Here is a 113378-nt window from a genome sequence, read left to right as displayed (position 1 = left end):
CTATTGACTTAGAAATTGACTCTCAAGACTCCGATGAAATTATTAATAGTATTAAAAACTTTGCATGCAGTTTTGGTGGTATTAACTTAGAAGATATCGCAGCTCCTGATTGTTTTATAATTGAAGAAAAATTAAAAGAAATTTTAGATATTCCAGTTTTTCATGACGATCAACATGGAACAGCAATAATAACTACAGCTGCATTAATTAACGCCCTAGATATTAGTGGCAAATCAATAAAAGACATTAAAGTTGTAGTAAATGGAGCAGGTGCATCAGCAATTGCTTGTACAAATTTGTTTAAAAATAGTGGTGTACCTAGTGAAAATGTAATCATGCTTGACCGTAAAGGAGTGGTCTATAGAGGTAGAACGGAGGGAATGGACCAGTGGAAATCTGCCCATGCAGTAGAAACTAAAAAAAGAACTTTAGAAGAAGCTATAAATGGAGCTGACGTATTTTTAGGATTATCTGCCAAAGGAGCTTTGAAAAAAGAGTTAGTAAAAACTATGGCTAAGAACCCAATAATTTTTGCCTGCGCAAATCCTGATCCTGAAATAACACCTGAAGAAATAATGGAAGTTAGAGATGATGCCATTATTGCAACTGGAAGATCTGATTATCCCAATCAAGTAAACAATTTAATTGGTTTTCCTTATATTTTTAGAGGAGCATTAGACGTAAGAGCTACAACTATTAATGAAGAAATGAAGGTTGCAGCTGCAAACGCAATTGCAAAATTAGCAAGAGAAGATGTTCCAGATGAAGTTGTTGCCGCAATGGGAGGAGATCGTCCTAAATATGGAAAAGATTATATAATTCCATCCACGTTTGATCCAAGACTGATTAGTGTAATTCCTGCAGCTGTTGCAAAAGCTGCTATGGATAGTGGTGTTGCAAAAAAACATATAAAAGATTTTGAGGCTTATAGAGACCAACTCAAACAAAGACTAGATCCCTCAGTAACTATTATGCAAGGTATTAACTCTCATATCAAAAAAAATCAAAAGAGAATTGTTTTTGCAGATGGAGAAGACGAAAACACTCTTAAGGCGGCAATTGCATTTAAAAATTCTAAATTGGGTACACCAATTTTAATTGGTAAAAAAAATAAAATTAAAGAAAGAATAAAAGAAATTGGCTACAATCAAAATTTTGATATTGAAATAGTTAATTCTGAAGACAAAGAAAAAAGAGAAAAGTACGTAAACTTTTTATTTGAAAAATTGCAAAGAGAGAAAGGTCTTTTGGAAAGAGATTGTGATAGATTAGTTAGAAATGATAGGGTTGTATGGGCATCTTGTATGGTTGCTTGTGGTGATGCAGATGGTGCTGTCACTGGAAATACTAGAAGATTTGGAGCTTCTTTTGATAAAGTTACACAAGTTATAGATGCTAGACCAGGTGAAATCATGTTTGGATTAAATATGGTTGTTGCTAAAGGAAAAACTATTTTTGTTGGAGACACGAGTGTAAATGAATATCCAAGTTCAGAGGAGCTTGCAGAAATTGCAATTTCATCAGCTAGGGTTGTTAAAATGTTTGGATTTGTTCCAAAAGTTGCTTTTGTTTCTCACTCTACTTTTGGTCAACCTCTAACAAGTAGAACTAAACATATAAAAAAGGCTGTTGAAATTTTAAAAGATAAAAATGTAGATTTTGATTTTGATGGGGACATGCAGCCAGATGTTGCCTTAAATGAAGAGTACAAAGAATTATATCCTTTCTCAAGTATTGTAGGAAATGCAAATATATTAATAATGCCGGGCCAACACAGTGCTGCTATTTCTTATAAAATGATGAAAAGCTTGGGTGACACAAAAGTTATTGGCCCTCTTTTAATTGGATTGGGTCAACCCATTGAAATAGCTCCTTTAAGGTCATCTTCTTCAGAAATCATAAATTTAGCTTCAGTTGCTGCCTACTCTGCTGATGTAATTGATTATAAAAAAAGTTAATTTTTTTGAATTCTTAAATCTTCAACCAAGACAATACTTGCAATAACATCTTCTACATCTAGTATTTCTTTTGCTTCAGTTATTACTTCTTTTCTTTCTTCTGTGGTTAAAGAAATCCCATAAATAAATATTTTTTTCTTATAAGTATCAATTTGATAATTGGTTGCTTTAATTTTTTTGTTAAATATTAAAGCAGTACGAAGTTGAGATGTAATTAACAAATCTTTAGCTGATTGTTTGAAATTAAAATCTTCTTTTATTTTAATATCGTTTTTAACTGATCTGACACCTTTTGTTTCCCATGCAAGCTTAGTAATTTGAAGTTTTTCTTCAGGATCATCTACTTTTCCTGTTACAAAAATTTTTCCATCTAAAACTTTTGTGCTAACAGCTAAGATATAGCTCTTGTCTCTTAGGGCTAATCTCGCAGCTAAATTTTTTTGCATTACTGAATCGTCTATTTGGGTCCCTAAAGATCTTGGATCAAACGCAACACTAACACCTGTTCCAAAAACTCCTTTTGAGCTAATCCCAACACACCCTGTTAAGATTAAAAAAATTAAACTTATTAAAAATATTTTATTTTTCATTTTTTATTTTTAAACAATAATTGTAAATTTCTTTTTTTGATACATTCGTATTTTGGCTAATTAAATCTGTAATATCTTTTATGCTTAGTTTTTTAATTAATTTTTGAATAATTACTTTATCAGATTTTTTTAATATTATCGATGAATTTTTTTCTTTTACCTTTTCAGAAATAACAATTGTTAACTCTCCTTTGGGATCAGATTTAAATGGTTCAAGTGTCTCCACATCTGTTCTTATATATTCCTCATAAAATTTTGTCATTTCTCTGCAAACCAAAATTTTTCTATTTGAAAAGTAACGCTTTAAATCTTTTATCGATCTATTAAATTTTCGTGGAGAAATAAAAAAAACAATACAGCCCTCTAAATTTGCAAGTCTTTCGAAATCTTCACTTAATTTGCTATTTTTCTCTGGAAAAAAACCATAAAAAAAATATTTTTCATTAAATCCACTTATGGAAACTGCAGAAGAAACAGCAGACGCACCCGGAATTGGAAAGATATCTATTTCGTTAACAACACATTCATTAACCAATATAGCTCCTGGATCTGAGATAGATGGAGTTCCAGCGTCAGAAATCAAAGAAACGACCGATCCTGATTTTAAAATATCAATTACTTTCGATAAATTTTTTTTTTCATTAAATTTATGATTTGCAATAAGTTTTGATTTAATTTCATACCGTTCTAATAAATTTTTTGAAATACGTGTATCCTCACACAGCACATAATCCGATTTTTTTAATACTTCTAAGGCTCTTAAAGTGATGTCGCTTAAGTTCCCAATAGGAGTAGATACAATATAAAGACCACTTTTAACTTTATTATTTATATTTTCAGTATGTAGAATCATCAAATTATAATAGTTATAATAATAACATTAAAATGAACAAAATTATTAAAATTATACTTTTTTTAGCTTTTGGTTTCTTAATTACTCCAGTAGCACTCTTGGCAAATGAGAAAATTAGGATTGGTCTTCTTGTCCCTTTAACTGGAAAGAACTCTGAAATAGGACAATCTATAATTAAATCTACACGTCTTGCAATTAACACAATAAACAATGCATCAATTGAGATTATACCAAAAGATACACGGTCAAACCCTGAGGTCACTTTAAAGGCAGCCAAAGAGTTGGCTAATTCAGGAATAAAAATTGTAATTGGTCCAGTTTTTAACGAAAGTCTAATTTACCTAGGTGAGTTAAGTGAATTAACATTCTTGGCTCTAACGAATAAGAATGATAATTTTTCCAAAAACATTATTAACGCTGGAATTAATGCAACTTCACAACTAAATGCAATTAAGAAGTTTATAGAATTAAACGAAATAAAAAAAACTATCTTTCTTACTCCAGATGTAAGTTTTAAAAATGAAATTGAAAAAGCTATTTCTAATTCTAAAATAAAAACATTAGAAAATTATATTTATAATACTGACCCGACTAAACTTACCAAACAAATTGAAAAAATTACACGTTATGAAATTAGAAAACAAAACCTTGAAGATGAAATAAATAGACTAGAGAAATCGGAACAAAGCAATAAAGAGTTTTTAATTGAAAGGTTAAAAAAGAGAGATACTCTTGGTAGTGTAAAATTTGACTCAGTGGTAATTTCTGATTTTGATGAAAGTTTAAAAAGTGTAACAACTTCTCTACTTTATACGGATATAACTCCTAAAGAAAAATATTTTATTACTCTTAATCAATGGTTTGATGAGTCTCTTTTAAAAGAGACAAGCTCACAACCCTTGTATTTTCCTTCTGCAAATAAAGATAATTATGATGAATTTTCTAATGAATATTTTGAAAAATATAATCAGTACCCTAATCAATTGTCATTTTTAAGTTATGACTTGGTTGGGCTTGTGTATTATTTAATTCTTCAAAACGAATCTGTTATTGATAAAAAAATGTTTACTAAAAAAACCTTGTTTAAAGGAAAGGTTGGAGTTTTTGAAATTAAAAACAATAAAATTAATCATATTTTAAATTTTTATAAAGCTGAAGATGGAGAATTTAAAAAAGTTTTTTAATTTTTTTAAAAGCTTTAAATCTATGATCTATTTTATATTTCTGTGATGCTCTCATTTCACCAAATGTAATTTTTTTTCCAAGTGGTATGAAAATAGGATCATAACCAAAACCATTTTTACCTTTTATAACTGGTGAAATAAAACCTTCAACCTTTCCAATAGAATTTATTATTTCTTTATTTTTATTATAAATGGTTAAGGCACAAATAAACCTGGCCTTAATTTTTTTCTCTCGCCAATTTTTGTCTTTTTTATCTAACTCCTTAAAAACTCTATTCATTGCTTTTTTAAAATCACCTTTTTTACCTCCCCATCTAGCTGAATAAATTCCAGGGTCTCCATCTAAAACATCTATTTGTAAACCTGAGTCATCAGACAGACATGTCATTTTTGATTTTTTAGAAAAAAATTTAGCTTTGATTAAGGAGTTTTCCTTAAATGTTTTGCCATTTTCAGGAGGGCTTTTTATTTTAAAGTCCTGTGGAGAGTATATTTCAACATTTTTAGGCAATAAATCCTTAATTTCTCTTAATTTTCCTTTATTATTAGTGCCTACCAACAATTTTATAATTTTATTCTTTAACATCTAGCAATTATCAAATTTCATACCATATAAGTTGTCATGGAAAAAGATCAAAACATTAATTCTGAAAACCAAAATGAAGAAGTTAAAGAGAGTGAAGCTGAGGAGCAAAACCAAGTAGAACAAGAAATTTCAGCCGATAAAACTGAAGAGGCAAAAGAGGTTATACCTGAAGAAAAAATTAAGGAGTTAGAAGATAAACTTACTAGAACTTTTGCTGAAATGGAAAATCAAAGAAGAAGATTTGAAAAAGAAAAAGATGATGCTTTTGATTATGGTGGGTTTTCTTTTGCAAAAGAAGCTTTAAATTTAATTGATAATCTTGAAAGATCAAAACAAATTTTAGAAAGTGATGAAGTACTAAAAGATACTGAAGCTTTAAAAAAAACTTTAGAGCATTTTGAAATTATTAGTAAAGATATGGTGTCAATTTTTTCAAAAAATGGAATTACACCTGTTGTTTCTATTGGTAAAAAATTGGATCCCAATCAACACCAAGCTATGATGGAAATTGATGACGATCAAAAAGAACCTGGAACAATAGTTCAAGAAATTCAAAAAGGTTTTATGATGAAAGATAGACTTTTAAGACCAGCATTAGTCGGAGTTTCAAAAAAAACCAAAACTCCAGATGATCAAAAAAGTGAGGAAAATAAAGAAAATTCAGACAATTAATTATAATTGTAAGAACTTGTAGATTGAAAATTAACACTTATATGAAGGAAAGGAATTAAATTATGAGCAAAATTATAGGAATAGATTTAGGAACAACAAATTCATGCGTGTCTATCATGGAAGGTAGTCAGCCAAAAGTTTTAGAAAATGCTGAGGGCGCAAGAACAACTCCTTCGGTTGTAGCTTTTACTGAGGATGGGGAAAAACTTGTAGGTCAACCTGCAAAAAGACAAGCTGTAACCAACCCTGAAAATACTATTTTTGCCGTAAAAAGATTAATTGGAAGAAGTTTTGAGGACCCTACTGTAAAAAAAGATATTGCAGCTGCACCTTTTAAAATTGTGAATTCAGAAAAAGGAGATGCTTGGATTGAAGCTAAAGGGGAAAAATATTCACCTTCTCAAATTTCAGCTTTTATTCTTCAAAAGATGAAAGAAACAGCTGAAAAATATTTAGGCCAAGAAGTAACGAAAGCAGTAATTACGGTTCCTGCATATTTTAATGATGCTCAAAGACAAGCAACAAAAGATGCTGGTAAAATTGCTGGCCTTGAAGTTTTAAGAATTATTAACGAACCAACAGCTGCTTCTCTTGCTTACGGTTTAGATAAAAAGCAAAATAAAAAAATAGCTGTTTATGACCTTGGTGGTGGAACTTTTGATGTCTCTATCCTTGAGTTGGGTGATGGTGTATTTGAAGTTAAATCTACAAATGGTGATACATTTTTAGGTGGTGAAGACTTTGACAATACAATCGTTGATTATTTAATTGGTGAATTTAAAAAAGATTCTGGAATTGATTTAAGATCAGATAAATTGGCTCTTCAAAGATTAAAAGAAGCTGCTGAAAAAGCAAAAATTGAATTATCTTCTGCAGAGCAAACAGACGTTAATTTACCTTTTATAACAGCTGATAAAACTGGTCCAAAACATATCAATCTAAAAATGACTAGAGCAAAATTAGAAGCTTTGGTTGAAGATTTAATCTCAAGAACATTACCACCATGTAAAACTGCTCTTAAAGATGCGGGGCTTACTGCAGGTGAAATTGATGAAATTGTAATGGTTGGTGGAATGACAAGAATGCCTAAAGTTCTATCTGAAGTTAAAAACTTTTTTGGTAAAGAACCTAATAAAAGTGTAAACCCTGATGAAGTTGTTGCAATGGGTGCTGCAATCCAAGCTGGTGTTCTTCAAGGAGACGTTAAAGATGTCCTTCTTTTAGATGTAACACCTTTATCGCTTGGAATTGAAACATTAGGTGGGGTTTCAACAAAATTAATTGAAAAAAATACAACAATACCAACAAAAAAAAGCCAAGTATTTTCAACAGCTGATGACAATCAACCTGCTGTATCAATCAGAGTGCTTCAAGGTGAAAGAGAAATGGCATCTGACAATAAAATGTTAGGAAATTTTGAGCTAGTTGGGATCGCACCTGCTCCAAGAGGAGTGCCTCAAATAGAAGTAACTTTTGATATTGATGCAAATGGAATTGTGAGTGTTTCTGCTAAAGATAAAGGAACAGGAAAAGAACAAAAAATTCAAATCCAGGCCTCAGGTGGCTTAAGTGATGAAGAGATTGAAAAAATGGTAAAAGATGCTGAAGCAAATAAAGAAGAGGACAAAAAGAAAAGAGAATCTGTTGATGTTAGAAATCAAGCAGATACTCTTTTACACTCTACTGAAAAAAATCTAAAAGAGCATGGTGCCAAAGTTTCTGATGCTGATAAAAAAGCAATTGAAGATGCCTCAACTGACTTAAAAGAAGCTATTAAAGGAACTGATACCGAAGAAATTAAAAAGAAAACTGAAACTTTAGTTCAAGCCTCTATGAAGTTAGGTGAAGCAATTTATAAATCTCAAGAGAAAAAAGAAGGCTCACCAAAAGAAGGTGATAAAAATGATGAAGGAAAAAAAGACGATAATGTAGTTGATGCTGACTTTGAAGAAGTTAAAGAGGAAAGCAAAGAAGGCAAAGAAGAAGATAAAGAAAAAAGCGCCTAAGACTTACAGCAACTATCATCTTAAAGTAACTTATGGCAAAAAGAGATTTTTATGACGTCTTAGGGGTTAGCAAAAGTGCAAGCCCTGAAGAATTAAAATCTGCTTACCGTAAATTAGCTGTAAAATATCACCCAGACAAAAACCCAGGTGATAAAGCCTCAGAAGATAAATTTAAAGAAGCTGGTGAAGCTTACGGCATCCTTTCAGATAAAGAAAAAAAACAAAACTATGATAACTTTGGCCACGCTGCTTTTGAGGGTGGTGGAGGCAGACAAGGAGGAGGCTTTGGTGGTGGTTTTGGTGGGGCTGATTTTTCAGATATATTTGAAGATTTTTTTGGAGATTTTGGTGGTGGACAATCAAGAGGAAGAAGAAAAACTAATAATAGAGGTTCTGATCTTCGATATGATTTATCTATTACCCTCGAAGAAGCATATGAGGGTAAAAAACAAGATATAAAATTCTCAACTACAGAAAAATGTAATACTTGTAGAGGTAATGGCTCTAAACCCGGTCATTCTCCAGACAGATGTACGGTTTGTGGTGGAAATGGAAAAGTAAGATCTAACCAAGGTTTTTTTACTGTTCAACAAACTTGTCCTCAATGTGCAGGCTCTGGTGAAGAAATAACAAATCCATGCACAGATTGTAATGGTCAAGGTAACAAACAAGCCTCCAAAAAAATATCAGTTACAATACCTAAAGGTGTCGATGATGGAACTAGGATTAGATTAGCTGGCAAAGGTGAAGCAGGATCCAAAGGTGGAGCAAGTGGTGATCTTTATCTTTTTGTAAATGTTCATTCACATGATTTATTTAAAAGATCTGATGAAAACTTATTCTTTGAATTTCCTATATCTTTTGCAGATGCCGCATTAGGAACCACAATAGAGATACCAACAATTGATGGTGGAAAAGCTAAAATTAAAATACCTGATGGAACTCAAAATGGAAAACAATTTAGGCTAAAAGGTAAAGGCATGCCTTATATGAGAGGTAGTGGAAATGGAGACCTTTATGTCCAAGTAAATACTGAAGTTCCTATTTCTTTAAATAAAGAACAAAAAGAGTTACTTGAAAAATTTAGAGAAATTGAAAATGAAAAGTCTAATCCAAGTATCAAACAATTCTTTCAAAAAGCAAAAAGTTTTTGGAAAAACTAAAGACTAATTAACTAAAAAAGGTTAATATTTTCCTAGATGAAAAAAATTAATTTAGCTATTTCTGGCTGCTTGGGAAGAATGGGTCAACAGCTTATTAAATCTTCAAAAAATAACAATAACTTTAAACTAACTGCTCTAACAGAAAATAAGGCTATCAGTAAAAAAATTGCTGGTATCAAGCTTGATGTAAACACCGAACAAGCTTTTAAAAAAACTGATGTAATAATAGATTTTACAGTCCCAAACTGTACTTTAGATATTTTAAAAATTGCATCTAAATTAAAAAAAAGAGTAGTAATTGGAACAACGGGATTTAATCAAAAAGAAGAGGCCTTGGTTAAAAAATTTTCAAAAACCATTCCAATTTTAAAAGCTGGGAATATGAGCCTTGGTGTTAATTTATTAATGTATTTAACAGAAATTGCTTCAAAATCTCTAAATGATGAATATTTAAGCAAAGTATTTGAAGTTCATCACAAACACAAAAAAGATTACCCATCAGGAACAGCCTTAATGCTGGGAAAAGGAATTGCAGATGGGAAAAATAAAAACCTTTATAACTTAATGGGTAAAAAATTTTTAAATAAAAAATCTTTTCCTTATGGAAAAAAAATTAATTTCAATTCAATTAGAAAAGGTGAAATTATAGGTGAACATGAAGTTACATTTTCTAGTGGAAAAGAAATAATAAAATTAAATCATGAGGCTTTTGATAGAGCACTTTATTCAGATGGAGCTCTAACTGCTGCAAAATGGTTGATTAATAAAAAACCAGGACTTTATTCAATGAGAGATTTATTGAACTTTAGATAATGGATGAACAAGATAAAGCAAAAAAAATACTAAAAATTTTAAATAAACTTTATCCAACAACTCCTATCCCACTAGACCATACTAGTAACTTTACTCTCTTAATGTCTGTTCTTTTATCAGCACAATGTACTGATCTAAATGTTAATAATGTAACTAAAAATATATATCCAAAATATAATAAGCCTGAGCATTTTGTAAAATTAGGCAAAAAACGAATAGAAAAATTGATTAAGAGTATTGGTCTCTTTCGAGTTAAGGCTAAAAGTATTTATTTGATGTCTAAACAGCTTCTTGAAAAGCATGGAGGCAAAGTGCCCAAAAGCTTTGAAGAGCTCGAAAAACTGCCGGGTGTAGGCCATAAAACTGCGAGTGTGGTTATGTCTCAAGGTTTTGGAGTTCCAGCATTTGCAGTTGATACCCACATCCATAGATTGGCTCAAAGATGGGGTTTAACAAATGGCAAAAATGTAATTCAAACTGAAAAAGATTTAAAAAGAATATTCCCAGAAAAAACATGGAACAAATTGCATTTACAAATAATTTATTATGGAAGAGAATTTTGTAAGGCAAGGGAATGTTATGGTTTGACTTGTAAAATTTGCACGACTTGTTATCCTGATCGAAAAAATCCAGTTAAAATAAAAAAAGCTTAATATGAAAATACTAGGAATTGGTAATGCTATTGTTGACGTAATTTGTAAAGTTGATGACCAATATTTAATAAATAATCAATTAATAAAAAGTACAATGAAACTGGTTGAAGAAATTGAATTTAAAAAACTTTTATCAAGTCTTAAGGTAGAACAAACTATCTCTGGTGGGTCAGTTGCAAATTCTATTGTTGGACTATCACAATTAGGAAATGATGTCGGGTTTATAGGTAAAATTAACGATGATGATTTGGGACAAAAATACGAAGAAGGTCTAACTAAAGAAAAAGTTCAATATTTTTATAATAAGAAAAAAGAAATCTCACCAACGGGGACTTGTTTAATCTTAATCACACCTGATGCAGAAAGAACCATGGTTACATTTTTAGGAATTGCAGGAAAAATTAGCTCCAGTGATATTAATGAAAAAGCTGTAAAAGAAACCGAAATGATATTTTTAGAAGGATATTTGTGGGATGAGGGTGAACCAAAGTCAGCTTTTGATAAAGCCATGTTATTCTCTAATACTAAAGCAATGTCCTTATCAGATCAATTTTGTGTAGAGAGACATAAAAATAATTTTTTAGATTTAGTTAAAAATAAACTTGATATTACTTTTGCTAACGAACAAGAAATTAGATCATTAATTAATGCTAAAAGCTTTGAGGATGTTATTGAATTTGGCAAACAATTGGGAAAACTTTTAATTGTTACACGTGGTGAAAAGGGAAGTATTGCTATTAAAAATCAAGAAATTATAGAATGTCAAAGTAAACCAAATTTAGAAATTGTAGACTTAACAGGCGCTGGGGATCTCTTTGCAGCTGGATTTTTTCATGGATTAATTAATAATAGTTCAACTAAAGAATGTCTGGAAAAAGGAACTGAAATGTCTTCAAAGATAATTCAAAAAGTTGGAGCTAGATTAAATTAACCTATTTTAGTCAATAAAATAGCCATTTTTATGGCTTAATATAAATTTTTTATCTTTAAATAAATCACTTATTTTTTTTCGTAATCTATAAATATGCGTTTCTACCGTATGGGTTTCCATATTTGCTGCATAATCCCATATATTTTTTTGTAGGTCAGCAACATTGTGCTTAATTTTTTTACTATTTAAATATAATATGATCTCAATTTCCTTTTCAGTTAACTTTAATTTTAAATTACTTTTAGAGAGAAATTTAGAATTTAAATTTAATTCATAGCCCTTAATTGTAATCTTAGATTGTTGGTTAAATTTTAATTTGATTAATTTAATATTTATTAATTCTATTAATTTTTTAAACGATAAGGGCAGATCATTAAAATCTAAAAAATTTTTAGCATTTATATTATCATTTAATAGTAATTTATGATCTGTTTTTGAAATTACTAAATGGTCCAATCTATCTAGATCAAATTTCTTTTTAAAATCTTCTTCATTCTCAATTTTTATAATTGTAAAAGATAAATTTTCTTTTATCTCCTCTAAAATTTCATATAGTGAATTAAAATTTATAATAAAAACATTTTGCATAATTATATTTAATATCGCTTATGATAATTCATGTACCAAATAAAAACACTCTTATAATTGACGACTTTAAATTAAAATGCTGTGTTGGAAAAAGTGGTATAAATCCTAATAAAAAAGAAGGTGATTATTCAACCCCCAAAGGATTATTTGGTTTACAAAAATTATATTTTAGAAAAGATCGTGTTGGTATTATAAAATGCAAAATCAATAAAAAGATCATAAAACAAGATATGGCTTGGTGTGATGACCCAAAAGATAAAAAATATAATGAAGAAATTAAAACAAGCAATAAGAACCTTAAAGAAAATCTATACAGAAAAGATCATAAGTATGATTATATAATTTCAATTAGCCACAATGAAAAAAAAACTCCAGGTAAAGGGAGCGCAGTATTTATTCATTTAACAGATAATTACAAACCAACGGCAGGGTGTATTGCTTTAAAAAAAAAAGATTTTGAAATTTTACTAAAATTAATTGATAAAAAAACTAAAATTAAAATAGGTTAACTTCTGCTACCAAATATTTTTGATCCCACTCTAACATATGTTGCATTATATCTAATTGCCTTTAGATAATCCCCTGACATACCCATACTTAAGTCTTTAAAATTTAATAGTTGATTTATTTTATTCATCTCAGAAAAGTGTTGCTCTGTATTTCCATCATTTGGCGGAATACACATTGTACCAATAATTTCTAAATTCAAATTTTTACAAAAATTATAAAAATCTATTAAGTTGTCTTTATTTATTCCAGATTTTTGATCTTCATTACCAATATTAACTTGAATAAATATCTTAGTATTTTTTTCTTGTTTTTTTTGCTCTTCTGAAATTTTAATTGCTAGTTTTTCACTATCTAAGGAGTGAATATAATCAAATATCCGTAATGCAAATTTAACTTTATTAGTTTGAAGTCTTCCGATCAAATGAAGCTTAATAGCATTATTTTTAAGCTTTATATCGCTCCACTTATCTAACGCCTCCTGAACCTTATTTTCTCCATAATGCAAGTGCCCATGTTCTATTAGGGGTAAAACATTTTCAATGGGAAAAGTTTTTGATACTGCTATAACTTTAGCTAATTCATCATCATTTGCTTTTGATTTGATAAGCTCTTCTATATAAATTAAATTTTTAACAGTGTTATGCATAATAAAACTTTAGATAGATATTACTTTATAAAAGAATTTGACCAAAGTCACATAGATAAACAGGATAAAAAAACAATCATAATATTTAGAAATTATGATACCAAAATTGATAAAAAAATTATTTTAACAATAAAAAATTATTGCAAGAAAAAAGGGAATAAGTTTTTAATTTCTAATAATATAAAATTAGCTATAAAACTTAATTTGGATGGTGCTTATATTCCATCATTTAATAAAGATAAAAAACACCTTTCTTATTCTTTTAAAAAAAACTTCATCATCTTGGGCTCAGCTCACAATACTTATGAAATCAGAACAAAAGAATTACAATCTGTTAATGCTATTTTTTTATCTTCAATATTTAAAAAAAATAAAAATTATTTAGGTTTTTATAAATTTAAATCTCTCTCTCTTTTAAGTAATAAGCCTGTCATAGCCCTTGGTGGTATTTCTCACGACAACTTAAAGAAACTAAATCTTATTCGTTGTCATGGCTTTGCTGGTATTTCTTTTTTTGAACAAAAAAAAGGCCCCTAAAAAGGGGCCCTTTTATTAATTTGTGTTCTAAATTAATTAGAATGCAAATGATAGACCTAAAGACCAATATTCGATGTCTTCATTGGCACTAGTTCCATGTGCAACGTTTTCACCGTCAGCCATAGTTGCTGAAATAGTCATTCCACCAGCAGTGTATGAAGCTGAAATTTTATCATACTCAGCGTCTACAGATTTGTTACCTTGGTCGATCTCTTCAGTTCCATAAGTAACTGAGATATCATCTGACACTGTGTAAGAAACTGCCATAGATGTAGTTTCTTGGTTAGTTGAAGCAGTAGCAGCACCTACGTCATAATGACTATTAGAGTATGCTAAAGTAATCGGACCGTAAGCGTATGAAGCTTTCAGAACATCTTGATCACCTGAACTACTAGCTGTACCACTGTTTAATTCAGTTGTACCATAGCTAACTGATAACCCTTCAACACCTGAATAAGTTCCAGCGAAACCTACTGCAGATTCTGCACCACTACCTTGTGGTTTGTATGAAGCATTTACAGTTAAACCATCAACTAAAGATGGTAAAGTGTAAAATAACGAGTTATCTCCAGGACCTGTGTCGCTAACTGCTACACCTGCAGTTCCACCACCAGATACGCCATCAAAATTATCCCAGATATCACCTGCTGCAGTAGTATCTAATGCAGAAGCTGCTGAAGATCCACCTTCACCAGCAAGCACAAGTGTTCCCATAGCGTCTGAACTGATTGATACAGAGTGACTATCAAATGGACCACCAGCACTATGTTTTGTACCAGATGTAGGAGCTACAGTTGTAGCATCATCACCTTGATCTAGTATGAAAGATAATGAAACAGATAATCCATTATCTAATTCACCTGAACCAGAAAACGTAAGTTGATTTCCCATAGAGAAAGTTGTTCCAGCATTCATTGCTACAGAAGAATGACCTTCTGCTGCCATTGAAGCACTACCAGACACTGTCATCTCACCAGCAAATGCTGATGTAGAAACAAGTGAAGCTGCTAAAGCAGTTAGACCTATTTTTTTTATATTATTCATATTTTTCCTTTATTTGTTATTGTTGTTTTTATTATTAATAATAAACACTGCATAACTATCAAATTAGCTGTTAATTTTTATTAAAAATCACTTTTTTAACAAAAAATTTAATTATTGTTGTATTTTTGCATCACTTTAATAAATGGCTATTTTCTTATATTTTTAGTGTTTTTTATAATATTAAAGTATAAATATTCTAAATTAACAATAAACTCATTATGTTATCTATAAAAAACTTAAAATTTCTCATAATTTTAATCTTTTCATCTGCTATTTTAAATTCCTGCGGAGGCAAGCTGCCTGGTGGTGATGCTAGAAAATTTGATCCAGATCCAAAAAAGAGAGTTGCAAAAAACTTAGAAGAGGGTCGAGGTTTTAGGCTTTCAGATAAAATAGATGGCTTAAAAGGAGGAAATGGAACTTTCGATTTTGCAAGCTCTAATGAGTTATGGAGAGCGTCGCTAGACACTATAGACTTTATGCCCTTAGGGTCTGTAAATTACAGTGGAGGAATTATAATTACTGACTGGTATTCAACAGACCAAACTTCAAATGAAAGTATTAAAATATCAATAAGGTTTCTAACTAATGAAGTAAGATCTGACGCTCTAGACATTAAAGTTTTTTCTAGAAAGTGTTTAGAGCAATTCAACTGTGTAATTTCTGAAAAAGATGGAAGCCTAACAGATGAATTGAGAATAAAAATTTTAAAAACTGCTGCAATCTATGTGGCACAAAAAAAAGAAAAGAACTTCAAGCCTTATAAAGGTGAACAAAGAACGAAGTTTGAAAATTAAATTTTAATTAAAAATTAAATTTTGTGGATAGATATAATTTTAAGACAGTAGAAGAAAAATGGCAAAAAATTTGGGAAGAAAAAAAAACATTTTCAACTGAAGCTGATAAAAGTAAAAAAAAATTTTATTGTTTAGAAATGTTTCCTTACCCGTCGGGTAAAATCCACATGGGTCATGTAAGAAATTATACCATTGGAGATGTGTTAGCTCGTTTTAAAGCTTTGCAAGGTTATAATGTTCTTCACCCAATGGGCTGGGACTCATTTGGAATGCCAGCGGAAAATGCTGCAAGACAAAATAATTTAGATCCTAAAACTTGGACTGAGTCGAATATTAAAACCATGAGATCTCAGCTTAAAAAGCTTGGGCTATCAATTGATTGGGACAAAGAAATCTCAACTTGTTCTGAGGATTACTACAAACACCAACAAGAATTCTTTCTTGATCTTTATGACAAAGGATTAGTTTACAGAAAAGAGAATTATGTTAACTGGGATCCTGTTGACGAAACTGTTCTTGCTAATGAGCAAGTTGTAGATGGCAAAGGTTGGAGGTCTGGAGCCACGGTTGAAAGAAAGAAGTTAAATCAATGGTTTTTTAACATTTCAAAATTCTCAGAAGACTTATTGAAGGGATTAGATGCATTAGAAAATTGGCCCAACAAAGTAAAGGTGATGCAAAAGAACTGGATAGGAAAATCATTTGGTTGTGAAGTCGAATTTAAAATTGAAAGTGAAAAACCCATTGAAAGTATTAAGTGTTATACAACAAGACCTGACACTTTATTTGGTTTTTCTTTTCTTGCTCTTTCAGTTGATCACCCTTTAGCAAAATATTATGAAGAAGATAAAGAATTTCAAAAATTTAGAGAAGAATGCTCTAAAACAGGAACTACTGAAGAATCTATTGCCTCTGCAGAAAAAATTGGTTTTAAAACTGATATGATTGCGGTTAACCCGCTAGATAAAAATATGAAGGTTCCTGTTTATTTTGCAAACTTTGTATTAATGGATTATGGGTTAGGTGCTGTTTTTGGTTGTCCTGCACATGATCAACGAGATTTAGATTTTGCTAAAAAATATAATTTAAAAATTACACCTGTTGTTAAGCCTGAAAAAGATAAAGACTTTGAAATAAATAATGAGGCTTATACGGGTGAAGGGTATCTTTATAATTCAGATTTTCTTAATGGATTAAAAGTTCCAAGTGAATCTATTATTAAGACTATGGAATTTCTTGAAAAGAATAATTTAGGCACAAAAAAAACTAATTATCGATTAAAAGATTGGGGTATATCAAGACAAAGATATTGGGGTTGTCCCATTCCAATGGCCTATGATGAAAATGACCAACCTATTAAAATTCCAAGAAATATGCTGCCAGTTAAACTTCCAGAAATTGAAAAATTAAGTAACATAGGAAACCCATTAGATTCGGAGGATAACTGGAAATTCTTTAACTTGGATGGCAAAAAATATAGAAGAGAAACCGATACGTTGGATACTTTTGTTGATTCTTCTTGGTATTTTTTAAGGTTTTGCTCACCTCATAATTTAGATCGTGGATTTACTCAAGAAGAGGCTAATTATTGGATGCCAGTTGACCAGTATATCGGAGGTGTTGAACATGCTATTTTACATTTATTATATTCTAGGTTTTTTATGCAAGCTCTTTCTTATAAAAATGATGATTTTAAATTAAAAGAACCATTTGATGGATTGTTTACACAAGGAATGGTTTGTCACGAAACCTATAAAGATCAAACAAATGCATGGTTAAGTCCTGATGAGGTAATTTCAGAAGATGGTAAAAAATTTTATAAAAAAGATAACCCTTCTGAAAAAATAATAGTTGGACCAACAGAGTCTATGTCAAAATCTAAAAAAAATACTATTGATCCAGAGAATATAATAAAAAATTATGGGGCAGATTCTGTAAGATTATTTATTTTATCAGACAGTCCCCCAGAAAAAGATGTACAATGGTCTGATCAGGGTATGATAGCATCATTCAAATTTGTTCAAAAATTATGGACTTTAAATTCTAAAATTTTAGATAAAATAAAAGATAATAACGAAGGAGATGAAGGTAAAGATTTAACTAAATTTACTAATCAATTAATCAATAAAATAACCCAAAACTTAGAAAAATTTCATTACAATGTAATAGTTGCTAACTTTTATGAAATGTATAATTTTTTAATCAAAGAAATAGACAAACCTATAAAAAAAGAGATTTTAATTGAAAATTATAAAAAAATTTTAATTCTAATGAATCCATTTATTCCACATTTTTCAAATGAATGTTTAAATACCATTAATGAAAATCAAATAAATTGGCCAAAAATTTCAAAGAAAGATTTAATAGAAGAAGATATTAACTTTGTTGTTCAGATAAATGGTAAAAAAAGAGCTATTTTAAAAGTAAAAAGAGATGTGGTTGAAAAAGAAATTTTAGAGATCATAAAAACAAACCTAGAAATTGAAAAATTTTTAAAAGACCAGACAATAAAAAAATCAATATTTATACCCAACAGGCTTATAAATATTATACTATAAAAAATGCTCCAAAAACAAATTATACTTCTTCTTTTATTGCTATTATCATCTTGTGGGTATGAAGCAATATACTCCAAAAAGAATTCCGTTGATTATGATTTTACAGTAAGTGATTTAAGCTTTGTTGGGGATAAAATAATTAATTTAAAAATCAAAGAAAAACTAAGAAACTATGCTAAGGATAAAAAAGAGAAAGATTTTATACTAAAAATTTCTAGCTCTTCAGAGAAAATAGTTTTAGCAAAAAATGCTGCCGGTGATGCCACTTCCTTTAAAAATTCAATTTCTATTAATGTAGAAGTTTTGATGAACAATAAATTTAAAAGCAATTTCATAATTTTGGAAAGTTTTAATTATAATAATATTTCTAATAAATTTAATTTGAAGCAGCATGAAAAAGATATTAAAAATAATTTGGCTGAAACAGCTTCTGATAAATTAATTTTTAAACTATCTAATATTCAATGATACTAAAGTCGTTTGAATTAAATAAAATAAAACTGAATAATTATAAATTTTATTTATTCTATGGTGATAATGAAGGTTTAAAAGAAGAGAATATTAAAAATTTATTTGAAAAAAATTATCAAGATAAAATTCATAGATATGAAGAAAAAGAGATACTAGATGATATTAATATTTTTTTTAATAGCGTTCTTACTAAATCTTTTTTTGATAATGAAAAACTCATAATCATTAATAGAGCCACAGATAAAATTAGAACAATCATAGAAGAGTTGTTAGAGAAAAATCCTGAAGATATACAAATTATCTTAAATTCAAAAAATTTAGAAAAAAAATCTAGCTTACGAAAACTCTTCGAAAAAGAAAAATCAATTGTATGTATCCCGTTTTATGAAGATAATAATCAAACATTAAATTCAATTGTTAGTCTTTTTTTTAGAAGTAAAAAAATCCCAATATCTCAGCAATTAATTAATGTCTTAATAGAAAGAAGCAGGGGTGATAGAAAAAATCTGAATAATGAATTAGAAAAAATTGAAAATTATTTATTAAATAAAAAAAATTTGAACATTCAAGAAATAATTAAGTTAACTAACCTTGCCGATAATTATAGTGCTTCGGAACTCGTGGATCATTCATTGGCTAAAAATACTAGGAAAACAGTCACTATTTTAAGTGAAAACAACTATTCAGACGAAGATAGTATCATAATTATTAGAACACTATTAGCTAAACTAAAAAGACTAGTTAAAATTAATGAATTAGTTGATGAAAAAAATAATATTGAACAAGCAATATCTGCTTGTAAACCACCAATTTTTTGGAGGGATAAGCCTCTTGTTATCCAGCAAATAAGGTCATGGAAGAAAGAACATCTAAAAGATTTAATTTATAAAACAAATGATATTGAACTTTTGATTAAAAAGAACTCAGCAATTGCTAAAAATATATTATCAGATTTTATAATTAATAATTCAAGAAAAACTAATAATTAGATTTTATAATCTCAACTATTTTATTTAACTGATCTAAATCTTTATATTCTAATAACAGGGATCCTGAATTATTTTTTTTATTTTTTATTAAAACATTAAGACCAATTTTTTCTCTAATTGAATTCTCTAAAGCTTGCAAATTTATATCTTTCAAAGGTTTAAGAGAGTGTTTTTTAATCTTAAAAATTTTAACAAAACTTTCTGATTGTCGAACAGAAAGATTTTTTTCAATTATTTTATTTGCAACAAACTCTGCATTATCTAGACCTACTAAAATTTTTGCATGTCCTGCTGATAATTTTTGGATTTCAATTAATTTTAAAACTGCTTCTGGAAGATTAAGTAACCTTAAAAAATTAGCTATATGACTTCTACTTTTTCCAATAAATTTTGCTACTTTTTCTTGATCATATGAAAACTCCTCAATAAGACGTTGATAGCCACGTGCTTCTTCGATTACATTTAGATCATTTCTTTGAACGTTTTCGACAATGGCAAACTCTAAAGATTTTAAATCATCTGCGTTCGTAATAACCACTGGAACTTCGTGTAACCCTGCCTTTTGTGCTGATAGCCACCTTCTCTCTCCTGCAATTATTTCATACTTTGAACTATCATCATCAGACTTTCTGACAATGATTGGCTGAATAATACCTCTCTCTTTTATTGAGTTTGTTAAATCTTGTAAGCTTTCTTCATCAAACATTTTTCTTGGTTGAAATTTATTACTTACGAGATCAGATATTGAAACTTTGTTGATATTTATTTCTGCTTTTGTTTCCCCTATTAAAGATGACAAACCTCTACCTAGGCCTTTTTTTATTTTATTTGCATCCATTATGCGGCGCTCCCTATTTTTTGTTCTTGATTAATAAATTCATCTGTGAAGTTAAAATATGATTTACTACCAGGACAAGATTTATCATACATTAAAACTGGCATGCCATGAGATGGTGCCTCAGACAGTCTAACATTTCTTGGGATCACTGTTAGATAAACTTTTTCATTAAAATAATCTCTTGCTTCTTTTTCAACTTGTGTGGATAGCTTATTTCTTTTATCAAACATTGTTAAAAGTATGCCTCTAATTTTTAATTCAGGGTTTAAATTAACTTTTATCCGTTCTATGGTTTTCATTAGCTGGGTTAAACCCTCCAAAGCAAAAAATTCAGTCTGCAATGGAACTAATAGTGAGTGAGAAGACACAAGAGCCATAACCGTAAGCAAGCTTAGTGATGGTGGACAGTCTATAAGCACATAATCATAGGTTGCTCTAGAATCATTTAAATAAGCGGTTAATTCGCGTTTTAAAATAAATGCTCTCATGCTATCATCAGCTGTCTCAACCTCAAGCCCAGATAAATCTACATTTGAAGTGATAATATCTAAATTTTTAAACGCTGTTTTTCTAATCACATCAGAAATGACTCTTGTTCCATTCAGCACTCCATAAATAGTGTCTGTCGAATCTTCTAAATTTGAAAGACCAAGACCTGTGGTAGCGTTTCCTTGTGGGTCAAGGTCTATTACTAAAACTTTTTTTTCGTGTTGGGCTAAACCTGCTGCAAGATTAATTACTGTTGTTGTTTTTCCAACCCCACCCTTTTGATTTATGACAGAAATAATTTGCATTTAGTTTTTAATTTTTTTTTTAATGTTTTTTATATTTAATAAAAATGAATCTTCGCTTGTAATACTTTTTTTTTTTCAAAATCAAAATCCCAATTCATTAAAGTTTCTTCTAAAACTTTTTCTCCATTTTTTCCCATAAATACAATTAAATTTTTATAACTGCTAAAATTTTTATAAACTAAATCTAAAATTATTGGTAAAGGTTTAAAAGCTCTTGCCATTATTGTACCCGAGTCTAAATTTTCTGCTTCAAAAATATTTTCTTGCATAACTTTAGTATTTAATTTTAAATCTCTAGATACTTTTCTTAAAAAAGAGCTTTTATGGTGACTTTTTTCATATAAATGAACTTTGGATAATTTTTTTTGATTTTTAATCATAATTGATATAATTATACCTGGCATGCCTCCACCTGAACCTATATCTGTTATAATATTACTATTTAAATCAACAAATTCAATAATTTGTGCTGAATCAATTATATGACGCTCTCTAATTACCTTATTTTTAGCAGTTTCTTTACTTATTATATTAATTTTTTCATTTTCTTTCTGAAGCATAGCTATGAATAGATCAAACTCAATTAATGTTTCACGTGGAACATTTTGGTTTTTTAGTAGTGGATAATTTTTAAAAATTTCTTCCATTAAGCTATTAGCTTAATAGACTTTCTTTTTACATGTGACAACAAAATATATACGGCAGCTGGAGTTATTCCGTCAATTCTCAGTGCTTGTCCCATAGTTTTTGGTTTTATTTGTTTAAATTTGGCTTTTACCTCATTTGATAGTCCAGAAAGATCATCATAATTAACATTTTCAGGTATAACTAAATTTTCGTCTCTTTTAAATGCTAATATATCTGCTTTTTGTTTTTTAAGATAACCTCTATAATGGGCATTTATTTCAATTTGCTCATCTATTTTTTTATCAAAATAAGGAATTTCAGGCCAAATTTCTCTTATTTTTTTCATATCAACACCTTTCTGAGTTAATATTTCATTAGATTTCCTTATAATACCATCTTTTGCAATTTTAATATCAAAATTATTTATTTTTGTTGGAGATATTGATGATTCAGACATTATTTTGGATATTATCCCTAATTTATGTTCTTTATCTTTAAAAATATCTTCTCTTTGTTTTGATATTAATCCAATTTCAATTCCTTTATTTGTTAGCCTTTGGTCGGCATTATCTGCTCTGAGACTTAGTCTATATTCTGCTCTTGAAGTGAACATTCTATAAGGTTCTGCAACTCCCTTTGTTACCAAATCATCTATCATAACTCCAATATATGCATCTGATCTATCTAAAATAAATGGTTCTTCTTTCTTAAAAGATAGCGCAGCATTAATTCCAGCAATTAATCCTTGGGCTGCAGCTTCTTCATAACCAGTCGTTCCATTTATTTGTCCAGCAAGATATAAGTTTTGAATTTTTTTAGTTTCAAGAGTTAAAAATAATTCTCTAGGGTCAATATAGTCATATTCTATGGCATAACCTGGTCTAATTATCTCAACATTTTCTAAACCACTGATATTATTACAAATTTCTTTCTGAACATCCTCAGGTAAAGAGGTAGATATTCCATTTGGGTATATTGTGTGGTCATTTAGGCCCTCAGGCTCTAAATATATCTGATGACGGTCCTTATCCGCAAACTTTACTATCTTATCCTCTATTGAAGGACAGTATCTTGGACCAACCCCTTGAATGCTTCCTGAATACATCGCGCTTCTTTTTAAATTTTTTTGGATTATCTTATGAACTTTTTCATTCGTATAAGTCATCCGACATGAAACTTGTTTGTTTAAATTTTTTTTAGTTAAGAAAGAAAAAAAGTAAGGATCTTCATCTGCAAACTGTTCTTCTAAATTATCATACTTAATTGTTCTAGCATCGAGTCTTGGTGGTGTTCCTGTCTTAAGTCTTCCTATTTTAAAATCATACCTTTCAAGTTGCTCACTTAATCCTGTTGAAGGCTTCTCATCAAATCTTCCAGCCGGTGTTCTTTCATCACCAATATGAATCAAACCGTTCAAAAATGTGCCCGTTGTTAAGATTAGCTTGCTACATAAAATTTTTTTTCCTGACTTTGTTTCAAAACCACTTATAGTATTTTTATTAAAAATAAATTTTATTACGGGATCAGAAAAAATGCTTAAATTACAGTAGTTTATTAATTTTTCTTGCATATATTTACGGTATAATGATCTATCTGATTGAGTTCTAGGTCCTTGAACTGCAGGCCCTCTACTTCTATTTAATAATCTAAATTGTATACCTGATTTATCTGCAACCTCTCCCATCACACCATCTAAGGCATCTATCTCTCTAACAAGATGACCTTTGCCAAGACCACCTATCGCCGGATTACAAGACATCTCTCCTATAGTCTCAATTTTGTGTGTGAATAGGGCAGTGTTAATTCCAAGACGAGCGGACGCTGCAGCAGCTTCACAGCCAGCATGTCCTCCTCCAATAACTACTACCTCAAATGATAAATCATTTTTCATAAGTTAAATTTATAACTGATATAAATATTTACAAGCAGACAGTATTTTTTTAATAAATATTTCTTAAGTTAATTAAGGCTACATTTTTATGATTAAAATTGAAGAATTAGTTATAGCTATCAACTAAAATAGAGAAAATAGGCTAAAAAACCCTTTAAACGTTGATTATTTGCCAATGCAAAAATCATTGAAAATACTACCTAATATTTCTTCAACATCTACTTTTCCAACTATCATACCTAAATGTCGTGTTGCTAAACGAAGATCTTCTGCAGCTTTATCAAAATCCTCTGCTTCATTTTTTTCTTCAAAGTTTTTCAAATAATTTAAGCTTTGTTCAAGATGTTGTCTGTGTCTTGCACGGGTAATTAAAATATCTTCACTTGTGATAAATTTATTTTTCAATTTATTTTTAATTTTTAAAATTAAATCTTCTACGTTGAGATTGTTTTTTACTGAAATTAAAACATGTTCATAATTTTTTATTTCAAAATTTAAATCTTCTTTTAAAAGGTCAGATTTATTAACTACAAGAATTGCATTTTCATCCATTAATTCCTTCAAAACTCCTTTAAAATCAATGCTTTTAGCGTCTATAACAATCAACTTTAAGTCAGCATTTTCTGCTTTATCAAGTGCTAATTTTATTCCTTTTTTTTCTATTTCATTTTTAGAGTCTCTAATTCCTGCAGTATCAGAAACAACAACTGGATAACCATCAATATTTAAATGCGTCTCAATTACATCTCTTGTTGTTCCGGCTATTTCTGAAACGATTGCTGCATCTCGATTTGAAAGGTGGTTTAGTAAACTAGATTTTCCAGCATTGGTTGGTCCTATGATTGCAATCTTAAAACCATCTCTAATTCTTTCACCAACTTTCTGATCATCTAAAATTTTTTTTATATTTAAAATTACTTCATTAGAAATTTTTTTTATATTTTTCAAAATATCTTCGGGTAGGTCTTCATCTGGAAAATCTATTTTTGCTTCAACGTGTGATAAAATTTTTAAAAGTTTTTCTCTTAAGTTGTTAAATTTATCTGCAGATTTTCCATTCATAATTTTTATTGCTTGTTGTCTTTGAATTTCAGTTTCTGCTGAAATTAAATCTGCAATACTTTCTGCTTTTAGCAAGTTTATTTTTCCATTTTGAAATGCAAGTTTTGTAAACTCACCTGCTTCGGCTAAACGACAATTTTCAATCTTTGAAATGGAGTGGTGTAGAGCATCAATTACAGCTTTGCTACCGTGTATGTGAAATTCAGCCATATCCTCGCCTGTGTAGCTCTCAGGGCCAGGAAACCATAATATTATACCCTCATCTATAAGCTCATTAGTATTGATTTTATTGATTTTTCTTATTGTAGCAACCCTCGGCTCAGGAACTGCTCTATTGGTTAATAATTTTATTACCTCTTTAGTATCTTCACCTGAAACCCTGATAATAGCTATTCCAGAAATTCCTGGTCCAGTTGAGAGAGCATAAATTGTCATAAGATAATTGTATATTTAATTTTACTAATTAAAATAAGTTAGTTTAATTATTTAACTTTGTTAATTTTTAAAATTTTTAACAAACAATTGCCAAAGTCTTTTGCAAAACTCTTTGTATCAAATAACGGTGTAGAAAGAACTTGATCATATAATTCTTTTCTTATTTCATTAAGTTTTTTTTGATTTTGAAATAAAAAAATAACTTTTTGAATATATTCTTTTGTATTTGATGCAATAAGGTAATCTATTTTGGTATTTTTGATGATGCTTTCTCCACACCTAGAATTAAAATTATAACCCTTTAAGACTATAACAGGTACGTTCATCCATAAAGCTTCAAAAGTAGTAGTCACACCGTTATAAGGAAATGTGTCTAGCGCTAAATCTACTTTATTATAAAGTTCTAAGTGATCTTTTTTTTTATGAAAGTTCACTTTATCTAAAATTGTAACTTTATTTTCTACGCCATGTTTTTTAAATTTATTTAGTAAAGAATTAGTATCACAAAAATTAGATGATTTTAATATTAGCCTAGAGTTTGAAATGCTTTGAAGAATTGAAGACCATGTATCTACAGTTTCAGGAGAAATTTTTCTAAAATTATTAAACGATCCTAATGTAAAAATTTTATCTTTTTCGTATGGTAAGTTATTATATTTCCTTTTTAAATTAAATCCTGCATGTGAGTTCCATATTTTAGGTAGTCTGATAACTTTTTCTGAATAAAGTTTTTCCTCATCCTCCATAATTAAGTTTTTATCTGTCATCATGTAATCAATATTTTCAAATCCTATAGTATTACAATAAGCAAGCCATGATATTTGGATGGGTGCAACCCTTGAGTTAAATATCTCTAGTCTATTTGGATTTGTGAACCCCATTACATCAAAAAGAATATCAATTTTTTTTTCTTGAATTAAGTTAACTGCTTTTTGATTATCAAATTGACTTAAATTAGACCATTCATCAGATAAATTTTTTAAATCATTTTGACTTTCATCTTTGGTATTTTCTTTTGCAAATGAAAAAAGATGGATCCTAAAATTTTTTTTTTCTAAATGCTTAATTGTGTTTTTAATAAAAAAAATTATTGAATGATTTCTCTCAAAATCAGAACTTACAAAACCAAGGTTTATCTTTTCATTTTGATTATAATTTAATTTATTAACTTTTTTGACCTCCAGTTTAGAAAAGTATTTTGCATTTGTTTTGGCGTTTTCAAAATGATTATTTTGAGACCAATCATTATAATAATTTTTTTCAAAAATACAAAAGCTCCTTATAGCTTTTGACTTAAGTGTACTATTCAAAATATAATCATAAATTTCTTTCAGTTTTTTTTCATCAAGTAAATGAGAATAAAGGGACAAACCTGATGATAAAAAAATTTCATTTTTTTTAAATAGATGTTCTGATTCTAAATAAAATTTTTCTGCTTTAATTATAAATGGCGATAAATTTCTATTTTCCTTTAAATATTGAAGACCGATTGATATTAAATGTGTCAATCCATTTAGTCCATGAATAGTTTTTTTTCCTTTAATATATGCGCCCTCAAAATAAGTAAGTGCTGACGACACATCTTCTAATAAACGTTCTTTTTTGAGCATCTTACAAACCCCAATTAAGTTGCTTAGACTTGCCGGTATCTCATTTTGATTTAGTTTTTTTTCTGAAATTTTTATTACTTCTTCGTATTTTTTTTCAATAAAAAGATTTTCAAGTTCTTTTCTTAATGCTTCGGTAAACATATAGTTTAATTATAGCATTAAAGCTGTCTAAGCTTAAGAGATTTAAGCTGGTTTATTCATTGAGCTAAAGAAATCTGCATTGCTTTTTGTTTCTTTAAGTTTTGAATTAATAAATTCAATAGCATCCATTGTTCCCATCGGACTGATAATTCTTCTTAGCACATTCATTTTTGAAAGATCATCTTTATCAAAAAGTAATTCTTCTCTTCTTGTTCCAGATTTAGTTATATCAATTGCTGGATAAATTCTTCTTTCAGCAATTTTTCTATCTAGAACTGTTTCACTATTTCCAGTTCCTTTAAATTCTTCAAAAATAACTTCATCCATTCTTGATCCCGTATCAATCAACGCTGTTGAGATGATTGTTAAAGATCCACCTTCTTCAATATTTCTAGCCGCACCAAAAAATCTTTTTGGTCTTTGAAGTGCGTTCGCGTCAACTCCACCTGTTAAAACTTTTCCAGAGCTAGGTATCACAGCGTTATAAGCTCTACCCAACCTTGTTATTGAATCTAATAAAATTACTACGTCTTTTTTATGCTCTGTTAATCTTTTTGCTTTTTCGATTACCATTTCAGCAACAGCAACATGTCTTGAAGCGGGTTCATCAAATGTAGAGCTGATAACCTCTCCCTTAACTGTTCTTTTCATATCTGTTACTTCTTCAGGTCTCTCATCAATTAATAAAACCATCAAATAACTTTCTGGATAGTTTTTAGCAATTGAATTTGCAATACTTTGTAAAATCATTGTCTTACCAGCTTTAGGAGGTGAAATAATTATCGATCTTTGACCTTTTCCAATTGGGCTCACAAGGTCAATTAATCTTGGAGTTAAATCTGGTTTTTTTTCAATCTTGGTTGTCTCAACTTCCATCACCATTTGTTTGTTTGGGTAGAGTGGAGTTAAATTATCAAACGCAATTTTATGACGAGCTTTTTCTGGTTCTTCAAAATTTATTTTTTCTACTTGTAATAATGCAAAATATCTTTCTCCCTCTTTGGGCGCTCTAACAGGACCCTCGACTGTGTCTCCTGTTCTTAAACCAAATTTTCTAATTTGACTTGGACTAACATAGATGTCGTCTGGTCCAGCCAAATAGTTTGATTCCATTGCTCTTAGAAAACCAAATCCATCTTGTAATAATTGTAAAACACCAGCTCCAGTTATTTCTTCTTTTTCTGCAACTTTTTTTAGTATAGCAAATAAAATTTCTTGTTTTCTAAGTGTGCTAGCATTTTCAATCCCAAGCTTTTCTGCTTGAGCTATTAATTGTTCAGACGATTTTAGTTTTAATTCTTGAATATTCATGTTGAGGGATTGTGATTAAGGTTATTGGGTAATTTTAATATATATACTCTAACGAGTATTTCAAGTCTAGATCGGTTTAAATATAACAATAAAAACAACCAAAATAAGCAATATTGTTGGCACTTCATTAATTATTCTAAAAAATTTAGAAGATTTAGTATTTTGATCTAGTTTAAAATCGTTAAGTAATTTTCCTAAATAAAAATGATAAATTGTCAACAAAGTTATTAATATTAATTTTAGTTTTAACCAAAGTGTTAAAATAACCTCAAAGCCAACAACAGTGATTAATATTAATCCAAAAATCCAGGATAAAATCATTGCTGGCATCATGATAAAATAAAATAATTTTCTTTCCATTGTTTTAAATATTGAGGATGAAATTTTATGATCAATATTTTCAACATGGTAAACAAAAATTCTTGGAAGATATAAAAGTCCAGCCATCCAAGAAATTACGGCTATCAGATGCAGGCTTTTAAACAAAAGATAACTATTCATAATTCAAACAAGGACACTTTTTGAAATTTGAAGGACACTGAATTTTTGGAGGATAAAGATTTTCACTTAATTTATATTCATTTTTTTTTATTATTAATTCTGACATTGCTTTAATAAAATCCTCATTAGTGCCAAGAGCCGGAACACGTATATAATTTTTGCATCCATTAGCGTCTGCTATTTCCTTATATTCTATATCTAGTTCAACCAATGTTTCTGAGTGTTCAGAAACAAATGCGATGGGGACCAAAACAATGTGCTTGCCAAGTTTAGAATTTTCAACAATTATATCTTCTGTGGATGGTCCTATCCATTTCAGTGGACCAACTCTACTTTGATAACTTAATATCCAATCCAAGTTTTCAATGTTCAAATTCTCAACTATTTTTTTAACAGATTGCTCTACTTGCCATTGATAGGGGTCTCCCTTTTTAATATTTTTTTCTGGTAAGCCGTGCGCAGAAAATATTAATTTAAAATTTTTAAGATCTTTAATTTTTTTTATTATTTCTTTTGTATGTGCATTGATAAAATTTTGATCTGTTGGATAACAGCATATTGTGCTTGTTTTAACATGGTAGTTGTTTTTTTTACAAACATTTTTCCACTCTTTAATTGAAGACCCAGAAGTTGCGGCAGAATATTGTGGATAAAGAGGCATTAAAATAATTTCTTCGGGGTTAAATGATTGAACGTCTTTGATCACATCATTTGCTCTAGGGTTCCAACACCTCATTACAATAAAACATTTATATTCGCTATCGGTTTCGGTTTGGTTTAATTTTGTTTCTAGTGCTTCTGATTGTTCTTTGGTTAATTTTAGTATCGGTGATGAGCCACCTAGCTCTTCATAAATTTTTTTAGCAACTGGTGCTCTTCTATTAGATATCAGTTTTGCCAAAGGGTATCTTAATAAAGTTGGTAAATTTAGAATTGCAGGATCATTAAATAAGTTAAATAAAAACGGCTCTACATTTTCAATTTTATCAGGACCACCAAGGTTAAATAAAATTACTGCTTTTTTCATTTAATAATTTTTCACTGTTTTGACTAAGTAGTCGACCATGTCAGGATTGGTTTCAGGCAACACCCCATGACCCAAATTAAATATATAGGGATGATCTTTAAAGGTGTTTAAATACTTCAAAGTCTCTTTTTTCAAATTTTCTTTATCCGTTAATAAAACTTTAGGATCAAGACCTCCTTGAACTGGTATTTTTATTTCTCTACATATTGAAACAGGATCGACATCATAGTCAATATTAACTGCATCAGGTTTAACGATATCACAATAGTTTTTATAATTTTTTATTCCCCTTGGAAAACAAATTACAGGAATATTTAATGATTTAATATAATTCACTAAATTTAGTGTTGGTACATATACATAGTTTGGTAGGTCTTTTTCTTCTAAGAGACCAGCCCAACTGTCAAAAATTTGAATTATTGTAGCACCATTTTTAATTTGTTGGTCAATATGTAATTTCAAAAATTTTTCTAAAATTATTAAAATTCTATTTATTAAAAATTCATCTTTAAAAAAACTTTTTACCAGATCTTTTTTTGGAGAATGTTTATTAATCATATAGACTAACAGTGTCCATGGTGCGCCCACAAATCCTATTAAATTTTTATTTTTTATTAAATTGTCTTCGCTAACTTTTTTGATTGATTTATAAACCGGATATAACTTTTCTATAAAATCAATTTCATCAATCTTAGATATTTTTTGTAAATCTAATGAACCCAGTTTTGGACCAAAATTTTTTTCAAATTTTACCTCTTGGTTTAATCCATATGGAATCATTAAAATATCTGAAAAAATTATAGCAGCATCTAGATCGAATCTTTTAAGAGGTTGTAAGGTTATTTCTGAAGATAGGTTTTCGTTTAGACATAAGTTTATAAAATCTGGATTTAATTTTCTAATTTCTCTAAACTCTGGTAAATATCTACCTGCCTGTCTCATTAACCATATTGGAGAATTATTAGTTTTTTTGTTTATTATGGTTTCTTGAATGGGTGTCATAATAATAAGTAGATATTTAATTATAGTATTAGTTATATAGTATGTGAATAATGGTAATTAATTGTTTTTCAGTTTTTATACATGATTTATTAACAATTAATAATTTATAGAATTAGCACATAGTCTTAAATTTAAGGGTTTATTTAATATTATTAGATAAAATGTATATTATTGCTTAACATGTTTATTAATGTTTATAAAAATGGGTTTTTACAAAGAAAAATAACAAACAAGATTATTTTGAAGAATGATAAAAATAATACTTAATTATCAACATTTTATTCATGAGTAATACATATCAAATATACCTTATTTCTGACTCTACGGGTGAAACACTAGATAGAGTTTTTCTAGCAATTAAGGCTCAATTCAAAAACATAAAATATGATGTTAAATCTTATTTTTTTACAAGAACAGAAAATCAAGTTTCAAAAATAATGGATGAGGCAAAAAAAAATGATAATGCAATAATTTTATATACGATTGTTGACACTTCACTTGCAAAATTTTTAGCAAATAAAGGAGATGAAAAGAAAATTCCATGTTTTAGTGTTTTAGGAAATTTAATAATGAACTTCTCTAAACTTTTAAATCAAAAAGCATCTCACGTCCCAAGCGGACAACATGCTTTGAACGAAGAATATTATGAAAGAATAGAGGCCATCCAATTTACAATGGCTCATGATGATGGAAACCTTGTTGAAGATGTAGATAAAGCAGATTTGATATTATTGGGGGTAAGCAGAACAAGCAAAACACCAACATCAATTTATCTTGCTAACAGAGGTTATAAAACTTTAAATATTCCTTTGGTAAATGAGCAATCAATACCAGAAAGCTTAAAAAAGAATCCCAAACTTTCTTGTGTGGTTGGTTTAACAACCGAACCTCAGCGTCTAGTTGATATTAGAAAAAATAGAATGAATGCTCTTAAAGAAAAAGAAAATACAAACTATACAAATATTAGCAAAATCGAAAAAGAAATTAACGAAGCCAAAAAAACATTTACTAAATATAAATGGCCAACAATTGATGTTACTAGAAAATCAGTGGAAGAGACTGCAGCATCAATAATTAAAATATATGAAATAAAAAAAAATAATGGTTAAAGAAATAATACTTGCATCTAAAAGTGGTGTGAGAAAAAAAATTTTAGAGGAAAATAATGTTCAATTTAGGGTGGAGCCATCCAATGTGGATGAGGATAGCGTTAAAGAAAGTTTGTTAAAAGAAAAGGCAACCCCAACAATTATTTCAAAAAACCTAGCAGAATTAAAGGCCAATAAAATTAGCCAAAAATTTACAGAGGAAATAGTGCTTGGAGCAGATAGCGTAATAGATTTAGAGGGCGAAATAATCTCAAAACCAAATCATAGAGAAGAGGCACTAGAAATATTAAAAAGCATGAACGGAAAAACTCATCAATTGATAAGTTCAGTTTGTATCTCAAGGGGTGGATCGATGATATGGAATTACACTGATAAAGCCTCATTAACCATGAAAAATATGACTTTTTTAGAATTAGAGAACTACTTGAAAAAAATTTCTGATGAGGATCTCTATGCTTATAATGTTTATCAAATTGAAGGAGAGGGGAGAAACTTGTTTTCAAAGATAGAAGGAGATGAAGATACAATTATGGGCCTTCCTGTTAAAAAAATTAAAGAATATCTTAAAATTATAAAATGAAAAAAAATTTTTTAGTTATAGGAAATCCAATTGACCATAGCTTGTCACCAAAACTACACAATTACTGGATAAAAAAATATAAAATTGATGCAGTTTATGGAAAAAAGCTCTTAAATAGTAATGAGATAAAAGAATTAATTTTTAATATAAGAGAAGAAAAAATTCATGGAATAAATGTAACAGTACCATTCAAAAAAATAGTTATACCTTTTTTAGATGAATTAAGTGAAGAAGCAAAAATTTCTCAATCGGTAAACACAATCTATAAAAAGGATAATAAAATTTTAGGCGATAACACTGATATTGAAGGTTTTAAACTTAGTTTAGAAAAAATAGAACAAGAAACTAAAAATAAAAAAGCCCTAATACTGGGGGCGGGTGGAGTTGTTCCTTCAATTATTACTGCGCTTAAAAAAATGCAAATTAAAAAAATTTATTTAAGTAATCGAACAGAATTAAAGGCAATAGAACTAAAGAGAAATTTTCCGGAAATTGAAATAATTAAATGGGGAGAAACTTTAGATTTTGATATAATCATAAACGCAACAAGTATTGGATTAAAAAAAGAAGATGAAATTAATATTAATTATCAACAAATAAGCAAAAATAAATTTTTTTATGATGTAATTTATAATCCACCAGAAACAAACTTTTTAAAAAATGCAAAAAAATATGGTGGAATAACAAAAAATGGTAAAATGATGTTTATTTATCAAGCTCAAAAAGCCTTTTTTATCTGGCATAAAGTTGTTCCAGAAGTAGACAATGAAACAATTAATCTTTTAGATGTATGATTAAAATTGCAGTTGTAGGAGATATTGGTTCTGGAAAAAGTCATATTGCTAAACTTTTTGGTTATCCAGTTTTTAATGCAGATCAAGAAGTAGCAAGCATATATAAAAAAAACAAAAATTGTTTTAGAAAATTAAAAAAAAATTTACCTAAATATTTTTCAGTATTTCCAGCAAACAAAATACAAATTATAAAAGCAATAGAAGACAGTGAAAAAAATTTAAAAAAAATTACAAAAATTATTCATCCAGAAGTTAGAAAGAAATTAAGTATTTTTTTAAAAAAAAATAAAAAAAGAAAAGCTATAATTTTAGACATTCCTCTTTTATTAGAAAATAAATTAAACCAAAAAAGTGATATAATAGTTTTTGTTCAGTCAAAAAAAAGTGAAATTATAAAAAGACTAAAAAAAAGAGATAATTTTAATTTAAATTTATATAATCAATTTAAAAAAATACAGTTACCACTTAGTTATAAAAAGAAAAAAGCCAATCATGTTATTAAAAATAATTTTACCAATAAGCTTGTTAAGCAAAGTGTAAAAAAAATACTAAAAAAAATTATATAAAATGAAAGAAGTGATATTAGACACTGAAACAACAGGACTATCTGCTAGAGATGGACATAGAATTGTAGAAATTGGATGTATTGAGTTAGAAAATTTGATACCAACCAAAAATAGATTTCATTGTTATCTTAATCCTGAAAGAAAAGTTTCTGAAAAAGCCCTAGAAGTTCATGGTTATACGGATGAATTTTTATCTACTCACAAAAAGTTTGGAGATATAGTTGATGAGTTTTTGGGTTTTATAGAAAATAAGAGACTTGTAATACATAACGCTAAATTTGACCTATCTCACTTAAACAACGAATTATCATTGCTAGGTAAGGCAAAATTAAATAGTGAAAATGTTGTGGACACACTTACTTTAGCCAGGGATAAATTTCCAGGCTCTCCAATAAGTCTTGATGCGTTGTGTAAAAGATACAGAATAGATAACTCAAAAAGAACACAACATACTGCCCTTATTGACTGTGATCTATTAGCTAAAGTTTATATTAATCTTCTTGATCAAAAAGAACCAACTTTAAATTTTAAAAATGAAGATAATGAAAAAATAATAATAAACTCCAATGACACAAACCAGTATTATAAAAAAGTAGTTAAACCATCAGAGACAGAACTTAAACTTCATAAAGAATATCTAAAAAATAGTTTAAAGAAGAATTTTTTTAATTAGCTCTTTGTTTGTATAATTCAGTAAAATTAATTTTTTTTTCAAATTTTATTCCAGGATAGCCAGAGTCGGTTAATAAATTTAAAAATATTCTTTCTAAGTCAGGATAAATTTTATTAGGCACATCACATAGAATAATTTTTTCCATTTCTTTTTTATCAGAAACCTTTTCATCTACTTTAACTATAGATGTGTAAGTTATTTCAAAATGTGCTTTTTTTAAAATTTCAGGTTGGTCTGAAAATTTTATGATTGTGTTGACTTCAATAATTCCATCTTTTACTGCCTTTGAATTAATATCAATATTTAATCTATATTTAGAAATTTTATCTCTTACAAATATATGTGTTGGAGTGTCAGGTGTTTCACTCGACATATCTTTAATAAAGCTTCCAATAATTTTATAATTTTCTGTCATTTTCATCCTCTATATCTTCAAATTCACCATTAATAAAATCTTGTTTTTTATTTATAGGCTTTTTTTTAATTGATACTTTTTTAAATATCAATTTTCTTGTTGGTGGAAATATTATTAATAAACCTAGGAAGTCTGTAGCAAAACCAGGTAAAATCAAAAGTAAGGCTGCAAATGCTAAAGCAGCACCGGAAATAATTTCATAAACTGGCAGTTCATTTTTTACCATTTGAGACATCCCCGATTTTAGAGTGTTAAAGCCTTCATATCTGGCGTAGATAACCCCAAAAAAAGCCGTAATAAAGATAAGTAAAATGGTGTTAAAGGCGCCAATTTGAGAACCCAGCTTGATAAACAAATAAATCTCAACGATTGGAATACCAACTAATAATAATAAAAATGTGTTCATTTGTCCTTAGTCTAAATTGCTAGTTGTAATTAATCAACATAGTAAATATTATTAAATTATGAGTTATAGTTTTGAATACATAGATATTATTCTTTTAGCAATGATTGCTGGTTTTATTTTTCTTCGTCTAAGAGGAATACTTGGTAAAAAAACTGGTTTCGAAGGGAAAATTCCACCACAATTTGAAAAGGAATTTCAAAAAACAAATATAGCTCCAAAACCAGTTAGTGAAAACTTTGATGAAGTGTCACAAAAGGAATTTTTAAAAGGCGCTAAAATTGCTTATGAAACAATTATTACAGATTTTAGTGATAGTGACAACAAGCTTATAGCAAGCAAACCGCTTTTAAGTAAAAAAATTTATGATCAGTTTAAGGAGGCGCTTGAAGATAGAGCTAACAAAGGTCATTTTGCTGAAATAACTTTTATAGGGATTAAGTCAGCTGTAATTAAAACGCATAAAAAAATTGAAGATAGCTTAGAAGTCACAGTAGATTTTGTTAGTGAAATTATAACATGTATAAAAGATAAAGATAAAAATATTGTATCAGGGGATAGTGAGAAAATAAAAACTGTTTATGATACTTGGGTTTTTTCAAAAGACATTAAATCATCAAATCCAAATTGGTTATTAATTAATACTATTACCTAATTGATTAAGAAGATAACAGACAAAGATAAAGAAGATTGGGAAAACTTCCTAAATAACAAAAAAAAAATTCTTAATAAAAATTCTGTAAAACAAAAAGATATAAATAACCCAGACAAAAACATACAGGACTGGGAAAATTTTTTAAACACTAAAGAGAAAATTCCCAATAAAGATTTTATTCTTAAAAAAAATATAAGATACGAGAAGATAAAGAAAATAGATTTGCATGGTTACACTATTGAAGAAGCAAATAAGGCCATAGAACAATTTATTCAAAAATGTTTTGATGAAAATGTTACTAAAATAATAGTGATTACAGGCAAAGGACTAAGATCTAAAAATATTGAAAATCCTTACCTTTCAAAAGATTTGAGCATACTAAAATATTCAGTTCCTGAATTTATTGAAAAAAATAAAAGTTTAACTCAATTTATTATTGAAACAACAGATGCTAAGATTGAAGATGGTGGTAGTGGAGCTTTTTATATTTATCTTAAAAATAAAAACAAATTTAAAGAATAAATTTAGATAAATCTGTATCCTTAACAAGCTCATCTAGATTTTGTTTTACATAATTAGAATCTATTATAATTTTTTCACCAGCCCTATCTGTTGCAGTAAAACTAATATCATCCAATATTCTTTCTATAATAGTATGAAGTCTTCTAGCACCAATATTTTCTACAGTGTTATTAACTTCTGAAGCCATATTGGCAATTGCATCGATACCATCATCAGAAAATTCTAGCTCAACGTTTTCTGTTTTTAAAAGAGCAACATATTGTTTTATCAAACTATAGTCTGGTTCTTTAAGAATTCTTTTAAAGTCATCACTGGTTAAAGCTTCAAGTTCAACTCTTATTGGAAGTCTACCTTGTAACTCTGGAAGTAAGTCTGAAGGTTTAGCAAGCTGGAAGGCTCCAGATGCAATAAATAAGATATGATCAGTTTTAATTGTACCGTACTTTGTACTTACTGTTGTTCCCTCAATTAAAGGAAGTAAATCCCTTTGTACTCCTTCTCTAGAAACATCTCCACCAGATCTATCTGTTCTTCCTGAAATTTTATCTATTTCATCTAAAAAAACTATCCCATTATTTTCTGTTGAATCTTTTGCTGATTTTATAATTTTATCTTCTTCTATTAATTTATCTGCTTCATCATTAATTAAAATTTCATGAGATTCTTTGACAGTCATTTTCTTCTTTTTCTGTTTATTACCAACAGATTTTCCAATCATCTCTCCAATATTTATCATTCCAATGTTTGCTCCAGGCATTCCAGGAATTTCAAATGCAGCTTGAGAGCCACTATTATTTACTTCAATTTCAATTTCGTTATCATCTAAATCACCATCTCTTAATCTTTTTCTAAAACTTTCTCTAGTAGCAAGACTTGCTTTATTTCCAACTAGAGCATCCAAAACTTTTTCTTCTGCTAATTTTTGTGCCTTCGTATGAACTTCTTTTCTTTTTTTTACTTTCTCCATTGCAATTGCAATTTCAAGAAGATCTCTTATGATTTGTTCAACATCTCTTCCAACATATCCAACTTCAGTAAATCTTGTAGCCTCCACCTTTACAAAAGGAGCTTCAGCTAACTTAGATAGTCTTCTAGAAATTTCTGTTTTACCAACTCCAGTTGGCCCAATCATTAAAATATTTTTAGGTAAAACTTCATTCTTCATTTCACCTTTTAAAGCTTGTCTTCTCCACCTATTTCTTAAAGCAATAGCCACTGCCTTTTTAGCTTTATTTTGTCCAACAACATATCTGTCTAATTCAGAAACTATTTCTCTAGGTGATAAAGAACTGACTAAAGAGTTATCTTTCTTTTTAGTTTTTTCTTTTGGGAAAGGTGTAACGTTTGTGTCTTCCATTAAATTTTTTCAATTTTAATATTATTATTAGTGAATACACAAATTTCAGATGCAACTTGAATTGCTTTTTTAGCAACTTCTTCAGCACTCAAATCTGTATCTAATAAAACTTTAGCAGCAGCCAAAGCATAATTTCCACCTGATCCTATACCTATGGCATCACCCTCTGGTTCTAACACATCACCTGTTCCAGAAATTATAAAACTATTTTCTTTATCACCAATTGCCATTAAAGCTTCAAGTCTTCTCAAGTATTTGTCAGTTCTCCAGTCTTTTGCTAACTCAACAGCTGCTCTTGGAAGATTACCAGCATGTTTTTCAAGTTTTGCCTCTAGTCTTTCAAACAAAGTTAGAGCATCTGCAGTTGATCCAGCAAATCCAGCTATTACATTTCTTTTTTCAATTTTTCTAACTTTTGCAGCAGTACTTTTTATAACAGTATTGCCCATACTAACTTGCCCGTCTCCTGCAACCACTACTTCATTGTTTTTTCTAATAAGTACTATTGTAGTCATAGATTATAAATGGATATTAATTTTTATTCTTCAAGTAGTAGATTGCAAATATTGATATAGTTAATTAATCCCTATATACATATTATATATTATGAGCAGAATTGGAAAAGTTTCCAGAAAAACAAAAGAAACCAGTATAAGTGTTGAAGTTAATATTGATGGGAAAGGTCAATATAAAATTGATACTGGAATAGGTTTTTTAGATCATATGCTTGAACAATTATCAAAGCATTCACTGATTGATTTAAAAGTTAAAGCAAAAGGTGACACTCATATAGATCTTCACCACACAACAGAAGATACTGGAATTGCTATAGGTGAGGCTTTAAAAAAAGCATTGAAAGATTTTAAAGGAATTAAGAGATACGCTCATGCAATGATTCCAATGGATGAAACATTAACAAGAGTTGCAATTGATGTTTCAAATAGACCTTATTTAATATGGAAAGTTAAATTAAAAGTAGAAAGACTTGGAGAGATGGACACAGAACTTTTTAAAGAATGGTTTCAAGCTTTTTCTCAATCAGCAGGAATAACTTTGCACATGGAAAATATTTATGGAGATAATAGCCATCATATAATTGAGTCTTGTTATAAGGCTCTTGCAAGATCATTAAGAACAGCTTTAGAGATAGACCCTAGAAATAAGAAGAGCATTCCGTCAACTAAAGGCTCATTATAAGTTTAATGAATGTCACAATTGTTGATTATAACTCAGGAAATATCAGCTCTGTAATAAATTCCTTTAAAGAAGTCGCTAAAGATAAAGTTAATATTGAAGTAACATCAGACTTAAATAAGATTAGATCAAGTGACAAGGTAGTATTGCCGGGACAGGGATCGTTTAAGAGCTGTGTTGATGCATTAAATGCTATAAATGGCTTAGTAGAAACACTCAATGAATTTGCAATAACCAATAAAAAACCTCTTCTAGGAATTTGTGTTGGTTTACAAATGTTCGCAAATTTTGGATATGAAGAAACTAAAACAAAAGGACTTGGTTGGATTTCAGGAAAAGTTTCAAAGATCGACAATCAAAATAATAAATTCAAACTTCCACACATTGGTTGGAATGAAATTAACATTATTAAAGATAGTAAAATTTTTAAGAACATAGAAAATAAATCACACATGTATTTTGTGCACAGCTACGAATTTATTCCAGATGATAAAAGTGTAATTTCAGCAACAACAGATTATTCATCAAATGTTGTTTGTTCAGTTGAAAAAGAAAATATCTACGGAACCCAGTTTCACCCTGAAAAAAGTGATAAATTGGGGCTTAAAATTATAGAAAATTTTTTAAATTTATAAATATGAAAATATTTCCAGCTATAGATATTAAAGACAAAAAATGTGTAAGATTAATTAAAGGGGACTTTAATAATAAAACTGAATATGAAATATCACCAGTTGATCAAGCTGGTAAATACAAGGATCATGGCTTTAAAAATTTACACATTGTTGATTTAGATGGCGCCTTAACGGGAGAGACAGTTAACCTGGATATTATTAAAGAAATAGTTCATAAATTTGATTTAAAAATTGAAGTAGGTGGAGGCGTTAGAAGCATTGATTGCATTGAAAAATACATAGATGCAGGAGTTGAAAAAGTTATTTTAGGAAGTGCAGCTATAAAAGATAAAAATTTTTTAAAAGAAGCATGTCAAAAATTTCCAAATAAAATTGCCTTAGGTCTAGACGCTAAAGATGGATACTTGTCAGTTTCAGGATGGAAGGAAAATTCTAATCAATTGACTTTAGATTTTTTAAAAGAAGTAAACGATTATGGTGCTAGCAGATTAATTTATACAGACATAAATAGAGATGGTACCAAACAAAGTCCTAATTTTGAAGAAACAATTAATGTTGCAAATGTATCTAATTGCCCAGTAATTATTTCAGGAGGAGTGTCTTCAATTGATGACATTAAAAAAGCAAAAGATTTAAAAAATATTGAAGGAATAATAGTTGGTAAAGCTATTTATGATGGTGATATTAAATTGGAAGAATTAGTAAAAGAATTAGATGCTTAAAAATAGAATTATACCCTGTTTAGATGTTAAAAATGGGAGAGTTGTTAAAGGAATTAACTTTGTAGATTTAAAAGATGCTGGCGATCCAGTTGAGCAAGCTAAAATTTATAGTGATGGTGGTGCTGATGAGATTTGTTTTTTAGACATTACTGCTTCCAATGAAAATAGAGACACAATATATGATGTGGTTGAAAGAACGTCTAAAAAATGTTTTGTGCCGTTAACGGTTGGGGGTGGGGTTAGAGGAGTTGAAGATATTAATAAATTACTAAATTGTGGCGCAGATAAAGTTTCAATCAATACTGCGGCAGTTCAAAACCCTGAAATGATAATTGAAAGTTCAAAAAAATTTGGATCACAGTGCATTGTTATTGCAATAGATGCTAAAAAAAATGGCAATAAATGGGAGGTTTTTACCCATGGTGGAAGAAACAACACAAATATAGATGCAATAGAATTTGCAAAAAAAATGGAAGATAATGGAGCAGGAGAATTATTAGTTACTTCTATGGATAGAGATGGCACCCAAATTGGTTATGATAATGATTTAATGTTTAAAATATCTTCAACAGTTAATATACCAGTGATTGCCTCTGGCGGAGTAGGTAACCTGGATCACCTTGTGGATGGTATTAGGCTTGGCAATGCTAGCGCTGTACTAGCAGCTTCAATCTTTCATTACGGAACACATTCAATTAATGAAGCTAAACAATATTTGAATTCAAAAGGAATTCCCGTTAGGATTTAGAGATGTCAGAAAATCTATTAAATTTAGTAAATACAATTAGAGACAGAAAAAGTAAGGATGAAGATAAATCTTATACTTCATCATTATTATCAGGTGGCCTGTCAAAATGTATAGATAAAATGGAAGAAGAATTTGATGAACTAAAAGAGGCCCTAAATGATAAATCTAATATAGTTCATGAAGCAGCAGATACAATATATCATATATTAGTTACACTTGAGGCAGCCGATATTAAGTTTGAAGACGTCTTAAAAGAGTTGGAAGACAGAAAAAAACAATCAGGTATTGAAGAAAAGAATAATAGATAATGAGTTACGACAAAAATAATATTTTTGCAAAAATTTTGAGAAAAGAAATTCCTTGTAAAAAAATATTTGAAAATGAACATGTTCTTTCTTTTCATGATATAAGTCCTCAAAAAAAAATACATGCACTAGTTATTCCAAAAGGTGAGTACATTGATTTAGATGATTTTAATGCTAGAGCTTCAGATCAAGAGATCGTTGCGTTAAGTAAAGCTATTACAAAAGTTTCGAAAATATTAAATATCTCAACAGACATGGGTAAAGGTTATAGAGCTTTAACAAATTTGAGTGAAGATGGCGGTCAAGAGGTTCCACATTTACACTTCCATTTATTTGGAGGAGAAAAAGTTGGAAAAATGGTTGAGTGACAGAAAAAATTTTCCGAAATTATTTAGAGATAAGATCTCTAGATGAATTAAAAGAAGTTAAGAGGCCTGCAGAGAATTACTCTGTAGAGCTTGTAGACCCAAAAGATTTTCAATTAAATAAATTTTTTTACAAATCTATTGGTAAGAACTGTCAATGGATTGATAGACTTATTTGGACAGACTTAAAATGGACAGATTACGCTTCTAATGACCAGTTATTTACATACATTCTTAAAGATAAAGGTGAAATAGCTGGCTATTTTGAACTATTATTTAATAAACAAAGCAAAGAAGCTGAAATTGCTTATTTTGGAATTTTAGAAGAATATTTTGGAAAAAAATTAGGAGGATATTTATTAAGTGAGGCAATTAAATGCTCATTTAATATGGGTGGTGTAAGAGTTTGGCTTCACACTTGTTCTCTAGATCACAAAAATGCGTTAAAAAATTACCTAGCTAGAGGTATGAAAAATTTTAAGTCTGAAACCTTAATTAGATGATTAATTATTTTCAGGCAACTTAAAAATCTTTCCATCTATCTCTTGGTTTTTTTTGATAGAAGAAATAAATGTTATTGATAAATTTTGATAAATATCTTCAGTTTGCCATCCAATTAAATTTAAATCTTTCTTATCAAAAAAAATATTAATTTCATTATTATTCTCAAAAATTTTAAAATTTAAATACTTATTGTCGATATCCCTTGGCTCCAGTTTTTCTATCTTAGAAATTAGATATTCTTTATCTAGTAAAAATTCTAAAGGAGTTTTGTTAAGTGGGTAACGATAATAGCTTCCCTTGTTACTGGTTTTAATAACTAAAGATTTTCCATTTGATACTAAATTCTTTTTATTAGGATTAATGTAATCACAAAAAATTTTTTTAGGATATTCAATGATACATTTTCCATCTTCACTTTTATCATTAATTGTTTGTATAAAATTAAAACTTAAATTATTAGTAAGTTTCATTTGAGAAATTATTTTATCTTTTGGGGATGAGTTGGCTGGAAGATAAAAACTGAAAAACAATAAGATGATTATTACTTTAAGCATTAAAGAACATCTCTTTTACCAACATGATTAGCTTTACTCACAACCCCGTCAGCTTCCATCATATCAATAATTCTTGCAGCTCTATTATACCCTATTTGCAATTTTCTTTGTAAAAACGAAGTAGATGCCTTGCCCTCTGATTTAATAATATCAAGTGCAGCCTGGTACAATTCATCTTTATCTCCAGAGCTAGAAGTTTCTCCGCTCAATTCTTTCTCATCTGCAAAATTTAGGATTTCATCTATATAATCTGGCTCTGCCTGACTTCTTAAATAATTATTAACCTTTTCAATTTCAGTTTCTGATACAAATGGTGCGTGAATTCTAACGATCTTATTTGCTGAAGACATATAAAGCATATCTCCCTTACCAAGTAGTTGTTCTGCACCTTGTTCGCCTAAAATTGTTCTACTATCTATTTTTGAGGTTACCTGAAAAGATATTCTTGTAGGAAAATTCGCTTTAATAGTTCCTGTAATAACATCAACACTTGGTCTTTGTGTGGCCATTATAATATGAATTCCAGCAGCTCTTGCCATTTGTGATAATTTTTGAATATAATTTTCTATCTCTTTGCCAGCAACAAGCATTAGGTCAGACATTTCATCTACTACAACAACAATATAGGGCATAGCCAAAGTGTGCTTAGCATTATAGCCATCAATATTACGGACTCCTTCTTTGGTCATAAGTCGGTATCTATTTTCCATCTCTTTAACAACCCAACCTAAGACAGAAGCAGCTTTTTTTGCTTCAGTAATCACAGGACACAATAAGTGAGGTATGCCTTCATAGGTTGATAGTTCAAGCATTTTAGGATCGATTAGTATGAACTTACATTTGTCTGGTGTGTGCCTGTAGAGTAAAGACAAGATAATAGTATTTATACAAACAGATTTACCTGATCCAGTAGTTCCAGCAATTAATAAGTGAGGCATAGAAGCTAAGTCTCCAACAATAGGAACACCAGAAATGTTCTTACCAAGTGCAATTGGTAATCGAATATCTTTTTTATTAAAATCAGAGTTAGAGAGTATTTCACTTAAATAAACATTCTCACGACTAGAATTTGGAAGCTCTATACCGATGGTGCTACGTCCTGGAATAGTGGCAATTCTTGCAGATTCAGAGCTAGTATTTCGAGCAATATCATCTGAGAGATTAATGATTTTTGATACTTTAACTCCTGCTGCAGGCTCAAACTCATTTAGTGTTACTACAGGGCCATGACTAACCTTCTTTATATTCCCACTAACCCCAAAATCTAATAAGATTTTTTCTAAAAATTCACTATCAATATAATCTTCATCTTTTAGTTTTTCCCTATCTTTTTGTGTTGGGATTTTAAGTAAGTCGATAGTAGGTAGTTTGAAGCGAATTTTTTTACTAGGAGATTTATTTTCACTTTTTATAAAAGGTAAATCTTCTTGAATTAAATTTGTAATTTCTTCCTGTGGTATAAATTCACTAATTATCTCATTTTCATTAGTATAACTCTTTTCTTTTTTTATAAAGATTAATTTAAAAAGTTTTTTTATTAATTTATAAAAATAAATAATTTTAAAATGGATACTAATTAAAAATAAAATTAAAATAATCAAAATTAAAAAGTAATAAGAAATTTGAGAATTAATATTAATTAATGAATTTAAAAAAGTTGTTTCTAAATATTTTCCAATAAAACCACCATTTCCATTAATATAAAGGTTGAAGGCAGTGGGGTAAAAAAAAGAAAAAAATAGAGAACCAAATGAAGAATAAAGAACTGAATAAAAAATACTTTCAAATATCAAAAAAATTTTCTTATTCAGAACTATATTTATGCCAGAAAATATGAGCGTAAATGGAATTAATAAAGCAATGAGTCCAAAGGTTTGAAAAAAAAGATCAGCTGTGTAACTTCCATTAAAACCAAGCAAATTTTTAATTTCTGTATTGTCTGGGAAAATAAAATTAGGGTCATCAGGAGAAAAAGTTATAAGTGAAACTAGCAAAAGAAGACCAATTATAACAAAAGCAATTCCGGCAATTTCTATAATTCTATTTATACCAAAATTAATTGTATTGTTGGCTAATTTTTTAAATTCCATAAATAAATGAGTCTAATTAATCACTTTGTATCATCTAATTTTTATTGTTAAAATTAAAATTATTATGAATGTTTGTATTATTGGTGAAGGTCTAACTGCTCTATCTTTAGCTAAAAGCCTTATAAATAAAAAAATAAATGTTCATTATTATTATAAAAGTAGAAATAGTAATTTTTCCTCCAATAGAACAATAGGAATATCTAAAAGTAATTTTGAATTTTTCAAAGAAGAAATTTTTCAGATTTCAAAAAATAATTACTGGAAAATAAATAGAATAGAAATTTATACTGATAAAATTGATACAGAAAATTTATTAAAATTTGAAAATGATAAAAATGATCTGTTTTATATTATAAAAAATGATGAGCTTCTAAAATCGTTAAATAGTAACCTTATTAAAAGTAAATTTTTTAAAAAAATAATATTAAGCAAAAATATTAATGAGGAGTTTTTAAATAAAAAAGAATATGATTTAATAATAAATTGTGATGCAAATAATTTTTTAGCAAAAAAGTACTTCACTAAAAAAATTAGTAAAAATTATTATAATCTTGCTTATACCACTATTTTAAAACATAAAAAAATAGAGAATAATACAGCAACTCAAATTTTTACAAAGCAAGGTCCAATTGCATTTTTACCAATCTCTAGTACTGAAACATCTGTAGTATACTCAATGGATATTAAGAATAAAAAATTTGATAATAGCGATGTAATAGATTTAATTAATAAAAATAACCCCAAATATCTAATTAACAAAATTGATAAATTAAATAGTTTTGAGTTGAGTTCTTCAAATTTAAGAAACTATTATCATAAAAATATCTTAGCTTTTGGAGACATGCTACACAGAGTACACCCATTAGCAGGACAAGGATTTAATATGACAATACGAGATCTTAGAATTCTAACTAAAATTATTGAAGACAAAATTGAATTAGGTATGCAGTTAGATTTACAGATATTTGATGAATTTGAAAAAAAAACAAAAGATAAAAACTTTGTTTTTTCTAAAGCCATAGACTTAATTTATGAATCTTTTAACTTAGATAAAAAAGTTCAAAATAAAAGCTTTAGCAAACTTCTTAAAAGGATTGGAAAAAATAAAAATCTAAATAATTATTTTATTAAACTAGCGGATACGGGAATAAATTTTTAAGCCTACTGAATAGTTGTGTTATGAAAATCATCAAAACTATAAGTACTTAATATTTCAGAAATTTTATCCTTTCTTGCTTCTAAATTTTTACTTTCTAATAAAATTTGTTTTTCTTCCAGTGAAAAAGGGGAGGCCATTGCTAGGGCATTTATTGTTTCACTCAAATCTTGTTTTTCTAAAGATTTCCAATTTATTATGTATCCTTTTTTTTCAAAAAGTAATTTTAAATCTTTGAAGATTGATTCAAGATCAGAAAATTTTAATTTCTTTTTTTCAGGAGTTAAATCAAGTTCAAAATTGTCATAATTAGCTTCGCAAATACGGTAAGGCTTTGTACTTTTAATTTCATTAGTTACTTTAAACCGCGTTATACCATTTAGATCAATCATATATCTACCATCTGATGTATCTTTAAAATTAGTTATTTTACCCAAACATCCAACCTTATGAAGACCAGGAATTGAGCTATCATCATTATTTTTTGGTTGAATCAAACCAATCATCTTGTTTGTTTTCATACTATCATTAATCATTTCAATATATCTTGGTTCAAATATATTTAATGGAACTGTTGTATGAGGAAATATAATAAAGTTACTCAATGGAAATAAAGGAATAGTTTTTGGTAAATTTTTCATAAAATTTTATTATTAGAATAAGTATTATTCATCTATAATAATTGTACAATGATATTCTGGATTGCATCTTACCCAAAAAGTGGAAATACTTGGTTAAGAGCTTTAATTAGTGCTTATTATTATTCAAAAGATGGAGTTTTTAATCAAAATATTTTAAAGAATATAGGGCAATTTCCAGAAAAAAAATATCTTACAGGGTTTAATCATAATCCGAATGAGGTTGGGGACACAGCAAAATTTTGGATTAAAGCACAAGAAAAAATTAATGAAGACAAAAAAATAAGATTTTTTAAAACTCATAATATATTTGGTGCAGTTAATAATAGTAAGTTTAGCAATAAACAAAATTCAGCAGGATGTATTTATATTGTTAGGGACCCTAGGAATGTAATAACTTCAATAAAGAACCATTATGAGCTTGATGATAATGAAGCTTTAAAATGGATGATAAATCCAAAAAAATTTATTTATGATGTAGAGAGAGTAGAACAGTATGGTTATAGTGATTTTCAATTTATAAGTTCTTGGAGTATGAATAATAAGTCATGGAGAGTTCAAAAAGAAATACCCATAAAAATTATTAGGTATGAGGATTTATTGAAAGAAACTTATAATGTTTTTAAAGATGTTATAGAATTTATAAATAAGACTTTGCACATAAAAGATAAAATAAATAAAGAAAAGTTAAAAAATTCTGTTAGATCAACATTTTTTGATAAACTTAAAAATGATGAAAAAAATAATGGTTTTGTTGAAGCAGTACCATCAAAAATTAGTAAAGAGAAAATTCCTTTTTTTAATCTAGGTCCTGATAATGATTGGAAAAAAATTTTAGATAAAGATCAACAAATAAAACTAACTGATATGTTTCAAGGAGATTTGATTGAGCTGGGATATAAATAAATAATGGTTCAATAACCTTAATTTTAGCAAATAATCTTTTTATGATATTCTATAGAAAATCTTATGTTAAATAAAAAATTTATCATTGATTGCATTGAAAAAAACATCTATTTATAGTGTCTTTTATAAGCGGGTCTAGCTCATTGGTAGAGCGAATCGTTGCCAACGATTAGGTAGAGGGTTCGATTCCCTTGACCCGCTCCAAAATTTTAAAACATATTGATCAATGAGTGACTTACTTAATAAAAAATGTGTACCTTGTGAGGGTGGAATTTTACCTTTTGATATTAGTGAAATTCATAAATATCAAAAAAAAGTTGATGGTTGGGATGTTAAAAAAAATACAAAAGAAATATATTTTTTAGAGAAAAATTTTATTTTTAAGAATTTTGTTAATAGTCAAAATTTTATAAATAAAGTTGGTGAAATATCAGAAAACGAAAATCATCATCCAGATATTTCATTTGGTTGGGGATATGCTAAAATTATAATTACTACTCACGCTATTGAAGGACTATCAGAAAATGATTTTATTTTAGCAGCTAAAATTGATCAAATTACTAATGCCTGAAATGTCTTGTTTTAGAGAAAACTAAAATAGTACCAGTTTGGTTTGCAAATTTTATTATCTCCTTATCTCTAATTGATCCGGAAGGCTGTATTACAGCTGACACTCCTGATTGTACTAATTTTTCAATACCATCAACAAATGGAAAAAATGCATCAGAGGCTGCCACAACATCTTCTTTTAAGTTTTGAAATTTATTCATTTTATCTATAGCAATTTGACAGCTATCAAGTCTACTAGGTTGCCCTGAGCCAATACCAACGGTTGCCTCTTGGCTTGCAAGAACAATTGCATTTGATTTTACATATCTACAAACATTGAATGCAAAAATTAAATTTTTTAATTGAGATTTATTTGGTCTTAGTTTTGAAACAACTTTGAAATCTTTAGGTTCAAAAACTTTTAAATCCTCAGATTGTGTTAAAATAGATTCATTTACAGAGCCAAATCTTATTAAATCTTTCATCATAAATTCTGATGCATCAATAATTCTTATATTTTTTTTCTTTTTTAAAATTTTTAAAGCATCAGCTTGAAAACCATTAGCAATGATAACCTCTAAGAAAATTTTATTAAGCTCTAATGCTAGAATTTTATTCATTTTGAAATTACAAGAAACTATTCCACCAAAAGCACTAACTGGATCAGAAGCAAGAGCCAATTTATAACTTTTTAAATTATTTTTTTCAATTGAAACACCACAAGGATTAGCGTGTTTAACTATAACAGTTCCGGAGTTTTTTGGTAAAGATTTTGATATTGTTAATGCAGAAAAAATATCATTATAATTATTATAACTTAACTGCTTACCATGAATTTGTTTAATATTAAGATTTTGAGTTTTAGAATAAATTGCAGCTTCTTGATGTGGATTTTCACCATATCTTAATTTTTCAATTAAATTTCCATAAATAATTTTTTTTTTGGGGAAATTGTTTTTTTTAATTTTATTAAAATAGTTAGAAATTACAGCATCATAATAAGCTGTTTCAGAAAAGGCCTCTAAAGACATCCTTTCTCTAAATTCAATAGATGTTGATCCTTTATTATTTTCTAATTCATTAATTAAGGTTTCATATTGATCTGAGGATGTAATAACAGTAACATCGTTATAGTTTTTGGCAGCTGCCCTAACCATAGTGGGACCTCCAACATCAATATTCTCTATTATTTTTGAATGATTGGTTGTTTGATCTAAAGTTTTTTCAAAAGGATAAAAGTTAACAATAACAAGGTCAATTTCATCATATTGATTAGCTTTTAGTTCTTTAGTGTGAGATTTGTCGTTTCTTTTACTTAATATACCAGCATGAATTTTTGGGTGTAGTGTTTTAACTCTTCCACCAAGAATTTCTGGTGAACCAGTATACTCTGAAACTTCTTGGCATTTAAATTTAAGTTTCTTTATTTCTTTAAAGGTGCCTCCAGAGCTAATTAATTCAATTTTGTATTTCGCTAAAACTCTTAAAAGACTGCCTAAATCTTTTTTATCAGATACTGAAATAAGAGCTTTTTTTATTTTTTTCATTATAATTTTGTGATTTCCCATCTTATAGTTTGATTTTCTTCATTAGTCATTCCTGAAATAAATATATTTTGATTATTTGTAAAAGAATTTTTTTCTCCAAAATATAACCCTTCTTCAATATTTATCTTAGAATTTTCTGAGCTAAATTTCCAACCTTCTCCATCAAGATCAATAAGTATTGATTTTTCATCTTGAGTTTTCATTAATCGAATATTTGGCTCCAAGTGAAATCTAATATCAAATTTTAAGTTTTTAATACCCTTGTTAGAAATAATTTTATCATGGCCAATGAATTTTAATTGTTCTGGGTAAAATTCTATTTCTCGATCATGAATAATACCATGCAGTTTTAAATAGCCATCATGAGAAGCATTAATTTTCCAATAATTTTTTTCAAATACTACTTTTTTTTTTAATATTCTTAATTCTTGATTAATTTTAGATTTTTTACCTCTTACTTTATTAAAATTACAAGAGGATTTGTCATCTATAATTAGTGTGCTATGGACTGCGCTTGACTTAGATATTTCATTTAATTGATGATCAATTTTTTGAAAATAACCACAATTACTAATTAATTTTTTACTATTTGATATAATCTCAAAAGATAAAGCACCAGCTTGATAATTTGAAGATAATTTTTTATTTGGGCTTGATCCAACATCCATTATTAAAGAATTTTTTTTACTATTAAGGACCACATAGCCACCCAGCTCATTATTTTGATTTTTAAAATTATATCCAAGTCTTTTTAAATAAAGGTCAAAATTATGATTATTTGTTTTATGATTACCATTAAAGAGAAAATCTATTTTATTGTTTTGCCAAATAAAAGCGTAAGCCTGACCTAAATAATATATATTTTCATTTATAAAATCTGGTATTTCGTTTTGAGATTCTTTGAACCACTCTCTAATTAATATAAAATATTTTAAGTAAAAACTTAACTGTCTAATATTTCTTGATTTTGGAAAGCCATCATTATCCAATGAATATTTGGCTAATTTTTTTAGTAAACTTAACCCAGTATTTAAATAATTATTATTTTGAGGGTACGATAGACCAGTTAAAATGATAGCCGCACACCCTATAATTTTATTATCGATTAATTCAGAGTTTTCAATTTCATTAATAAGGTGATTGATCTGCTTCTTTATAGTGCCGTTAAACTTGTCTTTATAATCTATATTGCCATCTTCATAGGTAAGCCTAGAATTTGAAATCCAAGCTATTATTCTTTTTCCAATTATATCAATTTTCCAATTTTTAGAGTTGTACCTGTCATTTGTATTAATCCATTGATTAATGACATTTTGAGTATCTTTTTTTGAAGATCTAAGATCTAGGCTAAATAGCCAAAAAAAACTGTTTAAATTTTGTTGGTCTTTTTCTTTTAAATTTGGATTATCCCAAATTTCATTTAACGAATAATTTTCTATGTTAATCTTTTTTTTATCATATTTTATAAGGCCCTCTAACAAGCTAGGGCTTGGCTGATATTCTAGTAACTCAATAGAAGAGGGTGTAATTTTTTTATTATATAGATAGGAGTTTAAATAAAAGTGACGAATTTTTTTTTTAATAAGTCTAAATGAATTGTTTAAAATCATTATTCTAACTTGATTTTAAAAGGTCTATATTTTTTTTTATATCTCCATTGTTATTTTTAAATATAGTTGTCCCAGAAACTAAAATATTTGCACCAGCTTCTATTGCTAGTTTATTATTGTCAAAATTGATCCCACCATCAATCTCGATATCAAAATCTATATTCTTTTGATCTCTTATTTTTTTTAATTCTTTAATTTTTTCTAAAACTTCTGGCATAAACTTTTGTCCTCCAAATCCAGGGTTTACGCTCATAATTAGAACTAAATCTATCTCATTTAATAAGTCAGTTATTAAATTAATTTTACTTTCTGGATTTAAAGAAACCCCTACTTTTTTTCCTAAACTTTTAATATGGTCAATAGAGACTGCTAAATTTTCAGTTGCTTCTGGGTGTATAGTAATAATATCTGCACCTGCGTCTGCATAATCTTTAATATACTTATGCACGGGTGAAATCATTAAATGAACATCAAATGGTAGTTTTGTAAATTTTCTTAATGATTTTATGATAGGTGGACCCATGGTTAAATTAGGAACAAAATGACCATCCATCACATCCACATGGATCATATCTGCACCACCTTCTTCAAGTCTTTTTATTTCATTTCTTAATTGACTAAAGTCAGCAGATAAAATTGAAGGGGATATTTGTATTTTTTTCATTGATTGCTAGCTCTACTAGTATCAATTTTTAAAATTTAATTGAATTAAATAATTGATAAATTTGTTTAGAAATTTCACTTTCTAGAGGAAATGACAACATTCCCATTACAGAATAACCTAAGACCCATGGCATAAAGTAAAATCTAATCATATAAAAGAACCATGCTACATATAATGGTACCAGAGGTCCTATAATGAAAGAAGGGGTTATTGGTTTAAAAATTTTTATTAGTGGATCGGTATATTTGACAAAAATCTTCATAAAAAAGAACTCTGAGTCTTCTTTTTGAAAAATATTCATCGCAACTCTTCCTATTAAAGTCCACATAATCATACCAAATAAGTAATCTATAAAATAAATTAAGGGATGGAAGTTTGCTGACATTTAATGAGTTATATTAGAAATGAGATTAAATTAAAAGGGGCGAAATTAATCGCCCCTTAAAATTAAAGTTTATTAGTTCTACTTACCAGTAACAGTTTTACCACTTGGTATACGAACTTCATCAACCATTTTTTGAATTGTTTTATCTGGTTCTTGAGTCATTAAACTCACTACAACCATTGAAACAAAACTAACAGCTGCTCCGAAGATACCAAATGTTAGCTGAGTAAGTCCTAAGAACCCACTTCCACCATTTCTTACCCATACAAGGTACCAAATAGCAGAACCAAGACCTAAAACCATACCAGCAATAGCACCTTCTCTGTTAGCTCTCTTCCACCATACACCAAGTACAAGTGGGAAGAACAATCCAGACATCGCAAAGTCAAAAGCCCAGATCACTGAACCTAAGATACCTTGGATCTCCATTGCCGCAATAGTTGCTCCAGCAAAACCAATTATTACAAGTAATACCCTTGCAACAAGAAGTCTTTTTGCAGTCTCTGCTTTTGGATCAATCATTTTGTAATAAACGTCATGAGAGATCGCATTTGCAATTGCTAGAATCAAACCATCAGCTGTTGACATGGCAGCAGCCATACCTCCAGCAGCAACCAGTCCTGAGATTACATAAGGTAATCCAGCTATTTCTGGTGTTGCTAACACAACCGCTTTACCACCCATGAAAAACTCGTTTAACTCAAGAGTTCCATTGCCGTTAAAGTCACTGATGAACATCAAGTTTGCTTGATTCCAGTTTTGGAACCAATCTATTGATTGAACTTCAGCAAATGATTTACCAATAATACCTGTTGGTAGTGTTGGATCGATCAACGATAGTTTAGATAGTGTTGCTAACATTGGTGCAGAAGAATACAGAAGGAAGATAAAGAATAACGACCAACCAACTGATTTTCTAGCTGCTTTTACACTTGGAGTAGTAAAGTATCTCATCATCACGTGCGGTAATGAAGCTGTTCCCATCATCATCGCCAATGCTAATGAAATAAATGCCCAAGGCGTTGCATTTACTGCAGAGTGTGCTTTAGTTATTCCAGCTAACCCTTTAGGTACCGTTGCTAGATCAGCAGCAGAGTTTTTAACAAAACCAAACTGTTGTTCTAACTCACCAATTCTAACTACTTCATCAGCTAACATAAAGTGAGGGAAGAAACCTGCACCCATTTTGTTACTGATCCAAAAAATTGGAAGCAAGTAAGCTATAATTAGTACGATATATTGTGCAACCTGTGTCCAAGTTACCGCTCTCATACCCCCTAACATTGAACAAAGTAAAATACTTATTAGTCCAATATATACAGCGTATTTAAAGTCGATATCTAGAGCAACAGATGCAATAGTACCTGTAGCGTTTATCTGTGCAGTCACATACGTAAATGAAGCAACAGTTAAAACTATTACTGCACATAGTCTCGCTAAATTACCACCGTATCTTGTACCTACAAAATCTGGAACTGTGTAACAGCCAAATTTTCTTAAGTATGGTGCTAATAAAGTTGCAACTAATATGTAACCACCAGTCCAACCGACAAGTAGAGCCATATATCCATAGCCTTTGAAGTAAATACCACCTGCCATTGCAACGAATGAAGCACCAGACATCCAGTCTGCCGCCGTCGCCATTCCATTGAATACAGTGGGCACTTGTCTTCCAGCCACGTAATATGCGTCTGCTTGAGCTGTTCTTGATAGATAACCGATCAATGCATAGATGAATATTGTAAAGGCTACAAAAGCAACACCTATTGCTTTAGCAGTCATACCCATCTGCTCACCAATTGCCATTAAGATTATGAAACCTATAAAACCTCCTGTATAGATTCCGTAAACTTTTGGCAAATTGTCTATAAATTTACCTTTAATCATTATTGATCTCCCCTTTCGTTGAAGCCAAATTCTTCATCGATTTTCTCTTGCCTATTAGCAAACCAGAAACATAAAATTACAAAAATTCCAAGAGATCCTTGACATGTAAACCAGTATGTCCATGGATAACCGAAAGGTCCTGTAACCTCATTCATTTCAGCTGCAAAAAGGAAGATGCCGATTGAGAAAACAAACCAAATAGCCAGTGTTACGAATAACAATGATCTAGTCTTTTCCCAGTGTTTTGTTGCGTTTGACATTTATACCTCTCTATTTTTAGTTATAACTACCCTAAACCATAACCATTCTGTAAGTTTTTAAAAGACTTAAAATTGTTCATATTAGGTGCTTATTTACTTACTTTTTTAAGGTATAATGACCATATATATGAATTTTTATGCAAAAATATAAACTCTCTTGGAAAGACATATCGTTTGATGATTTTAAAGTTTACTTGTTTGCCATGTTTAGGGCTTTTATTCCAAAGAAAAAAATTAAGAATTTAGATGAGCTTGAACACTTTATTCAAACAAAATCTGCTTGGGTAACACAAGTAACTTTATATAGTTATTTAAAAACCAGGATGGGAACAAGGTATGTTCTTCATTTTGACAATGACGTGTTCATGGCATCTCTTGATATTGCCAGATGGAATATTTATTCTGTTGCTTTACAGGATCTGACATTATTTACGTTTTCTTATTTAAAAGTTAATTTTAATTATCAAAACCTTGACCAGTCTAAAGAAATTTTTTCTAAAATTTTAGATGATGAGATTTCTAATAAGATGCCACTTGATATTATTGAGGAAGCAAAAAAAACTTTTAATGAAAGACTTCAAAATATAAACTGGGAAATTTATTATAAAGATTTACCCTTTAATCCAAGTGCTTTGTCATTATACGAATGGGCCCCAATAGCTGAAGAGCTTAAAACTTTAGATCGAAAAATCGTATTGAATTCTATGATATTGAAATGGGATATTATTAAAAAAGAATTTGAGAAATTAATAGAATTTTAAATATTCTTTCTATTATCCACCAAACTTTGCACAACACTTGGGTCTGCTAAAGTTGTTGTATCCCCTAATTGGTCATGTTCATTAGCTGCAATTTTTCTTAAAATTCTTCTCATAATTTTTCCAGACCTTGTTTTTGGAAGACCAGGTGAAAAGTGAATAATGTCAGGTGTCGCTAATGCACCGATTTGTTTTCTTACCCAAAGCTTTAAATCTCTTTCAAGATCTAAATCTGATTTCTCTCCAACATTTAGAGTTACATAACAATATAGGCCGTTACCTTTAATATCATGTGGATATCCAACCACAGCAGCTTCAGCAACTTTTGGATGAGCAACAAAAGCACTTTCTATTTCGGCAGTTCCAAGGTTATGACCAGAAACAATAATTACATCATCTACACGACCAGTTATCCAGTAGTAGCCATCCTTATCTCTTTTAGCACCATCACCTGTGAAATATTTTCCATCGAACTGAGAAAAATAAGTATCAATAAATCTTTGATGATCACCATAAACAGTTCTCATTTGTCCAGGCCAAGATTGAGAAATGCACAATCTTCCTTCACCAGCTCCTTTGATTTCTTTACCATCTTTATCAACTATAGAAGGCTTAATTCCATAAAAAGGTTTACTCGCAGAACCAGGTTTTAAATTCATAGCTCCTGTTTGAGGGCTAATTAAAATTCCACCTGTCTCAGTTTGCCACCATGTATCAACAATTGGACATTTAGAATTTCCAACTGTTTTATAATACCACATCCAAGCCTCAGGATTAATGGGTTCACCAACAGTCCCTAATAATTTTAAAGATTTTCTTGAGGTTTTTTTAACAGGTTTATCTCCCTCTCTCATTAAAGCTCTAATAGCAGTGGGAGCTGTATAAAAAATATTAACTTTATATTTATCAATAATTTGCCACCACCTTGAGCTGTCAGGAAAGGTTGGAATTCCTTCAAACATTATTGTTGTGGCACCATTAGCAAGCGGTCCATAAACAATATAACTGTGACCTGTTACCCAACCAATATCAGCTGTACACCAATAAATATCTTTTGGTTTATAGTTAAAGACATATTGATGGGTCATAGATGCATAAACCATATAACCACCCGTTGTATGTAAAACCCCCTTTGGTTTTCCAGTAGAACCAGATGTGTAGAGAATAAACAAAGGATCTTCTGCATTCATTTCCTCAGGCTCACATTTAGTTGACATATCTTTAATTAAATCGTCAAACCAAACATCTCTTCCTTTAACCCAATTAACTTTATTTCCAGTTCTTTTTACAACAATACATTTTTTGACATTAGGACAACTTCTTAAAGCCTCATCTGTAATTTGTTTTAGTGGAATAGTTTTTCCACCTCTAACTCCTTCATCAGCAGTTATTATGTATTCTGACTCACAGTCATTAACTCTGCCAGAAATAGAGTCTGCCGAAAAACCACCAAAAATAATAGAGTGAACCGCACCAATTCTAGCACAAGCAAGCATTGTTACCGCAAGTTCTGGAATCATAGTTAAATAAATCGTAACTCGATCACCTTTTTTAATTCCTAGTTTTCTTAAACCATTTGCAGCTTTAGAAACTTCATTATGTAATTGTTTGTACGAAATTTTTTTAGTATCTTTTGGATCATCACCCACCCAAATAATAGCGGTTTTATCTTTTTTATCTTTAAGGTGACGGTCTATACAATTGGCAGAAGCATTTAATGTGCCATCCTCATACCATTTAATTCTAACTTCTTTTTTACTGTATTTTATATTTTTAATCTTCTTGTATGGCTTAATCCAAGTAATTCTTTTCCCCTCATTCTTCCAAAAGTCATCATTTTTTTTAATCGAGTCTGAGTATTTTTTTTGATATTTCGCTTTATTTACTAGAGCACTTTTTATCCACTCAGGTTTAGTTTTTATGATTAATTCTTTTTCTTCTATTTTTTTTAAAACCTTTTTCTTAAAAGGCTTTACTTTTTTTTTAGCCTTAGTTTTTTTAGAAGTTTTTTTTTTAACTTTTGATAATGATTTTTTTTTAGGCATGAATATTTTTTTATTTAAATACTACTCATCTTATTTAAAATTTTCCAGCTTTTAGAGTCTATCGGCATAACAGATAATCTGCTTTGTCTAATAAGTGATAAATGGCTAAGAGACTTGGTTTTTTTAACCTCTTCTAGAGTTACACTTTTCTTTAATTTTTCTTTAAATTTTACTTGAACAGCTACAAATCGTCCATCTTTGTCAGTTTTATCTAAAAAAGCTTCTTTAATAACCTCAACTATACCAACAATTTCTTTACCTATATTTGAGTGATAAAAAAAACAAAGGTCTCCTTTTTTCATTGCTCTTAAATTTTTTGCAGCTTGATAATTTCTTACTCCATCCCAGGGAGCACCTTTAGCACCAGCTTTTTTTTGCTGATCAATCGACCAAACATCAGGTTCTGATTTCATTAACCAGTAGTTCATCTAATTATTTATCCATTGTTTATCTATCTCATTAAACATATCACTTTCATAGTATATCATCTTTAATATACAATCGACATATATTGGAAGATATCAATTAACTAAACTTTTTATCTAATTCTGTAGCTTTTTATTATTAAAAATATATTTAATAAAAAGTATAAAATACATAATAATATTTAATTAAATTAATGAATTATAAAAATATCAAGATTCATCATTAAAAAAAGATTATTCAAAAGAGTTTGAATTAGATTAGACTTTGATTATTTATTTATAAGAATTTACTAAATTAGTTTTTTATGATTGGTACTGACATTAACCAGTTAATAAATAAAAATATAGATTATGATTAGAAAAATAGTGTCTTATAATTTATTAGTCTTATTAATATTAGTTATTATTTTTGAGCTAATATTTGGTCATTGGCTTGAATCAGAAAATTTTGGAATTCATATGCGAAAGCATAGAAATATCAATGAGCTTTATAAAATAACAATAGATAACTCCAATTATCAATTTGAGTATAAAAGAAATAGTAATGGGTTTAGAAGCTCAAAAAATGAAGAGTTGAGTAATATTAAGCACGTTTTTTTAGGAGGAAGCACTGGAAATGAAAGGTTTCTACCAGAAGAACTTACTATAGTTGGAAAATTAAATACTTTATTTAAAAAAGAAGAAGCCGATATTAGAATAATAAATGCATCTGTTGATGGAAAAACATCAAGAGGACATCTAAATGATTTTAAATTTTGGTTTACAAAATTAAAAAATTTTAAACCTGATTATTTTATTGTTTATGTAGGCATAAATGATGCTGTCATTAATCAAGAAGAAAAATATGATCTAACTTTTGATAATAATATTTTTAAAAATTTAAGAGATTATGTCACCAATAATAGTGTGATAGTTGAGATAATCAAAAAACTTAAATGGAGATATTTTAAAACTACAACACTCAAATATGATGTAGATAATACAAAAGATTTATATACAAATTTTTTATTTATTAACTATGAGGAAGCAAAAAAAATACATAATCTTAAATTGTTAAAGTTAAAACATGCAAATCTTTATAGTCGTTACAAAAATAGAATTTCAAAGTTAACTCAGGAAATATTGAATAAAAAATCTAAAATTATATTTGTGACTCAAATTAAACATAACGGCCTAAATGATGAAAAATTATTCTTATTAAATGAAATACTAAAAGAATTTTCAGCTAAAAATAGTATAGATATAATTAAACTTGATGAGATTTATATAAGTTCTAAAGGCGATTTTTATGATAAAGTGCATACTACAGAGCAAGGGTCACATAAAATTGCAATAATAATTCATAATAAGCTAAAAAATTTAATAAATTAAGAAAAGTTTTATTAAGCTATTTATTATCAGCCAAAGTGGTAATTATAGTTTTACACCGGCGCCCTTTAAAAAAGCAGCATCTGCATCTAAGGGCCACCTAGGTTTTGCAGGACTATCTAATTCACTAAACTGTTTTAACTTAAATTTTTCTAATCCAACCATTGCAATCATTGCCGCATTATCTCCACATAAATTAATAGGTGGAAATATTGCTTCAAATTCCTCTTCTTTGCAAAGATTAGTTAGGACTTCTCTAATTCTCTTGTTTGCAGCAACACCACCTGCAACTACAAATTTATTTTTAATTGTTGTGTTCATTTTTTTAAATTCTTCAAAAGCAATTTTACTTTTCTTATATAGTATTTCTTCAATTGTTTTTTGAAAAGATGCTGCAAGATCATATTTTTCTTGTTCAGTTTTTATTTGTTTTGATATTTTTAAAACAGCAGTCTTTAAACCCGCAAATGATAAATTACACCCTCCTTTATGAAAAATCGGCTTTGGTAGCTCATATTTATTGGGATCACCTTTTTTTGCATACACTTCAATTTGTGGCCCACCTGGAAATTCTATTCCTAATAATTTTGCCGTTTTATCAAAGGCTTCACCTACAGCATCATCAATAGTTGTTCCTAATCTTTTATAATTTCCTAAGCCTTGCACACTTAAAAACTGAGTATGACCTCCAGAGATTAAAAGTAATAAATAAGGATAATTTAATTCAGAATTTAGTTTTGGGCTTAATGCATGCCCTTCTAAATGATTAACAGCTATAAAAGGTTTATTTAGCGAGGAGGCCATTGCTTTTCCAAAACTTAAACCAACAGACAGACAGACCATAAGACCAGGTCCTGCTGTGGCTGCTATTGCATCCAGTTCTTCCATTTTTACTCCACTTTCGTCAAATGCTTTTTTTGTGATTAAATCTATTTTTTCCATATGGGATCTTGCGGCAAGTTCTGGCACAACACCGCCAAACTCTTTATGAACATCCACCTGACTTGAAACAATACTTGATAAAATTGTTGGCATACCTTGCTCATTTTCAGTTATAATAGAGGCCGCTGTTTCATCACAGCTTGATTCAATTCCTAAGATTATGGGTTTTTTATTCATTAAATTAGTTTTTATTAATAATACATTCTCAATATAAGTATGAATTATAAAGCAATTAAATGAAAAATAGAAAAATTATTATAGGCTCTAGAGGAAGCAAATTAGCACTAATCTATGCTGAAAAGGCTAGAGAAAAAATTCTCAAACATTCAAAAGATTTTGGAATTGAAGAAGTAATCATTAAAGAAATTGTAACTAAGGGTGATCAAGTTCAAGACAAAAGATTATCAGAAGTAGGGGGTAAAGGACTTTTCTCAAAAACTATAGAGGTTGAATTATTAGAAAAAAAAATAGATATAGCGGTACATGCATTAAAAGATATGCCTTCTGAAGAAACTAGAGGATTGTTAACAGATTGTTTTTTAGAAAGAAATGATCCTAGAGAAATTTTAATTAGCAAAGACAATAAACATCTAAAAGATTTAGCATCAAATTCAATTATTGGAACATCCTCATATAGAAGAGAATTTCAGATTAAAAAAATAAGAGATGATCTTAATTGTAAATTAATTAGAGGAAACGTTGATACAAGGATAAGAAAACTTAAGGAAAATTTATATGATGCAATTATCTTATCTTATGCTGGAATCGATTCTTTAGGATTAAATCAAAATATCTCTCAAACTTTTTCTACTTCAGAAATTATACCTTGTGCTGGACAAGGAGTTATTGCCTTGCAGTGTAGAGATAACGATGAAAGTTTAATTGAATTATTAAAACAAGTTGATCATCAATCAACACATAGCTCAATAAAAGCTGAAAGAAATGTTTTAAAGGTTTTAGAAGGAGATTGTGAAACAGCAGTAGGAGCATTTGCAAATATTGAGGGGAATAAAATTAATCTTGAAGTAGAGCTTTTTTCACTAGACGGCAGTAAAAGATTTTATTTAAAATCATCTGAAAGTGTAGATAAAGCAGAAGAATTGGGAATAGAGATGGGAAAAACTCTTAAAAAGATGTCTAATAATTCTTACAAAAAATAATATGCATATTTTATTTACAAGACCTCTAGAAGATTGTCATGAAATGATATTAAAATTTCAATCATTGGGTCATGAAATATCTCATTTACCTTTAATTAATATTGAAGGTTTAAAATACGAAGCACCAAACTATTCGGAGTTTAAAGCAATTATTTTTACCAGTGCTAATGCTGTTAAATTTTTGGATATTAAGAACATTGATAAAAAATTAAAATGCTTTTGTGTTGGAAGTGCTACTGAAAAAAAAGCCAGAAGTGTTGGTTTTCAAAATGTTTTTGCAGCTGAAGGAAATGTTAGTAATCTTAAGGAATTAATCTTGCAAAATTTTAAACCTTCTGATGGAAAGCCAATTTATATAAGTGGAGAAATAATCTCTAGTGATTTAGACAAAGAGCTTATTTCGAGTGGGTATACAATAGAACGATTAATTAATTACAGAGCTAACCCAATTGAAAAATACGATGAAAGCTTTATCGAAAAATTAAAATTAAAAATGCCTGAAATTACTTACATTTATTCGCAAAATAGTGCGATTAATTTTTTAAAAGTAATTAAAAATTATCAGCTAGAAACCTTATGGATGAATACTAATTTAATGTGCATTGGAGAAAAAACCTCTTCAATTCTTAATGAAATAAAGTGGAAAAAAATTTTTCTTTTTAACCCTGGAGAAGAGGAATTTTTGCTATATAAAATTTAGCTATGGACATTTTTAACAATTTTAGTGAATTATTTTTTTCAGTTTGGTCAAAGGGAATTCACGGTATTGATATTTTTCAAATATTAATTGGAATTGGGATTTTTTTTATTTTTTTAATTTTTAGAGGAATTATCAGTAAAGTAATTATTAAAAGATTAGAAAGTATCTCTAAAAGAACAACCAATAAACTAGATGACACTTTCGTCCATGCAATGGTTGGGCCAGCAAGATTTCTTCCCATTGTTCTAGGTTTTTTTATTGCAAGTTATTACATGTCTTTTGGAGAAGATGGTAAAGTAGCTATTGATACAATTAATAGAACTTTAATAACTATTTTTATTTTTTGGGTGATACATCAAATTGTTGAACCCATCTCTTATATTTTAAGTGGTTTAGATAAAATGTTAACTAGAGAGTTAATTGGCTGGATTATTAAATCATTAAAAATTTTGATTTTCATTCTAGGCTTAGCGGCTGTTCTTGAACTTTGGGGAATAAAAATTGGACCAATTATTGCTGGACTGGGTTTATTTGGTGTTGCAGTTGCTTTAGGTGCACAAGACTTATTTAAAAATTTAATATCAGGAATTTTAGTTTTAGTTGAAAAAAGATTTAAAATTGGAGATTGGATTTTAGTTGAAGGAACAATTGAAGGTATTGTCGAAAAAATTGGATTTAGATCAACAGTGATTAGAAAATTTGATAAATCTTTAGCAATAATTCCAAATTTTCAATTTGCTGAAAACTCAGTAGTTAATATTAGTGAAACAACCAATTGGAGAATAAGATGGTCCATTACTCTTCAATACGATACCACTGTTGCACAGTTAAAAAAAGTAAGAGAAGAAATAGAAAACTATATTAATAAAAGCGAGGACTTCAACCAAAGTGTTGGTGTTGCGGTAAGAATTGAAAAGTTTTCTGATAGCTCAATAGATCTATTAGTTAGATGTTTTACGGCCAGCAACAGTTGGAGCGACTCTCTTTTAGTTAAAGAAAGATTAGCGATTGCAATTAAAGAAATAGTAGAAGGAAACAAAGCTTCATTCGCATTCCCAAGTCAGTCAATTTACATTGAGAAAAAATGATAGCAATTTTTTATTTGGTTCTTCAAATATTAAAGCTCTATTCTTATGTGGTAATTGCAAATGTAGTTATCAGCTGGCTTGTTGCATTTAATGTTTTAAATACTCAAAATAGATTTGTTTATTCTATTTTAGAGGTGACTTATCGATTAACAAATCCTGCACTTAATAAAATAAGAAGTTTTTTACCTAATTTAGGATCAATAGATATTTCACCGGTTATATTACTTTTATTGATTTGGTTTATAGAAATGTGTATGAAGTTGTACATTGCGCCAATGATTTTTTAGAGGAACACATGATCTTAATAGATGGAAAAAAAATAGCAGCTGAACTTAGAGAAGAATTAAGACAAGAGGTCGTAGAGCTAAAAGCTAAACACAATAAAATTCCTGGGCTTACAGTTATTTTAATTGGAGAAATGGCCCCTAGTCAAATATATGTTCGTATGAAAGAGAAAGCTGCGAATGAAGTAGGGTTAAAATCTGAAGTAATTAGATACCCAGGGACTGTGGAAGAAAAAACAGTATTAGATAAAATTGAAGAATTAAATAAAGATGAAAGTATTTCAGGAATTTTAGTTCAACTACCTTTGCCAAAGCATATTGATAAGCAAAAAGTTATTGAAACTATTTTGCCAGGTAAAGATGTTGATGGATTTCACCCAATGAATGTTGGAAATCTTTCTTCAGGCTATGAAAGTTTAGTTCCTTGTACTCCTTTAGGATGTTATTTAATGATTAAAAAAATTGAACCAAATTTGAGTGGAAAAAAAGCTGTTATGATTGGTAGATCAAATTTAAACGGTAAACCAATGGCGCAGTTACTTTTAAAAGAAAATTGCACAGTAACAATTACTCATTCAAAGACTAAAGATTTAAAAGCAGAATGCTTGGAGGCAGATATTATAGTTGCTGCTGTTGGCATTCCAGAGCTTGTGAAAGCGGACTGGGTTAAAAAAGATGCAATTGTAATAGATGTTGGGATCAATAAAACTGAAAACGGTATTGTCGGTGACGTTGCATTCGAAGAAGTTTCAAAAGTTGCAAGAGCTTTAACACCTGTTCCAGGTGGTGTAGGGCCAATGACTATTGCCTGTTTGTTAAAAAATACTATTGAGTGTTTTAAAAGATCTCAAAAATAAAAATATCAATATAGGTGAGAAAATTTATAATTTTTATATTTATAATTATTGCATATAACTCATCATTAATTGCTATGGAAAAAAAACCTTATCATCATTTACCAGATGGAACTTTTAGAAATCCAGAAGGATCACCTGTTAGAACTAGTCAAGCGAAGTTTTCTTACACACAATTCATTAAATTGAAAAAGAAAATTGACATGACCGTTCCTAAAGAACACGTTGTTGATAAAGAAAAAGTTTTATCTGATTTAGAAAAGTATAAAAATGAAGATTATATTGCTTGGATTGGTCATGCTACTTACTTAATTAAACTTGGAGATACAACAATTATAACTGACCCAGTGTTTTCAAAAAATGCGGGACCTTTAATTTTTGGCCCAGACAGATTTACTGAGCCTGCTTTAAATTTAAATGAAATTCCAAAGACTGATTTATTATTATTAACACATAATCATTATGATCATCAAGATATGAGCACCATTAGAAAATATCCGTTTAAGAATACAAAAGTTTTGGCACCACTAAATCTTGGAAAATACTTTACAAAAAATAAATTTAAAGATGTAAATGAAATGGATTGGTATGAGGAAATTCAGGTTAATGATGATCTGAAAGTAACATTACTCCCAGCTGTCCATTGGTCGAAAAGAAGCCTAACAGATATGAACAAAACACTCTGGGGCAATTTCTTAATTGAATATAGGGGTAAAAAAATCTTGTTTGCTTGCGATACTGGCTATGGAAATATTTACAAAGAATTAGGTGAAAAATATGGTCCAATTGATTTAACAATGATTAATATTGGAGCTTATGACTTTAAGCCTATGTTTGATAAATCGATTTATCACACAACGCCAGAAGAAGCTTTAAATGTAGCGCAAGATTTAAGAAGTAAAAAGGTTATGGGAACACACTGGGGAACTTTTGTTTTATCGCTGGAACCTATTATGGAACCACCAGTAAGATTTAAAGCTAGTGCTGAGGAGTATGGTTTTAAAAAAGATGATGCTATAATCTTTAAAATTGGAGAGATAAATTCATTAAAAAATATATTATCTAATTAAAATTATTTTTTTTCCATTAACCATAAGGCATTTTCACTTAAGAAAAATATTTTACCATTAGACGGATGAACTTGAATATCTCTTATTCTTCCAACATTATCTTTAAATATAACATTTTCTTTCACATTAGTTGGATCATTAAATATTAGTTTTCTTAAAGATCGATCTTTTAAAGAAGTAACTAGCGCATGCCCATTCCACTCTTTAAACTCATTTCCTCTATAAATTGTAATAGCACTTGTAGCTATAGAAGGTACCCAATATTGAATTGCTTTAGTAAAACCTGGCTTCCATTTTGGGCCAATAGTAATTCCAGAATAATTTTTTCCACCCCAGCCTAAAATTTTCCATCCATAATTTTCTCCTTTTTTTGCCTCTCCAAACCAATCACCACCTCTTGCTCCATGATTACTTAAATATATTTTTCCATCATAATCAGAGAGTGTTAAACCTTGTGGATTGCGAACACCTATTTGATAGATTTCAGGCAACCAATCTGGTTTACCAGTAAACTTTGGGTTATCTTTGGGAATACGACCATCAGTATGAATTCTAATAATACTACCAGGATGTTTTGTGGGATCTTGGGCAATCATACCTTGGCCTCTTTCACCAGCTGATGCATAAATATAATTATCTTTAATCGCTAACCTTGAACCAAAATGATAACCAGAATCTATAGGAGGGTTTGCTTGAAAAATATTTTTAAAATTTAATTCTTGTTTGTTTAATTGTGCTTTTGCAATTGATGTGCTTGTTTTTAAATTTCCCCTATCTTCTGAATAAGAAATCCACAGAGTATTATCTTGGTGAATAATATCTAATAACCCACCTTGGCCGACTTCTAAAAAATTAAGATTATGTTTAATCTCTGTAACTTCTTTTGAAATAAGATTAACAATTTTAATTTTTCCACTTTTTTCAGTAATAATGATTTCATCATTGTTAATAAAGGATGATCCCCAAGGTTCATCTAACTCTATAATTTTAGTGAATGTATAATTATTGGAATAGCTTTTTGAAGCAAATAAAAGAAAAAAAATTACTAATAAAAAATATTTTTTCACTTTAAGAAAGTTTTGATCTACCACCATCAACAGCTATTATCTGTCCAGTAATCCAAGAACTCTCTTCAGTAATTAAAAATTTTGCAAGCGCTGCAGAATCTTTTCCTTCACCCAATCTTTTAAGAGGATGAGCTTTAGCAATTCCTTCTGCAATTGCAGGATTTTTTAACATTGGTTCTGCAATTTTAGATTTTGATAAACTGGGTGCAATACAATTCACTCTAATATGTGGAGCAAACTCAGCAGCTAGTGTAACAGTTAGCCCCTCAACTGCAGCTTTAGCAGAAGCAATAATTGTGTGATTAGTAAAACCTCTTTGAGCAGCAACAGTTGAAAATAAAACAACTGAGCCTTTGTTCTTTTTTAAACTTTCTTGAAATCCTTTTATTGCTTCAATAGCTGAATAAAGGTTTAGTTTCATACATTTATTCATATCTGCTTCTGTAACCATCCTTAATGGTTTTAAATCAATAGATCCCACACAGTAAGCGATACCCTTAATTTCACTAATGTCTGATTTTACTTTTTCTATAAATCCTTCTTCTAAAACGTCAGCAACCGTATAAGTGCAGCCTAATTTTTCTGCAATAGTTTTAACTTCATTTTCATTTCTTGCTATTAGATGAATATCATTTCCTGAATTTTTCAATTGTTCAGCTAAGCTGGAACCCACAGAACCTGTCGCACCAAAAATAAGATATTTTTCTGACATATAATTTTTATTTAGTTATATTTAACTATGAAATTGTTTTTTATACTTGGCAATCAATTATTTCCATTAAAATACGTAGACCGCTTCAAAAAGGACCACTCTTTTTACATGGCAGAAGACTATGAACTATGTACTTATGAAAAGCATCATAAGCAAAAGATACTGCTATTTCTCTCTTCTATGAGGTCTTATGCAGATATGCTTAGAGCAAATAAATACAAACTTGAATATTCTAAAATTGAGGACAAAGGTTTTAAAGATACTTATTTTAAAAAATTAAAAATTATCATTAATCAAAAAAAAATTACTGAAATTTCAAGTTTTGAGGTTGAGGATAAATTTTTTGAAAAGAAAATTTATCAATTTTTAAAAAAAGAAAAAATAAACTGGAATATTATTAAAACTCCAATGTTTTTAAACTCAAGAGATGAGTTTAAAAATTATTTAGTAAAATCAAAAAAACCTTTTATGGCAACATTTTACAAGGAAGTTCGTAAAAAATCTGGAATATTAATGGGAGCAGATGGAAATCCTATTGGGGGTAAATGGAGTTTTGATGAAGATAACAGAAATAAATTACCAAAAGATATATCAATACCAAAATTTCCAAAAATTAACGAAACTAATCATACTAAAAAATTAAAACCAATTATTGAAAAATTATTTAAAGATCATCCTGGTAGCACTAATGATTTTTGGTTAGCAACAGAATACAATGATGTGGTCAAACTTTTAGATTTTTTTATTAAAGAAAAATCAAATTTATTTGGCGATTATGAAGATGCTGTTAATCAAAAAGACAATATTTTATTTCATAGCGCATTAAGCCCGTATATTAATTTAGGATTGATAACCCCTGAAATTATCATTCAAAAAATTTTAGAATTTCATAAAAAACACAAAATTAGAATGAACTCACTTGAAGGTTATATTCGTCAAATAATAGGCTGGAGAGAGTTCATGCGTGGAATTTATCAAGGTTACTCTGATGAAATGGAAACAAAAAATTTTTTCAACCATGAAAGAAAAATGAAAAAGTCTTGGTATGAAGGCACAACAGGTTTGCCTCCACTGGATCATGCAATTAAAAATGCCGTTAATCATGGCTGGTCTCATCATATAGAAAGGTTAATGATTTTATCAAATATAATGAACCTTTGTGAAGTGAAACCAACAATTGTTTATAAGTGGTTTATGGAAATGTTTGTAGATTCTTCTGATTGGGTGATGGTCCCTAATGTTTATGGAATGGGCTTATTTAGTGATGGAGGTATTTTTGCAACGAAACCATACATTTGTGGATCAAGTTATTTTATGAAAATGATGGATTTTAAAAAAGGGGAATGGTGTAATACGATGGATGGTCTTTATTGGAGGTTTATAAATAAAAATAGAAAATTTTTTTTAAAGAACCCTAGATTGTCTATGATGGTTTATGTTTTTGATAAAATGAAAGATGAAAGAAAGAAAATGATTTTATCTGAAGCTGATAAATTTATTAAACAAAATACTATTTAATGAAAAAAGAAAATTTACCTTCAAAAGTTTGTCCCATTTGTAAAAGACCTTTTGTTTGGCGTAAGAAATGGAGGCTTAATTGGGATAAGGTAAAGTATTGCTCCAAAAAGTGCTCTAAGTGATTTACTTATCTTTATTTGCTATATCTTTTTTAGCTGCAACAATTTTACCATTTTCATCTGAGCTGACATTGGCAGGATTAATTGCAACATCAAATTTTGATAATTTATTATTGTTAATTGTTGCTAGTTTTGGGAATATTTTGGGATCAGTTGTTAACTGGGTCTTGGGATTTTATTCAAGAAATCTTAGTACAAAAAAGTGGTTTCCGTTTAAAGACAAACAAATAGAAAACTCTTCAAAATGGTTTAATAAATTTGGTAAATGGTCATTATTATTTGCTTGGGTTCCAATAATAGGTGATCCACTGACTTTAGTTGCAGGCTTATTAAGAGTTAGATTTTTAGATTTTATTATTTTAGTGGCAATTGGAAAAGTAAGTAGGTACGTCTTAATTTATTATTTGTTTTAATATTTGCTGAATTTATCCAGGTAACTATGCTAGAAAAGTGAATGCTTGAAATATTTATTCAAACTTTCTTTTTATATTTTATTGTTATTGATCCACTAGGAAATACACCTTTATTCTTAGCAGTAACTCAAAATATGAGCAGCCAACAAAGAGTTAAAACTGCATTGAGCGCAACAATAATTGCATCAATCATATTGCTATTCTTTGCATTTCTTGGAAGCACTTTATTAAGTTATTTGAATATATCTTTTCCAGCATTTACAATTGGTGGAGGCATCATTTTATTAATAATTTCGATGGAAATGTTGTTTGATAAAAGACAACAACGAAAAGAAGATGACATTGATTTCAATTCTGAAAATGTAAGTGTGTTTCCTTTAGCAACACCGATTATAGCAGGACCGGCTGCAATCACATCTGTTATTGTTTCTGTTTCAGATATGGGAAGTAATTTTACAAACCAATCTGTCGGAATGATTGCTTTGGCTTCAGTTTTACTTTTAACTTTTATATTTTTTTTTACTGCTTCAAAATTTTCTCAGATAATAAATAAAAAAGTTATTAGTGTAATTTCAAGAGTAATAGCAATTATTCTAGTTGGATTAAGTGTTCAGTATATTTTAGACGGAATAAAAACCTTTTTAGCTTAAAGTATTGTTCAGTAGACTATTTTAAAATGCTATAAATATAGTAATGAACATAATTGTCTTACAGCATATAAAGATTGAAGACCCAGGCTATATCAAAGATTTAATGTTAGCTGATGGTTTTAACTTAACCACTATAGAGCTAGATGAAGGTGAAAAAATCCCAAGTGATCTAAGAAAATTTGATGGAATGTTTTGTATGGGTGGTCCAATGGATACTTTTATGGAACAAGAATATCCATGGCTAATTGAAGAAAAAAAAGCAATTAAAGAATTTGTTGTTAATTTAAAAAAACCTTATTTAGGTTTTTGTCTTGGGTGTCAGTTATTAGGTGAGGTAATAGGTGGTAAGGTAGTTAAATCAAATCCAGCAGAAATTGGAATAATGGATATAAATTTTACTAAAGAAAAAAAGGAGGATATTTTATTTTCAAAATTTCCAGATCAAATTAAAAGTTTGCAGTGGCATTCATATGAAGTGCAAGGAATAGATAATAATAAGGATGTAACTTTACTAGCATCATCTCCTATTACTAAATATCAAATTTTCAAATACCAAAATCACGCATATGCAATTCAATTTCATATAGAAATTAGAGACACAACAGTTAATGAGTGGGGGTGTGTGCCTGAATATAAAAAAGCTCTTGAAAGTCAATTAGGTGAGGGAGCTTTAGATAAATTTGATCAAGCTGCAAAAAATAATATGCCTGATATGAATAATTATTCTAAGATACTTTATGAGAATTTTAAAAGGCTATTATGAATAATAAATTTTTTGAATGGGCAGGGGTTATTACGGCAATCCTTTATTCTATGTTTGTAGCCTTAAACATTGGAATAGAGTTTTTAGGATTTTGTTTGTTGCTGTTGTCTGCCATTTTAATTGGTATCTGGGCATATAGAGGAGGTCACAAGGGAATACTTGTGTTGCAATTTTTTTATGCAACAGCAGGTATAATTGGAATGATACGTTGGTTTTAATTAAAATTAGCAATAATTTTTGGAATATAGTTTTTAAAATTAAAAAAACCTTTATTACAATATTGCCAAGAAAACTGATCCAACTTTCTATATAAAAATCTTATATTTTTTAATTGATTATTTTGAATAAAATTTAAATTTTCACCAACGGTTGGATAAAGCGCATAAACTTCTTCGGTAATATTTTTTAAATCATTAATGTTAATAGTTTCACAATTTATTGATTTTTCTTTCAATCTTATTTTTTGATCCTCTAAAAGATTTGCTTTAAATTTCAACACCTTTTCACTTAATTTGATAGTTCTATCTGTTTTATTTGAGACTAACAAAATTTTTTTAAACTTATGTTCTTTAAAATCAGAAAATTCAAATGTCATATTATTTTCAAATATTAATAAAGTTTTATCTTCCAAAATCTCAGAATTTTTAAAGCCTTTGCTAATAACAGAATATATCTTATCATTGGATATAGGTTTGGCATTTTCATTAAGTTTTATGTTTTTAAATCTATTATTTGTAAATTTATTTATATTCCATTCACTTGCAAGGTAATGCTTGCCTTGAGTTTGAATGCCAGCAACCCATCTCCAACCAAGGGTATTTGATGCAGCATCCCCATCATATAGATGTTGCATAAAAAACTCAGCTCCCAACTGCCATGGTAATTCTAGTGTAAAAATCCAAATGCTAGCAAACCACATTCTTGTGTGGTTATGAAGATAATTGTTTTCTTTAAGTTCACTTACCCATTGATTAAAACAATCTACATTTGTTTTTCCTTCAGTTGCATCCAAATAACTTTGATTGTTTTTAAATTCTTTTTTAATTTTATCTAATTCTATTAAGTAATCTGACCAAACATCAGGTCTTAGTTCTAGCCAACCTTTCCAATAAACACGCCAAAGAACTTCCTGAATAAATTTTTCATTATTTGCAAATGAAAACTTTTTAAGAGATTTATTAATTACTTCTAATTCATTAATTATTCCGTGAGTTATATAGGGGGATAAACAAGAAACATTAGATCTATTACTAGGCCCAAAATCAAAATTTCTTAGTTTTGAATAATCTGAAAGATTTTGTTCAACAAAAGTATTTAATTTATCAACGGCTTTAGCCCTTGAAGCTTCAAAAATCATTTTAAACTATTTAGATTTTCTTTTCTTTAGACCCAATTTATCACTGTGTCTTAATCTTAAAATAACTATTGCAGATGCAATTAGAACTATAGCTATAGCTTCATAGACTAATGCTGATGGATCCATTTCTTTTCCTTGTAATATAATAAATCGTGCGAGAGCAGTGATGGCAATTAAAAGAGGTAAAGTTATACTGATTGATTGTTGATTCCAAAAAACACGAACCATTGCTAAGACTTCTAAATAAAGAAACATTAAAAGTAAATCTGCTAGCATTACAGATTGATTTAGAAACATATTATTAATTTCCATACCAACAGCAATTACAGTGCTCACTAAAATAATGCACATTAGTGCAAGCTGTAAAATTTTTGCTATTTTATCCATTACTTATCCTTACTAAATGGTAGCCACTTTTCAAACACAGATTTTACTGGTCCATCATATGGAATTGAATAAGAGCTAGGGTTTGGACTTGTTAAAATTTCTATTCCCTTAGAAAATACAAAGATGAATACAATTACAAAAACAATAACCATAATCTTAAATGGATCAAAGTTTTTAGTTTTGAATACACTGCTAGATTGCGCCTCTGCTTTATGAAAATGTTTGAATGTCATGTAAACTGCAAATATCAATCCAATATGAGCAACGTATAAACCGGCCCAACCAAATGCAAAAGTTGTATAAGAAAATATGTATAAACTAAAAACAGTTGTCCAAACGAAACTCAGAACTAATAAAATTTGTAATCTAACAGATCTTGGTAAAGACCTCAGATCATTTTTGCTATCATCAAATAAAATGTTAGCAGCATCTTTCATCCAATTTTTTAGAGCTTCCATATAGCTAGAATAGATATTTATATGTTAAAGGCAAAGGATAAAGTGTCCTTTAATTTTTAGCTTAAATTGGACTTTATTACACTTTCTAAATTTGCAGAGCTTTGGGCGCCTGAAATAAAATCTGTTCCTATTTCAAAGAAGGGTACTCCATTAATTTCTTTCTCTCTTGCGACTAAAATATATGAATTAATTTCTTCAATATTTTTTAAATTAAAAAAATCATTGATTGTATCTCCATTAATATTAAATTCTTTACCAATATTAATTAAGATTTCTTTATCTCCAATATCAAGACCTTCAATAAAGTATGATTGATATATTTTTTCTTTAATTTCGTTGTGTACATTAGATTGTTCGGCTAATTTTATTAATAAGTGAGAAAATACTGTATTGGGTGTTTTCTTTATCTTATCTAGATTAAAATTAAGATTTTCTTTATTCGCCTCTTCTGTCATTCGATCATACATTGGTTGAGCAAACTCTTTCCCACCAAACTTTATTTCTAAGTACTTGTTTCTTTCAATTCCTTCTTTAGGCATGTCAGTATTTAGTTGAAATGGAACATGCTCTATCTCAAACTTAGTCTCAGGAAAATTTTTTAATGCTTTATTTAATCTTGTCTGACCAATAAAACACCACCCACAAATTGTGTCAGCAAATACTTTTATTTTCATTAATTTATGAACGAAGCTTTTGTTTATGAAAGTTAATAAATCTTTCTACATTTGATTTATTAAAGGTTTTATTTTCTTCAAAAGAAACTTTTTTCATTGAGTAAGCATTACTTTTTGTCTGTCTAGACATTATAGTGATATTGCCTTTGTATAATTTAAGCTTAACAGAGCCATTAACTTTATTCTTTTTAAGATCGACAATTTTTTGAAGTTTAAATCTTGCTTTTGAGTACCAGTAACCATTGTAAATAAGTTCAGCATATTTAGGCATAATTTCATCTTTTTTATGCATAGTTTCTTTGTCCAAAGTAACAGACTCAATTGCTCTGTGCGCTGACATTAAAAGTGTTCCACCAGGCGTTTCATAAACACCTCTAGATTTAATCCCAATAAATCTGTTTTCAACTAAATCAACTCTACCTATTCCATTTTTGCCGGCAACATTATTAAGTTTTTCTAACAAATTTCCAGGCGATAGTTTTTTACCATTAACAGTTATGGGGTCTCCATTTTTAAATCCTATAGTTACAAATGAAGCTTTGTTAGGTGCTTTTTCAGGAGATACTGTTCTTTGAAAAAGAAACTCAGGAGCTGAATTTTTTGGGTTTTCTAAAACCTTACCCTCAGTTGATGTGTGGTATAAATTATCATCAATAGAGAAAGGAGGAGCACCTTTTTTATCTGTTGGAATTGGAATATTGTTTTTTTTTGCATATTTAATTAAATCTGTTCTAGAGTTTAATTTCCATATTCTCCATGGTGCAATAATTTTTACTTTTGGACCAAAGTAATGATATCCTAATTCAAATCTCACTTGATCATTTCCTTTGCCAGTTGAACCATGAGAAACTGCATAAGCTCCAAATTTTTTAGCGGCAGCAATTTGACGTTTTGCAATTAAAGGTCTTGCAATTGAAGTACCCAATAAATAAACACCTTCATAAATTGCATGCCCTCTAATCATTGGAAAGACATAGTCTTTTACAAATGTATCTTTTAAATCTTCAATAATGATATTTTTAACACCTAGTCTTTTGGCATTTTTTATAATTTTTTTTCTATCAATTTCTTGCCCAACATCTGCAGTATAACAAATAACTTCTGCATCATAATTTTCTTGAAGCCATTTTAAAATAATAGAAGTGTCTAGTCCGCCAGAATATGCGAGTACAATTTTCTTTTTAGATTTCATTTAATTAACTGCAGCTAGTTTTTGCAGCATTATAGGCTTTCGTAAATCCTAACAATGAATAATGGTCTATAGTTTGAGAGCCTTTTTGATTATGACCAGTGATCATAATTCTTGATCCTTTCTTCATGGTCTTAATCATTTTGTTTTCAAGTTTGTTATCAGCAATCCAAGCAAAACCTTCTTGAGCAATATCAAATTTGTATTTAGATTTACCTGAAGTAGCTATAATTGAGTTTTGATTATTAAATTCATAGCCACCAGTAACGCTTATTTCATCATTTATTTTTTCGGCAGGTCTAAATGAAACAAACATTCTTGCTTCTCTAGGGTCAGATTTTGGGGCCTGCAACACAGGAACTGATTGAGCAAAACAAACTTTACCGGTTTGTTCAGTTATAATAATTGTTTCCCAGTCTTTAAATTTACCAACTTTTTTTACTTCTTGTGAATTTACGCTAACAGCAAATAAGCTTACAAGAATTAGAATTATAAAATTTTTAATTATGGACATGGGTTAGGGTAAATTTTTTGTACTTCATTTATTTCTTTAATTACGTCTTCACTTAAATCTATACCTATACTTTCTATATTAGTTTTCAACTGTTCCATTGTCGTTGCACCAATGATAACCGATGTTACAAACGGCTGAATTTCTAAAAATTTTAAAGACATTTGAGCTAAATCCAGATTGTGTTTCTTTGATATTTCATAATATAATTCAATAGCTTTTTCAGCATTTTGATTATTATATCTAGACCAAAAATCACCATCTCTTTCCATTCTAGAATTTTTTGGCAATTGTTTATTTCTGTATTTTCCAGATAAATAACCACACGCGAGAGGAGAGTAAGCTAGCAATCCGGCTTGCTCCCTAATAGACATTTCTGCAAGTCCAATTTCATAAGTTCTATTTAATAAATTATAAGGATTTTGAACTGAAAGCATTCTTGGTAAATTTTTATCTTTTGAAAGCTCTAAATATTTAGATAATCCCCACGGTGTTTCATTCGATACACCAACGTATTTAATTTTTCCTTGATCAATAAATTTTTTTAAATTTCCTAGAATATCTTCAAACCTAGTCCACTCATTGCTATCATCATGTTCATAACCTAGTTTGCCAAAAAAATTTGTTTTTCTTTCTGGCCAATGTAATTGGTACAAATCAATACAATCCGTTTTTAATCTTTTTAAACTTCCTTCAAGTGCTTCTGTAATATTCTTTTCTCCAAATTGATTTCCACCACCTCTTACATACTCTCTCATTGGGCCACAAACTTTTGAAGCTAAAATTACTTTGTCTCTCTTTTTTGTTTTTTCAAACCAATTACCAATAATAGTCTCAGTATGACCAAACGTTTCTTGTCTTGGTGGAACAGAATAAATTTCCGCAGTGTCCCAAAAGTTTACACCCTGATCTAAAGCATAATCCATCTGCTCAAAACCTTCATTTTGGGTATTTTGTTCACCCCAAGTCATAGTACCGAGACAAATAGTGCTTACTTTTAAATCTGTATTTCCTAATTTTTTATAATTCATAATTATTTAATCTTATTAAGACATCTTGAAATAATAGTAAAAGGCTATTATATATGTGTCATGGAATTCAATAAGCAAAACATATTAAATAAAGTAAAAGAAGCTCAGCAATCAACAGTAGTAATGGATGAGGGCTTAAGAGCCTACATGCTAAAAGTCTACAACTACATGGCTTCTGGTATTTTGTTAACAGGACTTATATCTTTAATATTTTTCAAACTATCTGTAGTAACAGATGCTAATGGATCAATTACAGCATTAACAAGCTTAGGAAATACTATATTTCTTTCAGGTTTTAAATGGGTGGTTATGCTTGCTCCACTTGGAGTAGTTTTTTACATGAGTGCTAGAATTAATAAAATGACAGCTTCAGCTGCTCAAACTACTTTTTGGGTTTTTGCTTCTTTAATGGGGCTATCATTATCTTCAATATTCCTAGTTTATACTGGAGCGAGTATCACAAGAGTATTCTTTATTACCTCTATTACTTTTGGTGCAATGAGTTTGTATGGTTACACAACTAAAAGAGATCTTACAAAATTAGGATCATTTTTAATGATGGGCTTAATTGGTATTATTGTTGCATCAGTTGTTAACATGTTCTTAAAATCTTCAATGATGGATTTTGTAATCTCAATTCTAGGTGTTTTAATTTTTGTAGGTCTTACTGCTTATGACACTCAAAAAATTAAAAACATGTATGTATCAAGCGATACGGGTGAGTTGATGGGTAAAAAAGCTGTAATGGGTGCCTTAACTCTTTACCTAGACTTTATAAATTTATTTATAATGTTGTTAAGATTATTTGGTCAAAGACGATAGTCTTTTTATTTCTTAAGGTTTTTCCAATTAGTATTTTTAAGTAAAATTTCTAGATCAAAGGAATTTTTTAAAACTTTCCCATTAGAGTCTGTAATTAAATACTTTAGATTTTTACTACTAGGTTTAAAGTTTTTACAAATTTTATATAAAGCATTCTCTGCTGCATTTTTAAAGACACTAAAGCTAACCTGTCTGTTAGAAATGTTTAGACCATAGTCTTTCCATGATCCTTCAGAGACCATTTTTGCATATAGATCTAAAATGATTTTAAGTTCATTTTTTTCAAAAAATTGTCTTTCTTCTATTTGTTTGTGAGGATTATTTACGACTAGCTTTAAGTTTCTATTCATCAAGCTTGTATTTATTAATCAATGATATTTGAAATGCTGTAAAGACAAGGGTTATTGGTAACATTCCCCATACCTTAAAATTAACCCAAAACTCTTCTGTTTGCGTTCTCCAGACACATTCATTAAGGATTGCAAGAAAGAAGAAAAAGTACATCCATCTTTTGTTTAATAATTCCCAACCCATATCAGTTAGAGCAATTGATTTACCCATAATTTTTTTAAGGACAGGTTCTTTTGTAAAATATTTTCCAAAATATAAAGCAAGGGCAAATAAAATATTAATGATCGTTGGCTTTACATAGATAAAAACTGGATCATTAAAATAAATTGTTAGACCCCCAAAAAATGTAATTAAGATACCACTTATTAATGGCATCATAGGTATTTTTTTTTCAAAAAACCAAACAACTGCTAGTGCAATTAATGTTGCAACTATGAGTGGAGGAATCGCAACTGCTAGGTTCTTATCATTATTATAATAATAATAAAAAAAAACGGCTAAAGGCCCAAAGTCTGTTGCAAATTTAAGAAAAGATTTATTCACTTGACAGATATTAACATAATAAAAAAAATATAAATGTTTTTTATTGATTTTTATTTTTAAACCCCCATATTAATAACAATGGCAATTCAAAAAGCAAAATTTTCAATAGGAGACATTGTAAAACATAAACACTTTGAGTTCAGAGGTGTAATTTATGATGTTGATTTCGAATTTAATAATTCTGAAGAATGGTATCAATCTATTCCAAAGAATGTTCGTCCTAGAAAAGATCAGCCTTTTTATCATTTGTTAGCCGAAAATGATGAAATTACATATGAAGCATATGTTTCAGAACAAAATCTATTAATGGACGATTCAGAAGATCCAATTAAACACCCTTTAATTGAAGAGATTTTTTCTGGTAAAAGAGGCTCTAGCTACTTTAAGCCCTCTAATTAATTCTTTTTTCAAACACAATTAATTCAAATCTTCGACATATATAGTTGTTATCTTTAATTATGTTCTGATCAAGAGTGTTAAATAACGTTTTTATCATTATTGACTCCCTCTGCATTCTTGATCAGGATGACTTTCCATAATAAAAACTAAATTATCTTTTTTTAATATATATAATTTAAAAATGTTTAAATATTTTGAGCCTAATAAAATTTTTACAATAACCTCTAGAGCACCAAAGTATGTTTTATTTTTATTTATTATTGTCTTAACAATTGGTTTAACGGAAGCGCTTATACTTTCACCTGAAGATTATAAACAAAGTGATGCAGTAAGAATTATGTATGTTCATGTGCCAGCTGCATGGATATCACTTGGAATATTTACAAGTTTAGCTTTATTGTCTGTTGGAAGTTTTGTTTTTAAAAATAAAAATTTTGCATTAATTGCTAAAAGTTTAGCACCTTCTGGATTCATTTTTAATATTATAGCATTAGTAACAGGATCAATTTGGGGAAAACCAACTTGGGGTACTTGGTGGGCATGGGATGCAAGAATAACTTCTATGTTAATTTTAGCTTTGTTTTATGGAATGTATTTATTGGCTTGGAGAATTTATGAGGACAAAGAACAGGTAGTAAAGGTTACTTCTTTGATTGCAATTTTAGGAGTGGTAAATGTTCCTATCATTAAATTTTCTGTAGACTGGTGGAACACGTTACATCAACCATCTTCAATTAATATTTTATCAACCAACACGGCAATTCACCCATCAATGTTAGTCCCATTGGGCATTATGACTGCGGCATTTGCCCTTTTTTCATTACTCATTTTTTTGATGAAATATAATACTGAACTGATAAAAGTTAAGAATAAAGGATTAGATAGATTATGATAAATGAAATAATTTCAATGAATGGATATGGAGCTTACGTTTGGTCAGCTTTTTCATTTACATTGATTAGTTTTACAGCCCTGTACTTTGTAACTAAATTACAGCTTTCAAAAGAGCAAAAAAGATTTGCTTCTAAATTTGGTTCTCTAAATGTTGAGAAAGCTAGAGCTGCAAGATCACAAAATATTAATAGAGAAATATTATCCAATACATCAAATATTTAACTAATAAACCATGTATGGTAAAAAGGTTAAATTACGAATTGTATTTTTAGCTTTAATCTTAGCCTCAGTAATTTTAACAGTTTTTTTAGTTTTACAATCATTAAAAGAAAACGTTGTATATTTTCAGTCTCCATCTGAAATAAAATCTTTAATAGAATTAAATAAAAAAAAAATAAGAGTGGGTGGGATGGTTAAAGAACAATCTATTTTTATAGATTCTGATAAAGTTAATTTTGTTATTACTGACTTTAAAAATGAAATTAATGTTGTTTATTCAGGGGCAGTCCCTAATTTATTTGCTGAAGGAAAAGGAGTGGTTGCTGAAGGTTTTTTAAAAGATAAGAATTATTTTACAGCTACTAAAATTTTAGCAAAACACGATGAAAATTATATGCCCCCAGAAGTTAAAGAAGCTATAGGAGATAAATAAATTGCTAGCTAATCAGATAGGTTATTATTCTTTAATTTTAGGGTTACTACTTTCGGTATTGCTTTGTGGGGTTTCAATTAAAGACTTTAATAATACTAATAAGCAGATTAACCAAAATATATTATCTCTATCATTTCTACAGTTAGTTTTTGTAATTGTGAGTTTTTGGAGTTTGATTGTATCTTTTATAAAATCAGACTTTAGTAATGAGACTGTTTTTAATAATTCTCACACAACCAAACCATTATTCTATAAAATCTCAGGAACTTGGGGAAACCATGAAGGAAGTTTGTTATTATGGTTATTAGTATTAACTTTATTTATTTTTTTGTTTTTAATTAAATCAAGAGAGCAGCCTAAAAAATATAGAATTTTAACTTTACTATTTCAGCAAATAATAATTATCGGGTTTTTCTTATTTGTATTAATAACATCTAATCCTTTTAATTATTTATTTCCAATTCCTAATGAAGGTCTTGGTCTTAACCCAATTTTACAAGATCCAGCTTTAGCAATTCATCCTCCAATTTTATATTTAGGTTATGTTGGTACCTCTATAATATTTTCATCATCCCTTGCCGCAGTTACACAAAATTATGTCACCAAAGAATGGGGACAGCATATTAAAAAATGGGTTTTAGTTTCTTGGATTTTTCTAACTATTGGAATTATGCTTGGATCAATTTGGGCATATTACGAACTAGGATGGGGAGGTTTTTGGTTTTGGGACCCAGTTGAAAATGTTTCTTTAATGCCATGGCTAACACTAACTGCATTATTGCATTGCATTGTAGTGTTAGAAAGAAGAGCATCACTAACATCTTGGGTGGTTATACTGTCTATTACAACATTTACCCTAAGTATGTGTGGAACTTTTTTAGTAAGATCCGGAATATTAAATTCTGTACATACATTTGCTAATGACCCTGCAAGAGGTATTTTTATATTAATATTTTTATTTGCACTAATTGTCTTATCGTTAGGAATATTTTTTATATTTCACAAAGAAAATAATAAAAGCTCAAATAATTTTTTTTGGCTTAGTAGAGAAACTTCTATCTTAATAAACAATTGGTTTATGATGTATTTTTTAGCTGTTGTTTTAATAGGTACGGTATATCCAATTTTTCTAGATGTAATATCTAGTGAAAAAATATCAGTAGGGCCTCCTTTTTATCATAAATTAATTGTTCCTTTTTTAATACCATTTCTATTATTCATGTCTCTTGGACCAAGACTTAAATGGATTAAATCAAAAATTGAAAATAAGAACTCACTAATTATCACATTTATAATTTCAGTAATGTTAACCTTTTTTATTATAAAAAATTTAACTGCTGACTTACTTTTTTATACAGTTTTAATTTCAGCTGCTTTTTTTTTATTCTTTACAACTTTAAAAGAATTATTTATTAAAAAATTTAATAATATTTCTCAAACTATTTCACACTTTGGTTTCAGTATATTAATATTAAGTATTCTGTTTAACAGCATTTTATCCTCAGAAATTATAACCAACATAAAAATTGGTGAAAGATATGATTATAATAAAGGTGAAATTTTTTTTAAAAAGATAGAAGAAAAAAAAGAAAGTAATTTCAACTCCATCATTGCTTCTTTTGAAATAAAAGACAAAAATGGCAAAACTATTGAATTAAAACCTGAGATTAGAATTTATAATCAACCTATAATTATTACTAGTGAAGCAGATATAAGAACAACATTATTAGAAGATAAGTTTTTAGTAATGAACCTTGTAAAGGGTAATGAATATTTTAATATTAGATATCAAGTAAAGCCATTTATGGTTTGGATATGGATCTCAGTTTTACTATTATGCCTTGGTGGATTAATGAGTTTATTTAAAAGAAAGACATGAAAAATAAGTTTAGCTTATTTGTTGTAGTTATTTTCTTAAGCTTTTGTTTTGTTATTTTTTATAAAGGGTTAAATACTCCAAACACCTATACCCCAAAGGTTAATGAGAAAAAAAATATCCCAACTTTTAAAGCTAAGGACTTTTATTCAAATAGTTATGTAAATTCAGATAACATTTTTGAAGAAAACACCTTTTATATTGTAAATATTTGGGCTTCCTGGTGTGTACCTTGTAGAACAGAACACCCCTTATTAATGCAACTAAGTAAAAACCAATCAATTAAACTAATTGGATTAAATTATAGAGACAATTTTAATAATGCAAAAAAATTTATTAATGACCTTGGCAATCCATATTCAAGAATTTTAATTGATAAAGATGGAACTCTAGGAGTTGAATTTGGAGCTTATGGAGTTCCAGAAACTTTTTTAATAGATAAAAATAAAAATATAATTAAAAAATTTGTTGGTCCAATCAATCAAGAAATTGTTAATGAAATTAAATTAATTATTAAATGAAAATTTTAAAAATATTTATAATCCTATTTTTAGCCACAAGCTTTTTTGAGTTAAAATCAGATGAAGCAAATGATATTTTAAAAAATAAAATTTTAAAAAATATTCGTTGTTTAATTTGTCAAGGTCAGTCTGTATACGACTCAGAATCTGAATTTGCCTCCAGTATTAAACTAATTGTTGATAGAAAAATTAATGAAGGATTAAAAGAAAAACAAATATACCAATTTTTAAGAGAAAAGTATGGTGATTGGGTGATTTTTGATCCCCAGTTAAACAAAAACACTTATGTTTTATGGTTATTACCATTATTGTTATTTTTGTTTGGTGGTGCAATAATATATAAAAAAATAATATCTAATAAAAATAACAAAATTTAAATGAAACATTCCAAGTTAGTATCAAAATTTATTTTTATCATTTTTTTTAGCCTATTGTCTTCAATAGTTTATTCAGAAGAAAATAGTTCTAAATTTAATGTTTATTCTGGAATGTTTGACTTCAGTGATACTGGTAAAAAATCAACTTTAATCGGATTTCAACATCAGAATGAAGATTTAAATAGAGATACTTTTTTAGGTAATATTTCTCCAATAACGGGCGCATTAGTGACTGCGGACTCTGCTGCATATATTTATACAGGTATTCAAGCTCAATATAAGTTAGGTAAAATTAATTTTATTCCAAGCTTTGCACCGGGATTGTATAGTAAAGGTGATGGTAAAGATCTGGGTCATATTTTAGAATTTAAAAGTGAACTACAAATTTCTGTAGATTTTGTAAGCAACAGTCAACTTGGTTTTTCTTATAATCATCTTTCTAATGCTAGCTTGGGAACAAAAAATCCTGGAGCAAATAGTTATATGTTTAATTTCTTTAAATCATTTTAAAAGAACATATGAACTTAAAAGACTGTTATAATTTTAATGACTTTAGAAAATTAGCAAAAAAAAAATTACCTTCTCCAATTTTTCATTACATCGATGGTGGTGCAGACGATGAAAAAACTTTAAAAAGAAATACAGATTCTTTTGATGATTGTGATTTAATTCCAAACATTCTTGCTAGTGTTGGTAAACCAGATCTTTCTACAACTGTTTTTGGAAAAAAAATTGATATGCCAATTTTTCTCTCACCAACTGCAATGCAAAGACTTTACTATCATGAAGGTGACAAAGCCTCAGCAAGAGCTGCTGAAAAGTTTGGAACTTTTTATAGCATGTCTACAATGGCCAATAATACTATTGAAGAGATTGCTGATATTTCAAATGGACCAAAATTATTTCAACTATATGTTCATAAAGATCAATCAATTACGGACGACTTAATAGACAGATGTAGAGTGTCTGGTTTTAATGGTATGTGTCTAACAGTTGATACATTGGTTGCTGGAAACAGAGAAAGAGATCACAGAACTGGCTTTACTACCCCTCCAAAATTGACACTTCAAAGCTTAATGAGTTTTGCCATGAAACCTGAATGGGTATTTAATTATTTTACACATAAAAAATTTGAATTATCAAATGTTAAAAATAAAACAGACAAAGGAACAAATATTTCAAAATCAGTTATCGAATATATCAATGAACAATATGACCCGGCTATGAATTGGAAGGATGCTGAATACTGTGTAAAAAGATGGAACGGTCCATTTGCCCTTAAAGGGGTGATGTCAGTTGAAGATGCAAAAAGAGCAATAGATATTGGTTGTACAGCAATAATGATTTCAAATCATGGGGGTAGACAATTAGACGGTTCAAGATCACCCTTTGACCAAGTTAATGCAATTAGAGAGGCTGTTGGTGATAAATTAGAGATTATTTTAGATGGTGGTGTAAGACGTGGAACCCATGTTTTAAAAGCTTTAGCAGCTGGTGCAACGGCGTGCAGTTTTGGAAAAATGTTTTTATTTGCCCTAAGTGCTGGAGGTCAACTAGGTGTGGAACGTCTATTGCAAAACATGCATGATGAAATCAATAGAAATATGGTATTAATGGGCTGTAAGACTTTAAAAGAATTAGATATGTCAAAATTAATTTATAGAAAATAGTTTTTACTTATCAAAATTATATATAAAAAAAATAAATTAAATTATAAAATATTGATATTAGAATTAAATTATTATGAAATTAGCAAAAAATTTACAAAGACTAGGAACTGAATCTGCATTTAGTGTTTTAGCTGAAGCAAAAAAATTAGAAGCACAAGGCAAACCAATGATCCACTTAGGTCTAGGTCAGCCTGATTTTAAGACACCCCAACACGTAGTAGATGCTGCAAAAAAAGCATTAGATGAGGGTCATCATGGATATGTTTTATCAAACGGAATTTTAGAGTGCAGACAAGCTGTTACTAGAAAAATTAAAAAACTTTATAATAAGGATATTGACCCTGAAAGAGTATTGATAATGCCAGGTGGGAAACCAACAATGTATTATGCGATACAATGTTTTGGGGAGCCAGGTGCGGAAATTATACATCCAACACCAGCATTCCCAATATATGAATCAATGATTAATTATACAGGTTCAACTCCAGTCCCTTATGACTTAACAGAAGATAAAGATTTAAAATTTGATCCAGAAAAAATTCTATCTTTAATTACAGATAAAACTAGATTGTTAATATTAATTAACCCGAATAATCCAACGGGAAGTTTTGTTGAAAAATCTGCAATAGATGTTTTAGCAGAAGGGTTAAAAAAACATCCTCATGTAGCAATCCTTAGCGATGAAATTTACAGTAGACAAATTTATGATGGAAAAGAAATGCCAACATTTTTTAATTATCCTGACCTGCAAGATAGATTAATTGTTTTAGATGGTTGGAGTAAAGCTTACGCCATGACTGGATGGAGAATGGGATGGAGTGTGTGGCCAGAAGAATTAATACCACATGTAAATAAACTAATTATTAATAGTGTTTCATGTGTTAATGCTCCGTCACAATTTGCAGGAATTGCAGCTTTAGACGGACCAGATGATGCAATCCATGAAATGATGGTAAAATTTGATCAAAGAAGGAAATTGATTCACGAAGGTTTAAATAGTTTACCAGGTGTGGAATGCAGTTTACCAGGAGGAGCCTTTTATGCATTTCCTAAAGTTATTGGAACAGGAATGAATGGTTCAGAATTTGCAAAAAAATGTATGCATGAAGCAGGAGTAGCAATAGTTCCAGGAACAGCTTTTGGTAAAACTTGCCAAGATTACGTAAGATTTAGCTTTGCAGCTTCACAAGACAACATATCTAACGCATTGGAAAATATCAAAAAAATGCTAGGCTAAGACTAATGAGTGAATTAGTTCTGCCAAAGATTGACAAAGCAACGATCAATAAAAAAGAATATATTTTTAAAAATCTTGCTAAAATTATCAATCCAGAAAATGTTTTAAGTCATGCAGATGATATTAAACCATATGAAACTGATGCATTAGCAGCTTACACGCAAACACCACTCGCTGTTGTGATGCCAGAAAACACTGAAGAAGTAAGTAACATTTTAAAGTTTTGTCACAAAGAAAATATTAAAGTTGTACCAAGAGGTGCTGGCACTGGTCTTTCAGGCGGAGCTCTACCTTTAAATGATGCAATTTTATTAAGTCTTGGAAAATTTAATAAAATTATAGAAATTGATTTTGAAAATAAATGTGTAGTAACCCAACCTGGTGTAACAAATTTAGGAATAACACATGCCGTACAACATAAAAATTTTTACTATGCACCAGATCCATCAAGTCAACTTGCATGCTCAATAGGGGGCAATGTTGCTGAAAATTCTGGAGGTGTTCATTCTTTAAAATATGGAACGACAACTAATAATATTTTAGGTGTTGAAATGGTAATGATGGATGGAACAGTTTGTAGAGTTGGTGGAAAAACTCTTGATCAAGAAGGGTATGATCTAATGGGATTAATTTGTGGTTCAGAAGGATTATTAGGAGTGATTACTGAAGTGACAGTAAAAATTTTAAAAAACCCTCAAGTAGTTAAAGCAGCGCTAATAGGCTTTCCAACAATTGAAGAAGGTGGAAATGCAGCATCGGAAATAATTTCAAGTGGAATTGTTCCAGCAGGTATGGAAATAATGGATAAAGCTTTGATAGAGGCAACAGATAATTTTAGTAAAGCAGGATATCCAAGAGATGCAGAACTTTTATTGATTGTAGAATTAGATGGAACCGAATCTGAGGTAGATGAATTATTAAAACAAGTCAGAAGTATTTGTGAAAAAAATAATTGCTCAAGTTTAAAATTGAGTAAAAATGAAAAAGAAAGACTATCATTTTGGGCAGGTAGAAAAGCAGCATTTCCAGCATGTGGAGCTATGGCACCAGATTATTATTGTATGGACGGATCCATACCAAGAGGAAAACTTGCAGAAGCTTTACTTGAAATAAAAAGACTTTCTGAAAAATACAAATTACCTGTAGCAAATTGTTTTCATGCAGGAGATGGAAATTTACATCCATTAATAATGTTTGATGGAAGTGATAAAGAACAACTGCGAAAAACAGAGGAATTTGGAGCTGAGATACTAAAGACGTGCGTTAGATTAGGGGGAGTGATCACTGGAGAGCATGGGGTAGGAGTAGAAAAAAGAGAACTAATGTGTGAGATGTTTAATAATACAGATATTCAACAACAATTAGATATTAAAAAATCGCTTGATGAAAAAAATTTACTAAACCCAGGAAAAGTTTATCCAATATTAAGAAAATGTGCAGAGGAAGGAAGGGTACATGTCCACAGAAATGAAGAAAAATTCCCAGATCTTCCAAGATTCTAATAATACTTATTATCCAGAAGATGAGCTGCAAGTTTCAAATCTAGTTCAGGAACTTTACAAAAAAAACCAACCAACAGAAATAATTGGCACAGGTTCAAAAAATTTTATTGGTAACAACATTCAATCTGCAAAAAAACTATCTATGTCTAAGTTGTCAGGTGTAATTGAGTATTTGCCTGAAGAACTATATATTAAGGTTAAAGCTAACACGCCATTAGAGTTAGTTGAAAAGGAGTTAGAAAAAAACAATCAAGAACTAGCTTTTGAGCCTATTGATTTTGGATTTATTGAAAATGGAAAATCAAATAAGGGCACCATTGCAGGCCATTTAGCTTGTAACTTTGCTGGCTCTCGAAGATTTAAAGTAGGAAGTTTAAGAGATCACATATTAGGTTTTAGAGGTGTGAATGGTAAAGGAGATATAATTAAATCAGGTGGGACAGTTGTAAAAAATGTTACAGGTTATGACCTATCAAAACTAGTAACAGGATCTTTTGGAACTTTAGTTGCTTTAACTGAAATAACATTGAAGGTTCTACCTAAAAAAAAATTATCTAATACAATTACTATACATACTGATGATAAAAAATTAGTTAAAAATTTATTTGATAAGATATCTAGTTCAAGTAGCGAAGTCTCTGGAGCTGTTTATATTCCTGAAGAACCCAAAGATGAAAATTATGACCAAAACAAAGAGATGGTCTTTAAATTTAATGACTTAAAATACAAAGGTTCATTTTTAGCACTAAGAATAGAAGGAGATAAAATTTCAATAGATGAAAAATTAAAAGCTTTAACAAATGAACTGGAGCTTAGTAAGCTGAATACAACAGTTTTAGATGTTCATCAATCAACACCTTTTTGGAAAAAAATAAATAATCTTGAAATATTCAAATCAACAAAGAATAACCTTTTAAGAGTAGTAGTGCCTCCTTCGAAAGGCCCTAAGTTGATGCAATTCTTAGGTAATAAGTATAAATATTACATTGATTGGTGTGGCTCATTATATTGGATAGAGGTTCAATCAAAAAAGAACTCTAAGGTTAGTGATATTAAAAAATTGACCAAAGAATTAGGTGGTTATTTAACTATCATAAAGACATCGGATGAATATGATTACGAAGAAACAATTTTTACAGTAGACGATATAAGACTTTTAATATCAGAAAAGATCAAAAAAAGTTTTGATCCTAAAAGAATTTTTAATCCTGGAAAAATGTATAGAGGAATTTAATGCAAACAAACTTTACTGAAAAACAATTAAAAGACAGTGACAACGCTGCAACAGAAAAAATTTTTAAAAAGTGTGTTCATTGTGGTTTTTGTAATGCAACTTGTCCAACCCATCAAATATTTGGTGACGAATTAGATGGACCGCGAGGAAGAATTTATTTGATTAAAGATATGTTGGAAAATCAAAAAAAGCCAACAGCAAAAACTGTAAAACATATAGATAGATGTTTGTCTTGCTATAGCTGCATGACCACTTGTCCTGCTGGAGTAAATTATATGCACATCATTGATCATGGTAAAAAATATATTGAAAAAAACTATGAAAGATCTTTTTTTGATAGAACAATTAGAAATTTTTTATCAGTAGTGTTACCAAACACAGGATACTTTAGATTAGCAAGTTATATGGTTAAATTAGCTAAACCTTTTAAATTTTTAATGCCATTAAAAATAAAAGATATGATGAATTTGATGCCGACAAGTTTTCCAAAAAAAACTATAAAACAAAAAGAAATTTATTCTGTAAGTGGGAAAAATAAAATTGCAAGAGTTGCTCTTTTAACTGGATGTGTTCAAAAAGAAATTTCTCCTCAAATTAATGAGGCAACAATCAGACTTTTAAATAGACATGGAGTTGAAGTGGTTGTGCCTAAAAAGATCAGATGTTGTGGATCATTAAATCATCATTTGGGAAAAGAAGATGACGCGCACCAAGATTTTAGAAATAATATTAATACTTGGTATGACGAACATCAAAAAGGAAATTTAGACGCTATTTTATCAAATACTTCTGGCTGTGGAACTACCATGAAAGACTATGGTTTCATTTTTAAAGATGATGAAGAAATGAGAAAGAAAGCAAAAGTGATTTCTGATTTAACAAAAGATGTTTCTGAATATTTAGATACTAATTTAAAATTAAATTTTAAAGTAAAAGATAAGAAGTACAAAATTGCTTATCATTCTGCATGTTCAATGCAACATGGACAAAAAGTACACAGTCAACCCATGTCATTACTTTCAAAAACAAATAATGAAATTATGGAAATTCCAGAAGGCCACATCTGTTGTGGATCTGCTGGAACTTATAATATTTTGCAAACTGAAATTGCCAAAGAATTATTAAGCAAAAAAGTAAAAAATATTGAAAGTTTGAAACCAGATTTTATATCAACTGGAAATATTGGTTGTATTACTCAAATTTCTAATGGAACGAAAACTCCAATTTTACATACCATTGAGATATTAGATTGGTATACTGGTGGCCCAAAACCAAAAATATTATAAAAAAACTAACTATGAAAAAAATTCTAATTACACGAAGATTGTTAAAAGAATCTGAAGACAAAGCTTCAAAAATGTTTGATGCAAAATTTAATGGCAATGATGAATTATATTCTCAATCAAAGCTTATCGAATTAAGTGAAGGTCATGATGCAATATTAACTTCTTTAACTGATAAAATGGATGAGGAGACCATAAACAAACTTCCAGACAGTATTAAGGTAATTTCTAATTTTGCAGTTGGATTTGGAAACATTGATTTAGAAGCAGCCAAAAAAAGAGGAATAGCTGTAACTAATACACCAGAGGTTTTATCTGATGCCACAGCTGAGATTGGAATTTTATTAATTCTTGGAGCATGTAGAAGAGTTCCAGAGGGCATTCAGGCTGCAAAAGAAAGTAGCTGGAAATGGTCTGCAGATTATTTGATAGGAAAGCAGTTAACTGGTACGAGGCTTGGAATTTTAGGAATGGGGAGAATAGGTCAAAAGATTGCAAAAATTGCAAAATCTTTAGGAATGATTATTCACTATCACAACAGATCAAAATTAAGTGACGAAAAAGAACAAGGTGCCATTTATCATGATAGCATTAAAAGTCTTTTTGGAGTTTCAGATGTATTGTCAATTTGTTGCCCCGCAACAAAAAAAACAGAAAATTTAATTAATAAAGAAACATTAGAATATTTTCCAACAGGTGCGGTTATAACAAATGTAGCTCGTGGAGACATTGTTGAAGATGAAGCTTTAATAGATGCATTAAATAGAAGAAAAATCTATGCAGCAGGACTTGATGTTTATAAAGGTGAACCAAATTTAAATTCAGGCTATCTGAAGATTAAAAGTGTTTTTATTTTGCCTCACCTTGGAAGTGCCACTAAGCACACAAGAATTGCTATGGCTAATCTAGCTATAGACAATATTGATGAGTTTTTCAAAACAGGAAATTGCAAAAATAAAGTTAATTAATACAACTTGGAATTGAAAGTTATTATTTTTTATAACGTTTATAGGAATTAATATAAATTTTACCTATTCACATTTGTTCTGTTTTGAGAGAAGCTTGATCATTGAATAATTAACATTAGAGGAGAGAAGAAAATGAAAAAAATACTTTCAACATTAAGTACTTTTTTGTTCGTAAGCTCAATTGCTACTTCTGTATTTGCTGCTGGTGATGAGGCAACAATTAAAAAGTTAAGTAGTATGTATAAATCAGGCGACGCTACACAAGCAATTGTAATTCCACAGGATACTAAATTTGCTGCAAATGTTAAAAAAAACATTTTGCCAAATATTAATTTGCCTGCTGGGTTTTCAATTAGTGTGTTTGCTATAGTACCTGATGCAAGACACATGGCTGTTGCAAGAAACAAAACAACAGTATGGATTGGAACAAGAAAAGATAAGGTTTGGCAAGCAACTGATAGAGACATGGATGATATTGCAGATACTGTAGAGCAGTTTGCTCCAACAGTTAAGTTTGATATCCCCAATGGTGTTTGTTTTAGTGATGATGGCCATTTGTATGTAGCAGAAAGAAACAGAGTTTTATGGTTCCCAGCTGCTGAATATTTTATGGAAAGTCCTGACACTGTAGCTGTACCGATTATTGATCAAGGTAATTTGATACCAGTTGAGGAGGAATCTTATAACCACACGGCTAGAGTTTGTGCTGTTAATAAAGCAGACAATAAACTTTATGTTAGTTTAGGTCAGCCTCACAACGTAGCTCCAGCTGATAAATTGGATTTATATCAAGAAACTGGAATTGGTGGAATGATTAGCTTTAATCGTTTCCCAGGAGACCTTGATAGAAAAGTTGTAGCAACAGGAATAAGAAATTCTGTTGGTCACGCTTTTAATCCTAAAGATGGATCTTTATGGTTTACTGATAACCAAGTTGACGGTATGGGAGATGAAACTCCTCCAGGTGAGCTAAACAGAATGCCTAAAATGGGCATGTGGTATGGTCACCCGTATACTGGTGGTGGAGAAGTTAGAACCAATGAGTATAAAGGACAAACAATTCCAAAAAAAGATGCTGATAGATATGTTAAGCCTCAAGTTGAGATGGTTGCACATGCTGCTGACTTAGGAATGATGTTTTATACTGGAAAACAGTTTCCAAAAAAATACCATAATGCAATTTTTAGTGCACAACATGGTTCATGGAATGCTGTAAAACCTAGAGGTGCTAGAGTTATGGTTACTTATCTAGACTCAAAAGGCAATGCTAAAAAGACAGAACCTTTTGCTGATGGTTGGATGACTGAAATGGGCACTTACTTAGGTAGACCAGTTGATGTTCAACAATACTTTGATGGCTCTATACTAGTGTCAGATGATAAAGCTGGAGTAGTATACAGAATCAAATACGAAGGTTAATAAAATATAAATTAGGGACCGGCTTAATCTCCGGTCCTTTTTTTTAAACAAAAATTTAAAGGAAACAATTATGATCAAAAAAATTTTAATAATTATATCATTTTTAGCAATTTGCACGGGAGTAAGCTTTGCAAATACAGATGAAAAAAAAGTATGCACAGGTTTTGGTACTTGGACAAAGGATGGAGAATATAAAATTGTAAGAAGTAAATGTATTACTGAAAAAGAATATCAGGCATCATTAAACGCTCCTGATTATCTGTGTAAATATTATCAAAAGTCTATTTGGAAAGAATCTGAAAGACCTTATGGAAAAAAACAGTATCAGTATACAGATTCAAGTTTAACAAAAATAAATGCCCTTAAAGATGAAGGTAAAGCCCTTTGTGATGCTGGAAAATTAAGGGATGGTGAAGCAAAACTTGTAGAAGCTATTAAAATTATTAGCCATACTCGGATGAATTAATAAAGAGTATGAAGAAATTAATTATATTAGCTATATTTTCTTTATCACTTTTGAGTACCCCTCAATTAGCTGCAGAAGTTAATTTAACGGAAACACTTAAAGCTGGTAAAGAAATTGCCCAAAATATTTGTTCTGGTTGTCATGGTGTGAGTGGTAAAGCCGAATCTGGTGGAAATTCTGGTGCAGTACCAAATATATATGCACAAGAAAGAGATTATCTAAAAATAAAGCTTAAAAATTATAAGTCTGCAAAATTACAACATCCTCAAATGACCATGATAGCTCAGATGCTATCAAACGAAGATATTGAAAATGTTTCAGAATGGTATTCAAGAATAAAAGTTAAAGTATTTGATCCAGAGATAGAATTATCAGAACCGAATTAAGTTAAGCAATTAAACTGTTTTTGGAAAACATACACCAACACCTATTTGTCCACCACCTTGTTTATTATAATAAGTATTAGAATATTTTGCATAACGAGTAATTTTATTAAACGTAAAAGTATTAATCATCTTTTCATTTAAAAAATGACCAACTAAAGCTTTTTCATTATTCAGGATAATTTCTAAAGAAAAAAGATATCTTTTTACTTCTTTATCAAAAATTTTAATCTCATCATTATTTGAAATATAAAAATCATAGTCTATAGTTTTTTGGCTCCATTCATTTTTGTCTGTCTCATAAAATTTAGTGTCCATTTTACAAAAATGTTCTAGTTTTTTTTCTTCTGTAAAAGAATTAAAAGGTAAAAAAAGTATAAACAATATAAAAAAATATTTCATATCAATTTTATTTAAAAGAATAATCTTTGAATAAACCAATAAAGACCAATGGATGCAATAATTAATGAAAGAGGTCTTGTAACTTTATTACGATACCATAATCTTTTTTGGAACAACAATGCTATAAAAACATAAGATAAAAAAATTACACTAATTTGCCCAAGTTCAACACCCACATTAAAAGAAATTAGACTTGAAATAAATAATCCATCTGAAATTCCAATTTCATTTAGAATACCAGCAAAACCCAAACCATGAAGTAATCCAAAAATAAAAATTATATAAGGTCTCGTTTTTTTTATATTTTCAGTAAATAAATTTTCAATAGCAATAAAACAAATAGATAAAGCTATAATAGGCTCCACAATAACAGATGGAATTTTAATTAAATTTAATACACCTAAAAATAAAGTAATTGTATGAGCCAATGTAAATATTGATACCTGTAGCAGTAAAGGTTTTATTTTGGGTGTTAACAAAAATAAGGCTAATACAAACAAGATATGATCTAAACCTTTGGGTATTATGTGTTTAAACCCTAAATGAGTGTATGATCTGATATTATCAAAAAAATCTACTTCTTTTTTATTTTTAGGGTTAAACCAGTCTGATTTTTTACCAGTCGCGATTAGTTTTGAATATAAATCTTCATTATTAGGAGAATTAACTCGTAAAATAATTGATCCTAAATTTTTGTCCCAAAAAAATTTTAAGTCTTCATCCTTTATATTTTGAATATCAAAATCAACAATAGTATCCCTAGCAACGTTGGTATTTCCAACCCCAGGTATATCTATATTCAGTAGAACTAAGTTATAATTAGAGTTAGTTGATATTAAATAAATTTTGTTTTGAAGGTTTTTTATTTTAGAATTAAATTTTTCAAGCAACTCAACTGCACTCATATTTCTTAAGCTTTCATATTTATCAGATTGTTTAGATTCTTTCGTATTCGAGTGATTTATGTCTACTTCTGCAATAATAGCCTCAAGATTTAATCGGATTGATAAAGTGGCATTTGTGATATTGTCTTCTTCATAAATATTGAGATTTGCAATTGCTGGACGCAATTCATGAGCATAAGATGATTGTATGAAAAATAATAAAAATATAAATATCTTAAAAAACATTAACTTATTAAAGCAGATTTTTTATTTTTTTGTAGTCTTATTATTTATTACTTTTTTGAAATTTAATTCATACGCACATGAATTATGGCTTGAGCCAATTAATTTTAAATTTAATAATAATGAAGTGTCCAAGATACATATTAAGGTAGGCCAAAATTTTAATGGCTCTCCATTTGGTTACTATGATCCAAATAAAAAAAATTTATATTTAGAAAACAAAAATAAAGTAATAAATTTACCTCAAAGAGATGGAAATTTTCCTGCAATTCAAACATTAATTTTAGATAAAGGTTTTCATATTTTAAATTATGAAACAAATTATGAATTCTTAAAATACGAATCTATTGAAAAGTTTGAAGATTTCTTAAAAGAGCAAAATTTTGAAAGCACTTTAGAAAAATTTGATAAAAATAAGCTGCCCACAGAGAGTTATCGAAGATTTGCAAAAGCATTAATGACAAATGGTAATAAAAGTTTTTTTATTCAAAAGCCAAAATTAGACTTTGAGATTATTGCTTTAACTTCACCATATAACTTAAAGGAGGAGATATTTGAGTTTCAACTATTTGAAAAGGGCAATCCTCTAGAAAACTGGCAAATTACTATCTTCAGTAGAGATGAAGAAAATAGCTACAAGGAAATTGTAAAAACAAACCCAAATGGAGTAGGAAAAATAAGGATTTTTGAAAATAGAACCTATTTATTGAGTGCAGTTAAGTTGGACAAAGCAAATTATATAGAAAAACTAAAATATAAATCAGACTGGTTTAGCTTGTGGGCAAGCTTAACATTTAAAAAATAATGCAATTTTAAGTTGTAGTTATAATAGTCGTACCATTGAATTAGCCTTATATAACAAGTGTTTTTTCAACAAAACTAAACACTATTCATTAGACTCTGATTTTGTTTTGTGCTTAAAATCATACCAGTTAATTAACTAATATAAATAACAAGGAGAGAAAAATAATGATTAAAGAAAAAAAATCATTGAAGAATTCAACTTCTTCAAGACGTAAGTTCTTTAAGACTGCTGCTAAAGCTGGTGTTGTAGCTGCAGCAACTGTTGCAATGCCAAATATTGCAACTGCAGGATCTCACGCTACTGTATTAAAGATGCAAGCTGCTTGGCCTTCAGGCGCAAACATCTTTTTTGAAATGGCGCAAGACTACTGTAACATGGTTAGCGATATGTCAGGTGGATCACTTAAAATTGATCTTCAGCCTGTAAACGCAATTGTTAAAACTTCAGAAATCGGAGCGGCGGTAAGCGATGGAATCGTTGATATGGGTCACTGGGTGACTGCGTATTGGTACGGTAAAAACGCTGCAGCTTCACTTTTTGGAACTGGTCCTTCATACGGAATGTCATCTCAAGAAGTTATGGGATGGATGGAGTATGGTGGAGGAAGAAAATTATATGAAGAAGCAGTAGCTAGTGTTGGATATAACTACACTGGATTCTTTCATATGCCTATGCCAGCACAACCTTTTGGTTGGTTCAAAAAGAATGTAACTAAAGTATCTGATGTTAAAGGTATGAAGTATAGAACAGTTGGTCTAGCGACTAACGTTTTAACTGCTATGGGAATGGTCGTAAGACAATTACCAGGTGGTGAAATCCAACCAGCAATGAAAACTGGTTTGATCGATGCTGCTGAGTTTAACAACCCAACATCAGACTCACAGTTTGGAATGCAAGATGTCTCTAAACACTATCACTTAGGAAGTTTCCACCAATCTCAAGAGATGTTTGAAATTCCTATGAACACGAAGAGACTGAACAGCCTTTCACCTGCTCATCAAGCTATCTTGAAGAACGCTGCTTATGCTGCTAACTCAGATAACTACTTCAAAGCACTTGTTAGATATTCTGACAGTTTAGCTGATTTGATGAACACACATAAGGTTAACGTTTACCAAACATCTGATGCTATTTTAGCTGAACAGTTAAAAGGTTGGGATAAAGTTGTTGGAGAATTCTCTGGAAAAGATGCATTCTTCAAAAAAGTGGTAGACTCTCAAAAAGCATACGCTAAGAAAGTAATGAAGTACTTGCTGATGAATCAGCCTAATTACAAACTAGCTTATGAAAATGAGTTTGGACCAATTGGAAAAGTTAAAATCTAATTAACTTTTTAATAATTTAAGAAGGGGGTTTCGGCCCCCTTTTTTTATAGTACAGTTTTTAACAAAATTAGAGTATCCTATTCAAATCATGATGAGAGCCTACATAAAATTAGCTGACACGTTAAGCACCTCGATAGGTAAGGCTTTTTCTTGGTGTATAGTTATTTTGATGGGTGGAACTTGTTATGAAGTTATGATGGCCTATGTATTTAATAAGCCAACACTTTGGAATTTTGACTTTAGCATGCAGATGTATGGTGCAATATTAATGATGTCAGGTGCTTATTGTTTAGCAACTGAATCTCATGTTAGAGGAGATGTAATTTACAGATTATTTAAACCAAGAACACAAGGCTATATTGATTTAGTACTTTATTTTATTTTCTTTTTTCCTGGTGTCGTGTCTTTAGCATTTTATGGCTATGAATATGCTGCACTTGCTTGGAAGATAAAAGAAACTAGTTGGAGTAGCCCAGCACAAATTAATATTTATATGGTAAAATCCTTAATACCAGCTGCGGGAGTATTTTTAGTTATTCAGGGAATAGCCGAAGTATTTAGAGCAATTATTTGTATTAAAACTGGACATTGGCCAGCAAGAATGGTTGTTGCAGAAGAAACAGAACAAATTTTAATGAGAACAGCGCAGGACGAGGATCAAAAAGATGTTATTTAGTTTAACAAATCCAGAAGTTGCCATCTTCATGATGGGGATATTTTTATTTGCGGTGCTATTAGGTTTTCCAATTGCCTTCACTTTAATGGCTATGGGAATAGGTTTTGGATATTATGCTTATTACGATCCTGCTTTAATGGATCACATATTTGATAATAGGATATTTTCTTTATTTGTAAAAAATACTTATACCGTTATGGATAATAACGTGCTCACCGCCGTCCCACTATTTCTATTTATGGGGTATCTAGTTGAAAGAGCTGGAATTGTATCAAAATTATTTTTTGCAATAAGACTTGCAGCTCACAGATTGCCAGCTTCAATGGCAGTAGCTGCTCTAATAACATGTACTTTATTTTCTACAGCCACAGGAATTATTGGTGCCGTTGTAACCCTAATGGGTCTACTTGCTTGGCCTGCAATGGTTAAAGCAGGATATGATAAAAAATTTGCTTCAGGAGTAATTTGTGCGGGTGGATGTTTGGGTATTTTAATTCCACCTAGTATCATGTTAATTGTTTATTCAGTAATAGCTCAGTTATCTCCTTTGAGATTATTTGCTGCAGCAATTTTTCCAGGACTTTTACTTGCAGGACTTTATATAGCTTATGCAGTAGGTAGAGCTTGGCTCCAACCATCAATTGCACCTAAGCCAAGAGCAGAAGATATTCCGCCACGAGCTGAAATTTTAAAAGAAGTATTAGTTTCTTTTGTTCCTCTTTTTGGATTAATTATGTTAGTTCTTGGAACAATCTTAGCAGGCATAGCAACGCCAGCAGAGGCAGCAGCAGCAGGAGCATTTGGTGCTATATTGTTATCTTGGTTTTACAAAACACTTAAATGGCAAAGTTTTAAAGAATCTGTTTTTCTAACAGCAAAAACTACAGCGATGATTATGTGGTTATTCATTGGTTCTTGGACTTTTTCGTCTGTATTTTCTTATCTAGGTGGTCATGAAATTTTTGAACATTTTTTTACATCAATTGAAATATCAACTTGGCAATTTTTAATTATTACTCAAGTAATAATTTTTCTTTTAGGATGGCCATTAGAATGGACTGAAATTCTAATTATATTTGTTCCAATATTTTTACCCTTACTTGAGGTGTTTGATGTTAATCCATATTTCTTTGCAATGTTAATCGCTCTAAATTTACAAACATCATTTTTAACACCTCCCATGGCTATGTCCGCTTATTACTTAAAGGGCGTTCAAAAGAAAAATGTTGAATTGATGGAAATATTTGCCGGAATTATGCCTTTCTTAGGAATAGTAATATTTGCTATGTTTCTTATGTATATGTTTCCAGGTATTGCTTTGTGGCTACCAGAAACGTTATTTGCAAACTAAATAATTTAAAATGTTAAATATATTTACTCTAACAACTAATAAATTAGTTGAGCACTTAAAATCGGGTCAGATTTCTTCAGTAGAGGTTTGTAATCAATATATTGAGAGAATTGAAAAATTTGAAAAAGATGTAAAGGCGTGGGAACATTTTGATAAAAAAAAGCTTTTAGAAAAAGCTGCTGAAGCAGATGAGTATAGAAAATCAGGAAAACCTCTTGGGTCTTTGCACGGTCTACCAATAGCAGTTAAAGATATAATAGGTACTTTTGAAATGCCTACTGAATGTGGTTCTCCTGTCAGAAAAAAAATGCCAAGCTCACAAGATTCTGAAGTTGTTAATCTACTTAAGATTGAGGGAGCAATAGTAATGGGAAAGACTGTAACCACTGAACTTGCATATTTTCACCCAGGCAAAACTACTAACCCACATGATAATTCAAGAACACCTGGAGGATCATCAAGTGGCTCTGCGGCTGTTATAGCAGCACATATGGCACCATTATCAATTGGATCACAAACTAACGGCTCAATTATTAGACCTGCTTCTTACTGTGGAGTTGTTGGTTATAAGCCCTCTTATGGGTTGATTTCACGAAGTGGAGTGATGAGACAATCTGATAAATTAGATCACATCGGAGTGTTCGGAAAAACGGTAGAAGATGTTGCCCTATTTGCAAAATCATTAATAAAAAAAGATTTATACGATCCATCAACTATTCATTATGCGGCAGATGAAATGTTAACTGTTTGTAAAAAAGGACCACTTTATGAGCCAAAATTTATTTTTTATAAAACTAAAAATTGGAAAAATATTGATAAAGAGTCACAAAAATCTTTTGAGTTCTTTATAAAAACTTTTAAAAAAAATATTGAAGTATTCGATACCCCTTCTTATTTTGATGATATTCCAAAATATCATAAAATAATTCATGAAACAGATATGGCAAATAATTTTCAAGGTTACTATAAAAAATCAAAAAAACATCTTTCTAAAGAAATGGTCAGTGCAATTGAAAGAGGACTAAAATACTCAGCCAAAGAATATGCTGAAGCGATAGATTTTATGAAGAGAAGTTATGAGTCTTATAAAGAGGTTTTTGAAGATTACCATGGGGTGTTAACTCCATCATCAGCAGGGGTTGCACCTAAGGGTCTCAAGAGCACTGGTAGCCCTGAATTTTGTACTATTTGGACTTATATGGGTCTACCATCTATTTCATTACCTTTACTTGTTGGAGAAAATAATTTACCATTAGGTATACAGTTAATTGGAGACAAGCTAGATGATTTAAGATTTCTAGGTGTAGCCAACTGGCTGGAAAAAAATTGTAAAAAATATGCTAAATAAAATAACAACTCTATTAGGATCAGGTCTTGCAACATTATTTCTTATAGGTCTTGCAACAACTTTAACTAGATCTTCAATGATAGGATTTTGGGATATATTACCAGTATATATTTTAATGGCAGTAGCAATTTATATGATGTTCTACGAAGCTTTTTTCGATAAGAATTAAATCTTCCTTTAAGTGAATAATTCTAAAAATAGCTATTTACCTTTTTTATTATTATTTATTCAACCAATTTTTATGGCTAGCAACTTAATCGTTGCAAGAGGTGGGGTTGAGTATGTTCCTCCAATATCTTTAGCTTTTTGGAGATGGACTGCAGTTTTTTTAATATTACTACCATTTACCTACAGTTCTTTAAAAAAAAATTTTAAGTTTGTAAAACAAGAATATAAAAGAATATTTTTCATTGGATCGATGGGTTGTGGAGTTTGTGGAGCTTTTCCATTTTTAGCTGGTCAAACAACCACGGTTACCAACATGGGAATTATATATTCCTCTTCTCCAATTTTTATAATCATAATCTCAAGTTTATTTTTTAAAGAAAAAATCAATCTTCTTAGGATTATTGGACTAGTTTCATGTTTAATAGGTGTTTTTGCCATTATTATTAAAGGTGATTTATCTTTATTAATTAGTCTGAAATTCACAATTGGTGACCTCTGGATGCTAGCTTCTGCAATAGGTTGGGCTCTTTATTCTATCTATCTATTTTATTGGAAAACTAATCTAAAAATTTTTGATAGATTTACTTTGATTGCATTTTTTGGAGTGGTTAGCTTGCTCCCATTTTATCTAATCGAAGAGGCTTTTTTTGTAAGAACTGTATTTAATTCTGATTTTTTTATGTGGGTTTTATTTGCAGCTATTTCACCGGGAATTATAGCTTTTACCTTGTACACAATGGCGCAAAAAAAACTTGGGGCATCTATAACTGGTTTTACTCTTTACATTTTTACAGTTTATAGTGCCATTTATGGAGTTTTATTCTTTAATGAGCAGCTCGAATATTATCATTACATAGGGACAGCCCTTGTTTTTGGTGGGGTATATATAGTTAAGAGAAAAGTTTAAATAAATTAAGCCACAATCTAAACAAATAATTTACAAATTTCATATTTATACAATAAGTATGAAAAAAATTGTTAGGACTTTATTTATTATAATCTTTGTAGCTAATTTTACTTATGCAGACGAAAAAGATTATTCTGCAGATAATTTTTTTCATATAGGTCAGATGAATTCACATGATGAAAATTTTAGTCTTTATTTTAAAACTAGAGAAAAACCTATTTTAGCACGAGGTGAAGAATCTAATTATATAACTGATTTTCCTCAGGATCTTTATATCTATAACTATAAAACAAAAACTTCACTTCCTCTAATTTCATACGAGTGGTTTCCTTCAAAGGCTAAATTTTTTTTAGAAGAGTATGATTTTCCAGTGTTCCCAGAAGATTTTGCTTATTATTTATTAAAAGATAATAATACACTAGTTATGATTAGTGCTATTAAAAATATTAATAAAAATTTTCAATTTGATATTACTAATAAAAAGTTAAATCAATATCCTTCTAGTGGAAAATTTGAATTTATAATTTCATCGATCGCAAAAAACTGTGGTCACTCACAATTAAAAGAAAATTATAAATGTAATTATTATAAACCTTTAATCTCGAATAATTTAATCAATTAATTTGAGTAAATGCTTCTGCAAATTTTTCTGCATTAAAAATTTGTAAATCATCTTCTTTTTCACCAAGTCCAAGAGCGATTATTGGAAGTTTATATTTTTTAGCAAGGGCTAATAAAATTCCTCCTTTTGCAGTACCATCTAATTTTGTCATTATCAAACCAGTAAGAGGTATAATTTTGTTAAACTCTTCAACTTGACTGATAACATTTTGGCCAGAGGTTGCGTCAAGTATTAGGATTACATCGTGAGGAGCATCTGGATCTATTTTTTTTGTTACATGGGCAATTTTTTTGTATTCTTCCATTAAATTTTTTTTATTTTGTAATCTCCCTGCCGTATCGATCAAAACATGGTTAAAATCGTTCTTTAATGCCTCTTCTATTGCCTTGTAGGCAACTGATGCTGGATCAGATCCTTGAGTAGATTTTGTAATTTGCACATCAATTTTAATAGCCCAACTTTCTAATTGTTCTATAGCAGCTGCTCTAAACGTATCACAGGCAGAAAACATAACCTTGTTACCATTAGATTTTAAAATTTTACCAACTTTTCCAATAGTTGTTGTTTTTCCAACCCCGTTAACTCCCGATACTAGGACTGCATTAAGTTTTTCTTTTTTATTAAAAAAATTCTCATTTTCCAAAGGTTTCATTAAAGCAACTATATAGTTTCTAAGAATTAAGTTTACCTCATGCATAATATCTTTTTTGGGGTCAATTTTTTCTTGAGCAATAATTTTTTTAATTTCTTCAGCCGCACCAAGACCGACATCTGATTGAATCAAATATTCCTCAATTTGATCTAATGTTTTGTCATCTATTTCTTTTTTTACAATTATATCTCTTAATCCAGATGTAAATGCAGAAGCACTTTTCTTAAAACCAATTTTAAATTTATCAAAAATTCCCATTATAACTTAATGTTGATATTTTTAATATCAGACACAGGTCCTTTCATATGAATGCTATTTCTTTCATCAATAGAAATTGTTAAACTACCTAATGCAAACTCTATATCTGTAGTTTTTTCTACTAGATTATTTATATTAGCTGCAACAGCTGTTGCACAAGCTGCTGTGCCACAAGCCTTGGTAAGTCCAGCTCCTCTTTCCCAAACTTTTACTTTTATTAAATTTCTATTTATAACTTTGGCCAGGGTCACATTACATTTTTCAGGAAATAGAGGATGATTTTCAATTTTCGGACCAATATTTTTTAAGTCAAATGCTTCAATATCATCTACAAAAAAAATTATGTGCGGATTGCCTACATTTATGGCTATTCCACCAATATGTTTGGTATTATTTCTATTTATAATTTCAATTTTTAAGTCTTGAGTATCTAGCTGCTTACTTAATGGAATTTCTTGCCAATTAACTTTTGGTATACCAATTTCAGTCTCGACTAAATTATTTCCTAAAATTTTTGATTTTAGTGAGCCAGAAGTTGTTAAGAGCGTTATTTCTTTTTTACCACTTTCTTTTGATAGAAGATCTGCCACACACCTAGTGCCATTTCCACAAGCACCAGATATGCTTCCATCTGAATTAAAAAATTCTATATTTGCATCTATTTCTTTATTTTTCTTAATTAGGATGAGTTGATCGCATCCAATAAAACTACGATCACATATCTTAATTATTTGATCTTTATCTAAATTAAAATCTTGGCTTCTTTGATCAATAATTACAAAATCATTGCCTAAACCATCCATTTTAAATGCTTTAATATCCATATACAGATATTTAACTTATTTATTGACTTTTTGAACCTCTATTATAGGTTGATTTCGTTTCCACAAAAACGTTAAATTTGTGGTGTCTTTGGAAACAAAGAGATCAACACTAGTCAGCGATATTCGCCCACTAGTGCGAAACTGCTGTGCGTAATAAATATGTTTGAAAACTTAACAAATAAATTCGAAGAAATTTTTTCTTCTTTAAAAAAAGCACCTTCACTTGATGAAAAGCAAGTAGATGAGGGTTTAAGGGCTATTAGGCAGGCCCTCTTAGAAGCTGATGTCTCTTTAGATGTAGCTAAAGATTTTATAACAAAAGTTAAACCTAAAGTATTAGGTCAAGAGATAATCAGATCAACTTCACCAGGAGATATGGTTATTAAAATTGTTTATGATGAACTAGTAAGCCTTTTAGGCGAAAGCAACACAGATATTAATTTAAATGCAGTTCCGCCAGTTCCAATGATGCTAGTTGGTCTTCAAGGTTCTGGTAAAACTACAACAACAGCAAAATTAGCCAAATACTTAGAAAAAAATAAAAAGAAAAAGATAATGATGGTTAGCCTTGATGTTTACAGGCCTGCTGCCCAAGAACAATTAAGGTCTTTAGGAGAACAAAATAATATTTTAACACTCCCTATAATTGAAGGACAATTACCAGCAGACATTTGTAGAAGAGCAGTTAGTGCTGCAAGCTTAAATGGAGCAGAAATTATATTGTTTGATACAGCTGGTAGAACTCAAATTGACCTTCAGATGATGAACGAAATTAAACAAATAGAGAATATAATCAATCCAACTGAAACATTTTTAGTTGCAGATTCTTTAACAGGGCAAGTTGCTGCAGAAGTTGCAAAAGAATTTAAAAATACGGTAAACTTAACAGGTATTGTTTTAACTAGAGCCGATGGTGATGCAAGAGGTGGTGCAGCTCTTAGTATGAAATATGTTTCTCAAGTGCCAATTAAGTTTTTAGGGGTAGGAGAAAAAATAGAAAACTTAGAAGTTTTTCATCCAGATAGAATAGCAAATAGAATACTAGGAATGGGAGATATTGTTTCCCTTGTAGAAAAAGCAGCAGAAGATCTTGGTGAAGAAAATTTAAAAAAAGCTGAAGAAAATTTGAAAAAAGGACAATTTTCAATGGAGGACTATCTATCCCAACTAAGACAAATGAAAAAAATGGGTGGTATAGAAGGAATAATGTCATTTATGCCAGGTGTTTCAAAGATGAAGTCACAGATGGATGCTGCGGGAATTGATGAAAGTATTATTACTCAAAACGAAGCAATAATTTTGTCTATGACCAAAAAAGAAAGAGGGAATCCTAAAATCATAGATGGTTCTAGGAAAAAAAGAATTGCTAATGGCTCTGGAACAGATGCGGCCACTATCAATAAATTGCTTAAGCAATTTAAAATGATGTCTGAAATGATGAAGAAGATGTCAAAAGGAAACCTGAAGGGTATGTCTGATAAAGGAATACCTCCAGAGCTACTAAATCAACTTAAATAAAAAAAGGAAAAAAAATGATAAAAATAAGACTATCAAGAGGTGGAACAAAGAAAAGACCAGTATATAAAGTAGTTATAGCTGACAGTCGTCGTGCAAGAGATGGAAGATTTATTGAGAAGGTAGGATTCTTTAATCCACTTTTACCAAAAGATAAAAAAGAAAGAGTAGGACTAGAAGCAGAAAGAATTAAATATTGGTTAGGTCAAGGTGCTCAACCAACTACTAGAGTTGCAAGAATTTTAGGTGAAAATGGTATTATAGCAATGCCTGCAAACGGTAGTAATCCAAGTAAAGCTATTCCTAAAAAAGAAAGAAAAAAAGAAGGAGACGAAGCAGCACCAGCAGCAGCTCCTAAAGCAGAAGCAGCACCAGCAGCAGAAGCTCCAAAGGAAGAAGCTCCTAAAGCAGAAGCAGCACCAGCAGCAGAAGCTCCAAAGGAAGAAGCTCCTAAAGCAGAAGCAGCACCAGCAGCAGAAGCTCCAAAGGAAGAAGCTCCAAAGGAAGAAGCTCCTAAAGCAGAAGCAGCACCAGCAGCAGAAGCTCCAAAGGAAGAAGCTCCTAAAGCAGAAGCAGCACCAGCAGCAGAAGCTCCAAAGGAAGAAGCTAAATAGTTGGATTCATGTGGCAAGCTCAGATATTCACACTCTATCCTGATTTTTTTCCTGGCCCTTTAAATAAAGGGCTATATGGAAAAGCTTTAACAAATAAAATTTGGGATTTAAAAGTTGTAAATTTTAGAGAGGCTGCTGAGGACAAACATAAAACAGTAGACGACACCCCTTTTGGAGGTGGATCTGGAATGCTGTTGAAAGCTGACATTTTAGCAAAATCTCTTGATGAAAATAAAAAAGAAGGAGAAAGAATTTTTTATTTATCACCAAAAGGAAAAAAGCTTGATCAGAAATTAGCACTAGAACTGTCTAAAGAAAAATCTATTAGTTTAATTTGTGGTCATTTTGAAGGTGTTGATGAAAGGTTGTTATCTACAAGGAATATAGAAGAACTTAGCATAGGAGATTTTATTTTATCTGGAGGTGAAACAGCAGCATTTGTTGTACTAGATAGTGTTCTAAGATTGCTTCCAGGTGTCTTAGGAAATGAACAATCAAAGCATGATGAGAGTTTTGAGAACGGACTTTTGGAGTATCCTCAATACACAAAACCTCAAATTTGGGAGGAAAAAAGCGTTCCAGAAGTGCTATTATCAGGAGATCACAACAAAATTAAAGACTGGCGTTTATCACAATCAGAGGCTATAACACGCGTCCGAAGACCAGATTTATGGGAAAAATATAAGAAAAATTAATTTGATAAATACTAATATGAAAACAATTGAAGAAATAAATCAACTAAACGTTAAAAAAATACTATCTGAGAAGAAAATCCCAGATTTTTTTCCAGGAGATGTAATAAAAGTTGGTGTTAGAATTACAGAGGGTAAAAAAGATAGAATTCAATATTTTGAAGGTGTGTGTATAGCTAGAAAAAACAGAGATATAAATTCTTCATTCACAGTTAGAAAAATTTCATTTGGTGAAGGTGTTGAAAGAACATTTCCACTATATGGTACTGTTATAGATACAATTACAGTTATCCGTCATGGTAAAGTTAGAAGAGCAAAATTATATTACCTAAGAGACAGAACAGGTAAATCAGCTAGAATTGCAGAAAAAATTAGAAAAAAAATTGGTATAGAAGTTGATGTTAAACCAGAAATGGTAACAGAAGAAACTTTAGCACCAGTAGCTGTAGAAGCAGAAAAACAAACACAAGTTCAAGCAGAACCAAAAATAGAAAAATCAGAAGAAAAAAAATAATTTTTTTTTCAATGCCTTTAACTCTTTACGATAAAATTTGGAATGATCATTTAGTAGATCAACAAGATGATGGTACAGCACTATTATTTGTTGATCGACATTTAGTACATGAAGTAACAAGCCCACAAGCTTTTGAAGGATTAAGAAACTCTAATAGAAAAGTTAGACAACCTGGCTTAACACTAGCAGTTGCAGACCATAATGTTCCAACTACTGATAGATCCAAAGGAATAGCGGATGCAGAGTCTAAAATTCAAGTAGATACCTTAGAAAGCAATTGTAAGGAATTTGGAGTTCAATATTTAGGAATGAATGACAAGAGACAAGGAATTGTTCACATAATTGGTCCAGAACAAGGTTTTACACAACCTGGTACAGTAATTGTTTGTGGAGATAGCCACACAGCAACACACGGTGCATTTGGTGCTTTGGCATTTGGAATTGGGACCTCAGAAGTAGAACATGTTCTAGCAACGCAAACATTAGTACAAAAAAAAGCAAAAAATTTTAGAATCAATGTTAACGGAAAACTTCCTATTGGAGTTACCTCTAAAGATGTAATCTTACAAATTATAGGAAATATTGGAACTGCGGGAGGAACAGGATCAGTTATTGAGTATGCCGGCAGTCTAATTTCATCTTTAAGCGTAGAGCAACGAATGACTATTTGCAATATGACTATTGAAGGAGGAGCAAGAGCAGGGTTAATTGCTCCTGATGAAAAAATATTTGAATATTTAAAGGGTAAACCGATGTCTCCAAAAAATGAAAATTGGGATAAGGCTATGAAATATTGGGAAAGTTTAAAAACTGATGATGGAGCTAAATTTGATAAAGAAATCAACTTAGTTGCAGAAGATATTTTACCGATGATTACTTGGGGAACCTCTCCACAAGATGTAATCACTATAGATGGCAAAGTTCCAAATCCTAAAAATGAACAAGATGAAGATAAAAAGAACTCTTTAGAAAGATCATTAAATTATATGGGCTTAAAAGCTGATACACTAGCTACAGATATTAAGATTGATAAGGTTTTCATAGGAAGTTGCACAAATGGTAGAATTGAAGATTTAAGGGAAGCTGCCAAAATATTAAAAGATAAAAAGAAAGCGTCCCATGTTCAGGCAATGGTTGTTCCGGGCTCAGGTTTGGTTAAAGAACAAGCAGAGCAGGAAGGTTTAGATAAAATATTTATAGCTTCAGGTTTTGAATGGAGAGAGCCTGGCTGTTCTATGTGTCTTGCAATGAATGCTGATAAATTAAAACCAGGAGAAAGATGCGCCTCAACTTCAAACAGAAACTTTGAAGGAAGACAAGGTAGAGGTGGAAGAACACATTTAGTAAGTCCTGGAATGGCAGCTGCAGCTGCAATTTCTGGAAACTTAGATGATGTTAGAAAGTATCAAAACTAAAATGCAAAAATTTAATTCACTTACTAGTATCCCAGCATATTTACCAATAGTAAATATTGATACGGATATGATTATTCCAAAACAATTTCTTAAAACGATTAAAAGAACAGGGTTAGGAAAAAACTTATTTTTTGAAATGAGATACGATGATAATGGAAATGAAATTAAAGATTTTATTCTAAATCAAAAACCTCACAATCAATCAAAAATATTAATAGCAGGAAAAAATTTTGGCTGTGGCTCATCAAGAGAACATGCACCTTGGGCACTTCTAGATTTTGGAATAACATGTGTGATAAGCTCTAGTTATGCCGATATTTTTTACAGCAACTGTTTCAAAAATGGAATTTTACCAATTACTCTGCCAGAAGAAAAAATAAAAGAATTATCAGAGTATTCAAAAAGAAAAGAAGAAATTTCAATAGACTTAAATGAAGAAAAAATAATTTTTGGAAATAGTGAAATCAAGTTTGATATTGATCCTTTTAAGAAAAAATGTTTGTTAGAAGGACTTGATGATATTGCACTATCGTTAGCCAAAAAAGAAAAAATTATAACTTTTGAAGAAAATCTAAAAAATAATAAACCATGGATATTTAATGATAAAAATTAAAAAAAGAAAAATTTTACTTCTTCCTGGAGATGGTATTGGACCCGAGGTTATTCAAGAAGTTAAAAAAGTTATTTTATGGTTGAATTCAAATAAATCTCTAGATTTTGAAATTGATGAAGATTTAGCTGGAGGTTGTTCTTATGACAAACATGGGACACCAATCACGGATGAAGTTTTTTACAAAGCTCTAGAAAGTGAATTTGTTATGTTAGGTGCAGTTGGTGGACCAAAATGGGATAACTTAGAGTTTTCAAAAAAGCCTGAAAGAGCCTTATTAAAATTAAGAAAAGAATTAAAACTATTTGCAAATTTAAGACCTGCAATTTGTTTTGAACAATTAGTTGATGCCTCAACCTTAAAACCAGAAATCGTGTCTGGATTAGATATTATGATAGTCAGAGAATTAACAGGTGGAATTTATTTTGGTGAACCAAGAGGAATTAAGCCGATAGAAAATGGTGAAAGAAAAGGGATTAATACCCATTCATACACAACTAGCGAAATAGTTAGAGTTGCAAAAGTAGCTTTTGATTTAGCAAGAAAGAGATCAAAAAGAGTTACTTCATGTGAAAAGTCAAATGTAATGGAAGCAGGACAACTTTGGAAAGAAGAAGTTCAAGAACTACACGACAAAGAATATAAAGATGTAGAATTAAGTCATATGCTTGCTGATAATTGTGCAATGCAATTATTAAAAAACCCAAAGCAGTTTGATGTAATTGTTACGGACAATTTATTTGGAGACATGCTTTCCGATCAAGCCTCAATGTTAACGGGATCTCTAGGTTTATTACCATCTGCTTCTTTAGGTGCAAAAAATAAAGATGGAGAAATGAGAGCTATGTATGAGCCTATTCATGGTTCTGCACCGGATATTGCTGGAAAAGAAATCGCAAACCCAATAGCTTCAATTTTAAGTTTTGCAATGGCTTTAAGATACTCTTTAGATTTAGATAGTGAAGCTGATGCTTTAGAAAAAGCTGTGCAAGATGTCTTAAATGATGGTCTTAGAACAAAAGATATTCTTTCTCAGGGAAAAAAAGAAGTATCAACATCAGCTATGGGTGATGCAATCATTTCAAAATTGCAATAATTAAATAATTATTCTAGAGTTCTGGAATGCCAAATTATACTGCTCCAGTCGAAGACATGATGTTTCTTTTTGATAAATTAAGAAATAATAAAAATTATAATGATCTTGAAAAGTATAAAGAGGTTAATTCAGAATTAGTAAAAGATATTTTAGAAGAAGCAGCCAAGATTAATCAAAACTTAATATTACCATTAGCAAAATCAGGTGATGAAAATCCAACAGTTCTAGAGAATGGTGTGGTTAGAACACCGCCAGGCTACAAAGAAGCTTATTCTAAATATATAGAAGATGGCTGGACTTCACTTTCTTGTGATCCAAAATATGGAGGACAAGGAATGCCAAAAACCGTAAGTGCTTTTTTTGACGAAATGTTATCATCTGCAAGTTTATCATTTAAACTTTATAGTGAGTTAAGTATTGGTGCATATAATTGTATTTCTCATCACGCTACAAATGAAATAAAAGAAAAATACCTTCCAAAAATGGTTGAAGGAAAATGGAGTGGTACGATGTGCCTTACCGAACCAGTTTGTGGAACTGATTTAGGTCTTTTAAAAACTAAAGCTATTGAGCAATCTGATGGAACTTTTAAGTTAAGTGGACAGAAAATTTTTATTACATCAGGTGATCAAGATTTAACTGAAAATATTATCCACTTAGTTATTGCAAGAGCAGCTGACTCACCAGCAGGCACAAAAGGAATAAGTTTATTCTTAGTACCTAAATTTTTAGTAAATGAAGATGGATCTATTGGAGCTAGAAATGGAGTTTCTACAGGGTCTATAGAAAGTAAAATGGGAATCAAAGGTTCTGCTACATGTGTATTAAATTTTGATGATGCAACTGGTTATATGATCGGATTGAAGAATAAAGGCTTAAACGCAATGTTTACTATGATGAATTTAGAGAGAATTGTTGTAGGAATCCAAGGCTTGGGGATTTCTGAAATTGCCTATCAAAACTCTTTGAGTTACGCAAAAGAACGAAAACAAGGAAAAACAAATAATACAAAATCAACTAATGGAGCAGATTTTATAATTGAACATGCAGATATTAGAAAATCTTTGCTTAATATGAAATCTATTATTGAAGGCGAAAGAGCTTTATGTTTTTGGCTGTCTCAACAAACAGAAGTTAGCCTTTATCACCCAGATGAAAAAATTAAACAAGAAGCTTCAGATCTTGTGTCGTTAATGACACCTGTGGTTAAAACGATGTTTAGTGATATGGGAATGGAAATAACCAGTGAGGCTATGCAGGTTCATGGTGGTTATGGCTATACGAAAGATCAAGGTATAGAACAGTTGTATAGAGATAATAGAATCACCCCAATTTATGAAGGAACAAATTCTATCCAAGCAGCTGATTTAGTTTTTAGAAAATTGGTAAATAAAAATGGTGATATAATTGACAAATATTTGGAACTGATCAAGAATGATTGCAGTACTGAAAATGAAAAATTAAAACCTTTTATAAAAGAATTAAAAACGCATCTAGAGGTATTATCTACTTTTACTGATTGGATTAAAGAAAAAGTGCAAAACTCAAAAGACGATGCAAGCGCAGCATGCAATGACTATTTAAAAGCATTGGGGTTTGTGTCCATAGCACATGTGTGGATAAAAGTTTTAGAGGTAAGTTTTAAAGATTATGAACAAAACAAAGACTTTTATGAAGATAAAATACAGACTGCAAATTTTTATTTTAAAAGAGTTTTACCAAGAGCCGAAAGTCATTTTAAAACAGCCACATCAGGAAGTGACTATATAATGAATTTTAAATTTAGTTAATATGAGTCATTACGATACAAATTTAGATAAAAATGAGGCTAATTATGTTCCTCTTTCTCCTTTAACATTCTTAGAAAGAACTAAAGATATATATCCAAATTATGAAGCCTTAGTTTATGAAAGTAGGTCGTATACTTGGGAAGAAGTTTATAAAAGATGTGTTAAGTTTGCTAGCGCATTAGATAAATTGGGTGTGAAAACTGGAGATACAGTTTCTATAATGGCTTTCAATACACCAGAAATTTTTGAAGCACATTATTCAATACCTATGGTGGGGGCAGTAATTAATGCAATCAATACAAGACTAGACCCCAATACTATAAGTTATATTTTACAACATAGTGATGCAAAGGTTTTAATTGTAGATAGACAATTTCATGATGTAATTGAGAAGGCTTTAAAAAATGTTAAAAATAAGATTACAATTATTGATATTGACGACCAGGACATAGACACAAGTTCTTTTAAAAAAATAGGTGAACTTGAATATGAAAGTTTCTTAAACACAGGTAATGAAAATTATGAATGGAAAAAACCAAAAGATGAATGGGAAGCTATTTCATTAGGGTATACATCAGGAACTACTGGAAACCCAAAAGGAGTAGTTTATCATCACAGAGGTTCATATTTGATGGCAACAGGTAGTGTTACAGCTTGGAATATGCCCAACAAATTAAATTTTTTATGTGTTGTCCCAATGTTTCATTGCAATGGTTGGTGTTATCCTTGGACATTAGCAATGCTGCACGCAAGAGTAATTTGTTTAAGAAATATTGATGTTAAAAAGATGTTTGAACTAATTGATAAATATGAAGTAACACATTTTGGTGGAGCTCCAATAGTTTTAAATATGATTGTTAATTCTCCTAAGGAAGATCAAAAAGCCTTAAAAAGAAAAGTCAATGTTTTAACTGCAGGTGCACCTCCACCAAGTATTATTTTTGAAAAAATGGAAAATCTTGGCTTTGAGGTTATGCATGTTTATGGATTAACAGAAACTTATGGTCATATGTTGCAGTGTGCGTGGAATGATGATTGGAATTCTTTAGAAAAAGATAAAAAGAATGAAATCAAAGCAAGGCAAGGTGTACGTTACCCAAACACAGAGGGCGCTATTGTAATGGATCCAGAAACAATGAAGCCAGTACCCAAAGATGGAAAGACTATGGGTGAAATTATGATTAGAGGGAATATTGTAATGAAGGGATATTACAAAGATAAAGAAGCAACAGATAAGTCAATGGCTGGTGGATGGTTTCATTCAGGGGATTTAGCTGTGACCCATCCTGATGGATATATAAAAATTCAAGATAGATCTAAAGATATTATTATCTCTGGAGGAGAAAATATTTCTTCAATAGAAATTGAAAATGCAATTGCAAAACACCCTTCAGTTTCTTTAGCAGCTGTAGTTGCTAAACCAGATGAAAAATGGGGAGAAACACCCTGTGCTTTTGTTGAATTAATTAAAGATAAACCAGCAACAGAAAAAGAAATAATAGATTTTTGTAGAGAAACATTGGCAGGATTTAAACTTCCTAAGAGTGTTATTTTTTGTGATTTACCAAAAACTTCAACAGGAAAAATTCAAAAATTTGAACTTAGAAAGAAAGTTAAGGAATTAAGTTGATCTTTCAAGTAGACAACAAAAAAGTCTTTGCATCAGATTCAGGCCAAGGTATTGATAAAAAAAAATCCACAATAGTTTTGCTGCATGGAAGTGGTCTCTCACATATTGTTTGGTCCTTAACAGAACAGTATTTATCAAATCAAAATTATAATGTTTTAGCAATAGATTTACCTGGACATGGAAATTCTGAAGGTGATTGTTTAAAATCAATAGAAGAAATTTCAGATTGGTTAGAAAAAGTTTTTAAAAAACTTAATGTTTCTGAATTAACAATAATAGGTCATTCCCAAGGGTGTTTGGAAGCATTGGAATATTC

127 protein-coding genes, 1 tRNA gene and 1 pseudogene (2 of these 129 running past the window's edge) are annotated in these 113378 nt (G+C 29.7%); 82 read left to right on the top strand and 47 right to left on the bottom strand.

Going from position 1 to position 113378, the window contains the following annotated elements; all coding sequences use genetic code 11:
• Positions 1-1958, top strand: the 3' portion of a protein-coding gene (locus AC5SLY_RS06705; RefSeq protein WP_494598807.1) for an NADP-dependent malic enzyme. 331 nt of this gene lie to the left of the window's left edge; the window shows 1958 of its 2289 coding nt (coding positions 332-2289); its start codon lies off the left edge, out of view; it ends in the stop codon at positions 1956-1958.
• On the opposite strand, the gene AC5SLY_RS06700 is transcribed toward AC5SLY_RS06705, so the two are convergent.
• Together AC5SLY_RS06700 and rsmI are read right to left on the bottom strand one after the other, a co-directional pair.
• Positions 1955-2548 carry a BON domain-containing protein gene (locus AC5SLY_RS06700; RefSeq protein ID WP_027306840.1) on the bottom strand — a complete coding sequence of 198 codons (594 nt, stop codon included), beginning with the start codon at positions 2546-2548 and terminating at the stop codon, positions 1955-1957. The genes AC5SLY_RS06705 and AC5SLY_RS06700 overlap by 4 nt on opposite strands.
• On the bottom strand, positions 2538-3401 hold the full coding sequence (rsmI, locus tag AC5SLY_RS06695) for a 16S rRNA (cytidine(1402)-2'-O)-methyltransferase (protein ID WP_494598806.1): 864 nt from the start codon (positions 3399-3401) through the stop codon (positions 2538-2540). Before rsmI ends, AC5SLY_RS06700 begins: the two co-directional genes overlap by 11 nt.
• A gap of 32 nt (positions 3402-3433) precedes the next feature.
• On the opposite strand from rsmI, the gene AC5SLY_RS06690 reads away from it, so the two are divergent.
• A complete protein-coding gene (locus AC5SLY_RS06690) occupies positions 3434-4585 on the top strand; it encodes an ABC transporter substrate-binding protein (RefSeq protein WP_494598805.1) in 1152 nt (383 codons plus the stop codon).
• Here AC5SLY_RS06690 and rdgB read toward each other — a convergent pair.
• A complete protein-coding gene (gene rdgB, locus AC5SLY_RS06685) occupies positions 4569-5171 on the bottom strand; it encodes an RdgB/HAM1 family non-canonical purine NTP pyrophosphatase (protein WP_494598804.1) in 603 nt (200 codons plus the stop codon). The two genes, AC5SLY_RS06690 and rdgB, sit on opposite strands and share 17 nt — an antisense overlap.
• A gap of 36 nt (positions 5172-5207) precedes the next feature.
• Here rdgB and AC5SLY_RS06680 point away from each other — a divergent pair, with 36 nt between their 5' ends.
• The 6 genes from AC5SLY_RS06680 to AC5SLY_RS06655 all read left to right on the top strand — a co-directional run bounded on the left by AC5SLY_RS06680 (position 5208) and on the right by AC5SLY_RS06655 (position 11409).
• The gene (locus AC5SLY_RS06680) at positions 5208-5843 is read left to right on the top strand and encodes a nucleotide exchange factor GrpE (RefSeq protein WP_494598803.1); all 636 of its coding nucleotides are present in this window, start codon (positions 5208-5210) and stop codon (positions 5841-5843) included.
• A gap of 62 nt (positions 5844-5905) precedes the next feature.
• On the top strand, positions 5906-7849 hold the full coding sequence (dnaK, locus tag AC5SLY_RS06675; protein WP_494598802.1) for a molecular chaperone DnaK: 1944 nt from the start codon (positions 5906-5908) through the stop codon (positions 7847-7849).
• Between the two features lie 32 nt (positions 7850-7881).
• A complete protein-coding gene (dnaJ, locus tag AC5SLY_RS06670; protein WP_271617327.1) occupies positions 7882-9012 on the top strand; it encodes a molecular chaperone DnaJ in 1131 nt (376 codons plus the stop codon).
• A gap of 36 nt (positions 9013-9048) precedes the next feature.
• Entirely contained in the window at positions 9049-9825 is a 777-nt protein-coding gene (dapB, locus tag AC5SLY_RS06665) for a 4-hydroxy-tetrahydrodipicolinate reductase (protein WP_494598801.1), read from the top strand.
• Positions 9825-10478, top strand: coding sequence for an endonuclease III (nth, locus tag AC5SLY_RS06660; protein WP_494598800.1), 654 nt, complete (start codon positions 9825-9827; stop codon positions 10476-10478). Before dapB ends, nth begins: the two co-directional genes overlap by 1 nt.
• A 1-nt stretch (position 10479) precedes the next feature.
• Positions 10480-11409, top strand: a complete 930-nt coding sequence (locus tag AC5SLY_RS06655; RefSeq protein WP_494598799.1) for an adenosine kinase — start codon at positions 10480-10482, stop codon at positions 11407-11409.
• Positions 11410-11415: 6 nt separating this feature from the next.
• Here AC5SLY_RS06655 and AC5SLY_RS06650 read toward each other — a convergent pair whose 3' ends face one another.
• A complete protein-coding gene (locus tag AC5SLY_RS06650) occupies positions 11416-11997 on the bottom strand; it encodes a helix-turn-helix domain-containing protein (RefSeq protein ID WP_494598798.1) in 582 nt (193 codons plus the stop codon).
• A 20-nt stretch (positions 11998-12017) separates the two neighbouring features.
• Here AC5SLY_RS06650 and AC5SLY_RS06645 point away from each other — a divergent pair, with 20 nt between their 5' ends.
• Positions 12018-12506, top strand: a complete 489-nt coding sequence (locus AC5SLY_RS06645) for a L,D-transpeptidase family protein (RefSeq protein WP_494598797.1) — start codon at positions 12018-12020, stop codon at positions 12504-12506.
• Here AC5SLY_RS06645 and AC5SLY_RS06640 read toward each other — a convergent pair.
• Positions 12503-13153 carry a YggS family pyridoxal phosphate-dependent enzyme gene (locus tag AC5SLY_RS06640; RefSeq protein WP_494598796.1) on the bottom strand — a complete coding sequence of 217 codons (651 nt, stop codon included), beginning with the start codon at positions 13151-13153 and terminating at the stop codon, positions 12503-12505. The genes AC5SLY_RS06645 and AC5SLY_RS06640 overlap by 4 nt on opposite strands.
• Between AC5SLY_RS06640 and AC5SLY_RS06635 the strand changes: the two genes are divergently transcribed.
• A complete protein-coding gene (locus AC5SLY_RS06635) occupies positions 13148-13690 on the top strand; it encodes a thiamine phosphate synthase (RefSeq protein WP_494598795.1) in 543 nt (180 codons plus the stop codon). The two genes, AC5SLY_RS06640 and AC5SLY_RS06635, sit on opposite strands and share 6 nt — an antisense overlap.
• A gap of 36 nt (positions 13691-13726) precedes the next feature.
• Here the strand turns inward: AC5SLY_RS06635 and AC5SLY_RS06630 are convergent, their stop codons facing one another.
• Positions 13727-14734 carry a porin gene (locus AC5SLY_RS06630; RefSeq protein WP_494598794.1) on the bottom strand — a complete coding sequence of 336 codons (1008 nt, stop codon included), beginning with the start codon at positions 14732-14734 and terminating at the stop codon, positions 13727-13729.
• 218 nt (positions 14735-14952) lie between these two features.
• On the opposite strand from AC5SLY_RS06630, the gene AC5SLY_RS06625 reads away from it, so the two are divergent.
• From AC5SLY_RS06625 to holA, 4 genes are read left to right on the top strand one after another with little or no spacing between them, the layout of a single operon-like run.
• The gene (locus AC5SLY_RS06625) at positions 14953-15531 is read left to right on the top strand and encodes a DUF3576 domain-containing protein (RefSeq protein ID WP_494598793.1); all 579 of its coding nucleotides are present in this window, start codon (positions 14953-14955) and stop codon (positions 15529-15531) included.
• A 23-nt stretch (positions 15532-15554) separates the two neighbouring features.
• Positions 15555-18089 carry a leucine--tRNA ligase gene (gene leuS, locus AC5SLY_RS06620; RefSeq protein ID WP_494598792.1) on the top strand — a complete coding sequence of 845 codons (2535 nt, stop codon included), beginning with the start codon at positions 15555-15557 and terminating at the stop codon, positions 18087-18089.
• 3 nt (positions 18090-18092) lie between these two features.
• Positions 18093-18557 (top strand): hypothetical protein, encoded by a 465-nt coding sequence (locus AC5SLY_RS06615; protein WP_494598791.1) that lies wholly within the window; start codon positions 18093-18095, stop codon positions 18555-18557.
• A complete protein-coding gene (holA, locus tag AC5SLY_RS06610) occupies positions 18554-19549 on the top strand; it encodes a DNA polymerase III subunit delta (RefSeq protein WP_494598790.1) in 996 nt (331 codons plus the stop codon). The genes AC5SLY_RS06615 and holA overlap by 4 nt, the downstream gene beginning before the upstream one ends.
• Here holA and AC5SLY_RS06605 read toward each other — a convergent pair.
• The 10 genes and pseudogenes from AC5SLY_RS06605 to hemE form a co-directional block, all read right to left on the bottom strand.
• A complete protein-coding gene (locus AC5SLY_RS06605) occupies positions 19539-20387 on the bottom strand; it encodes a ParB/RepB/Spo0J family partition protein (RefSeq protein WP_494598789.1) in 849 nt (282 codons plus the stop codon). The genes holA and AC5SLY_RS06605 overlap by 11 nt on opposite strands.
• The gene (locus AC5SLY_RS06600) at positions 20387-21181 is read right to left on the bottom strand and encodes a ParA family protein (protein WP_494598788.1); all 795 of its coding nucleotides are present in this window, start codon (positions 21179-21181) and stop codon (positions 20387-20389) included. Before AC5SLY_RS06600 ends, AC5SLY_RS06605 begins: the two co-directional genes overlap by 1 nt.
• Positions 21182-21828, bottom strand: a pseudogene (locus AC5SLY_RS06595) (16S rRNA (guanine(527)-N(7))-methyltransferase RsmG).
• Positions 21828-23699 (bottom strand): tRNA uridine-5-carboxymethylaminomethyl(34) synthesis enzyme MnmG, encoded by a 1872-nt coding sequence (mnmG, locus tag AC5SLY_RS06590; RefSeq protein ID WP_494598787.1) that lies wholly within the window; start codon positions 23697-23699, stop codon positions 21828-21830. Before mnmG ends, AC5SLY_RS06595 begins: the two are co-directional and overlap by 1 nt.
• 165 nt (positions 23700-23864) lie before the next feature.
• The gene (gene mnmE / locus AC5SLY_RS06585; protein ID WP_494598786.1) at positions 23865-25196 is read right to left on the bottom strand and encodes a tRNA uridine-5-carboxymethylaminomethyl(34) synthesis GTPase MnmE; all 1332 of its coding nucleotides are present in this window, start codon (positions 25194-25196) and stop codon (positions 23865-23867) included.
• A gap of 47 nt (positions 25197-25243) precedes the next feature.
• Positions 25244-26947: an O-linked N-acetylglucosamine transferase, SPINDLY family protein gene (locus tag AC5SLY_RS06580; RefSeq protein ID WP_494598785.1), complete on the bottom strand. Its 1704-nt coding sequence runs from the start codon at positions 26945-26947 to the stop codon at positions 25244-25246.
• Positions 26948-26989: 42 nt separating this feature from the next.
• Positions 26990-28258, bottom strand: a complete 1269-nt coding sequence (rho, locus tag AC5SLY_RS06575) for a transcription termination factor Rho (RefSeq protein ID WP_006997560.1) — start codon at positions 28256-28258, stop codon at positions 26990-26992.
• A gap of 66 nt (positions 28259-28324) precedes the next feature.
• Positions 28325-28759, bottom strand: a complete 435-nt coding sequence (hemJ, locus tag AC5SLY_RS06570) for a protoporphyrinogen oxidase HemJ (RefSeq protein ID WP_271616658.1) — start codon at positions 28757-28759, stop codon at positions 28325-28327.
• Entirely contained in the window at positions 28752-29786 is a 1035-nt protein-coding gene (gene hemH, locus AC5SLY_RS06565) for a ferrochelatase (RefSeq protein WP_494598784.1), read from the bottom strand. The genes hemJ and hemH overlap by 8 nt, the downstream gene beginning before the upstream one ends.
• Positions 29787-30788, bottom strand: coding sequence for a uroporphyrinogen decarboxylase (gene hemE, locus AC5SLY_RS06560; RefSeq protein WP_494598783.1), 1002 nt, complete (start codon positions 30786-30788; stop codon positions 29787-29789).
• 284 nt (positions 30789-31072) lie between these two features.
• Between hemE and AC5SLY_RS06555 the strand changes: the two genes are divergently transcribed.
• From AC5SLY_RS06555 to dnaQ, 5 genes are read left to right on the top strand one after another with little or no spacing between them, the layout of a single operon-like run.
• Entirely contained in the window at positions 31073-31897 is an 825-nt protein-coding gene (locus AC5SLY_RS06555) for a pyruvate, water dikinase regulatory protein (RefSeq protein ID WP_020168957.1), read from the top strand.
• A complete protein-coding gene (locus AC5SLY_RS06550) occupies positions 31890-32477 on the top strand; it encodes a Maf family protein (protein ID WP_271616654.1) in 588 nt (195 codons plus the stop codon). The genes AC5SLY_RS06555 and AC5SLY_RS06550 overlap by 8 nt, the downstream gene beginning before the upstream one ends.
• On the top strand, positions 32474-33271 hold the full coding sequence (aroE, locus tag AC5SLY_RS06545) for a shikimate dehydrogenase (protein ID WP_494598782.1): 798 nt from the start codon (positions 32474-32476) through the stop codon (positions 33269-33271). The genes AC5SLY_RS06550 and aroE overlap by 4 nt, the downstream gene beginning before the upstream one ends.
• Positions 33268-33837: a dephospho-CoA kinase gene (gene coaE, locus AC5SLY_RS06540; protein WP_494598781.1), complete on the top strand. Its 570-nt coding sequence runs from the start codon at positions 33268-33270 to the stop codon at positions 33835-33837. Before aroE ends, coaE begins: the two co-directional genes overlap by 4 nt.
• A gap of 1 nt (position 33838) precedes the next feature.
• Entirely contained in the window at positions 33839-34510 is a 672-nt protein-coding gene (gene dnaQ, locus AC5SLY_RS06535; protein ID WP_494598780.1) for a DNA polymerase III subunit epsilon, read from the top strand.
• Here dnaQ and AC5SLY_RS06530 read toward each other — a convergent pair.
• Together AC5SLY_RS06530 and AC5SLY_RS06525 are read right to left on the bottom strand one after the other, a co-directional pair.
• A complete protein-coding gene (locus AC5SLY_RS06530) occupies positions 34503-34925 on the bottom strand; it encodes a protein-export chaperone SecB (RefSeq protein ID WP_271480204.1) in 423 nt (140 codons plus the stop codon). The two genes, dnaQ and AC5SLY_RS06530, sit on opposite strands and share 8 nt — an antisense overlap.
• The gene (locus tag AC5SLY_RS06525; protein WP_006997570.1) at positions 34909-35331 is read right to left on the bottom strand and encodes an FxsA family protein; all 423 of its coding nucleotides are present in this window, start codon (positions 35329-35331) and stop codon (positions 34909-34911) included. The genes AC5SLY_RS06530 and AC5SLY_RS06525 overlap by 17 nt, the downstream gene beginning before the upstream one ends.
• Before the next feature lie 58 nt (positions 35332-35389).
• Here AC5SLY_RS06525 and AC5SLY_RS06520 point away from each other — a divergent pair, with 58 nt between their 5' ends.
• Positions 35390-35983 carry a Tim44/TimA family putative adaptor protein gene (locus AC5SLY_RS06520; RefSeq protein WP_271742108.1) on the top strand — a complete coding sequence of 198 codons (594 nt, stop codon included), beginning with the start codon at positions 35390-35392 and terminating at the stop codon, positions 35981-35983.
• On the top strand, positions 35984-36505 hold the full coding sequence (locus tag AC5SLY_RS06515; RefSeq protein ID WP_494598779.1) for a Smr/MutS family protein: 522 nt from the start codon (positions 35984-35986) through the stop codon (positions 36503-36505).
• Here the strand turns inward: AC5SLY_RS06515 and hslU are convergent.
• Both hslU and hslV read right to left on the bottom strand, forming a co-directional pair.
• Positions 36495-37862: an ATP-dependent protease ATPase subunit HslU gene (gene hslU, locus AC5SLY_RS06510; RefSeq protein ID WP_494598778.1), complete on the bottom strand. Its 1368-nt coding sequence runs from the start codon at positions 37860-37862 to the stop codon at positions 36495-36497. The two genes, AC5SLY_RS06515 and hslU, sit on opposite strands and share 11 nt — an antisense overlap.
• Positions 37862-38377 carry an ATP-dependent protease subunit HslV gene (gene hslV / locus AC5SLY_RS06505; protein ID WP_006997574.1) on the bottom strand — a complete coding sequence of 172 codons (516 nt, stop codon included), beginning with the start codon at positions 38375-38377 and terminating at the stop codon, positions 37862-37864. The genes hslU and hslV overlap by 1 nt, the downstream gene beginning before the upstream one ends.
• A gap of 91 nt (positions 38378-38468) precedes the next feature.
• On the opposite strand from hslV, the gene hisB reads away from it, so the two are divergent.
• The 7 genes from hisB to AC5SLY_RS06470 are packed head-to-tail and all read left to right on the top strand — an operon-like array spanning position 38469 to position 42334.
• On the top strand, positions 38469-39059 hold the full coding sequence (gene hisB, locus AC5SLY_RS06500; RefSeq protein ID WP_018413686.1) for an imidazoleglycerol-phosphate dehydratase HisB: 591 nt from the start codon (positions 38469-38471) through the stop codon (positions 39057-39059).
• 5 nt (positions 39060-39064) lie between these two features.
• Positions 39065-39691 (top strand): imidazole glycerol phosphate synthase subunit HisH, encoded by a 627-nt coding sequence (hisH, locus tag AC5SLY_RS06495; RefSeq protein ID WP_494598777.1) that lies wholly within the window; start codon positions 39065-39067, stop codon positions 39689-39691.
• 2 nt (positions 39692-39693) lie between these two features.
• On the top strand, positions 39694-40413 hold the full coding sequence (hisA, locus tag AC5SLY_RS06490) for a 1-(5-phosphoribosyl)-5-[(5-phosphoribosylamino)methylideneamino]imidazole-4-carboxamide isomerase (protein ID WP_494598776.1): 720 nt from the start codon (positions 39694-39696) through the stop codon (positions 40411-40413).
• Entirely contained in the window at positions 40406-41161 is a 756-nt protein-coding gene (gene hisF, locus AC5SLY_RS06485; RefSeq protein ID WP_271726608.1) for an imidazole glycerol phosphate synthase subunit HisF, read from the top strand. Before hisA ends, hisF begins: the two co-directional genes overlap by 8 nt.
• Positions 41162-41163: 2 nt before the next feature.
• Positions 41164-41469: a phosphoribosyl-ATP diphosphatase gene (hisE, locus tag AC5SLY_RS06480; RefSeq protein ID WP_494598775.1), complete on the top strand. Its 306-nt coding sequence runs from the start codon at positions 41164-41166 to the stop codon at positions 41467-41469.
• A complete protein-coding gene (locus tag AC5SLY_RS06475; RefSeq protein WP_271726607.1) occupies positions 41469-41834 on the top strand; it encodes an HIT domain-containing protein in 366 nt (121 codons plus the stop codon). Before hisE ends, AC5SLY_RS06475 begins: the two co-directional genes overlap by 1 nt.
• Positions 41831-42334 carry a GNAT family N-acetyltransferase gene (locus AC5SLY_RS06470; protein ID WP_494598774.1) on the top strand — a complete coding sequence of 168 codons (504 nt, stop codon included), beginning with the start codon at positions 41831-41833 and terminating at the stop codon, positions 42332-42334. The genes AC5SLY_RS06475 and AC5SLY_RS06470 overlap by 4 nt, the downstream gene beginning before the upstream one ends.
• Here AC5SLY_RS06470 and AC5SLY_RS06465 read toward each other — a convergent pair whose 3' ends face one another.
• Together AC5SLY_RS06465 and AC5SLY_RS06460 are read right to left on the bottom strand one after the other, a co-directional pair.
• Positions 42335-42889 carry a LolA family protein gene (locus AC5SLY_RS06465; RefSeq protein ID WP_494598773.1) on the bottom strand — a complete coding sequence of 185 codons (555 nt, stop codon included), beginning with the start codon at positions 42887-42889 and terminating at the stop codon, positions 42335-42337.
• Positions 42889-44979: an FtsK/SpoIIIE family DNA translocase gene (locus AC5SLY_RS06460; protein WP_494598772.1), complete on the bottom strand. Its 2091-nt coding sequence runs from the start codon at positions 44977-44979 to the stop codon at positions 42889-42891. Before AC5SLY_RS06460 ends, AC5SLY_RS06465 begins: the two co-directional genes overlap by 1 nt.
• Positions 44980-45043: 64 nt before the next feature.
• Here AC5SLY_RS06460 and AC5SLY_RS06455 point away from each other — a divergent pair, with 64 nt between their 5' ends.
• Positions 45044-46138 carry an FAD-dependent monooxygenase gene (locus AC5SLY_RS06455; protein WP_494598771.1) on the top strand — a complete coding sequence of 365 codons (1095 nt, stop codon included), beginning with the start codon at positions 45044-45046 and terminating at the stop codon, positions 46136-46138.
• A 2-nt stretch (positions 46139-46140) separates the two neighbouring features.
• Here AC5SLY_RS06455 and AC5SLY_RS06450 read toward each other — a convergent pair whose 3' ends face one another.
• On the bottom strand, positions 46141-46776 hold the full coding sequence (locus AC5SLY_RS06450) for an LON peptidase substrate-binding domain-containing protein (protein ID WP_494598770.1): 636 nt from the start codon (positions 46774-46776) through the stop codon (positions 46141-46143).
• A 48-nt stretch (positions 46777-46824) separates the two neighbouring features.
• Between AC5SLY_RS06450 and AC5SLY_RS06445 the strand changes: the two genes are divergently transcribed.
• The 3 genes from AC5SLY_RS06445 to AC5SLY_RS06435 all read left to right on the top strand — a co-directional run bounded on the left by AC5SLY_RS06445 (position 46825) and on the right by AC5SLY_RS06435 (position 48250).
• Positions 46825-47679, top strand: a complete 855-nt coding sequence (locus tag AC5SLY_RS06445; RefSeq protein ID WP_271726397.1) for a sulfotransferase domain-containing protein — start codon at positions 46825-46827, stop codon at positions 47677-47679.
• A 129-nt stretch (positions 47680-47808) separates the two neighbouring features.
• A tRNA-Gly gene (locus AC5SLY_RS06440) sits at positions 47809-47883 on the top strand.
• 22 nt (positions 47884-47905) lie between these two features.
• Entirely contained in the window at positions 47906-48250 is a 345-nt protein-coding gene (locus AC5SLY_RS06435; RefSeq protein WP_271726396.1) for a 4a-hydroxytetrahydrobiopterin dehydratase, read from the top strand.
• On the opposite strand, the gene purH is transcribed toward AC5SLY_RS06435, so the two are convergent.
• The 6 genes from purH to AC5SLY_RS06405 form a co-directional block, all read right to left on the bottom strand.
• A complete protein-coding gene (gene purH / locus AC5SLY_RS06430) occupies positions 48240-49796 on the bottom strand; it encodes a bifunctional phosphoribosylaminoimidazolecarboxamide formyltransferase/IMP cyclohydrolase (RefSeq protein WP_494598769.1) in 1557 nt (518 codons plus the stop codon). The genes AC5SLY_RS06435 and purH overlap by 11 nt on opposite strands.
• The gene (locus AC5SLY_RS06425; RefSeq protein ID WP_494598768.1) at positions 49775-51385 is read right to left on the bottom strand and encodes a heparinase II/III family protein; all 1611 of its coding nucleotides are present in this window, start codon (positions 51383-51385) and stop codon (positions 49775-49777) included. Before AC5SLY_RS06425 ends, purH begins: the two co-directional genes overlap by 22 nt.
• Positions 51386-51389: 4 nt before the next feature.
• On the bottom strand, positions 51390-52049 hold the full coding sequence (gene rpe, locus AC5SLY_RS06420) for a ribulose-phosphate 3-epimerase (protein ID WP_494598767.1): 660 nt from the start codon (positions 52047-52049) through the stop codon (positions 51390-51392).
• 28 nt (positions 52050-52077) lie between these two features.
• The gene (locus AC5SLY_RS06415; RefSeq protein WP_006997590.1) at positions 52078-52434 is read right to left on the bottom strand and encodes a hypothetical protein; all 357 of its coding nucleotides are present in this window, start codon (positions 52432-52434) and stop codon (positions 52078-52080) included.
• A gap of 78 nt (positions 52435-52512) precedes the next feature.
• A complete protein-coding gene (locus AC5SLY_RS06410; RefSeq protein WP_494598766.1) occupies positions 52513-54321 on the bottom strand; it encodes a sodium:solute symporter family protein in 1809 nt (602 codons plus the stop codon).
• The gene (locus AC5SLY_RS06405; RefSeq protein ID WP_006997592.1) at positions 54321-54581 is read right to left on the bottom strand and encodes a DUF4212 domain-containing protein; all 261 of its coding nucleotides are present in this window, start codon (positions 54579-54581) and stop codon (positions 54321-54323) included. Before AC5SLY_RS06405 ends, AC5SLY_RS06410 begins: the two co-directional genes overlap by 1 nt.
• A gap of 137 nt (positions 54582-54718) precedes the next feature.
• On the opposite strand from AC5SLY_RS06405, the gene AC5SLY_RS06400 reads away from it, so the two are divergent.
• The gene (locus tag AC5SLY_RS06400) at positions 54719-55342 is read left to right on the top strand and encodes a hypothetical protein (protein ID WP_006997593.1); all 624 of its coding nucleotides are present in this window, start codon (positions 54719-54721) and stop codon (positions 55340-55342) included.
• Here AC5SLY_RS06400 and acs read toward each other — a convergent pair.
• Both acs and AC5SLY_RS06390 read right to left on the bottom strand, forming a co-directional pair.
• Entirely contained in the window at positions 55339-57384 is a 2046-nt protein-coding gene (acs, locus tag AC5SLY_RS06395) for an acetate--CoA ligase (RefSeq protein ID WP_494598765.1), read from the bottom strand. The genes AC5SLY_RS06400 and acs overlap by 4 nt on opposite strands.
• Positions 57385-57398: 14 nt before the next feature.
• On the bottom strand, positions 57399-57812 hold the full coding sequence (locus tag AC5SLY_RS06390; protein WP_006997595.1) for an EVE domain-containing protein: 414 nt from the start codon (positions 57810-57812) through the stop codon (positions 57399-57401).
• A gap of 348 nt (positions 57813-58160) precedes the next feature.
• Here AC5SLY_RS06390 and AC5SLY_RS06385 point away from each other — a divergent pair, with 348 nt between their 5' ends.
• Positions 58161-59180 carry an SGNH/GDSL hydrolase family protein gene (locus tag AC5SLY_RS06385; protein ID WP_494598764.1) on the top strand — a complete coding sequence of 340 codons (1020 nt, stop codon included), beginning with the start codon at positions 58161-58163 and terminating at the stop codon, positions 59178-59180.
• 42 nt (positions 59181-59222) lie between these two features.
• On the opposite strand, the gene tsaD is transcribed toward AC5SLY_RS06385, so the two are convergent.
• Complete coding sequence (gene tsaD, locus AC5SLY_RS06380; protein WP_494598763.1) at positions 59223-60296, bottom strand: tRNA (adenosine(37)-N6)-threonylcarbamoyltransferase complex transferase subunit TsaD; 1074 nt, start codon at positions 60294-60296, stop codon at positions 59223-59225.
• A gap of 59 nt (positions 60297-60355) precedes the next feature.
• Here tsaD and hemC point away from each other — a divergent pair, with 59 nt between their 5' ends.
• The 6 genes from hemC to AC5SLY_RS06350 are packed head-to-tail and all read left to right on the top strand — an operon-like array spanning position 60356 to position 65275.
• A complete protein-coding gene (gene hemC, locus AC5SLY_RS06375) occupies positions 60356-61279 on the top strand; it encodes a hydroxymethylbilane synthase (RefSeq protein ID WP_006997598.1) in 924 nt (307 codons plus the stop codon).
• A 1-nt stretch (position 61280) separates the two neighbouring features.
• Complete coding sequence (locus AC5SLY_RS06370) at positions 61281-61979, top strand: uroporphyrinogen-III synthase (RefSeq protein ID WP_494598762.1); 699 nt, start codon at positions 61281-61283, stop codon at positions 61977-61979.
• Between the two features lie 2 nt (positions 61980-61981).
• Positions 61982-63067, top strand: a complete 1086-nt coding sequence (locus tag AC5SLY_RS06365) for a mechanosensitive ion channel family protein (RefSeq protein WP_494598761.1) — start codon at positions 61982-61984, stop codon at positions 63065-63067.
• The gene (locus tag AC5SLY_RS06360) at positions 63064-63354 is read left to right on the top strand and encodes a YggT family protein (RefSeq protein ID WP_006997601.1); all 291 of its coding nucleotides are present in this window, start codon (positions 63064-63066) and stop codon (positions 63352-63354) included. The genes AC5SLY_RS06365 and AC5SLY_RS06360 overlap by 4 nt, the downstream gene beginning before the upstream one ends.
• Positions 63355-63362: 8 nt before the next feature.
• Positions 63363-64208 (top strand): bifunctional 5,10-methylenetetrahydrofolate dehydrogenase/5,10-methenyltetrahydrofolate cyclohydrolase, encoded by an 846-nt coding sequence (locus AC5SLY_RS06355; RefSeq protein ID WP_494598760.1) that lies wholly within the window; start codon positions 63363-63365, stop codon positions 64206-64208.
• A 14-nt stretch (positions 64209-64222) separates the two neighbouring features.
• Entirely contained in the window at positions 64223-65275 is a 1053-nt protein-coding gene (locus tag AC5SLY_RS06350; protein WP_494598759.1) for an MBL fold metallo-hydrolase, read from the top strand.
• A gap of 2 nt (positions 65276-65277) precedes the next feature.
• On the opposite strand, the gene AC5SLY_RS06345 is transcribed toward AC5SLY_RS06350, so the two are convergent.
• Positions 65278-66369: a PQQ-dependent sugar dehydrogenase gene (locus AC5SLY_RS06345; RefSeq protein WP_494598758.1), complete on the bottom strand. Its 1092-nt coding sequence runs from the start codon at positions 66367-66369 to the stop codon at positions 65278-65280.
• A complete protein-coding gene (locus AC5SLY_RS06340; RefSeq protein WP_011281617.1) occupies positions 66344-67054 on the bottom strand; it encodes an SDR family NAD(P)-dependent oxidoreductase in 711 nt (236 codons plus the stop codon). The genes AC5SLY_RS06345 and AC5SLY_RS06340 overlap by 26 nt, the downstream gene beginning before the upstream one ends.
• A gap of 27 nt (positions 67055-67081) precedes the next feature.
• Here AC5SLY_RS06340 and AC5SLY_RS06335 point away from each other — a divergent pair, with 27 nt between their 5' ends.
• Genes AC5SLY_RS06335 through AC5SLY_RS06310 form a run of 6 tightly spaced genes read left to right on the top strand, consistent with a single transcriptional unit; the run spans position 67082 to position 70735 of the window.
• Complete coding sequence (locus AC5SLY_RS06335; RefSeq protein ID WP_494598757.1) at positions 67082-68572, top strand: cryptochrome/photolyase family protein; 1491 nt, start codon at positions 67082-67084, stop codon at positions 68570-68572.
• Complete coding sequence (locus AC5SLY_RS06330; RefSeq protein ID WP_494598756.1) at positions 68572-68694, top strand: DUF2256 domain-containing protein; 123 nt, start codon at positions 68572-68574, stop codon at positions 68692-68694. Before AC5SLY_RS06335 ends, AC5SLY_RS06330 begins: the two co-directional genes overlap by 1 nt.
• A complete protein-coding gene (locus AC5SLY_RS06325) occupies positions 68691-69104 on the top strand; it encodes a YqaA family protein (RefSeq protein ID WP_020168920.1) in 414 nt (137 codons plus the stop codon). Before AC5SLY_RS06330 ends, AC5SLY_RS06325 begins: the two co-directional genes overlap by 4 nt.
• Before the next feature lie 41 nt (positions 69105-69145).
• Positions 69146-69754, top strand: coding sequence for a MarC family protein (locus AC5SLY_RS06320; RefSeq protein ID WP_018413652.1), 609 nt, complete (start codon positions 69146-69148; stop codon positions 69752-69754).
• A 43-nt stretch (positions 69755-69797) separates the two neighbouring features.
• Positions 69798-70517: a type 1 glutamine amidotransferase gene (locus tag AC5SLY_RS06315; RefSeq protein WP_494598755.1), complete on the top strand. Its 720-nt coding sequence runs from the start codon at positions 69798-69800 to the stop codon at positions 70515-70517.
• Positions 70514-70735 carry a hypothetical protein gene (locus AC5SLY_RS06310; RefSeq protein WP_011281612.1) on the top strand — a complete coding sequence of 74 codons (222 nt, stop codon included), beginning with the start codon at positions 70514-70516 and terminating at the stop codon, positions 70733-70735. Before AC5SLY_RS06315 ends, AC5SLY_RS06310 begins: the two co-directional genes overlap by 4 nt.
• On the opposite strand, the gene AC5SLY_RS06305 is transcribed toward AC5SLY_RS06310, so the two are convergent.
• From AC5SLY_RS06305 to AC5SLY_RS06275, 7 genes are read right to left on the bottom strand one after another with little or no spacing between them, the layout of a single operon-like run.
• Entirely contained in the window at positions 70732-71874 is a 1143-nt protein-coding gene (locus AC5SLY_RS06305) for an FAD-binding domain-containing protein (protein WP_494598754.1), read from the bottom strand. The genes AC5SLY_RS06310 and AC5SLY_RS06305 overlap by 4 nt on opposite strands.
• Before the next feature lie 6 nt (positions 71875-71880).
• The gene (locus AC5SLY_RS06300) at positions 71881-72261 is read right to left on the bottom strand and encodes a phosphate-starvation-inducible PsiE family protein (RefSeq protein WP_011281610.1); all 381 of its coding nucleotides are present in this window, start codon (positions 72259-72261) and stop codon (positions 71881-71883) included.
• Positions 72261-72719 (bottom strand): membrane protein, encoded by a 459-nt coding sequence (locus AC5SLY_RS06295; protein WP_011281609.1) that lies wholly within the window; start codon positions 72717-72719, stop codon positions 72261-72263. Before AC5SLY_RS06295 ends, AC5SLY_RS06300 begins: the two co-directional genes overlap by 1 nt.
• Before the next feature lie 56 nt (positions 72720-72775).
• A complete protein-coding gene (locus AC5SLY_RS06290; protein ID WP_011281608.1) occupies positions 72776-73393 on the bottom strand; it encodes a DsbA family oxidoreductase in 618 nt (205 codons plus the stop codon).
• 4 nt (positions 73394-73397) lie between these two features.
• Positions 73398-74585 carry an argininosuccinate synthase gene (locus AC5SLY_RS06285; RefSeq protein WP_018413648.1) on the bottom strand — a complete coding sequence of 396 codons (1188 nt, stop codon included), beginning with the start codon at positions 74583-74585 and terminating at the stop codon, positions 73398-73400.
• A gap of 4 nt (positions 74586-74589) precedes the next feature.
• Positions 74590-75096 (bottom strand): invasion associated locus B family protein, encoded by a 507-nt coding sequence (locus AC5SLY_RS06280; RefSeq protein WP_020168915.1) that lies wholly within the window; start codon positions 75094-75096, stop codon positions 74590-74592.
• On the bottom strand, positions 75087-76124 hold the full coding sequence (locus tag AC5SLY_RS06275; protein WP_011281605.1) for an aldo/keto reductase: 1038 nt from the start codon (positions 76122-76124) through the stop codon (positions 75087-75089). The genes AC5SLY_RS06280 and AC5SLY_RS06275 overlap by 10 nt, the downstream gene beginning before the upstream one ends.
• Positions 76125-76184: 60 nt before the next feature.
• On the opposite strand from AC5SLY_RS06275, the gene AC5SLY_RS06270 reads away from it, so the two are divergent.
• Positions 76185-76946: a Bax inhibitor-1/YccA family protein gene (locus tag AC5SLY_RS06270; RefSeq protein ID WP_020168914.1), complete on the top strand. Its 762-nt coding sequence runs from the start codon at positions 76185-76187 to the stop codon at positions 76944-76946.
• Between the two features lie 5 nt (positions 76947-76951).
• Here AC5SLY_RS06270 and AC5SLY_RS06265 read toward each other — a convergent pair whose 3' ends face one another.
• Positions 76952-77296, bottom strand: a complete 345-nt coding sequence (locus tag AC5SLY_RS06265) for a DUF2794 domain-containing protein (RefSeq protein WP_020168913.1) — start codon at positions 77294-77296, stop codon at positions 76952-76954.
• Entirely contained in the window at positions 77289-77840 is a 552-nt protein-coding gene (locus tag AC5SLY_RS06260) for a septation protein A (protein ID WP_494587291.1), read from the bottom strand. The genes AC5SLY_RS06265 and AC5SLY_RS06260 overlap by 8 nt, the downstream gene beginning before the upstream one ends.
• Positions 77841-77918: 78 nt before the next feature.
• On the opposite strand from AC5SLY_RS06260, the gene hspQ reads away from it, so the two are divergent.
• The 17 genes from hspQ to AC5SLY_RS06175 all read left to right on the top strand — a co-directional run bounded on the left by hspQ (position 77919) and on the right by AC5SLY_RS06175 (position 92724).
• Complete coding sequence (gene hspQ / locus AC5SLY_RS06255) at positions 77919-78239, top strand: heat shock protein HspQ (protein ID WP_006997624.1); 321 nt, start codon at positions 77919-77921, stop codon at positions 78237-78239.
• Positions 78240-78420: 181 nt separating this feature from the next.
• On the top strand, positions 78421-79131 hold the full coding sequence (gene ccmC / locus AC5SLY_RS06250) for a heme ABC transporter permease CcmC (RefSeq protein WP_494598753.1): 711 nt from the start codon (positions 78421-78423) through the stop codon (positions 79129-79131).
• Positions 79128-79355: a heme exporter protein CcmD gene (locus AC5SLY_RS06245; RefSeq protein ID WP_011281601.1), complete on the top strand. Its 228-nt coding sequence runs from the start codon at positions 79128-79130 to the stop codon at positions 79353-79355. Before ccmC ends, AC5SLY_RS06245 begins: the two co-directional genes overlap by 4 nt.
• Before the next feature lie 10 nt (positions 79356-79365).
• The gene (gene ccmE, locus AC5SLY_RS06240) at positions 79366-79785 is read left to right on the top strand and encodes a cytochrome c maturation protein CcmE (RefSeq protein WP_006997627.1); all 420 of its coding nucleotides are present in this window, start codon (positions 79366-79368) and stop codon (positions 79783-79785) included.
• 1 nt (position 79786) lies between these two features.
• Positions 79787-81664 carry a heme lyase CcmF/NrfE family subunit gene (locus AC5SLY_RS06235; protein WP_494598752.1) on the top strand — a complete coding sequence of 626 codons (1878 nt, stop codon included), beginning with the start codon at positions 79787-79789 and terminating at the stop codon, positions 81662-81664.
• Complete coding sequence (locus tag AC5SLY_RS06230; RefSeq protein WP_020168909.1) at positions 81661-82182, top strand: DsbE family thiol:disulfide interchange protein; 522 nt, start codon at positions 81661-81663, stop codon at positions 82180-82182. The genes AC5SLY_RS06235 and AC5SLY_RS06230 overlap by 4 nt, the downstream gene beginning before the upstream one ends.
• Positions 82179-82559, top strand: coding sequence for a cytochrome c-type biogenesis protein (locus AC5SLY_RS06225; protein ID WP_006997630.1), 381 nt, complete (start codon positions 82179-82181; stop codon positions 82557-82559). The genes AC5SLY_RS06230 and AC5SLY_RS06225 overlap by 4 nt, the downstream gene beginning before the upstream one ends.
• Positions 82560-83069, top strand: a complete 510-nt coding sequence (locus tag AC5SLY_RS06220) for an acyloxyacyl hydrolase (protein ID WP_020168908.1) — start codon at positions 82560-82562, stop codon at positions 83067-83069. It abuts the gene before it with no gap.
• An 8-nt stretch (positions 83070-83077) separates the two neighbouring features.
• Positions 83078-84229 (top strand): alpha-hydroxy acid oxidase, encoded by a 1152-nt coding sequence (locus AC5SLY_RS06215; RefSeq protein WP_020168907.1) that lies wholly within the window; start codon positions 83078-83080, stop codon positions 84227-84229.
• 73 nt (positions 84230-84302) lie between these two features.
• Complete coding sequence (locus AC5SLY_RS06210; protein ID WP_006997633.1) at positions 84303-85466, top strand: pyridoxal phosphate-dependent aminotransferase; 1164 nt, start codon at positions 84303-84305, stop codon at positions 85464-85466.
• 5 nt (positions 85467-85471) lie between these two features.
• A complete protein-coding gene (locus AC5SLY_RS06205; protein WP_011281593.1) occupies positions 85472-86968 on the top strand; it encodes an FAD-linked oxidase C-terminal domain-containing protein in 1497 nt (498 codons plus the stop codon).
• Positions 86934-88202 carry an FAD-binding protein gene (locus tag AC5SLY_RS06200; protein ID WP_020168906.1) on the top strand — a complete coding sequence of 423 codons (1269 nt, stop codon included), beginning with the start codon at positions 86934-86936 and terminating at the stop codon, positions 88200-88202. Before AC5SLY_RS06205 ends, AC5SLY_RS06200 begins: the two co-directional genes overlap by 35 nt.
• On the top strand, positions 88202-89488 hold the full coding sequence (gene glcF, locus AC5SLY_RS06195; protein ID WP_494598751.1) for a glycolate oxidase subunit GlcF: 1287 nt from the start codon (positions 88202-88204) through the stop codon (positions 89486-89488). Before AC5SLY_RS06200 ends, glcF begins: the two co-directional genes overlap by 1 nt.
• An 11-nt stretch (positions 89489-89499) precedes the next feature.
• Entirely contained in the window at positions 89500-90453 is a 954-nt protein-coding gene (locus tag AC5SLY_RS06190; protein WP_494598750.1) for a 2-hydroxyacid dehydrogenase, read from the top strand.
• 132 nt (positions 90454-90585) lie between these two features.
• On the top strand, positions 90586-91872 hold the full coding sequence (locus AC5SLY_RS06185; RefSeq protein ID WP_006997638.1) for a PQQ-dependent sugar dehydrogenase: 1287 nt from the start codon (positions 90586-90588) through the stop codon (positions 91870-91872).
• Between the two features lie 70 nt (positions 91873-91942).
• Complete coding sequence (locus tag AC5SLY_RS06180; protein WP_006997639.1) at positions 91943-92338, top strand: hypothetical protein; 396 nt, start codon at positions 91943-91945, stop codon at positions 92336-92338.
• Positions 92339-92346: 8 nt separating this feature from the next.
• The gene (locus AC5SLY_RS06175) at positions 92347-92724 is read left to right on the top strand and encodes a c-type cytochrome (RefSeq protein ID WP_006997640.1); all 378 of its coding nucleotides are present in this window, start codon (positions 92347-92349) and stop codon (positions 92722-92724) included.
• A gap of 9 nt (positions 92725-92733) precedes the next feature.
• Here the strand turns inward: AC5SLY_RS06175 and AC5SLY_RS06170 are convergent, their stop codons facing one another.
• Complete coding sequence (locus tag AC5SLY_RS06170) at positions 92734-93123, bottom strand: hypothetical protein (protein WP_494573995.1); 390 nt, start codon at positions 93121-93123, stop codon at positions 92734-92736.
• An 11-nt stretch (positions 93124-93134) separates the two neighbouring features.
• Positions 93135-94253: a HupE/UreJ family protein gene (locus tag AC5SLY_RS06165; protein WP_018413635.1), complete on the bottom strand. Its 1119-nt coding sequence runs from the start codon at positions 94251-94253 to the stop codon at positions 93135-93137.
• Here AC5SLY_RS06165 and AC5SLY_RS06160 point away from each other — a divergent pair.
• The 8 genes from AC5SLY_RS06160 to AC5SLY_RS06125 all read left to right on the top strand — a co-directional run bounded on the left by AC5SLY_RS06160 (position 94216) and on the right by AC5SLY_RS06125 (position 101452).
• The gene (locus AC5SLY_RS06160) at positions 94216-95055 is read left to right on the top strand and encodes a DUF4198 domain-containing protein (protein ID WP_494598749.1); all 840 of its coding nucleotides are present in this window, start codon (positions 94216-94218) and stop codon (positions 95053-95055) included. The two genes, AC5SLY_RS06165 and AC5SLY_RS06160, sit on opposite strands and share 38 nt — an antisense overlap.
• A gap of 164 nt (positions 95056-95219) precedes the next feature.
• Complete coding sequence (locus AC5SLY_RS06155) at positions 95220-96380, top strand: TRAP transporter substrate-binding protein (protein ID WP_494598748.1); 1161 nt, start codon at positions 95220-95222, stop codon at positions 96378-96380.
• A gap of 91 nt (positions 96381-96471) precedes the next feature.
• Positions 96472-97056: a TRAP transporter small permease subunit gene (locus AC5SLY_RS06150; RefSeq protein WP_011281580.1), complete on the top strand. Its 585-nt coding sequence runs from the start codon at positions 96472-96474 to the stop codon at positions 97054-97056.
• Positions 97046-98407 (top strand): TRAP transporter large permease, encoded by a 1362-nt coding sequence (locus AC5SLY_RS06145; protein ID WP_006997646.1) that lies wholly within the window; start codon positions 97046-97048, stop codon positions 98405-98407. Before AC5SLY_RS06150 ends, AC5SLY_RS06145 begins: the two co-directional genes overlap by 11 nt.
• A 10-nt stretch (positions 98408-98417) precedes the next feature.
• The gene (locus tag AC5SLY_RS06140; RefSeq protein WP_271625843.1) at positions 98418-99755 is read left to right on the top strand and encodes an amidase; all 1338 of its coding nucleotides are present in this window, start codon (positions 98418-98420) and stop codon (positions 99753-99755) included.
• Entirely contained in the window at positions 99745-99924 is a 180-nt protein-coding gene (locus tag AC5SLY_RS06135) for a hypothetical protein (RefSeq protein ID WP_006997648.1), read from the top strand. The genes AC5SLY_RS06140 and AC5SLY_RS06135 overlap by 11 nt, the downstream gene beginning before the upstream one ends.
• A 12-nt stretch (positions 99925-99936) precedes the next feature.
• Positions 99937-100830: a DMT family transporter gene (locus AC5SLY_RS06130; RefSeq protein ID WP_011281578.1), complete on the top strand. Its 894-nt coding sequence runs from the start codon at positions 99937-99939 to the stop codon at positions 100828-100830.
• 58 nt (positions 100831-100888) lie between these two features.
• Positions 100889-101452 carry a hypothetical protein gene (locus tag AC5SLY_RS06125; RefSeq protein ID WP_006997650.1) on the top strand — a complete coding sequence of 188 codons (564 nt, stop codon included), beginning with the start codon at positions 100889-100891 and terminating at the stop codon, positions 101450-101452.
• On the opposite strand, the gene ftsY is transcribed toward AC5SLY_RS06125, so the two are convergent.
• Both ftsY and dapF read right to left on the bottom strand, forming a co-directional pair.
• Positions 101445-102362, bottom strand: a complete 918-nt coding sequence (gene ftsY, locus AC5SLY_RS06120; RefSeq protein WP_494598747.1) for a signal recognition particle-docking protein FtsY — start codon at positions 102360-102362, stop codon at positions 101445-101447. The two genes, AC5SLY_RS06125 and ftsY, sit on opposite strands and share 8 nt — an antisense overlap.
• The gene (dapF, locus tag AC5SLY_RS06115; RefSeq protein ID WP_494593272.1) at positions 102362-103186 is read right to left on the bottom strand and encodes a diaminopimelate epimerase; all 825 of its coding nucleotides are present in this window, start codon (positions 103184-103186) and stop codon (positions 102362-102364) included. Before dapF ends, ftsY begins: the two co-directional genes overlap by 1 nt.
• Positions 103187-103345: 159 nt before the next feature.
• On the opposite strand from dapF, the gene ffh reads away from it, so the two are divergent.
• The 10 genes in view from ffh to AC5SLY_RS06065 are tightly spaced (at most 26 nt apart) and all read left to right on the top strand, a layout consistent with a single transcriptional unit that may run on beyond the window.
• Positions 103346-104704 carry a signal recognition particle protein gene (gene ffh / locus AC5SLY_RS06110; protein ID WP_494598746.1) on the top strand — a complete coding sequence of 453 codons (1359 nt, stop codon included), beginning with the start codon at positions 103346-103348 and terminating at the stop codon, positions 104702-104704.
• 14 nt (positions 104705-104718) lie between these two features.
• Entirely contained in the window at positions 104719-105315 is a 597-nt protein-coding gene (gene rpsP, locus AC5SLY_RS06105) for a 30S ribosomal protein S16 (protein WP_494598745.1), read from the top strand.
• A gap of 8 nt (positions 105316-105323) precedes the next feature.
• A complete protein-coding gene (trmD, locus tag AC5SLY_RS06100) occupies positions 105324-106010 on the top strand; it encodes a tRNA (guanosine(37)-N1)-methyltransferase TrmD (RefSeq protein ID WP_006997655.1) in 687 nt (228 codons plus the stop codon).
• Positions 106011-106026: 16 nt separating this feature from the next.
• Positions 106027-106521 carry a 50S ribosomal protein L19 gene (rplS, locus tag AC5SLY_RS06095; RefSeq protein WP_494598744.1) on the top strand — a complete coding sequence of 165 codons (495 nt, stop codon included), beginning with the start codon at positions 106027-106029 and terminating at the stop codon, positions 106519-106521.
• Between the two features lie 11 nt (positions 106522-106532).
• Positions 106533-107936: a 3-isopropylmalate dehydratase large subunit gene (leuC, locus tag AC5SLY_RS06090; protein ID WP_018413624.1), complete on the top strand. Its 1404-nt coding sequence runs from the start codon at positions 106533-106535 to the stop codon at positions 107934-107936.
• Position 107937: 1 nt separating this feature from the next.
• Positions 107938-108549 carry a 3-isopropylmalate dehydratase small subunit gene (gene leuD / locus AC5SLY_RS06085; protein WP_011281572.1) on the top strand — a complete coding sequence of 204 codons (612 nt, stop codon included), beginning with the start codon at positions 107938-107940 and terminating at the stop codon, positions 108547-108549.
• Positions 108536-109642 carry a 3-isopropylmalate dehydrogenase gene (gene leuB, locus AC5SLY_RS06080; RefSeq protein ID WP_494576733.1) on the top strand — a complete coding sequence of 369 codons (1107 nt, stop codon included), beginning with the start codon at positions 108536-108538 and terminating at the stop codon, positions 109640-109642. Before leuD ends, leuB begins: the two co-directional genes overlap by 14 nt.
• 26 nt (positions 109643-109668) lie before the next feature.
• A complete protein-coding gene (locus AC5SLY_RS06075; RefSeq protein WP_494598743.1) occupies positions 109669-111432 on the top strand; it encodes an acyl-CoA dehydrogenase C-terminal domain-containing protein in 1764 nt (587 codons plus the stop codon).
• A 1-nt stretch (position 111433) separates the two neighbouring features.
• Positions 111434-113062, top strand: coding sequence for an acyl-CoA synthetase (locus AC5SLY_RS06070; protein WP_018413622.1), 1629 nt, complete (start codon positions 111434-111436; stop codon positions 113060-113062).
• Positions 113059-113378, top strand: partial view of an alpha/beta fold hydrolase gene (locus AC5SLY_RS06065; protein ID WP_494598742.1) — the beginning only. The gene runs 457 nt beyond the window's last position; the window shows 320 of its 777 coding nt (coding positions 1-320); it begins with the start codon at positions 113059-113061; its stop codon lies off the right edge, out of view. Before AC5SLY_RS06070 ends, AC5SLY_RS06065 begins: the two co-directional genes overlap by 4 nt.

The organism is Candidatus Pelagibacter sp. PS_23, assembly GCF_059417905.1.
Note: the sequence above shows the minus strand (reverse complement) of the source record. Positions and strands in the feature narration are given on the sequence as shown.

What these genes read in the sequence shown, in the direction of transcription:
- AC5SLY_RS06170 (WP_494573995.1), bottom strand. Translation starts at nt 93,123, where the DNA reads ATGAAATATTTTTTTATATTGTTTATACTTTTTTTACCTTTTAATTCT.
- AC5SLY_RS06205 (WP_011281593.1), top strand. Translation starts at nt 85,472, where the DNA reads ATGAGTGAATTAGTTCTGCCAAAGATTGACAAAGCAACGATCAATAAA.
- leuB (WP_494576733.1), top strand. Translation starts at nt 108,536, where the DNA reads ATGATAAAAATTAAAAAAAGAAAAATTTTACTTCTTCCTGGAGATGGT.
- AC5SLY_RS06340 (WP_011281617.1), bottom strand. Translation starts at nt 67,054, where the DNA reads ATGTCAGAAAAATATCTTATTTTTGGTGCGACAGGTTCTGTGGGTTCC.
- AC5SLY_RS06140 (WP_271625843.1), top strand. Translation starts at nt 98,418, where the DNA reads ATGTTAAATATATTTACTCTAACAACTAATAAATTAGTTGAGCACTTA.
- AC5SLY_RS06180 (WP_006997639.1), top strand. Translation starts at nt 91,943, where the DNA reads ATGATCAAAAAAATTTTAATAATTATATCATTTTTAGCAATTTGCACG.
- AC5SLY_RS06285 (WP_018413648.1), bottom strand. Translation starts at nt 74,585, where the DNA reads ATGAAATCTAAAAAGAAAATTGTACTCGCATATTCTGGCGGACTAGAC.
- holA (WP_494598790.1), top strand. Translation starts at nt 18,554, where the DNA reads ATGATACTAAAGTCGTTTGAATTAAATAAAATAAAACTGAATAATTAT.
- AC5SLY_RS06295 (WP_011281609.1), bottom strand. Translation starts at nt 72,719, where the DNA reads ATGGAAGCTCTAAAAAATTGGATGAAAGATGCTGCTAACATTTTATTT.
- aroE (WP_494598782.1), top strand. Translation starts at nt 32,474, where the DNA reads ATGAAAAAAAATTTTTTAGTTATAGGAAATCCAATTGACCATAGCTTG.
- hemJ (WP_271616658.1), bottom strand. Translation starts at nt 28,759, where the DNA reads ATGAATAGTTATCTTTTGTTTAAAAGCCTGCATCTGATAGCCGTAATT.
- AC5SLY_RS06415 (WP_006997590.1), bottom strand. Translation starts at nt 52,434, where the DNA reads ATGTCAGCAAACTTCCATCCCTTAATTTATTTTATAGATTACTTATTT.
- AC5SLY_RS06190 (WP_494598750.1), top strand. Translation starts at nt 89,500, where the DNA reads ATGAAAAAAATTCTAATTACACGAAGATTGTTAAAAGAATCTGAAGAC.
- AC5SLY_RS06405 (WP_006997592.1), bottom strand. Translation starts at nt 54,581, where the DNA reads ATGTCAAACGCAACAAAACACTGGGAAAAGACTAGATCATTGTTATTC.
- hisE (WP_494598775.1), top strand. Translation starts at nt 41,164, where the DNA reads ATGTCAGAAAATCTATTAAATTTAGTAAATACAATTAGAGACAGAAAA.
- dnaK (WP_494598802.1), top strand. Translation starts at nt 5,906, where the DNA reads ATGAGCAAAATTATAGGAATAGATTTAGGAACAACAAATTCATGCGTG.
- AC5SLY_RS06230 (WP_020168909.1), top strand. Translation starts at nt 81,661, where the DNA reads ATGAAAAATAAGTTTAGCTTATTTGTTGTAGTTATTTTCTTAAGCTTT.
- AC5SLY_RS06530 (WP_271480204.1), bottom strand. Translation starts at nt 34,925, where the DNA reads ATGACAGAAAATTATAAAATTATTGGAAGCTTTATTAAAGATATGTCG.
- AC5SLY_RS06460 (WP_494598772.1), bottom strand. Translation starts at nt 44,979, where the DNA reads ATGGAATTTAAAAAATTAGCCAACAATACAATTAATTTTGGTATAAAT.
- AC5SLY_RS06605 (WP_494598789.1), bottom strand. Translation starts at nt 20,387, where the DNA reads ATGGATGCAAATAAAATAAAAAAAGGCCTAGGTAGAGGTTTGTCATCT.
- AC5SLY_RS06145 (WP_006997646.1), top strand. Translation starts at nt 97,046, where the DNA reads ATGTTATTTAGTTTAACAAATCCAGAAGTTGCCATCTTCATGATGGGG.
- AC5SLY_RS06370 (WP_494598762.1), top strand. Translation starts at nt 61,281, where the DNA reads ATGCATATTTTATTTACAAGACCTCTAGAAGATTGTCATGAAATGATA.
- tsaD (WP_494598763.1), bottom strand. Translation starts at nt 60,296, where the DNA reads ATGAATAAAAAACCCATAATCTTAGGAATTGAATCAAGCTGTGATGAA.
- AC5SLY_RS06360 (WP_006997601.1), top strand. Translation starts at nt 63,064, where the DNA reads ATGATAGCAATTTTTTATTTGGTTCTTCAAATATTAAAGCTCTATTCT.
- AC5SLY_RS06520 (WP_271742108.1), top strand. Translation starts at nt 35,390, where the DNA reads ATGAGTTATAGTTTTGAATACATAGATATTATTCTTTTAGCAATGATT.
- AC5SLY_RS06455 (WP_494598771.1), top strand. Translation starts at nt 45,044, where the DNA reads ATGAATGTTTGTATTATTGGTGAAGGTCTAACTGCTCTATCTTTAGCT.
- rdgB (WP_494598804.1), bottom strand. Translation starts at nt 5,171, where the DNA reads ATGTTAAAGAATAAAATTATAAAATTGTTGGTAGGCACTAATAATAAA.
- AC5SLY_RS06365 (WP_494598761.1), top strand. Translation starts at nt 61,982, where the DNA reads ATGGACATTTTTAACAATTTTAGTGAATTATTTTTTTCAGTTTGGTCA.
- hspQ (WP_006997624.1), top strand. Translation starts at nt 77,919, where the DNA reads ATGGCAATTCAAAAAGCAAAATTTTCAATAGGAGACATTGTAAAACAT.
- dnaQ (WP_494598780.1), top strand. Translation starts at nt 33,839, where the DNA reads ATGAAAGAAGTGATATTAGACACTGAAACAACAGGACTATCTGCTAGA.
- AC5SLY_RS06435 (WP_271726396.1), top strand. Translation starts at nt 47,906, where the DNA reads ATGAGTGACTTACTTAATAAAAAATGTGTACCTTGTGAGGGTGGAATT.
- dapB (WP_494598801.1), top strand. Translation starts at nt 9,049, where the DNA reads ATGAAAAAAATTAATTTAGCTATTTCTGGCTGCTTGGGAAGAATGGGT.
- AC5SLY_RS06220 (WP_020168908.1), top strand. Translation starts at nt 82,560, where the DNA reads ATGAAACATTCCAAGTTAGTATCAAAATTTATTTTTATCATTTTTTTT.
- hisB (WP_018413686.1), top strand. Translation starts at nt 38,469, where the DNA reads ATGAGCAGAATTGGAAAAGTTTCCAGAAAAACAAAAGAAACCAGTATA.
- leuC (WP_018413624.1), top strand. Translation starts at nt 106,533, where the DNA reads ATGCCTTTAACTCTTTACGATAAAATTTGGAATGATCATTTAGTAGAT.
- hisF (WP_271726608.1), top strand. Translation starts at nt 40,406, where the DNA reads ATGCTTAAAAATAGAATTATACCCTGTTTAGATGTTAAAAATGGGAGA.
- AC5SLY_RS06200 (WP_020168906.1), top strand. Translation starts at nt 86,934, where the DNA reads ATGAAGAAAAATTCCCAGATCTTCCAAGATTCTAATAATACTTATTAT.
- hisH (WP_494598777.1), top strand. Translation starts at nt 39,065, where the DNA reads ATGAATGTCACAATTGTTGATTATAACTCAGGAAATATCAGCTCTGTA.
- AC5SLY_RS06680 (WP_494598803.1), top strand. Translation starts at nt 5,208, where the DNA reads ATGGAAAAAGATCAAAACATTAATTCTGAAAACCAAAATGAAGAAGTT.
- AC5SLY_RS06155 (WP_494598748.1), top strand. Translation starts at nt 95,220, where the DNA reads ATGATTAAAGAAAAAAAATCATTGAAGAATTCAACTTCTTCAAGACGT.
- AC5SLY_RS06550 (WP_271616654.1), top strand. Translation starts at nt 31,890, where the DNA reads ATGGTTAAAGAAATAATACTTGCATCTAAAAGTGGTGTGAGAAAAAAA.
- hemC (WP_006997598.1), top strand. Translation starts at nt 60,356, where the DNA reads ATGAAAAATAGAAAAATTATTATAGGCTCTAGAGGAAGCAAATTAGCA.
- AC5SLY_RS06390 (WP_006997595.1), bottom strand. Translation starts at nt 57,812, where the DNA reads ATGAACTACTGGTTAATGAAATCAGAACCTGATGTTTGGTCGATTGAT.
- AC5SLY_RS06635 (WP_494598795.1), top strand. Translation starts at nt 13,148, where the DNA reads ATGCATAATAAAACTTTAGATAGATATTACTTTATAAAAGAATTTGAC.
- hslV (WP_006997574.1), bottom strand. Translation starts at nt 38,377, where the DNA reads ATGACTACAATAGTACTTATTAGAAAAAACAATGAAGTAGTGGTTGCA.
- coaE (WP_494598781.1), top strand. Translation starts at nt 33,268, where the DNA reads ATGATTAAAATTGCAGTTGTAGGAGATATTGGTTCTGGAAAAAGTCAT.
- AC5SLY_RS06165 (WP_018413635.1), bottom strand. Translation starts at nt 94,253, where the DNA reads ATGTTTTTTAAGATATTTATATTTTTATTATTTTTCATACAATCATCT.
- rplS (WP_494598744.1), top strand. Translation starts at nt 106,027, where the DNA reads ATGAAAACAATTGAAGAAATAAATCAACTAAACGTTAAAAAAATACTA.
- AC5SLY_RS06615 (WP_494598791.1), top strand. Translation starts at nt 18,093, where the DNA reads ATGCTCCAAAAACAAATTATACTTCTTCTTTTATTGCTATTATCATCT.
- hslU (WP_494598778.1), bottom strand. Translation starts at nt 37,862, where the DNA reads ATGGAAGACACAAACGTTACACCTTTCCCAAAAGAAAAAACTAAAAAG.
- ccmC (WP_494598753.1), top strand. Translation starts at nt 78,421, where the DNA reads ATGTTTAAATATTTTGAGCCTAATAAAATTTTTACAATAACCTCTAGA.
- AC5SLY_RS06245 (WP_011281601.1), top strand. Translation starts at nt 79,128, where the DNA reads ATGATAAATGAAATAATTTCAATGAATGGATATGGAGCTTACGTTTGG.
- hemE (WP_494598783.1), bottom strand. Translation starts at nt 30,788, where the DNA reads ATGACACCCATTCAAGAAACCATAATAAACAAAAAAACTAATAATTCT.
- AC5SLY_RS06580 (WP_494598785.1), bottom strand. Translation starts at nt 26,947, where the DNA reads ATGTTTACCGAAGCATTAAGAAAAGAACTTGAAAATCTTTTTATTGAA.
- AC5SLY_RS06525 (WP_006997570.1), bottom strand. Translation starts at nt 35,331, where the DNA reads ATGAACACATTTTTATTATTATTAGTTGGTATTCCAATCGTTGAGATT.
- AC5SLY_RS06690 (WP_494598805.1), top strand. Translation starts at nt 3,434, where the DNA reads ATGAACAAAATTATTAAAATTATACTTTTTTTAGCTTTTGGTTTCTTA.
- AC5SLY_RS06280 (WP_020168915.1), bottom strand. Translation starts at nt 75,096, where the DNA reads ATGTCCATAATTAAAAATTTTATAATTCTAATTCTTGTAAGCTTATTT.
- AC5SLY_RS06225 (WP_006997630.1), top strand. Translation starts at nt 82,179, where the DNA reads ATGAAAATTTTAAAAATATTTATAATCCTATTTTTAGCCACAAGCTTT.
- rho (WP_006997560.1), bottom strand. Translation starts at nt 28,258, where the DNA reads ATGAATATTCAAGAATTAAAACTAAAATCGTCTGAACAATTAATAGCT.
- AC5SLY_RS06300 (WP_011281610.1), bottom strand. Translation starts at nt 72,261, where the DNA reads ATGGATAAAATAGCAAAAATTTTACAGCTTGCACTAATGTGCATTATT.
- glcF (WP_494598751.1), top strand. Translation starts at nt 88,202, where the DNA reads ATGCAAACAAACTTTACTGAAAAACAATTAAAAGACAGTGACAACGCT.
- hemH (WP_494598784.1), bottom strand. Translation starts at nt 29,786, where the DNA reads ATGAAAAAAGCAGTAATTTTATTTAACCTTGGTGGTCCTGATAAAATT.
- AC5SLY_RS06600 (WP_494598788.1), bottom strand. Translation starts at nt 21,181, where the DNA reads ATGCAAATTATTTCTGTCATAAATCAAAAGGGTGGGGTTGGAAAAACA.
- AC5SLY_RS06310 (WP_011281612.1), top strand. Translation starts at nt 70,514, where the DNA reads ATGAATAATAAATTTTTTGAATGGGCAGGGGTTATTACGGCAATCCTT.
- AC5SLY_RS06070 (WP_018413622.1), top strand. Translation starts at nt 111,434, where the DNA reads ATGAGTCATTACGATACAAATTTAGATAAAAATGAGGCTAATTATGTT.
- AC5SLY_RS06075 (WP_494598743.1), top strand. Translation starts at nt 109,669, where the DNA reads ATGCCAAATTATACTGCTCCAGTCGAAGACATGATGTTTCTTTTTGAT.
- AC5SLY_RS06305 (WP_494598754.1), bottom strand. Translation starts at nt 71,874, where the DNA reads ATGATTTTTGAAGCTTCAAGGGCTAAAGCCGTTGATAAATTAAATACT.
- AC5SLY_RS06135 (WP_006997648.1), top strand. Translation starts at nt 99,745, where the DNA reads ATGCTAAATAAAATAACAACTCTATTAGGATCAGGTCTTGCAACATTA.
- AC5SLY_RS06270 (WP_020168914.1), top strand. Translation starts at nt 76,185, where the DNA reads ATGGAATTCAATAAGCAAAACATATTAAATAAAGTAAAAGAAGCTCAG.
- AC5SLY_RS06150 (WP_011281580.1), top strand. Translation starts at nt 96,472, where the DNA reads ATGAGAGCCTACATAAAATTAGCTGACACGTTAAGCACCTCGATAGGT.
- leuD (WP_011281572.1), top strand. Translation starts at nt 107,938, where the DNA reads ATGCAAAAATTTAATTCACTTACTAGTATCCCAGCATATTTACCAATA.
- AC5SLY_RS06625 (WP_494598793.1), top strand. Translation starts at nt 14,953, where the DNA reads ATGTTATCTATAAAAAACTTAAAATTTCTCATAATTTTAATCTTTTCA.
- AC5SLY_RS06175 (WP_006997640.1), top strand. Translation starts at nt 92,347, where the DNA reads ATGAAGAAATTAATTATATTAGCTATATTTTCTTTATCACTTTTGAGT.
- AC5SLY_RS06410 (WP_494598766.1), bottom strand. Translation starts at nt 54,321, where the DNA reads ATGATTAAAGGTAAATTTATAGACAATTTGCCAAAAGTTTACGGAATC.
- AC5SLY_RS06445 (WP_271726397.1), top strand. Translation starts at nt 46,825, where the DNA reads ATGATATTCTGGATTGCATCTTACCCAAAAAGTGGAAATACTTGGTTA.
- acs (WP_494598765.1), bottom strand. Translation starts at nt 57,384, where the DNA reads ATGCCTAAAAAAAAATCATTATCAAAAGTTAAAAAAAAAACTTCTAAA.
- AC5SLY_RS06650 (WP_494598798.1), bottom strand. Translation starts at nt 11,997, where the DNA reads ATGCAAAATGTTTTTATTATAAATTTTAATTCACTATATGAAATTTTA.
- AC5SLY_RS06475 (WP_271726607.1), top strand. Translation starts at nt 41,469, where the DNA reads ATGAGTTACGACAAAAATAATATTTTTGCAAAAATTTTGAGAAAAGAA.
- dapF (WP_494593272.1), bottom strand. Translation starts at nt 103,186, where the DNA reads ATGGATATTAAAGCATTTAAAATGGATGGTTTAGGCAATGATTTTGTA.
- ffh (WP_494598746.1), top strand. Translation starts at nt 103,346, where the DNA reads ATGTTTGAAAACTTAACAAATAAATTCGAAGAAATTTTTTCTTCTTTA.
- nth (WP_494598800.1), top strand. Translation starts at nt 9,825, where the DNA reads ATGGATGAACAAGATAAAGCAAAAAAAATACTAAAAATTTTAAATAAA.
- AC5SLY_RS06655 (WP_494598799.1), top strand. Translation starts at nt 10,480, where the DNA reads ATGAAAATACTAGGAATTGGTAATGCTATTGTTGACGTAATTTGTAAA.
- AC5SLY_RS06320 (WP_018413652.1), top strand. Translation starts at nt 69,146, where the DNA reads ATGCTTGAAATATTTATTCAAACTTTCTTTTTATATTTTATTGTTATT.
- AC5SLY_RS06400 (WP_006997593.1), top strand. Translation starts at nt 54,719, where the DNA reads ATGCAAAAATATAAACTCTCTTGGAAAGACATATCGTTTGATGATTTT.
- AC5SLY_RS06335 (WP_494598757.1), top strand. Translation starts at nt 67,082, where the DNA reads ATGAAATTGTTTTTTATACTTGGCAATCAATTATTTCCATTAAAATAC.
- AC5SLY_RS06330 (WP_494598756.1), top strand. Translation starts at nt 68,572, where the DNA reads ATGAAAAAAGAAAATTTACCTTCAAAAGTTTGTCCCATTTGTAAAAGA.
- dnaJ (WP_271617327.1), top strand. Translation starts at nt 7,882, where the DNA reads ATGGCAAAAAGAGATTTTTATGACGTCTTAGGGGTTAGCAAAAGTGCA.
- AC5SLY_RS06465 (WP_494598773.1), bottom strand. Translation starts at nt 42,889, where the DNA reads ATGCTTAAAGTAATAATCATCTTATTGTTTTTCAGTTTTTATCTTCCA.
- rsmI (WP_494598806.1), bottom strand. Translation starts at nt 3,401, where the DNA reads ATGATTCTACATACTGAAAATATAAATAATAAAGTTAAAAGTGGTCTT.
- mnmE (WP_494598786.1), bottom strand. Translation starts at nt 25,196, where the DNA reads ATGACAATTTATGCTCTCTCAACTGGACCAGGAATTTCTGGAATAGCT.
- ccmE (WP_006997627.1), top strand. Translation starts at nt 79,366, where the DNA reads ATGTATGGTAAAAAGGTTAAATTACGAATTGTATTTTTAGCTTTAATC.
- AC5SLY_RS06215 (WP_020168907.1), top strand. Translation starts at nt 83,078, where the DNA reads ATGAACTTAAAAGACTGTTATAATTTTAATGACTTTAGAAAATTAGCA.
- AC5SLY_RS06290 (WP_011281608.1), bottom strand. Translation starts at nt 73,393, where the DNA reads ATGAAAATAAAAGTATTTGCTGACACAATTTGTGGGTGGTGTTTTATT.
- AC5SLY_RS06125 (WP_006997650.1), top strand. Translation starts at nt 100,889, where the DNA reads ATGAAAAAAATTGTTAGGACTTTATTTATTATAATCTTTGTAGCTAAT.
- rpe (WP_494598767.1), bottom strand. Translation starts at nt 52,049, where the DNA reads ATGAAAAAAATACAAATATCCCCTTCAATTTTATCTGCTGACTTTAGT.
- AC5SLY_RS06355 (WP_494598760.1), top strand. Translation starts at nt 63,363, where the DNA reads ATGATCTTAATAGATGGAAAAAAAATAGCAGCTGAACTTAGAGAAGAA.
- hisA (WP_494598776.1), top strand. Translation starts at nt 39,694, where the DNA reads ATGAAAATATTTCCAGCTATAGATATTAAAGACAAAAAATGTGTAAGA.
- mnmG (WP_494598787.1), bottom strand. Translation starts at nt 23,699, where the DNA reads ATGAAAAATGATTTATCATTTGAGGTAGTAGTTATTGGAGGAGGACAT.
- AC5SLY_RS06275 (WP_011281605.1), bottom strand. Translation starts at nt 76,124, where the DNA reads ATGAATTATAAAAAATTAGGAAATACAGATTTAAAAGTAAGCACTATT.
- AC5SLY_RS06185 (WP_006997638.1), top strand. Translation starts at nt 90,586, where the DNA reads ATGAAAAAAATACTTTCAACATTAAGTACTTTTTTGTTCGTAAGCTCA.
- purH (WP_494598769.1), bottom strand. Translation starts at nt 49,796, where the DNA reads ATGGGAAATCACAAAATTATAATGAAAAAAATAAAAAAAGCTCTTATT.
- AC5SLY_RS06315 (WP_494598755.1), top strand. Translation starts at nt 69,798, where the DNA reads ATGAACATAATTGTCTTACAGCATATAAAGATTGAAGACCCAGGCTAT.
- AC5SLY_RS06645 (WP_494598797.1), top strand. Translation starts at nt 12,018, where the DNA reads ATGATAATTCATGTACCAAATAAAAACACTCTTATAATTGACGACTTT.
- AC5SLY_RS06425 (WP_494598768.1), bottom strand. Translation starts at nt 51,385, where the DNA reads ATGATTTTAAACAATTCATTTAGACTTATTAAAAAAAAAATTCGTCAC.
- AC5SLY_RS06160 (WP_494598749.1), top strand. Translation starts at nt 94,216, where the DNA reads ATGAAAAATAATAAAAATATAAATATCTTAAAAAACATTAACTTATTA.
- rpsP (WP_494598745.1), top strand. Translation starts at nt 104,719, where the DNA reads ATGATAAAAATAAGACTATCAAGAGGTGGAACAAAGAAAAGACCAGTA.
- AC5SLY_RS06210 (WP_006997633.1), top strand. Translation starts at nt 84,303, where the DNA reads ATGAAATTAGCAAAAAATTTACAAAGACTAGGAACTGAATCTGCATTT.
- AC5SLY_RS06265 (WP_020168913.1), bottom strand. Translation starts at nt 77,296, where the DNA reads ATGAATAGAAACTTAAAGCTAGTCGTAAATAATCCTCACAAACAAATA.
- AC5SLY_RS06385 (WP_494598764.1), top strand. Translation starts at nt 58,161, where the DNA reads ATGATTAGAAAAATAGTGTCTTATAATTTATTAGTCTTATTAATATTA.
- AC5SLY_RS06555 (WP_020168957.1), top strand. Translation starts at nt 31,073, where the DNA reads ATGAGTAATACATATCAAATATACCTTATTTCTGACTCTACGGGTGAA.
- AC5SLY_RS06700 (WP_027306840.1), bottom strand. Translation starts at nt 2,548, where the DNA reads ATGAAAAATAAAATATTTTTAATAAGTTTAATTTTTTTAATCTTAACA.
- trmD (WP_006997655.1), top strand. Translation starts at nt 105,324, where the DNA reads ATGTGGCAAGCTCAGATATTCACACTCTATCCTGATTTTTTTCCTGGC.
- ftsY (WP_494598747.1), bottom strand. Translation starts at nt 102,362, where the DNA reads ATGGGAATTTTTGATAAATTTAAAATTGGTTTTAAGAAAAGTGCTTCT.
- AC5SLY_RS06450 (WP_494598770.1), bottom strand. Translation starts at nt 46,776, where the DNA reads ATGAAAAATTTACCAAAAACTATTCCTTTATTTCCATTGAGTAACTTT.
- AC5SLY_RS06630 (WP_494598794.1), bottom strand. Translation starts at nt 14,734, where the DNA reads ATGAATAATATAAAAAAAATAGGTCTAACTGCTTTAGCAGCTTCACTT.
- AC5SLY_RS06640 (WP_494598796.1), bottom strand. Translation starts at nt 13,153, where the DNA reads ATGCATAACACTGTTAAAAATTTAATTTATATAGAAGAGCTTATCAAA.
- AC5SLY_RS06345 (WP_494598758.1), bottom strand. Translation starts at nt 66,369, where the DNA reads ATGGTGGTAGATCAAAACTTTCTTAAAGTGAAAAAATATTTTTTATTA.